This window comes from Pseudoalteromonas sp. Z9A5 (assembly GCF_011378875.1).
GTDB lineage: Bacteria > Pseudomonadota > Gammaproteobacteria > Enterobacterales > Alteromonadaceae > Pseudoalteromonas.
In genome coordinates this window covers 1-115343 of sequence record NZ_WTLC01000003.1, presented here as the reverse complement: position 1 = coordinate 115343, position 115343 = coordinate 1, and the positions used below count along the sequence as shown (strand labels likewise).

Genomic DNA, 115343 nt, shown 5'->3' with positions numbered 1-115343 from the left:
TAATTGCACCAGCTGCACCTTGACGACTTGCTTCTTCATATTTGTATGTCCAACGCCCATAATAGGTCATTGCGTCGCCAGTAAATAACGCAGGATCTTTTGTTGCAAAGCCTGGATCGTTAACCAGCATTACAACCGTTTTGCCCTTAACGTCTAAACCTTCGTAATCATTCCAACTGTATTCTGGTGCGTTAACGCCGTAGCCTACAAATACAAGTTCAGAGTTTTCTATGCCTTCTTGAGCGCTTATGCGACTGCTACCCATAACCATGTCTTTTTTGTATTGGTAGTCTTTACCGCCAATACTAAGCACCATGTTCGAATCAGCTTCTAAAGAAACCAATGGCACTTCTTGTAAGTAACTGTCGCCATTACCTGGTTTTAAACCTAAAGCTTTAAACTGCGCAGTTAAATAATCAAGCGTTAGTTTTTCGCCAGGTGAAGAAGGAGCACGACCACCAAACTCATCAGATGCCAGTACTTTTACATGCTTAGCAAGTTCATCTGCTTGAATACTGTTGTAACCATTTGTTACGTCAGCCGGAGTTATACTTGTTGTTGCGCAACCTGCTAATACAGCTGTAGCAAGTAGGGTTAGAGAGAAATAATGTTTCATATCAGCTCGTTTCTTGTTTTAAGTTGTGATTAGTATATTAACTTCTATTAAGTAGAACCAGTTTTTGCGGTAAACTGTTACAAATTTTAAGGTATAAACTAGTAAGTAATTAATAATAATGAAGCGTTTTACTCCTCCTGAGCAGTGGCAACCAAGTAGTTTACAAAGTGGTGCATTTTCCCATTTAAATACTCTATTTAAAATTAATGAACAAACAAGTTGGCCAAGCCCACAATGGTTTACCCCATATCTAAAGGCAATTAATGCAAATAACTTACCTATACAATTTATTGATGACGCAAAAATAGATTTTGGCGATCGTTATTATGAGCAAGTTATTTTTGAAACTGGCGAAGTACCAACACGTACAGAGAATTGGCATGACTTATTTGGCGGTTTTATTTGGTGTTTATTTCCTAAAACCAAAGCGTTGATAAACGAGCGGCATGTGCAAGATATAGCTGAGCATGGTTTACAACATCGCACTAAGCATCGTAATGCACTAACGCTCTTTGATGAATGTGGTGTTGTATTAGCTATAAGCGAGAGTAAATGGCAGCAGTGGCTTTGCGATCACCAATGGAAAACAGCATTTATTGAACACAAACATGAGTGGGGAAAAACAATAAAACCTTTTATGTTTGGTCATGCAAATTACGAAATGCTTACTAAACCTTATATAGGCTTAACGGGTAAAGCGTTATTTGTTTGTGTACCTAATGAAATATTTTGTAAAGATTTAGTAACTCAATACAAGTACCTTGATCAAGCCCTTTATGAGATGATTAAAACAGATAACTGCTTAGCCGATAATAAACAGCTTTCTCCACTGCCTTTACTAGGCGTGCCTGGCTGGCATGACGAAAACAAAGACGACTCATTTTACAACAATACAGATTATTTTAGAGCGAAACGAAGGAACCGAACATGATAGAAGTAGCTGGGCTTAAAAAGAAATTTAAGCTAACTAAAGATCACAAAAAAAATAAAATAGATGACATCGACCCTCGTGAAGATAAAGATTACTTTCACTCAGTACGAGATGTGAGTTTTAGCTGCGCAAAAGGTGAGGTGCTAGGGTTATTAGGTCCAAATGGCGCAGGCAAAACAACTACACTTAGAATGATTTCAACCGCGTTAAAGCCCGATGAAGGCACAATAACAATTGCTGGAAACGATATTGTAAAAAAACCGCTACTAGGGCGTAAGTCTATCGGTTTTTTATCTGGCTCTACCGGTTTGTATGGCCGCTTAACTGTAAAAGAAAACATAGAGTATTTTGCAAAGCTCCACGGTATGGATAAAAACGATATTGCATCGCGTTGTGATGAGCTATTTACATTGCTCGATATGCATAAATTTGTAGATAAACGCGCAGAAAATCTATCAACAGGTATGAAGCAAAAAGCAAATATTGCGCGTGCTGTTGTGCATCGCCCAGCAGTTGTTGTACTTGATGAGCCAACAACGGGTCTTGATATAATGACCACCCAAACTGTTATTGAGTTTATTAAAGGCTTAAAAGCGCAAGGTACACCTGTTATTTTTTCTACCCATCATTTAGATGAAGTTGCACTTTTATGTGACCGAGTCGCTGTAATTAATGAAGGCATTAGTTGCTTTGACGGAACAGTAGAAGAATTTAAGCAGGCAGGTAAAAGCGATGAGCTTAATCAAGCATTTATGAACATATTAACGGAGAAACATGATGTTTGAGGTATTTAAAAAGGAATTAAGAGAGTTATTACGCGATAAAAAAACGCTATTATTTGTTGTCGCACTCCCTGTCGCTATATTTCCGTTATTGTTTGCCGTAATGGCATTTATAAGCTCACAAGCAGCAATGGATGCCGAACAAAAAGTAAATACGTATGCCATTATTAATGGTGAATACGCACAAGAGTTTACTGATAAAGTGTTTTATCACAAAAGTTTTGAGCTTTATAAAGGGGCTAAAACCTTTAATAACATTGAAGAGCTTAAAGCTGGCGTTATAGCTGGCGATATTGATATGGGTATTTATTTACCAAGCCATGCTGAGCAAACACTAGATAATGGTAAACAAAGCCAGTGGCAGGTTGTTTTTAACGATTCAAAATCTATTAACTTTTTATTCGAACGCGTCAAAGAGCTCGCAAAAGAATACAGTGACGTGCTGCAAACTCAAAAGCTAATCAGTTTTGGTATTGAAGTGTCTGTGCAAAAATCTATTCTTAACCCAATTGAAGTAATTAAGGTGGATACAGCCGATAAACGTGAAAACCTTGGCGAAAAAATTGGCGGGTTTTTACCTTACTTACTTATACCATTAGTACTAATGGGGGCTACTTATCCCGCTATTGATTTAGGCGCAGGCGAAAAAGAACGTGGCACACTTGAAACACTGCTACTTACACCTATTACGCGTACAGAGTTGGTGCTTGGTAAATTTATAACCTTGTTAACTACATCTATTGCTTCCACAACCATAACGGTCTTAAGTATGGGTTGCTGGATAGCACTGGCGTTAGCATTTGCCGATCTTGATTTTATTAAAGCGGCATTTAGTACATTAGCGGTTACCGATTTACTGATGATATTTGTACTGCTACTGCCTGTGGCTGCTATATTTTCGGCTTTGGCACTGGCTATATCTATCTATGCACGCACATTTAAAGAAGCACAAAACTACATGGCTCCACTTAGCATGGGTGTGTTTTTCCCTATTATTATTTCAATAATGCCAAATATGGAACTCAATGCAAAAACAGCATTTATTCCAGTAACAAACGTAGCATTAGCAATTAAAGAAATAGTAAAAGGGACTGTTGATTATACATTTGTAGGCTTGATATTTTTAGCTACTGCAATTATTGCAGCGGGGCTACTGGCATTTTGTGTTAAATGGTTTAACCGAGAAGATGTATTATTTAGATAGTGTTTAAATCTTAAAGTGAGTAGGGTTCCATTTGAACTCTACTTACTTTAGTCAGACGAACCATAATTTATAATAATATTTAGTAATTATTTATCTGCATCAAATTAAGCTTAAAGCTTAATTTCTCCTACATCGTATAGTGATAAATCTTACCGTTAAGACAAGTTTACTTCATTGATTTAGGTAAGCGTTGAGGTTAAGTATTACCACTAAATTAACCAGCTAATAAAAACTAGCAATAACGAATTCTTAAATTATCTGACTCAATAAATTACTAATACGTATTTACCTTTATTATAAAATAGGTAAGTCGATATGTTTTTGATTACTTATTGTTCATAGTAATTATGAGTTTTATAAAAAACTAATGATTTAGTTTTTTTAGAATGAAATTTATAGCGATAACCGATTAGTTATAGGGTCCTTTTTATTCCCTAATGCTCTATAATAACAATAATGAGAATTTATGGTGAAGGTAAATGTTAAAAAGAAATACTTTTTTGAGCGTAACAAAAAGTAATAAGCTAATACTTGTTGCTGCATTAATTTTTGTTCTTATAGCTTTACCATCTCTGTATATATTTGAACAAAAAGTCAGAAGTGATATCTACAACTCTTCTCAAGTAGAGCTTAAGCGTGAGCTTGAAACTAAAAGCCTTTCATTAAAAAAACACTTTCAAGATAGCGTAACCGCTATTCGATTTTTAGACGCGACTCCTCCTATTCAAGGTATTACGCGAGCAACAGAAAACAAATTAATCGATCCCTTATTAGGTACTCCTATTGGCGTTTGGCAAGAACGATTGGGCAGTATTTTTTCTGGTTTTATGCGCACTGACGAAAGCATACTGCAAGCACGATATATTATGCTTGCCGATGGCGGACAAGAAGTTGTTAGAGTTGACCGTAATCACCAAGGCAAACTTGTAAGGCTAGAAGGTCAGCAATTACAAAAGAAAGGGCAAAGAGACTACATAATTAAAACAAGCATGTTAGATGAGCATAGTGTTTATATTTCACCAATTAACTACAACCGAGAAAATGGTGAGATTCAAAAACCTTACACTAGTACTTTTAGAGTTGCAAAACCTGTTTTTGATGAAGACAAACAGGTTTTTGCTGTATTAGTCACAAATTACTTTGCTGATCAATTAATTAATAGCTTAACGGTTGAATTGCCACATGGTACCGAAATTTACCTAATGAATAACGAGGGTGAATTTTTGTATCACCCTAATCCTGATTTTAGGTTTGGTTTTGAATTTAATAAAAGTAAAACGTGGAACCAAGAATTTACTAATACAGAAAATATGCTATCTGAAAGTACGCTCCCATTAAATAATTATCCCGAACATTATTTTATTAAAAAGCGTATTTATTTTGATGACGATATTACTATGTTGCCTCTTGAGATTGCGGTGAGTATTAGTACTGATATTTTATTAGAAAAAGTAAGCGAAAGACGTCAAAACTTTATAGTAATGTTGTTAGTCTTTTTTAGTGTGTTTTTGATTATAACATTTTTATATCAGCGATTTATAAACAGAAAATTACTTATACACTCATTAAAAGAGCAAAATAACAGGGTAATAGAAAACTCACTTGATGCCATTTTTACAATTGAAGAAACAGGTGAAATAGTACATTTTAATAATACTGCAAAAGAAGTGTTTGGTACTTCACTTGAAAACGAAAATACTCAGTTCATATCATTATTTACTTTAAGTGAAGAAGATAAAAACTGTATTAAAGACACAATAACAGATGGCACAAAAATGCCATTTGAAGCCATGTACATAGATAACGATGGTAATACACAATACTATTCAATTACCTTAACTAGTATTTTTGATGTGTATAACGAGCGTTACCAAGTGGGTGCAATTTTAAGAAATATAAGCTCATTAAAAAATATTCAATCAGAACTCGAAGGTCTAAATAGCACTTTAGAGCTTAAAGTATCACAAAGAACAATTGAGCTAGAACATGCTATAGATCAAGCACTAGCAGCTAGCCAAGCGAAGAGTGACTTTGTAGCCAATATATCGCATGAAATACGCACCCCAATGAATGGTGTGTTGGGTATGCTTGAAATGCTCAAAGAAGATGGCTTATCTGATCAACAATACCACTATTTAAAACTTGCAAATAGCAGTGCTAACTCACTGATGAACTTGATTAACGATATTCTTGATTTTTCTAAAATAGAAGCAGGAAAACTTGATATAGATAACCATACGTTTGATGTAGTTACAGTGTGTAGCGATATGATTAGCTCTTTAGCACTACACGGTCAGCGTAAAGGACTTGAAGTATTTTTAGATACAAAAGATGTAATAGACCGAATGGTAATAGGCGATAGCCATCGACTTAAACAAATTTTAATTAATTTAGTTAATAATGCATTTAAATTTACCCACCGGGGTGAAGTAAGTTTAACTGTTGGCTCTAAATATATTACCGATTCTAAGCTATTAATGAGCTTTACCATTAAAGATACAGGTATAGGCATTGCACCAGAAAACATAGACAAACTATTTGAAGTATTTACGCAAGAAGATTCAAGCACTACTCGTCACTTTGGAGGAACCGGTTTAGGCTTATCCATATGTAAAAAGCTTGCTCAGTTAATGGGTGGGAATATTACTGTAACAAGTGAAAAGGGTGTTGGTAGTACATTTACCGCAACAGTTGAGTTACATGTAGCACAACAAAAAAAGCTAAACTCTGGTATCGAACTATCAACCGCTATTGATGTTGCAGCGCTAATCGCACGTGATAATGTTTATAAAAATGTGTGTGATTTACTGCAGCTTACGTGCAAAGTAGATACGTCTAATGTTACAAGGCTTGATTACTTTAGTGAGCATAAAGAGTTTGATGCTGATTTATTAATTATTGATGATGAGCATCCTCAAATAAATGCATTAATTGATCATTGTAAACAGCACAATAAAAAATATGTATTAATTTTACGGGATATGGTTACAGACAAGCCAATTAAAACAGTACTACCTGAGGGCAGCCATATTCTGAATAAACCACTTACTCAAGATCAATTTAGCTATAAGCTGGCTAGTTTGTTTGGGGCTAGTAGTGAGTTTATAATTACACCACCTAAAGGCTTAACCGAAGAACAAGTAGAGCCTGATTTGTCGGCTTATCATATTTTATTAGTAGACGATAATATGATAAACATTGAAGTAGCCAAAGCGATTTTAAAACGTACTAAAGTTAAAATCACTTGTGCATCAGATGGTATAGAAGCATTAGAAGCTTTAAAAGAAAATACAGAGCAAGCCTTCGATGTTATTTTAATGGATTGCCAAATGCCTAACTTAAATGGTTACGATACAACAAGTGAAATAAGAAATAGTAGAGCTGGGGTAGATTACACGCACATACCTATCATAGCGATGACGGCAAGTGCAATGGAAGGTGATAGAGAGCGCTGCTTAGCCGCAGGAATGAACGACTACATTACTAAGCCGATAAAACCACAAACGTTAAAAGATAAACTCATCACCTGGCTAAGTTGATTCAAAATAAATTATTCAGCTGCTTACGCAGCTGATTTTTTAGGCTTTGTATTAGTTAATATATCTAACTTAATATATCTAATTTTGTTACATCGGCAGTATCGAGCACGCTCAGTGTATATGGCTAATGTAGTAGCTCAATTTCCCAATTTTGCTGATCTACAAGCGCCGTACAGCTCTCAATCCAATCCCAATCATTAAATACATAATTCCGTTATCAACTTTTATTTTAGGGTGATTAATATGCCCACAAATAATTCCATCTACGTTTTTTAGCTTCATAAATAGCAGCATCTTCAAATGTTTCATAGCTTCACGTGTTTTGTGTAGCCGAGCTTTTATCCATGATTCAAGTAAGTAGTAATTACCACCAAATAATTTACGTATTCGATTGGACCACCGATTCAGAAATAATAAATCGCATCCTGCATAATCAGCAATACTAATCAGTTTGCTATGACGAGTAGCGGAATCAAAGTCATCGCCGTGTACGAGTAAAAAATGTTTATTAGTTTTAGTGGTGTAAATAAACTGCTGGTGGACTTAGAACCCAAATACAGTTTGATTTATATAGCTTCTGAACGTTTAGTCATGATTACCGGGAATATAAATGATGCGTGTACCGCTAGCTGCTTTTTGTTGTATAGAGCTTAATGCATTGATAATGCGAAAAGTGCAAATAAAAATGTCGTTTCATTGACCATAAATCAATAATAACACCCACTAAATAAAGTGTGTTAGATTCTACTGAGTTTAAAAAATTGAGTAAGTAATCGGCTCTACAGTCTTTATAGCTTAAATGAACATCAAATATTTAAATAGTAGGGTGGTGTTATTTTTACTGTTTGTGCGGCTAAATAGCACATATAAAATTTAGATATAAAAAAACCGCTTTAAAAAAGCGGTTTTTAAATTATATTTAAGCTATTTTTGCTTAACCTTTAACGGCTGCTTTAATTACATCGATTGCTGTGTCGATATCAACCATTAGCTTTTCACCCGTACGACGGTTTTTAAGCTCAACTTTGTTTTCGTCAAGGTTACGCTCACCAATTACGAGGGTAAATGGCACACCAATTAGCTCCATATCGTTAAACATAACGCCAGGGCGTTCTTTACGGTCATCAAACAACACATCAAGCCCTGCATCTTTTAAACCTTGATAAAGGTTATTAGCAATATCAGGAATACGATGTGATTTGTGCATATTCATAGGCACAATTGCTAAATCAAATGGTGCGATAGGTGCAGGCCAAATGATCCCGTATTGATCGTTGTTTTGCTCAATGGCAGCGGCAACAATACGTGATACGCCAATACCGTAACAACCCATAGTCATTGTTTGGTTTTTACCACCTTCGTTTAATACACCCGCCTTCATCGCTTCTGAGTACTTAGTGCCAAGTTGAAAAATATGACCTACTTCAATACCGCGTTTAATTTGTAAAACGCCTTGACCACATGGGCTCATATCGCCTTCAACAATATTACGAATATCTGCAACTTCGTAATCAGTTACGTCACGATCCCAGTTAATACCGCTGTAATGTTCGTCGTCTTTATTAGCACCGGCAACAAAATCAGCAAGTATGTTAGCTGTTCGATCAACAATAATTGGCATTGATAAGCCAACAGGACCTAATGAACCAGGTTTTGCACCAATAGCAGCAACAATATCTGCCTCTGTTGCCATTTCAAGCGGAGAGTCTACTAATGGGTGCTTTTCAGCTTTTAGTTCGTTTAATTCGTGATCGCCACGCAGTACTAAGGCAACTAAACCACGTACTTCGTTTTCATCAGGCGTACCGTAAACTATTAGCGTTTTAACACAGCGATGTGGCTTAACACCGTAGCTTTTTTTAAGCTCGTCAATAGTTTTAGCATCAGGCGTTGGAAATGCCTTTAGCTCTTTTGATGCTTCAGGGCGAGGCTCGCTTGGTGCTAGCGCTTCTGCTTTTTCAATATTAGCTGCGTAGTCGCTGCCATCACTAAATGCAATTGCATCTTCACCCGACTCAGCAAGTACATGAAACTCGTGCGATACACTACCGCCAATAGAGCCTGTATCGGCTATAACAGGGCGGTAATCAAGGTTTAAACGCTCAAAAATATTACAGTAAGCTTTGTGCATTGCTTTATAAGTTGCATCTAGACACTCTTCACTTAAGTGAAAAGAGTAGGCATCTTTCATTGTAAATTCACGAGCACGCATTACACCAAAGCGAGGACGACGTTCGTCGCGTACTTTAGTTTGTATTTGGTATAACGTTACAGGTAACTGCTTGTAGCTGTTTATTTCTTTACGTACGAAATCAGTAATTACTTCTTCGTGCGTTGGACCAAGTGCAAATGTACGATTATGGCGGTCTGTAAAGCGCATAAGCTCAGGACCAAATTCATTCCAACGACCAGACTCTTCCCATAAATCAGCAGGTTGAATAACTGGCATTAGCATTTCAATTGCACCAGCTTTATCCATTTCTTCACGTACAATGTTTTCTACTTTACGTAGCACGCGTAAACCAGAGGGTAACCAAGTGTATAAACCCGAAGCGACGCGACGGATCATACCGGCTCTAAGCATTAACTGATGCGATACGATTTCAGCATCTGATGGCGTTTCTTTAAGTGTTGCGAGTATATATTGGCTTGTACGCATGTTTTTTCCGAAATAGAGTAATTATGTTCTTTTAATAGAGCTTAAGTTTACCAGCGGATGCTTTTACACTAAAGCGCTAAGTGAGTTATTTAGTTTTTTTCTATGTTTGTTACCAAGTTATGGGAGTCATTTACTTGCCAACGAATATTAAAGTTATATAAGGTCATTCCATAGCTTTGCATTTCTTCTTTTTGTTTTTTATAAGCAGGGCGTGGATCTTGTTTTAACACATTTGATATAAAGTCATGTAACTCTGGGTATTGAGTTTGCGCATTAATAAACTCAATTGCTTGAGGGCTAAATTCAACCGTCATTTCTGTTTCTGGGCGAGTATCGGCAAAGCCTGCGCTTGCATCGGGCATTGAGTCTGAATACGGCAAATACGGTTTTATATCAATGATAGGTGTGCCATCAAGTAAATCAATACCAGCAAGTAATAAGCTAAGCTGACCGTTTTTATACTCAATACCTTCGAGTTTTACAGCGCTCATGCCAATCGCGTTTGGTCTGAATGTAGCACGAGTAGCAAATACACCTTTTCGCTCATTTCCGCCCAAACGAGGAGGGCGTACCATGGCGGAGTAGCCTTTATCAGCTGTTTCATGAAAACGAAATAGCAGCCATATATGAGTAAATTCATCTAATCCACGTACAAACTCTTCACGATTAAAATCAGGAGCAAAAATAAGTTTAGCTTTGGCTTGTGGTACTAAACGAGGCTGCCTAGGTATTGCAAACTTTTGTTTATATGGAGATTGAATATGGCCAATAGCCGAAATGTTATAATCGCTCATAGTACTCGGGTACAAATAAAATAGAGCGCTATTCTACCTGTATTTAGCGTTTATGGCATTAATGTAAGTGAGTTTATTACTTAAAGACTGACTGGTTTAAATGATGATTATTAGACTGTGCGGTCTATAAGCTTGTATTTAGAGTAACTAAAAGCAAAGAGGTAAGCCTAAGCTTACCTCTTATATGCGTTTTAAGGTTTAATTAAAACATGTATTGAACTGATACAGATGCTACATCCATATCTGGGTCAATGTCGTCATCAAGTTTGTAGCGTTCATATTCTAAACGAAATTGAACATTTGTAGTAAGTGCGTATTCAACACCCGCACCGTAAAACGCATCACCGCCATCTTTAGACGCTGATACACTACCTACCGGTAATTCTTGTGTGTAATCTGCATCCCATTCAAACCAACCGCCTTTTGCATACACGGTAAAGCTGTCAGATATTGGAAGACCTAGGCGTGCGGCAAGCGATACGCCATCAATTTCAGCTTTTTGGTCTATATCGCTAACTTCATCAAAATTTTGATAAGCAAGCTCTAAGCTTAAGTACTCGTTAAATTGAGTACCAACGTAGCCTTTTAGCATTTGTGCATCGTCGTCAAAATCGGTGTCGTTGTCACTGTCTTCAAATTCAAAAGAATATTGACCGTAACCGATACCAGTATAAATACGTGGAGAATCGAAATCAGAAATGTCAGCGTGTGCTGCAGAGTTAAAACCCAGTGTTGCTAGTGCAATAGCTGAAAGAGAAAGTGTTTTAATCATTGAATAGCTCCTTTAGAAAAATAATCAAATGCTTGATTTAGTTAATCAAACTTCAATTATTTACTTGCAGTGAGCATGCCAATTACAAAGTTGATTAAAAACACGGCTAAAAACCTACTTTTGTATTGGTTTTTACAGCTTTTAGCGTGTTTTATAATCAAGGTGAACTTTTATTTAATTAAGTACTCTAAAATAAGTTGTATGTTTTACAAAGCATAATGAGTTTTTTACACAGCAGTACTCAAAGTCAGAAACTAAACGGTATGAAGTAAGTTTTCTGTTTCAATTGCTATTTCTTTCATTTTTATAGCGTAGTTTTCTAATTTAATATCTTCATCTGTTACAGCCGAAAATGAAGGTACTTCAATTGGGTAGCCCGTTTCATCCATAGCAATAAAGCTGATAACGCAATGATTTGTTTCAACCATATTTTGTGTTTTTGGATCGCCACAACGAACTTGAATAAAAATTTGCATACTTGTTTTACCGGTATGCGCTATTTTAGCTTCTACTTCTACAATTTGACCTACTAATATAGGGCGTCTAAATTTAACACCCGCAACCGAAACTGTTACACAGTAATGACCACTCCAACCAGCAGCACATGCATAGCCTGCTTGGTCAATCCATTTCATGACGGCCCCACCATGAACTTTACCACCAAAATTTACATCGGTAGGCTCTGCTAAAAAACGAAAAACAACTTTTGACGACGGCATAGATAACACTCATATTTATTAAAACTACTATTAGCATAACGTAAAAAAGAGGCCGAAGCCCCTGCAATTTAGGATATGTTTATAATTTATATGTAAAAAACGCAATTATATATCTATGTAGCGCATAATTTAGTTACATATTTGGGTAGTTTGGTCCACCAGCGCCTTCCGGTGTTACCCATGTAATATTTTGGCTCGGGTCTTTAATGTCGCAGGTTTTACAATGCACACAGTTTTGAGCGTTAATAACAAACTCTTTGCTGCCTGCTATTTCTTGTACTTCGTAAACACCCGCAGGGCAATAACGCTGTGCGGGTTCATCAAATTTAACTAAGTTTACGTTAATAGGAATTAACGCATCTTTGAGCTTTAAATGACACGGCTGTGACTCTTCGTGATTAGTATTTGATAAAAACACACTTGAGAGTTTATCAAAGCTAAGCTGCCCATCTGGTTTTGGGTACGAAATTTTATTAGCGGCGTTAGCATCAACAAGGGTAGAGTGATCGGGTGTATTATCTTTAAACGTAAACGGTAAACCACCATTAAAAATGTTTTGATCAAGCGTGTTATACGCACCCCCTATAAACTTACCTAATTTGTGCATAGCAGGGCCAAAGTTACGAGATTGATATAACTCTTTATATGCCCACGATTTCTCAAACGCAGTTTGATAATGAGTTAAATCGGTATTTGCCAACTCATTTTGCAATGCTTCAAAAATAATCTCAGCGGCAATCATTCCCGATTTCATTGCGGTGTGATTACCTTTAATTTTTGCAAAGTTAAGTGTGCCTGCATCACAACCAACAATTAAGCCACCCGCAAAATGCATTTTTGGTAATGAATGCAAGCCACCTTTAGCAATAGCACGTGCGCCGTAAGCAATACGTTCGCCACCTTCTAGTACGTTTTTAAATACTGGATGGTGCTTCATTCGCTGAAATTCATCGAACGGGCTTAAATGTGGGTTTGAGTAATTTAAATCAATAATCAATCCAACAACAACTTGGTTGTTTTCACTGTGATACATAAATGCACCACCGTTAGTATCGCCGCTAAGTGGCCAACCTGTACCATGAACAACTTTACCAAGCTCATGCTTACTTTCATCTATTTGCCAAATTTCTTTAAAGCCTAAACCGTAATGCTGCGGTGATGAATCCGCATCAAGTGCAAACTCATTGATTAGTTGCTTACCTAAATGACCACGGCAACCTTCAGCAAAAATCGTGTATTTTGCTCTAAGTTCCATGCCAGGCATGTAACCGTCTTTTTCATTACCATCTTTGTCGACACCCATATCGCCAGTAATAATCCCTTTTACTGCTTTATCTTCAATTATTAAAGAGTGAGCACTAAACCCTGGGAATATCTCTACGCCTAACGTTTCAGCTTGCTCTGCAAGCCATCGACATACGTTACCCATAGACACAATGTAGTTACCATTATTATGAAATGTTTTTGGCGTAGCAAAGTGGGGGATTGATGTCGCTTTTTGCTCGTTATTAAACCAATAAATTTCATCGTTGGTTACTTTGGTCGTAACAGGGGCACCAAGCTCCTGCCAATTTGGTAGCAGTTCGTCTAAAGCTTTGGTTTCAAAAACGGCACCAGAGAGTACATGTGCACCCACTTCAGAACCTTTTTCGACTACGCAAATCATGCACTCTTGTTGTTTTTCTTGTGCTAATTGCGCGAGTTTAATTGCACTTGAAAGCCCCGCAGGGCCAGCACCAACAATAACTACATCAAATTCCATGGTTTCACGTTCGACCATAATAACCTCTTAATCTATGACGGACTTATTCGAATGTTTACTACACATTTAAATAAGGTGTACAGCCTACTTTTAACCTTGCAAATTAAACGTTACAGACTGTGAATAGTTAAAGGTTATTTTAGGTTGACGTTTACGTCAACAGGAAGTAGTCTAATTTCATAAAATAAATAAGTTGACGTGAACGTCAGCTTGTAGGTTTAAATTATTATGGAGTTCCTATGAAAGTTCTCGTACCAATAAAAAGAGTGATTGATTACAACGTAAAAGCTCGTGTTAAAAGTGATAACAGCGACGTTGATTTAACTAACGTAAAAATGGCAATGAACCCGTTTTGTGAAATAGCGATAGAAGAAGCAATACGCCTTAAAGAAGCTGGTACAGCCAGTGAAGTTGTTGCAGTAACTATTGGTCCAAAAGCGTCGCAAGAGCAATTACGAACAGCATTAGCATTGGGCGCCGACAAAGCAATTCACATCGAAACCGATGAAAAGCTCGAGTCACTTCATATTGCAAAGCTCTTGGCTAAAATTGTTGAACAAGAATCTCCTGAGCTTGTAATTTTAGGTAAACAGTCAATCGACTCAGATAATAATCAAACAGGTCAAATGCTTGCTGCGCTTACTAATCGTGGGCAAGGTACATTTGCATCAAAAGTGGTTATTAACGATGGCAAAGTAAACGTAACCCGCGAAGTGGACGGCGGCCTGCAAACGGTGGCACTTAATCTACCTGCAATTATTACAACTGATTTACGCTTAAACGAGCCTCGTTACGCATCACTGCCAAATATTATGAAAGCTAAACGTAAGCCGCTTGAAGTAATAGCAGCTGATTCGCTTGGTGTTGATTTAACACCACGTATTCAATTAATAAGTGTAGAAGAGCCAGCTAAACGTACAGCAGGAATAATTGTTGAAGACGTTGCACAGCTTGTAGAAAAATTAAAAACAGAGGCAAAGGTGATTTAAATGAAAACACTCGTAATTGCAGAGCACGATAACGGTGCCTTAAAACCAGAAACCTCAAAAACTATTAACGCCGCAGTAAAAATGGGTTTTCCTGTTGATGTACTTATTGCAGGTAACAGCCTAAGCGCAATGAGCTCACAAGTTGCTAGCATTGAAGGCGTAGCTAATATTTTAGTTGCTGACAATAGCGTTTATGAACATCAGTTAGCTGAGAGCATGACAGATTTAGTTTTATCACTTAGCGATACCTACAGTCACATTGTTGCAAGTGCGACGACAACAGGCAAAAACTTTATGCCACGTGTTGCTGCGTTATTAGATGTTGCGCAAATTTCTGAAATTATTGCAGTAGTGGACGCCGATACATTTAAACGTCCTATTTATGCAGGAAATGCAATCGCAACGGTTAAGTCACTCGATAGTAAAAAAGTAATTACCGTACGTGCAAGTAGCTTTGATTTACAAGGTGAGCAATCAGCAGCGGTTGTTACTAATATTGATACTGTGTCAGATTCACAATTAAGTAGCTTTGTAAGTGTTGAACAAACAGAGTCAGAACGTCCAGAGCTTACGGCTGCCACGGTGGTTATATCGGGTGGTCGTGGTATGCAAAACGGCGAAAACTTTGCTTTGCTTAATGGTATTGCCGATAAACTCGGTGCTGCGATTGGTGCGTCGCGCGCAGCGGTTGATGCAGGCTTTGTACCTAACGACATGCAAGTTGGTCAAACAGGTAAAATTGTAGCGCCTAATTTATACATTGCAGTAGGTATTAGCGGTGCTATTCAGCATTTAGCGGGTATGAAAGACTCAAAAGTAATTGTCGCGATTAATAAAGACCCAGACGCACCTATTTTTCAAGTTGCAGATTACGGGTTAGTCGCAGATTTATTTGAAGTACTGCCACAGCTCGAAAGTGCTTTATAGTCTTTAAATAAACAAACTTATTCTGGTTGAAAGCTGTGATACTCTTTGGGTATTACGGCTTTTTTTAGTTATGTAGTTTATAGAGTAATTAAAATTCTGCCATTGAATAATGATGATCTAATAATGCTGTTTTTACCTTTTTAGTTTTTAATATATCTAAAACCAGTTTAGCTTGCGCAACAGAGCGCTCCGATTGGCTGTTTACTAATAATATTAATGGTCTTACAAATGTGTAATTACCATTTTGAATGTTCTCATGATTTACTTTAACGCCATCTATTCCTAAAATATTAACCTTGTTTATTTGTTTGCTACCCAGTAATTGAGATATTGCACCGTAGGACTCGTATGCAATAGCATTTGGCATTCTTTGCACGATACCTAATGCTTGATTAAATTCATCATATAATTGCACATCTTGTTTTGAGAAAAGACCACGATTACCTGATTTTTTCAATTTTATAGTGTTGCTGTTTGGTATTTGCATATAATTGAGGTCTAAAAACTCAAGTAATATATCAAATGTCCCATGATTAGTTGCTTTACTAAACAGTAAAACCTTCTTATCACTTGTACGTTTAGGCAAGTAGTCTGGGTTTATTTGCTGCCAGTTTTCATATTTTCCTGAGTAAACATTTCTTAACTCTTCAACCGATATATTATCTATTTTATTTTCAATATTAGTAAAAAAGACAAGCGCATCTTGAGCTATTATAATTTGCGTTATATGTGGATATTTCTCTTGTTCTTCATTTGTTAAATAACGAGAGCTTGACCCTAAATCAATAAAGCTTTCTGCAATTGCTCTTATGCCTTTTTCACTACCCATTGATCTAATTTGCATTGGAGTATTTGTTTTCTTTTGATAGCCCGGTTTAACCAGTTCAAGTAAGTGAGATACCGAGGATGAGCCGCCTATGAGTAGAGGTTTATTAAATTGATTATTATTGTTTGATACCCCCATAGAATATGTAGAAGCAAGTACCGATACTGCTAAAATAAAGTTTTTAATCATATAAATAGCCTTAAGTTCTTTTATTAAACTATAGACCATATAGGTGAAATAGGAGGGTAGTTTGTAGCAAGTTTATTACAGTTAATTACGCGACTGATAAGTATTAATTGTTGTGGGTTTTAATTTGTAAATTTATGACGATCTACTATTTTTAGACCGGTATGAGAGATTTTTTTGTTGTTAAATGACGAGCCCAAATATACTTTCATTGAATAAAAAAACCAGCTACTAAGCTGGTTTTTCAATATTTTAAAACAGTTTACTTACCAATTTAGTAAGTTGCGCTGCCTTTAGTACGAGGGAAGGCAATAACGTCACGTACGTTGCCCATACCTGTTACATAAGCAACTAAGCGCTCAAAGCCTAAACCAAAGCCTGAATGTGGCACGCTACCGTATTTGCGTAAATCGCGGTACCAGCTGTAATCTTCTTTGTTTAAGCCCATTTCTTCTAAACGCGCATCAAGCACATCAAGGCGTTCTTCACGTTGTGAACCACCAATGATCTCGCCAATACCAGGCGCTACGATGTCCATTGCGGCAACGGTTTTACCGTCTTCGTTTTGGCGCATGTAAAATGCTTTAATGTCACGTGGGTAGTTTTTAATAACTACTGGTGCTTTAAAGTGTTCTTCAGCAAGGTAACGCTCGTGCTCAGACTGTAAATCTACACCCCATTCAACAGCGTACTCAAACTTTTTACCACAGTTTTTAAGAATCTCTACTGCTTCAGTGTAATTTACCTGTGCGAAGTCTTTTTCTACAAATTCTTCTAAACGCGTAATTGCTGTTTTTTCTACACGTTGTGCAAAAAATTCCATGTCATCACGGCGTTCTTCAAGTACTGCTTTAAATACATACTTAAGCATGTTTTCAGCAAGTTTTGCGATGTCTTCTAAATCAGCAAACGCAACCTCAGGCTCAACCATCCAAAATTCTGCAAGGTGGCGAGATGTGTTTGAGTTTTCTGCACGGAATGTTGGGCCAAACGTGTAAATTTTTGACATTGCAGACGCGTAAGTTTCACCGTTTAACTGACCAGATACAGTAAGAAATGCTTCTTTACCAAAGAAATCTTCGCTGTAATCAACTTCGCCTTTGTCTGTAAGCGGTAAGTTTTGCATATCAAGCGTTGATACACGGAACATTTCGCCAGCACCTTCACAGTCACTTGCTGTAATGATTGGCGTGCTGATCCAGTAAAAGCCTTGCTCGTGATAAAAACGGTGAATAGCTTGTGCTAAACAGTTACGTACACGAGTTACTGCGCCAATCATATTTGTACGAGGGCGAAGGTGAGCGTGCTCACGTAAGTACTCAATGCTGTGGCGCTTTGCCGACATTGGATATGAATCAGGGTTTTCTACCCAACCTAATACAGTCACTGTATTAGCTTGTATTTCGAAAGATTGACCTTGACCAGCAGATTGAACTAAAACACCTGTAACCGACACAGAACAACCGGCTGTTAAGCTAGTAACTTCATCATAATTATTAAGTGAATTAGGAACTACCGCTTGAATCGGATCAAAACACGAACCGTCATGAACGGCTAAAAATGAAATTCCTGCTTTTGAATCGCGGCGAGTACGGATCCAGCCCTTAATTGTTACTTGGCTGTCTACCGCAACATTGCCTTTTAATAGCTCTGAAATCGCTAAATGGCTCATCTTCACTCCAATGATAATAAGTTGCCTAACTATTTTTATTTAACTGTGCGCAGCACTCTGGCTTTAATTGCTCATAAACGGCGCTGCACTTGAACCCTGTATCTTACCTAGTAAAGTTAAATAAAAAAACTATTGTAGGCAACTCTTTAAAACTTTTTATGCATGCGGTTTATTTTTAAACAGTTTTTAGGGTTTAATTGCCACAATTGTTATTTGGTGCTCTTAAATTTAATGGTTTTGTGGCATTATTAACAACAAATCAAATTTATATTTATTCACTCTTAAAAAAATCGATGCTATGAAACAAGTTTTTATTTTACGAGGACTACCAGGAAGCGGTAAGTCTTACTATGCACAAAACCTAGCTGATGAATTAGGCGGGGCTGACGAAAGCCAATATCTAATTTGTTCGACTGATGATTATTTTATTGATGATCAGGGGGAATACCACTTTGATAAATTTAAATTACCGCAATTTCATAATTTAAATTTAGCGCGCTTTATAAATTCACTTGCTCAAGGAATACCCTTGGTGATTGTTGATAATACTAATATCAAAAAGTGGGAATTTGTAGCGTACTCACAAGCGGCTACCGCTTTAGGTTATCAGGTAAAAGAAGTGATAGTGGGTGAAGTTAAAGACAAATCTATGCAACATTTATACGCTAAGCGTAACTCTCACCATATTCCGCTTAAAACAATAAGCAAAATGGCGTACATGTTTGAGTGGTAGTTTTTAAATCTATTAACTAGATTTTAGTTAAAGCGTTAATATCACATTTTGTAATAGCATCTAAATGAGCAGTAATTTTATTGCTGCTCCAATCTCGCCATGAAATATCTTAAAGTTTATTAATAGTTGCGCTATCAAAACGGCTTTTTATAAATTTCCGGATTACTGCTTGCAGTCGTACAAGCAAACACATCGTTTGCTACTACTACTTTACTGGCTTAATCTAGAAAGATAAACAGACCCTGTTTTATCACCAATAAAACCAAAGTGGTAAAGCACATTTGCTTCAAAATTCTCAGGTCCATCTGGATTGTTTTAATAAATATAGTCACTTATTTCAATATTGGCAGAGGTTTAAAGTATTTAAAAAAACCATTTGAGTAAAGCCTTGCATTGGTGAAGGCTTATTGGGGTATGGTCGTTTATAGCGTTTTCTTTAATTAATTATGGACGTGTTACTTTTCAGCATACTTTTGTTTAATCGCTAAAATATCTTCTTGAACTGCAAAAAAAGCATCTACTATTTCTGGATCAAAGTGACTTCCGCTACCGTCTTTAATAATGGCAAATGTTTTCTCTTGTGAGAATGATTTTTTATAAGGACGCTTTGACGACAGGGCATCAAATACATCAGCAATAGCAACTACGCGTGCTGCAATTGGAATTTCATTACCTTTTAAGCCATCAGGATAACCAGAGCCGTCCCATTTTTCATGATGTGAGCGAGCAATAACTTCACCTAGTTTAATAACTTCAGAATCAGAACCTGAAAGTATACTCGCGCCTACAACGGTATGCTGTTTCATTATTTCCCATTCTGCGGCGTCTAGTTGACCCGGCTTTAGCAAAATATGATCAGGTGTAGAAATCTTTCCTAGGTCATGCATTGACGCTGAAAACAAAATGTTTTCAACTGTCGTTTCATCTAATCCAAAGCTGCGTGCAACGGCTTCAGAATATAAACTCATTCGTTGTATGTGCGCGCCAGTTTCTTCATCTTTATATTCAGCAGCTTTAGTTAATCTATTAATTGTTTCAAGCGATGCATCTTTAATAGCTTGCATTGCTTGTTTTAATGACTCAGTTCTTTGGGCAACTTCAGTTTCTAATTGCTTCTGATAATTAGTTCTTAAATCGTTATAGTCTTTAATTTTAAGAAGGGACTTAACACGCGATAACAACTCGTTTTTATCTACAGGCTTTGTAATAAAGTCATCACAACCAGCATCAATTCCTTCTACTCGTTCTTTTGTCTCTCTTAAAGCAGTAATAAGTATGATAGGTAAAAGTTTTAATACAGCATTTTCTCTAACACGGCGTGTTACTTCAAAACCGTTCATGCCTGGCATCATTATATCAAGTAAAATAATGTCAATTGGTTGCTCGGCTAACAAGTCTAATGCTTGTTGACCACCAGTAGCGGTTACTGTTTTATATCCCTTAGGTTCAAGGTAAGCTTGCATGAGTTCTATATTTTGAAGATTGTCATCAACAACCAAAATTAAAGGGCTATCTTTCATCAACTTTTCCTGTGTATTAAGGTTTGAACCAAGGTGGTTATTACTTTATATATAAACTTATTTGTTTAGCGAACATGCGTGTGTCTATAGGCTTAGAAATATACGCACTGTTAGGTATACACAGTAATTGGTCTATATCAGCGGGTAAAACAGAAGCCGTAACAAATACAATAGGGATATTTGCAGTTTCTTTTTCATCACGCAAAATTTTGGCAACTTCTGTTCCAGACATATCTGGTAGTTGAACATCTAAAATAATAATTTTTGGGTGTTCACGTCTTATTGCCAAAAGGGCATCTTTTGCATTCATGGCAGTGAATACTTCAAAATTTGCCATGAGTAAAAGATCCTCCTCTAGCAATAGATTATTAGCGTTATCGTCAACTACTACTATTTTGGTTTTCATTATGCTTTACCATAGGCTTTTGTTTAATTGGCAAAGTTATACGAACCGAAGTGCCTTTATTAACACCTTCAGATTCAATAACAAATTCGCCTCCATGCAACTTTACTAGACTTTTTGCAATAGGCAGTCCAAGTCCTGTACCTTCTGTTAATCTAGAGTAGGGGGTTTCTATGCGAAAAAAGCCTTCAAATATTTTTTCCATATTTTCAGCCGCAATACCAATACCCGTATCCCAAATTGTTATCTCTATTTCTGTATCAGTATGGCGTGTTTTAACACCAATTTGACCAGTATCAGGCGTAAATTTAACTGCATTTGAAAGCAAATTATAAAGTATCTGTTTAACTTTAAGAGAATCAGCTTCAATAGAGGGTAAATCATCAGCAATTTCAAGGCACATGTTCAGTTTTTTTTGATTAGCTGTATCTGCTGTAAGCCCCGTAATTTCGTGCAGTACTTGGCGAATTGGCAAATGAGAAATGGTCAGAGTCATTTTGCCCGCTTCAATTTTTGCCATATCCAGTATTTCGTTAATAAGTAACAGTAAGTGTTTGCCACTTACCAGTACATTTTTAACATACTGTTTTTGTTTGTCGTTTAAAGTGCCAAATGTCTCATCGTAAAGTACCTCAGAAAAACCATTAATAGAATTAAGCGGGGTTCTCAGTTCATGCGACATATTTGCTAAAAACTCTGACTTAACTCGAGCTGCACTTTCTAAATCATTTGTAAGCACTTCTAATTCTTTGTTTGCTTTTACTAACCCTTCTTGAATCGCATTACGTTCGGTAATGTCTTCGATAGATAATAAAATAATTCGATCTTTTGACTGAGTACGTTTAATTTGCCTTGCGTTGAGCAACATTGTACGCCAGCCAATTGTTTTAAAATTATGCTCAACTTTGTAATCATCAAAGCTCGTTTTTTGAGGCAATATGGTTTCTAATAATTCACGAAGCTTGGGAATGTTCCATTGATTATTACCAAGGTTGTATATTAACTTTCCAACGGTGTCTTTGTGATTAGCGCGAAAAAACTCATAAAATGAGCGACTCGCTGTTACTACTCTTAAGTTCTGATCTAAAACAATGAGTGGTTCTCGAACTGTATTTACAATACTTTCAGAGTATTCTAATAGTTCTTTTTTGGTACTTATTTTATCCACTTTCTAAATCCTTTGTACCATTAAGGGCTGAACATTATCTTAAACTTATAAAGAATAATTTAGGTTCATTAACGCTGTGAATATAATTTTATTTTTATAATACGTTAGCTAAAAGCAATGCTTAATAATGTGTTTTAATGTATGTGTGTGGTTTTAACTAATATAAAAGGCGTAACCTGATAAACGATACCTGAGGGGAACTGTTTGAACATTAATCTTTGTTCAGTAAACAGTAACAGCCGATTAATAGCAACAGGTTCATAATTTAACCTGCATATTATTGTTTTTTATTGACTATAGTGAATTTTTTAAAGGTAGAAAGTATTAGTTTTAAGCGCAATAGGGTTTTAACGGGGAACGTATTTAAAATTGAATTTTGGCTCTAAATAGCAAGTATTGATGTAGGTATTAATGTTTAAATTAATACCTACATCAATATTTTAATCAGTCTATAGATTTATAAACCGCTAATGGGTGCGAGGTACTTAGTGATACATGTACTTCATCGCCAGGGTTTACAACAACTTCATGGCTTACTCGGCTAGTTACAACCGTAGAGCACGCAAGTTTTACAGCACACAAGCGGCTGCCACCTTCAAAACGTACCCAAATTACTTCGCCGTTATTGCCAACACTGCTTTGTACAAGTAACACATCGTCTGGTCGAAGTAGTACATCAACGTCGCCACTTTCACAGTCAACGCCATGAGCGGGCGCATTACCAATTGAGGTAGTGGCTTGTCCTTGGCTAAATTGGCCGCTAATAAAGCTGGCTTCACCTAAAAAACGTGCCACAAAACGATTGTTTGGCGTGCTAAAGCAGCGCTCGGGTGTATCGATTTGCTGAATTTTACCACCTTTTAAAACGCCAACACGATCACCAACCGAAAGAGCTTCTTCTTGATCGTGTGTTACCCAAATAGCAGGTACGCCAGCGGCTTTAAGTGCGTTTCTAATATCCCAACGAAGCATGTCTTTAAGGGCAGCATCTAAGTTAGAAAGCGGCTCATCAAGCAATACAAAGTCTGGCTGATGGGCAAGGGTGCGCGCAAGTGCTACACGTTGTTTTTGTCCGCCAGAAAGCGTTGCTGGTTTTTTTTCTCTAAAATCGCTCAGTCCAAGTAGGTTTATCCAATACTCGGCAGGGGCTGTATCTTTTAATCTAAAGCAAATGTTTTGCTGTACGGTTAAGTGCGGAAATAACGCAAAATCTTGAAATACCATGCCTACACTACGCTTTTCGGGAGGTACCGTTAATTTTGGTGTTGCACGCCATTTATCAACGTTTATTTCACCTTCGCTAATAGGTATAAGACCAGCGAGTGCTTGTAAAATAGTACTTTTACCACAACCTGTAGGTCCTACAAGCATAAGGATTTCGTTTTCACCCAGTGATAAGTTTAAATCGCTTACTACACGGTTACTTCCATAATCTATAGACAACTTACTTACAGATAGCATTTATTTTTAAATCCTTAGTGTTCAAACTGGTTGCGTTTTTCGCCAGAAAGCATAATAGCTAACGCGCAGGCAGAAATCACTACTAAAAGTAATCCAGGAATAGCAGCACGACCAAAATATCCCGCTTCGTATACACGCCATAAATAAGTCGAAAGGGTTTCAAACCCAGTAGGACCAAGTAGCAAAGTGGCTTCTAATTCGCGCATTGATTCTAAAAATACCAGTGCTGCGCCAGCAATAATACCGCGCATAGTTAAAGGCAGTGTAATGCGAGTAAATACTTCGCGGGGGCTTGCGCCAAGTACGCGCGCAGACTTTACTAAGCTTGGATCTAAGTGTTCGGTGCTTGTTCTTACAGAGCCTACTGCAAGCGGTAAAAAACGCAGCATATAAGCAATAATAAGCAGCCCTAATGTTTGGTATAAAAATGATAACTGCAAACCACCGTAAACAAGCGCTGTGCCCATTACTATACCCGGAATACCAAAACCAAAATAAGTGACTCGTTCCATTATTTTGCCCGCTTTACCACTAAGTGCTGCATGTGCAACGGGTATTGCAACAATAACGGTTACTACAGCGGCAATAAGCGATGCATATGTTGAATTCCATGCAATACTAAAATCAAAAGAACTTAAACCATCTCGTGCTAACCAAAGCGAAAATATGGCAAGCGGTAAACCAATAGCTAAAAACAATATAGGAGCAAACGTTAAAAACATTGCACTTAACTGCCATTTTTTAGGGAATAACACTAATGAACGACCTTGTTTTTCGGTCGCTGTTTTTATTTGTGATTCTAGTAATAATAAAAACCCTACAATAACCATTAGTTGCAGCGAAAGCATTGCTGCGCGGCCTAAAGCAAACGAGTTGTATTCAACGTAAATTACACGGGTAAAGGTATCTAGGCGCATCATTGCCGGTGTACCAAAGTCTGATAATGTATAAAGCGCGACCAATAACGAGCCAGCTGCAATACCATTAACTACACGCGGTAATATTACTTTAAACACGCTTTGTGTCATCGACATGCCTAGCGTACGTGCTGCGTTAACCATACTCGCATCAAGGCTAAGTAGAGATGAACGAGTTGTCATCATTACAAATGGGAAGGTATACAGCGTCATTACAATTGCAGCGCCTGTTAGACCGTACATTGATGGTGTTTCTATTCCCGTTAAGGTATTTATTTCACCTCCAGGACCAAAAGCAGCATAAAGTGTAAAAGCGCCAATATAACTAGGTATTGCAAGCGGGGCTGCAAATATAACTAGCCACAGTTTTTTGAAAGGTAAATGAACATAGGCACTAATAAACGCCAGTGGCACACCAATTAAAATAGAGCCTACTACCGTTAATCCCATTAAAGATAACGTGTTGCCTAAAATTTTAAGATTGTGGCTATCAAATACTGAGCTTGAATCGCTCGCTAGTACCATTAATATAAAAACAGGGGTAAGCGTAATGAGCGCTGCAAGCAGCGCCATTGGGTAAGAGGTAGGTATTCTCATTACAATACGCCGCTGCTACGCATCAAATCTATAGTAGGGCGTAAATCAGCAAGCTGTGTTAAATCTACTTTAGGTGGAGAAATATTAGCAAGTGACGGTAAACCTTCAGGTTGGGTAATACCATTTACTAGTGGAATTTCGTACGCTTCGCTGGCTAAGTAACCTTGTACTTCTTTACTTAGTAAGTAACGCATAAAGTTAGCAGCAAGCGGATCGTCGTTAAGCGCTAATACACCCGATGCATTAACTAAACAGCCAGCATCATTTTGTGTAAATGCTAAATCAAGTTTAGCATCAGGCTTGCCTGATTTTAAACGCAATGTGTAATAGTGATTAGCAAAACCAATATCAACTTCGCCACGTTCAACGCCCATAACAACACCTAATTCACCAGCGTATGTTTTAGCACGTTTTTGAATCTTTTTAAGCCACTTAGCGGTTTTGTCGTCGCCTTCTAAAATTCGCATTGCGGTTACAAATGATTGAAAAGAAGCGTAGGCGGGCGCCCAACCAATACTTAAATCGCTGTCGGCAATTTCCATAATACTTGTTGGAATTTGATCTTTGGTCAAACGCGACGTGTTATATGGCAATGTACGAATGCGACCAGTTACAGGTGCCCACTCTTTATATCTAAATTGTGGTTGTAACTGAGCAGATAAATCACTTGGAATAGGTTGTGCAAGGCCTGCATCGGTTACTAAACCAATCGCGCCTGAGTCAACTGCCCAAAATAAATCAGCGCGGCGAACACCCGCTTTAGACTCAGCAACAATGGTATTAGCTAACGCAGCCGTTGGACCTCGGCGTATACCGAGTTTAAAGTCTGGATTTTTTTTCTGGATTGCTTGTAATACGTTTTCATACAAACCACCTTCGCCTCGGCCTAAATAAAGGGTTAGCTCACCTTTAAGCTTTGGTAAATCATCAACAGAAACAGGGTTTGCTATATCAGCGGCTAGCGCACGAGAAAGAGGTAGTGGCAATGAGCCAACCACCCCTAACGCAGCTAGGCCTTGAATAAAGGTCCTACGCTTCACTTAAAATACATCCTTACGTGCTTTTTCGGCTTTTTCTATTAAAACCTTAGCGCGGTCTAATTTTGTTTGCATATCACTAATCACATCGCGTACTTCATCTACGCTTTTGCTGTTTTTAATTGCTTGTGGCAGTGTTACGTTAAAGTCTTTTTCCAGCACTTCAACTAGTTTAGCGTCTTGCTCGATAAGAGTACCTTCTACGCCTTCAAACAGGTGTAGGTAAGTATCGTGAACAATTTCAGTTGCTTCGTCTTGTAAACGCTCAGCAAATTTAGCTACTACACGGTCTAATTTGTGCTTAATTTCATCAATAGTGGCACTTTGTGTCATTTGAGTTGTAGCGGTTGCTTTTACAGCGTCTAACAAGCCTTTTTGCTGGAATTTTGCAGCAAGCTTAACAGCCCCAAGACCTTGCCACAAGGCTATGTTCATCGCTTCTTGCTCTTTACGTACTTCAGCTGCTGGTTTACCGTTTTCGATAGCCATTTTAACGCCGTAAATACCTTGCCAAATAGAAGCGTATACCGGTACAAAGTTAGTTTCTATTGCGCTATGAAATTTTACTGATTCCCAATATTCAATTAAATCATCAGTTTTTACCGCTTTTGCGCCTTTAGTATCGTAGTCGCTTACCATAGTATCAACTTTGCCTACCATCCATTCTACTTCTTCGTTATAGCTTTTAATGTTTTCTTGAAGATGGTTTACATGCTCACCAATAGGGCCGTTGGCAAATACAGGTTGAGCCATAAACGCCGAGGCTAGTAAAAGGCTTGCACCTAAGGTTTTTGCTGGTTTAAATAATAAATTCATAGCAGAAAAGTCCAAAAAGAGTAATTGTAAATGATAGCCATTATCATATAGCTTATGGTTAGCGAGATCAATAACCACAAACTCGCTTAATAGATAAAAACACTAAATGTAGCGGTAAGTTACCTATAAATAGCACTATAAGTTGTATTGAGCCCCGTTATTAAGCGTAATGCTTGCCTTTAATGGCGTTATAAATAGCATCACACAGTGTTTTTATACTGGTTTCGTCACTTATATACGGTGGCATAAGGTAAATTAGTTTACCGAATGGGCGGATCCACACACCTTGCTCTACAAAATAAGCCTGAATTTTAGCAACATCAACATTACCAGCAGTATCCTTTAGCTCAACAACGCCTATTGCACCTAAGGTACGCACATTGGCAACCGCATCTAGTTCACTGCATTTATTAAGTTGTTGTAGTTGGATGTTTATTTGGCTTATTCGTTGTTGCCAGTTTTGCGCAAGTAATAAATCAATACTTGCGCAGGCTGCTGCACAGGCAAGCGGGTTACCCATAAACGTAGGGCCATGCATTAAAACACCCGCTTCACCTTCGCTTATGCTAATAGCTATTTTATCGCTTGTTATAGTGGCTGATAACGTCATTGAACCGCCGGTTAATGCTTTACCAATACACATTATATCGGGCTCTATATTGGCGTGCTCTACAGCAAATAATTTACCAGTACGACCAAAGCCTGTGGCAATTTCGTCGCAAATTAGCAGTACGTTATATTGGGTGCACAATTTACGTACGCAAGCTAAATAATCAGGGTGATAAAAGTTCATACCACCCGCGTTTTGTACAATAGGCTCAATGATAAAGGCGGCTACTTGGCTGTGGTTTGTTTTAAAGTATTCTTCAAGCTCTTGGGCTTCTGCTTGGTTAAACTCGCTATCAAATTTACTAACCGGTGCAGGCACAAATACATGCTCAGGTAAAAAGCCTGAATATAAACTATGCATTGAATTAACTGGGTCGCATACGCTCATGGCTGCAAAGGTGTCGCCATGGTAGCCCTTGTAAGGTGTCATTAATTTTTGTTTTGTAGTAATACCTTGGCTTAACCAATATTGCAGCGCCATTTTTATTGCCACTTCAACACTTACTGAGCCGCTGTCGGCTAAAAACACTTTAGTTAAACTAGGTGGCGTTATATTTACTATTTTTTTGCACAGCTCTACCGCACTGTTATGCGTAATACCGCCAAACATAATGTGGCTCATATTATTAATTTGCTCAATCATGGCGTTATTTATAACAGGGTGGTTATAGCCATGTATTGCACTCCACCACGAGGCCATACCATCGATTAATTGCTCGCCAGTTTCGAGGTGAATAATATTGTGATTTGCATGTGTAACGGGATATACCGGAATTGGCTTGGTCATAGATGTGTATGGGTGCCAAATGTGCTCACGATCAAAATCAAGGTCAATCGTATTCTTTTTATTCATATGTAAACTTTAAATTGGTTTGGTTCGTTGACAATGGTACTTCAACTCGTAGACTAAGCCAATATCACCGTTATGAAAAAAATAAGAGAGTATTATGGAACTTGCACCTGTTCGTCACAATTGGACCCACGATGAGGTTAAAGCATTATTTGAAATGCCATTTAACGATTTACTTTTTAAAGCCGCCTCGGTTCACCGTGCTAACTTCAACCCAAATGAAGTGCAAATTTCTACCTTGTTATCAATTAAAACAGGCGCTTGCCCAGAAGATTGTAAGTATTGTCCGCAGTCGGGTCATTACCGAACAGATTTAGAACGCGAACGCTTAATAGAAGTAGAAAAAGTAGTAGAGCAAGCACGCCTTGCAAAACAAAAAGGCGCGACGCGTTTTTGTATGGGCGCTGCTTGGTCAGATCCAAAAGACAGAGACATGCCATACATTTCGCAAATGGTTAAAGAAGTAAAAGAGCTAGGGTTAGAAACCTGTATGACGCTGGGTAAACTCACTAACGAAAAAGCCCATGAGCTTAGAGACGCAGGGCTTGATTACTACAATCATAATCTCGACACGTCACCTGAGTATTACGAACAAATTATATCAACCCGTACTTTTCAAGATAGATTAAATACCATTGATCACGTACGCGATGCCGGTATGAAAGTATGCTCAGGCGGAATAGTCGGTATGGGCGAGCAAGCAAGCGACCGTTATGGGTTACTGATGCAGCTAGCTAATTTGCCACAACAGCCAGAAAGCGTGCCTATTAATATGCTCGTTAAAGTTAAAGGCACACCGCTTGAAAACGCAGACGATTTAGATCATTTTGAATTTGTACGTACCATTGCAACAGCACGCATTATGATGCCACACAGTTATGTACGTTTATCGGCAGGGCGTAACGCCATGAACGAGCAAATGCAGTCAATGTGCTTTTTTGCAGGCGCTAACTCAATATTTTATGGCGACAAACTTCTTACCACCGAAAACCCAGACGCTGATGCCGATATGAACCTAATTAAAAAACTAGGTATGAACCCCGAAACGCGTCACGACTATTCAGACGAAGCAGTAGAAGCCTCGCTTTCATCGCAAGTAGCCGACAAAGCAACGTCTGAATTGTTTTACGAAGCGTAGGCTTTTATATCTATGCCTTTTGATTTTATAAATACGCATCTGCAGGCTCGCCAGCAAGATGCGTTACTTCGTAAGCGCCACGTAGTGCAACATGCAACAGCGCGTACCATAACGGTTAATAATAAAACCTATCTTAATTTTGCCAGTAACGATTACTTAGGCTTTGGAGATGTGGCTGTTAATATTAATGACTCCCAAGCATTAGGCAGCCACAGCTCCGCATTAGTGACAGGTTATCAGGCGCAGCAAAAAGCGCTTGAGCAATACTTATGCGAGCAATTTGGTTATGGCGCAGGGATGCTATTTAACTCAGGGTTTAGCGCTAATAGCAGCGTAATTAAAGCGTTGTTTCAAGATAAAGCAGCTGCACAAAACAGCGCTATTTTTCAAGATAAGTTAAATCATGCAAGCCTGATTGACGGGGCTATGCATTCTAACGCGGCTTTAGTACGTTTTAATCATAACGACATGAACCATTTACGTTCACGGCTCGAAAAATCAAAAGCGCAAAACAAGCTAATTATAAGCGAAGGCGTATTTTCGATGGATGGCGATACCGCGCCTCTTAAAGAATTACTCGCACTTGCAAAACAGCACAACGCATGGCTAATGATTGACGACGCACACGGCTTTGGTGCATTAGGCAAAACCGGTTTGGGCAGTTGCGAAGCGTTTATTACTCAAACGCTGCCAGATATATTAGTCATTACCTTTGGTAAAACAGTGGCTAGCAGTGGCGCCTGTGTATTAGGCAGTAAACAGTTTATTGATTACATGCTGCAATTTAATCGCGATTACACGTATTCAACCGCTATGTCGCCGCTTATGGCAAGTCACACACTTGCGCGTATTAAAAGCATAAAAAAAGCTGATGATAAACGCGATAAGCTAAATGCCAATATTGCGTTATTTAAGCAACTCGCTAAAACCCATAATATTGCAGTAATGAAATCAAGCACAGCCATACAACCCATAGTATTAGGCTGTGCTGAGCAAACATTGCAAGCGGCAGATAAACTTAAACAACAGGGTATTTGGCTTACTGCAATTAGGCCGCCCACGGTTGCACATAACACCTCACGTTTACGCGTTACTTTAACAGCCGCACATACCGAGCAAGACATAACGCACCTAGTTAAGCACTTAGCAGGTGCAATAGCATGACTGCTCAGCCAGTATTAAAAACAGACCTAGTGCAAACACAACTTGTAAAACCGTGCCTAGTGGGTAGCGATTTAAATGACGAGTTAACTAGCGAATTGGATAGAGAGTTAAGCAAGGAGCTAAATAAGGAGCTAAACAAGGAGCTTAAAAAGTCTACACAAAGTAAGTTTTCAAAGGCGGCAGCGCGTTATAACACCCATGCAAATGTACAAAAACACGCAGCAAGCGATTTATTTTCACTCATAAAACCAGACTTTAATAAAAATAAGCTTTGTGTTGATTTAGGTGCAGGTCCGCTTGTTAATACGCATACCTTACAAAGTATGTTTGCAAGCGTTATTGCAATGGATTTGAGCTTAAACATGCTGCAAAGTAGTGATTTAACTACATCAAAAATATGCGCCGATATGGATAACTTACCGCTACAAGCAAACAGTGTTGATGTTATTTACAGTAACTTTGCAGTGCAGTGGTCTGCTAATTTTTCGGCTTTAATGCAATCACTTTACAGCATATTAAAACCAGGCGGGCAGGCGTACATAAGCACTTTGGTAGAGGGCTCACTTAACGAAATAAAAACAGCCTTTGCAGCGCTTGATTCTAACAGCCACATAAATACCTTTAATAGTGAATTGCATATAAACCAATCAGTCCAAAATGCAGGGTTTACTATTAACAGCGCTAAAAAACGTATTTACACCGATGAATATACAACACCTTTAAAAGCTATTGCCTCTATTAAAGCTATTGGTGCAACAACGCAAAATCATACTAATACACGCCAAGGGTTACTTACCAAATCTGCTTTACAAAAAGTATGCAGTGCGTATCCGCTTATAAACAATAAAGCATGTGTGTCTTATCATGTGGTGCTGTTATCATTAGAAAAACACTAAATAAGCCCAAAGACATTAAAGGCAATGCATGAAAGAATTTTTTATAACAGGCACCGACACCGATGCCGGAAAAACTCACGTAACCAGCTTGCTACTAAAGTTACTTGCCCAACACAAAAAACAAGCCATTGGTTTTAAACCTCTTGCTGCTGGCTGCGAAATGGCATTCGATCAACTAGTAAACGCCGATGCCCTCATACTAATGGAAAGTGCAACAGTGAGCGCTAAATACGACGTAGTAAATCCGTTTGCGTTTGCACCACCTATTGCGCCGCACATAGCCGCTGAGCAAGTGGGAGTTAGTATTACTATTGATAAACTAAGTGATGCTTATAAAAACGTAAAACAACAGGGCGCTAATTATATACTTACCGAAGGCGCTGGTGGCTGGGCGTTACCAATTAATAAAAACGATTATTTATACGACTGGGTTAAAGCAGAAAAGATGCCGGTAATACTCGTTGTAGGTATGAAGCTAGGTTGCTTAAATCATGCGTTATTAACCGCTGCGCATATGCAAAGTATGGGTATAAACTGCGTTGGCTGGATTGCAAACCAAGTAGATAAAAATATGGACGAGTACCAAGCAAACCTTGATTCACTTAAAGCACGCTTACCGTTCCCAATACTTGCCATAAGCCCATACAGCGAGCAAACTCCTAAATTACAAATATACAAAAGCTTACTCAATACTCTCGATTTAAATTCTTAAAAATTAAAATACTGCTTTGTTAAATACAAAGCGGTTTTTGTATTGAATACATGAACTTATTTATTGTGTTTAAGCCTTGAAATAGCATACGTTAGTACACATATAAACTTTACTAACTGCAGCTGACATTTACGATGATGTTACTAAGGACTTAACTACTATATGACGCACCCATTTATTAAAAGCTACGCCCAAAATGCGCACGTAAGCGCCGAGCCAAAAGCACTAAACAATGGCTTACCTAAAAAACGCGTAGGCATAATAGGTGGGGGCACCGCAGGCGCCACAATAGCCATTAGGCTTGCTGCGTTAGGGTTAGAAACTTACGTACTTGAAAAGAAAAAGTCGTTAATTGATGGTCCTCCAATGTGCCATTTGCACGCAGGTGGCAATTTATATCGCGAAATACCCGACGAAGACTGCATAGATTTACTCAAGCAATGTATAGATATTGCTCGCCTTTATCCCCATACCATCGATGTTCGCCCCACAGTATTTGCCGTACCCAAGCGCGATGACGACTCACCCGAGGACTTATTTCCGCGTTTAAATAAATTAGTAAAAGCCTATAGCGATCTTGTTGAGCAAGACAGCGCTAATAAAGTATTAGGCGAGCCAGAACATTATTATCAGTTATATAGTCGCGCACAAATGCTAAAGCTTGCTAAGCAAAAACAAGTAGCCAAGCCAACGTCGTTAGATGAGTGGATGATACCCGTCGCTAAGCATTTAGATTTAGATAAGCTAAAGTTTCCGCTTATTGTTGCACAAGAATATGGTTGGAATATATTTCGTTTATCGGCCAGTGCTCAACTCGCACTTGCCGAGTATAAACATGCACACGTTTTAACCAGCACCAGCGTTAAAAGTGTATCGCCAGTTATAAATACCAATAAAGATAAGCAAACACATAAGTGGCGCATTGAATATCAATCAGAGCCAAATCTTAATGCGCAAACTGATTCACAAGCCGATACACAAACCATTGAGGTAGATTACCTAATTAATGCGTGTGGTTTTCAAACCGGTATTATTGATGACTTGGTTGGCGTAGATGTAAAACGTATGGTTGAATTTAAAGCCTCTTACATCACTCATTGGCAAGGTGCTGGTGGGCAAATACCCGAAATAATTATTTATGGTAACCGTGGTACGCCAGAGGGCATGGCGCAGCTAACGCCTTACCCTAACGGGTATTTTCAAATACATGGCATGACCAACAACATTACATTGTTTAATGATGGGTTAGCTGATGCAACGCCAATGAGTGCACAGCCTAAAATTCCCAATAAATATCTGCGTTACATTAAAGATGGCTGGGACAAAGCAGCATTGCAAACACGCACTCAAACAGCAATTGATTATGTAGCCGAGTTTGTACCCGCGTTTAAAAGTGCTAACACACAAAATAATGCCTTGTTTGGCGGGCAACAAATCCCAGGGAATGACGACACTTTGCGCGTAGCCGATGTAAGTTTATATTCTCATATTAGTTATGCACGGGCTGAAAATGTAAAAGCATCGTCAACGTTAATAGCTGCAGATCAAATAGTGGCTGAGTTTATAAAATTGGGAATATTAAGCAGTGATCCTACTATAAATCATCATCGTGATATTCATCAATGGTCGTATCTTAAACATAATAGCCGCGAAAATATTGGCGAAGTAGCGCGTGTATTGGCATGTGAGCGTGGATTTCCAATTGAAATGGCAGGCGTAAATAACAGCCTGCGTGAAGCTATTTAGCCCACACATTTTATGCTTAAATAATGGCAAAAAATCCACATAAAAAATTATTAATAAACATAAAAATAATACTTGTGTTATGACATAGTTTGTCACAGAATAGCGTTAACAAAATGACATAGTGTGTCATTTTGTCGTGATTGCTTTAGCCGATTTAATACAAAATATTTTAATCGTTCAGTGATCAATACTATTTTGTGAGGACAATATGAAACGTGTATTTTTGTTTTTATTAACCAACCTAGCAGTTATGTTGGTATTAGGTGTAGTGCTTTCAATAATAATGAGTGTGCTGGGTTTAAGCCATCGTAGCCTTGACGGAATTTTACTTATAGCCACCGTATTTGGTTTTGGTGGATCGTTTATTTCGTTATTTATGTCGAAATGGATCGCGAAAAGATCAACAGGCGCACATGTAATTACACAACCGCGCAACGAAACCGAACATTGGCTTGTGCAAACGGTATCTGAGCAAGCCAAAAAAGCAGGTATTAAAATGCCTGAAGTGGCAATTTACGAAAGCCCAGAAATGAACGCGTTTGCAACAGGCCCAAGTAAAAACAATTCATTAGTGGCAGTAAGTTCAGGTTTGTTACACCACATGAACCAAGATCAAGCCGAAGCCGTACTTGCCCACGAAGTATCGCATATTGCTAATGGCGACATGGTAACGCTTACGCTAATACAAGGCGTGGTAAACACCTTTGTAATATTTGCCGCAAAAGTACTTGCCGGCATTGTAGACAACTTTATAAATAGCGATAAAGAAGAGGGCGGCAGTAGCTGGACTTACTTCTTATTCGATATGGTATTTCAAGTATTATTTGGTGTGCTAGCAAGCATAGTGGTTGCAAGTTACAGCCGTAAACGTGAATTTGCAGCCGACAGTGGCGCAGCAAAATTGGTAGGTGCAGACAAAATGCGCTCAGCTCTTGAGCGATTAAAGCAAAACCACCCGTCGCAATTACAAGGCTCAATGATGGCCTTTGGTATTGCAAGTGGTAAAGGTATGGCTGAGTTGTTTTCATCGCATCCACCGCTTGATGCGCGAATAGACGCACTGCGTAAATAACGTTTAAATATTACTTACTACATAACCAAAAGCCTGCATTAGCAGGCTTTTTTATGTGTAATATTTTTGTTATCGAAAAATAATAATTACTGAGAAAGAATAATTTCAGTAATACCTTCAGCCGAGAGTATTTCAATCCAGTAGCCGTCAGGGTCTTTAATAAAGGCTAAGCCTTTCATTGAGCCATCATCTGGTTTTTTTACAAACTCAACATCGTACTTTGCAAAACGCTCAGAGGCTTCGTAAACATCCGGTACGCTAATACCAATATGGCCAAAGCCTTTAGGTTCTTGGTTGCCACTGTGGTATCCCTCAAAGCTGTCGTCGTTTTCAGTGCCCCAGTTATGGGTTAACTCAATTAACGCAGGGCGACGAAATACCCATTCAGCTTTAGTTTTATCATCGCCCTCTGGCAGCGTTTGCTCGTATCCTAAAAAGTACAATGTAAATTTCATACCAGGAAAGTCATACTTACCTAACAGCTTCATACCTAATACATTTTGATAAAATTCTAACGAAGGTTTTGGATCCTTAATACGCAACATAGTTTGCTGCATAACAAAGCCTTGAGTAGCTTGTGCAACTTGTTCTGGAGATTCGTTATAGTTAGACATGGTGATCCTTACTGAAAATTATAAAATAGGGTGTAAGTGTTTCTTGCGCCATGATAATCAACACACACGTAAATTAAAACCATCTCTGTAAATTTCAATACCTAATAATTATATTGTTATTTTAAACAGTAGCTTATAAATAGCCCTCGTTATTTTCTAAGCCATTTTCCTAGGCTAGTTAGGAATATGGATGATTTTTTACCTACTGAATTACTAATAAACTATTTATAACTAGCATGTTAGGTAGAAAATATGATTTTAATGGATGAAAACATAACAGAATTTGGCAACATGAGCGTGTTGCTTCATAGCGCAAGTGCAACAAGCTATTGTATAGAGTGGTTTAGCAAAATGACTGGAGCGTCAATTATCTTAACCCGAACAGATACTAGTAAATACTTAGTTACCAGAAAGTGGGCTATAGGACGCGAACTAGAAGATGTTTTAAGTGAATTTAGCCGTGCTAACCAAGCCATTATTCATTTTTTAAATAACGTTGATATAGCCAAAATAAATGAAAAAAGAGTTGCGGCAGCTAAATTACACTGCATAAATTTATTTGTAAAAGCAGAAGGCTTGAGATCCATAACCAACCTTAACTTGCCAAAACCAAGGCTGCAAGACGCCATAGGTAAAAAGGTAGTAGTAAAATCAACGTTAGGAAATTGCGAAATTGCAACCGGATTATTACTACAACTGGTGGGCAATCAAGTTGAAATACAAGTAAATCCCAATCAGGCAGACAATAAACTACTTAGGCAAAAATTTTATAGTAGGCAAGTATCAATCTGCTAAACGTTTTAACTATCAGCATTTATAGGCAGCTTTACTTTAATGGTAAAGCCGCTTTGATTAATAACTTCAAAACTGCCGCCTAACGCAACAGAGCGTTCTTGCATAAATGCTAATCCATAATGACCAGTGTTTTCAGTGGGTTTTACACTACTTCCGTTATCACTAATTATTAATTCAATAGAATGACCATCTGTTTTAATGTTTATAGTAAGGGTTGATGCGTTACTGTGCTTAATACAATTAGTTACTGCTTCTTGGCAAATTCTATAAACGGCAATTTCGTGTTCTTTAGAAAGCGCTCTTACCACATTAAAATTAACCTCATAACTAATATTTTCCTTTGTAAGTAAGCTTTTTAATCGCCCTTGAGTCATTGCTTTTTTAAGCCCTAATTCGTCTAATTCACGAGGGCGAAGATAATGCATTAATTGATAAACTGAGTCGTACATAGAGTTAGCATTATTTTTTAACGTAGCCACAAACGATTGAGTATTTTCATCACTAAGATGAGACAAAATAGCTAAATCTGTTTTTAATGCCGTTAGGTTTTGGCCAAGTTCATCATGCAACTCCTGCGAAAGATGTTTACGCTCGTTTTCTTGAACCGAGACCATTTTGGCAGCAAGCGCTGTGTTTTGAGTTAACTGTTCTTTGAGCCTTGTATTGGCTTTTTGTAATTCAGTATTTTTACGTTTAAGCTCTGTAATAGCGGCACCTAAAACCATGCTAGTAATTGCATTTGCTAAAATAAATAACTGACTAATATAGGTATTACTAGGATCGTGCGTAACGCTTGCTTCAAGTATTATTAAAGCATTAATAAGCGCTGCACTTGTTACAGCCCCTAACGAGCCATACTTATACGAAAACCAAATAATAGGTAATAACGATGCAAGCCGTAATAGCGGGTAGGTGTCTGGGCGAACCGAATATATAAAAAACACAATTAATGTACAACACACTAAAGTGGCTACTAGAGCTAATAACTTAGTGAGCCTAACTGTGCTAAAACTGTATTTTGAATCGTAAATTAACATGATAAAAGGAGCGATTAATAACGAGCCTGTAATATCACCCAAACACATGTTTAACTGATACTGCAGTAGCTCTTTAGCAACCAATATATTTGTAAATTCAAACGCACTGGTAAACAAAAACCACTTTATAGATGTACTCGCAACACAAAGCAGTATTAACGAAAGTATACCTAGGCTGTCGTTAGTGCTTGGCGGCCAGCGGCTATTTTTAAACACATAAACAAGCGCTATAAAACAAAGCTCCTGCCAAAAGCCATGAAATAAATCAAACTCCCAAACCCCGCTGTATGTTAAACCAAGCTGTGCAGCTAAAGCGCGCGATACAACCCATAAGGTGAGCCAATAGCGTGTTGGGGTGAGTAAGTAAAACGCAACTTTTACGCCTGCGGGAATAAATATGGCGCTGCTCTCGGGTACGGTTTCAAGGTTTTGGCTAACCCAAAATGCCGCGAGTGAGGCAATAAAATAAATTAGCCCCACCAATAACTGTTTAGCTACCTCTTTGTATGCGGTAGTAAAACTAACATTAGATAAAGAAGAAACGTTAGGTAAGTTCATCTAACTGTATTACTCCCGCATCAATTGCAATTTTTAGCAGTTCAAACGAGGTCGTCACATTAAGTTTGCTGTAAATATTTGCCTTATGAACATGAGCAGTTTTAGGCATTATGTCTAGCTTTTGTGCTATTTGTTTTGCATTTAAGCCTTTTGCTAATAGTGGTAAAGCTTCTAGTTCTCGGTTGGTTAAAATATTTAATACTGAGTGTTGTGTATTTAAAGCAAAGTTTACGTCTTCGCTTATATAGCGCTTGCCTAATGCAACCGACTTAACCGCATCAATTAACTCTTCCGACGCAGAGCGCTTAGACACATAACCAAGTGCGCCTAGTCGCAGCGCATTACTAACATAAGGTTCGTAATCATGCATAGATGCAACAATGGTTTTAATGTCAGGAAAATTATCGTTAAGGTAGGTTAAAAATGTAAGACCGGTTTCTGATTCATTAAGCGATATATCAACAATAAATATATCGGGTTGCTCAAGCTCAACAGCAAGTTTAGCTTGGCTAACATTACACGCTTCTATTATTACTTCCCAGTCTGCTTGTAATTCAAGTAACTTTTTAAAACTGTCGCGTACTAATTGATGATCTTCAATTATTCCAATGTGCATATATTTCTCCCTTTAAATTTATTATACATTGAAACAGATAACCAATAGCCACAAAAAATTGCATAAAAGTTAACTACCTAGCAAAAAAATGTACACTGTAAATGCTAAAGGAGCAATCATGCTCAGTATTTAACTATTTTAAAAGGGGAAGGTATGAAAGCATTAAACGTCATTTATGGACTCGCATTACTCTTTACTATTACAAATGCCAACGCAGTAGAGGGGCTAATTTCAGTAAAAAGCCCACTAAGCGCTAAAGCGACTATGGATAAGTTTGAGCATTTGGCAAAACAAAAAGGGCTAAATATATTTGCACGAATAGATCACGCAGTTGGTGCCAAAAAAGTAGATAAGGAGCTTAACCCAACAGAAGTACTTATATTTGGTAACCCTAAAGGCGGTACGCCACTAATGGAATGCGCACAAACAATAGGTATAGATTTGCCATTAAAAGCACTGGTTTGGGAAGACGCACAATCGCAAGTGTGGTTAAGCTACAACGATCCTACTTATATAGCTGAGCGCCATAATGCTGTAAATTGCCCAGCGGCTAAAAAAATAGGTAAAGTATTGCACTCACTCGCAACAACTACGGTTAAGCAATAATTAACGCTTAGCAAAGTAAGGATTATTTTTGAACAAGCTTTTACTTTTTTTATGCCTGTTTTTACAGGCATTTATAATACTCTCGCTAATTAGTTTTTTTACAGGCATTTACAATGCTTATATAGTATTTGCTGGTGGCGATCCTAAATTAATAGCAGGGCATATTGCATCAGGTATTGTAATTTCGTTAATACAAATTGCACCAGCAATAGTTGGCTATTTTATAAGTTACATGCTGCTCAAAAATAAACGTGTAAATGACTTTGCATTGCTTAAACCTGCTTTAAAGTTTTATGCATATCTATGGCTTTTATTTATCCCCATTGGTACGATTTTAGGTGCAAAGCTATTAACTAAATTAAAGAAGGGTTAAATTTAATAGCGGCTTTAAAAATAAAGGAGTAAGCATGTTTTTTGATGATGTTCAGGGTTTAGTGCGCGTACTTATTATTGGTGTACTGGGTTATGTAGCGCTGGTGTTTTGGTTGCGTGTATCGGGCAAGCGAACACTATCTAAATGGAACGTGTTCGACTTTGTAGTCACCATTGCGCTGGGTTCTATTCTTGCATCGGTAATTATTTCAAAAAGTGTTGCGTTGCTTGAGGGTATACTCGCGTTTGTTGTGTTAATAGGGCTGCAATATTTAATTACTTGGCTAAGTGTTCGCTCATCTAAATTTGCAGGCTTGATAAAAGCAGAGCCCACGCTTTTACTGAGTGATGGTGAATACTGCACAGCTGCCCTTAAATCGCAGCGGGTAACAAAATCAGAAATTCGCGCCGCTATTCGTGGCGCTGGTATATTAGCCATAGAAGATGTAGCCGCCGTAGTGCTAGAAACCGATGGCAGTTTTAGCGTACTTAAGCAAAATAACAGCGGGTTAAAAACCGCGTTAAGTGATGTAAGCGGGCATTAAATTAATACGCCAATAGTTATATTAACTAAGGCAGGTATAACCTGCCTTATTTTGCATTAAAGCTTATTTTTATTTAGCGTGCTGCTCTAATAAACTAAAGGTAGGTAAGCGCCATTTAAAGCGTATTGATGCCATACGTATTAAGTAGCCTGCAACAAGGCTTACAATAATGCTGATGTTGTCGTCTATATTGTAATGGTGTAGTGCTAAGTATAAACAGGCAACAAGTAACGATACACTCGCGTATAGCTCGTTATGTAATACCAACGGCGCTTGGCGACATATTAAATCACGCAATAAGCCACCAAAAACACCCGTTACAACCGCTGCCACTACACAAATACCGTAATGTAATCCCATATTTAGCCCCACTTGGCAGCCAATAATACTAAAGGCAGCTAAACCCAGCGCATCTAAGCGCATAAAAATGCCTTTAAATTTAACTACCCATTTAGCAAGCCACGTAGTGACAATACCGGCAATACAAGTAATTAATAAATATTCTGGGTGTTGAACCCACGTAAGTGGGTAATTGCCTAGTAAAATATCTCGTACGCTACCACCGCCAATTGCCGTGGCGCTGGCTACCAGCACCACGCCAAACCAGTCCATTTTCATTCGTCCTGCGCTAAGTGCGCCTGTCATGGCTTCTGCTGTAATACCAATAATATAAACAATCGTTAATAGCATGAGATAATCACTTGAAATTTGTACGTAAAAATAAGATGTGGATTGTATAGATAAAACGGGCAAATAACGAATGAGAAATCATACTAAAAAGGCTTAATTCAGATAGAAATAACTAATGACAAAACCGAGTGTAAACAAGCTGTTAAGCTAACAGGTTTGTGTAACGTTATTGCCAGAAGTTAAAGGACATATAGCCGCAAATTACAAATAAACAGGTTGAATTTTTACTTAGCTTTGCTTTAAGGCTTACTTGTTTAAGCGCTTAGTTAATGGTTAATTTAATAACTTTTTAATAACTTTTTAATAATTTGGTTTATTAATTTGGTTTATTAATTTGGTTTAATAGATAAAGCGTAAAATTAACGTAATATGAATATTTAGTTGCATGGTTTTGATTTAGGAACGTATAATAACAATTGTTAACTTAAATGGAATTTGCGTAAATCGCAGCTTAAGCAAAATAGGCGGATACATGAACAAAGGACTGTTAAAGTCGTGGAAAACCGACAAAGGTTTTGGTTTTATTAAATCAGACACCCTAGAGCACGACACGTTTATACACATATCAGCGCTCAAACACATGAGCCGCAAGCCTAAAGTGGGCGACACCATTTACTTTGAAGTTGCAACCCAGCCCGACGGTAAAACCAAAGCAATTAACTGCCGCATAGAAGGCGTTACAGAGCTTAAAGCACCTCATCAAAAAAACAATAACCAGCCGCACCGCATTGCCAAATCTAATTTTGCCAGTAGCTTTTTAGGTAAAGTTGCCTCAATTGGTCTTATCGCTGTGCTTTGTTTATATGCATTTAATAAATACAACACTCACTCAAGCAGCCAAACACCCATTATCACCAATGACGATTTAGCCACTAATGATGATTTAGTCACCTTTGATGAAAAATACCCAAAAATCGTTATTCCAAAAAGCACGCAAAATTTTACGTGTGATGGCAGGCAGCACTGCAGCCAAATGACATCTAAAGACGAAGCAATATTTTTTATTAATAACTGCCCAAATACAAAAATGGATGGTGATGGCGATGGAAAACCTTGTGAGAATGATTCACGGTTTTAAGGCTAGGGCTATAAAGCTTTCAGCTTTAAATAAAAATAGAATTAATTGCTGTGTATAAATTCAGCGATTTGAGTTTTGTCCCATAACATTATTAAAAGTCGTTTTGGGGTTAAATAAGCTAGTAGAGCTATTAACTATTGTTCGTTTAAAAAACATGGAGAAATAATGGGATATCGAAACGGAAATTATGCAGCTTTTTATGTCGCTGAACCATTCAACGCAAGTGCTCTTAAGGCGCATGCTACAAGAGATTTTTGTTACTACAGTATTTTGCGTGCATGGAAAGGAAGAGATGTATCATTTCCATTTAACGATTCCCACGGCACAACATATAACGTGCGTGACAACAGTCTTTGGGAAGTAACCTTAAAGCCAAGATTGCGTGAGCGGATTAGAGGCTCCAAAAATATAGTTCTTTTTTTAAGCTCAAATACAGTTAGCTCAAGAGCCCTTAGAGAAGAAATTGATTATGGAATTAATAACCAAGGGCTTCCTGTGATTGTTATTTATCCTGAATTTGACAGTACAGCGAGTCTTCTTTCTTCTGGAGATTTGAAGCAGTCAGTAAAAAATCTTTGGGATAAATTACCTCTTTTTAGGGACTCAATGAGTAATGTACCTACAATCCACATACCAATGAAAAAAGACATAATAGAGAATGCTCTAAATGATAATGACTTTATGTTGTCGAGTAAAACGGCTAATAATTATTATTGGTATAAATTATGAGCAAGGTGAGTCTTCACGATAAGAGAGTTTTTGATAAATTTCTAAAAACAATATCATGGATCAGCGTAGCACTATCTCTGACTGTGCTATTTGTTGAAATCCCTAAAGAATTTAAAACCACTTATGGCTGGGTTTTTATTGGATTATTGGTTGTAATCTATTTTCTGGTGTGGAATCACTCCAATAATCTAAATAAGATCGATATTGATGTTGAAGGAAGTGATGTAACAATTAAGGTTGGTGACTTATTTTTGGAGTCAGGGCTAAAAGTAATAGCTTTTAATGAGTATTTCGATACTTTGGTTGATAATAAGATAATTTCTGAGAACTCAGTAAATGGGATATTTATAAATGGTCACCTCAATGAATCTATTACAACCTTGGATTGTCATATTGATAATTACTCTTTTGAACAAAGTGAAATGGCTGGGATCAATGAAAGTAGAAAGTTAGGTAAAAAAAATAAATATCAAATTGGGACTGTTTGTATATATAAAAACTTTTTATTAACGGCATTTACTAAGTTTGATGATAATAATAAAGCTTCGCTTACTATGCCCGAATATTTAGAGTTTTTAATAAACTTCTGGGACAAAGTAAATAATGTATACGCGCAACAAAATGTAGCAACACCAATATTTGGTTCTGGGATTACACGAATTAAAGGACACAAAACGATAAATGATGAAGATCTTCTTAAAATCATGTTGTGGACGTTTCGTATTAGTGAAATGCGTTTCAAATACCCAGCAAAACTTACAATTGTTATTCATAAAGACAAAATTAACAAAATTAACCTTCTTGATATAAAATCTGCGAGAAATGGTATTTGAATGACATTGAGTTTAAAAGATTCCTTAGCGAGTTATTGCTCGCCTTTTTGATGTAGCTGCTTTTCTAAAGGTAAGAGAAACTCTTAGGTGAGCTTGTAGTTAAGTCTGTAGAATTACTTTTTAAGAAGATAGCCTGCTTTATTTTTTCAAAAATGTATTACAAAGTATTTAAAATTCTTTGTTTTGATTTCAGGAATTAGTTTATTAATTTAGCTGTTGGAGTTATTCCACAGCTTTGTTATGTGTTTGTTAGTAAAGGAGTATATAGTGGCAAATCCACGCGTTTTCATTAGCTCGACATATTACGATTTGAAGCATGTTCGAGCTTCTATGGATATATTTATAGAGTCACTAGGTTACGATACTGTGCTATCTGAAAAGGGGAATATTGCTTACTCACCTGATATGCCACTTGATGAATCATGCTATAAAGAAATATCTAGTACCGATATATTTGTCCTAATAGTGGGAGGAAGGTATGGCTCTGAAGCTAGCGATGGGGACAGAAAAAATGATAAAGAGTTCTTTGAAAGATATGAGAGTGTCACAAAAAAGGAGTTTGAAGAAGCAAATAAGCGTGATGTTCCAACATACATTTTAATTGAAAGTAGTGTTTATTCAGAATATCAAACATATTTACGCAATAAAAAGAATGAAAATATTTCATATGCTCATGTTGATTCGGTAAATATTTTTAAATTTATTGAAAAAATTCTATCTCTTCCTAGGAATAACGCGACTAAAACTTTTGAGAAGTTTTCTGATATCGAAAATTGGCTTAGAGAGCAATGGGCGGGTCTTTTCAGAGAGCTTTTGCAAAGAATGTCTGAACAAAAGAAATTTAATGAGCTATCCGATCAAGTAGATGGGCTGAAAGAAATAAATACAACATTAAAAACATACTTAGAATCTGTAATGGAAGTAGTCTCTCCTGAAAAGTCTGGCGAAATAATAAAAGCAGAACACAAAAGGTTAGGGGATTTAGAAAGAATTGAAAAGGTTAAATCAAGTGCCTTGGGACGTTTTCTTTATGATGAATATAAATTGTCTGTAGATTTCATTATAAATGAAATCATTATTGCAAAATCGAGTATAGGTTTTGCGAAATCGATAGCTAAACATACTAAAGTTGGAAGTGGTTCACGAAATATAGTCGATATTTTTGAAGAACATCCTGATGCTACAGATGATTTAAACGAATTAAGAGAATTATTTGGCTTAAACTCATTAAGAAGACCTCCTCAAAAACAATCTAAAACTAAAGGAAGCTAAAGCAAAAATCATGAGCCAACGGGGTCACCCATTAGAAAATTCCGGTCAAGCAGAATTAATTAACAGTGACACCCATCCTAAATTTTGATCTTTTTAAAATTTAAGGCTACGTTTCAGTTAGTACGAAAAACGGAATTAACAGTGACACCCATCCTAAATTTTGCACTTTTCGAAGTTAGCAGCTAGCCTTTCTTTAGTGTAAAAAGTAAGCAGGTGTCTTATGGCTATAGCAAGAAAACGTCAAGTAAGTTTGGTTGATACAAAATACTACCATTGTATTTCGCGTTGCGTGCGACGTGCATTTTTATGTGGGGAAGACCGTTTTACTGGTCAATCTTACGAGCATCGACGAGGGTGGGTTGAAGATAAGCTGCTTGAATTAGCGAAGGAAACAATAAACAAGACACCCATCCTCACTAAATTAACAATGACACCCATCCTAAATTTTGCTCTTTTTAAAATTAAAGACTACGTTTTAATTAGTGCAAAAAAACAGGCAGGGTGTCTTATGGCAATTGCAAGAAAGCGTCAAGTAAGTTTGGTTGATACAAAATACTACCATTGTATTTCGCGTTGTGTTCGTCGTGCATTTTTATGTGGAGAAGACCGTTTTACTGGTCAATCTTTTGAGCATCGACGAGGGTGGGTTGAAGATAAGCTGCTTGAATTAGCGAAGGTATTTTGTGTTGATGTGTGTGCTTATGCCGTAATGAGTAATCACACCCATTTAGTAAAGATAAATGGGGTCAGGTCTTTCTTTTTGCCTTTTTGTATTTAGTGTCTAGTATTTTATTACGCGGATTCAAGTCTGAAGTGCATAACGTTTAGGCGGCTTTAGCCGCCAAGTGGAATTAACAGTGACACCCATCCTAAATTTTGCACTTTTCGAAGTTAGCGGCTAGCCTTTCTTTAGTGTAAAAAGTAAGCAGGTGTCTTATGGCTATCGCAAGAAAACGTCAAGTAAGTTTGGTTGATACAAAATACTACCATTGTATTTCGCGTTGCGTGCGACGTGCATTTTTATGTGGGGAAGACCGTTTTACTGGTCAATCTTACGAGCATCGGCGAGGGTGGGTTGAAGATAAGCTGCTTGAATTAGCGAAGGTATTTTGTATTGATGTATGTGCTTATGCCGTAATGAGTAATCATACCCACTTAGTGTTGTATATTGATGATAAGAAAGCGAATAGGCTAAATGATAAAGCGATTGTTATTCGCTGGCATAAACTCTGTAAAGGCACAGTGTTAACGCAAAAATATGTACAAGGTGAAAAGCTAAGTAAAGTTGAACTCATCTTTTTCAATCAAACGGTTAAACAATACCGAGAGCGCCTAGCGAGTATCAGTTGGTTTATGCGGTTACTAAATGAAGATATTGCGCGCAGAGCAAATAAAGAAGATAACTGCACGGGTAGATTTTATTCGTTGCCATCCATGGCGCTCACCCTTCGGGCCGCCTGACGGCGTTCAAAGTTGTTCCATACAATTTTGTGGAAGGGCCTTTCCTTAAAATAAAAAGTAATCGCAAGCATTACTAGATGAAGCAGCACTTGCAGCCTGTATGGCCTATGTCGATTTAAATCCCATTAGAGGTAAAATGGCTAACACACCAGAAGAGTCAGACCATACCAGTGTACAAAATCGTTTAACATGCGCGGCAGAAGGTAAACAACCAAAGCAGTTACTGCGTTTTGCAGGTATGCCACGTCAGATTATGCCTAAAGGGCTGCCGTTTGAACTTAAATCGTACCTTGAACTTGTTGAGTTAACAGGGCGAATAATGCGAGAGGATAAACGCGGGCACATTGATAATATGAACCTTCCTTTGCTAGAAAGACTTAATATATCCCCCGAAAACTGGTTAAAACTCACCACACAATTTACGCGCGTATTTCATGGCGCAGTAGGTAGGCCTGCCTCACAAGCAAGTTACTGTGAAAATCTAAACCGGAAACGGCGCTCAAATATCAGTAATTGCGAAAAGCTACTCGCATAAAACTAAGCTACTCAGTAAAACTATTCAGTAATAAATCACTACTGCATTATGCAGTTATTTTCATGCGTGTAATTTACGTTTAATAGGGCTAATTACTCATTTAACGGATGAAATAAAGTGACCCAGTCATAAAAGATAAATTTTGAACTTGAAGAGCAAATATTAGTGTCACAGTTTTGTTTGTTCAATTAAAGTGGCTGTCTAGTTTAGTTGGTTTCTACCATTGTATTTCGCGTTGCGTGCGACGTGCATTTTTATGTGGGGAAGACCGTTTTACTGGTCAATCTTACGAGCATCGACGAGGGTGGGTTGAAGATAAGCTGCTTAAAATTAACAAGACACCCAATCTAAATTTTTTATTCAAAAATTAATGCTTAAGTTTTTTTATGCGTTAACGACTAGTTATGCATTTAGTAAGTATTACAAACAACAAAATGGTATTCATAATTTATGAATACCATTTTAATGTTCAGTAAAAGCTTATTTAAACTACTTACCTCAACTGCTTATAATAGAAATTTAAAGTCTACGCGTAATACTCTCGTCTGAGTTTATTACTTGTAAAGCTGCACTTGTGGCAAAACCACCCGCATCATCAAAGGTGACATTAATCCAGTTACTGCCTTGTAAAATGTCATGAGGTACAGGGATTTCAATCACGCCAAAGAAGCTTGCACGACCGTTACGGGTTTTACCGTTCTTTTGGTCATATCCTCTAAAGTCTTTTGGTACTGTTACCGTAACACCATTCACTTTTACAACTGGAACAAGAGACTTACCATGAGCACGGCCCATACCTAAGCGTAATACAGCTTCACCTTGGGCTCCCACTTCAACATTTTTAATATTAAATAATAGACTACTATTCGCCTTAATCGGCTTTTTATAAGTTGTTGCGTAATACTTTGTTTCTTGATTTACTTTATCAATGTTTATCTTGTTTTGATAAGTAATGGTCATAATCTTAGTACTTTCTTTCGGTAAAAATACGGTACCTGGCACACTCGTTAGGTTTTTAGTTTCCAATAACGCATGGTTATTATTATCGTAAGATAACGTTTTTATTTGAACTGATTTAACCGAGTTACCCGTAATACCCAATGCTTTCAATGAAACATCAGTATCTTCAAACTCTAAACTCGTCATGATGATGTGTGCTTTATTATTTTGCACATACGCATCAACCATTATATCTAAATCTGATGCCCAACTATCAACATGCGTACCTCGAACATTCGACCATAATTGATAAAACTTCACTAAATCAGTGTATACCCATTGTGTACCTGTTTGACCTGCTTTCTCAAAATTTTGACGCATTAAACGGTTTTCATATGGGTAACCGGTATCACCATGTCTACCCCATTCAGCTTTCACTGGAATAAATGGGATAGCTTTAGCAATAACATTAGGGCGTTCTAAAAATTGTGTTAATAACGCATTATAACCACGTAATTTTTCAGCATCGCGAACATGCGTCCATGGTTTATTACGTAATGAATGCACCGAAGCACCATATTCAGAGATTAATAATGGTTTAACTCGACCAAACTTAATCGTTGAATATTGCTCTAACATATCAAGGGTTGCTTCAACATTACTACCACGTCTATATTCTTCGCCGCGTGGGTGAGTAGGAAAATCATATAAATGAATTGAAAAAACATCCATATCTTTGCCTCCCGTGTCGATAAATAATTTATCGTTGTCTTCCCAGCGTTGGAAGTTATCCCAATCATAATTAGGGAATGCTGTGGTATATCCAGCAATTTTAACGCCTTTATTTAACTTTTCGTTATTTGTTTTACGAACTTCTTTAGCGACACTGGTGTGGTAACTAAAAATATCAGAAATAGGAGCTTTTGCTCTGCCATCTTTAGGATCGATATTAAGATCGTAAAGAGGTTCGTTAACTACCTCTATAAACGCAGGTTTTGGATGACCTACTGCAGTATTACTTTGCGCAAAGTAATTTTTTAAGAACTGGCCCATATAGTGACCTGTTGCTGTACCAAGTGGCTCTTGCGCTGTATCTGTTTGTGAGAAAGCCCAACCAGTATTGCCAATGTTAGTACCATCAGGATAATACGGGTGAACTTGACCTGCAACAACCATATTTTCTGATCTATTTTTAAAACGTCTACCATTAACGAATCTGGCCTGAGTGCTTTTTTCAAAGGTATTTACTGCTGCTTTCCCTAGAGTTGTTGCGGTTGATTCGTCAATAAAACCTGAACGGATGTTATCTTGTGCTTGACCAAAAAGTTGGTTTTTCATATACCCTGTATCACGACCAAAATATACGTCGTAACCTTTGATGAATTTTCCGATCAAATCATCTAATTCATTATTACCTTTGCTATCATCATTCCAATCATTTTCAGTTGGTGCTGAATGTAACGAAATAAACTTTTCACGATTGAAACTTTGAATATTACCGATACGATGTTTAGTATCTAAATTAACATCAACGTTAACTTTATTTGTAGCCGCTATTACATTACTTGTAAAAGTAGCTGTAAGTATTGGTAGAGCGATAATTAATGCTTTATATAGCATTGAATAATTTTTTTGCTTGTTTATCATATAGTATCTCGGATGTTTAGATGTTGTAATTATTTCCATATAAGAAAATCCTCTATTTCTTTTTTATCCTTTTTATTTCTTCCATTAATTTTTCTATTCCATCTGACATAAATCATTAATTAACAGCGATTTTTTATAATTTCAACTACTCGCTGTTAATTTATATTAATAATTAAAGTCAATATTTTAAATCTGAATAGAGCAATAAAACTTCTTTAAAAAAATAGCTCTATTCAATAAATACCTAGCCAAGATACATTGTAAACAATTAACTATCAACCAAAGGTGCAATTTACTCAGTATGCGTTACGACAAGAAAATATCAGCAATTACGAAAAGCTACTCGCATAAAATTTAAGCTACTCAGTAAAACTATTCAGTAATAAATCACAACTGTATTATGCAGTTATTTTCATGCGTGTAATTTAGGTTTAATAGGGCTAATTACTTATTTAACGGATGAAATAAAGTACCCAGCAATAAAAGATAAATTTTGAACTTGAAGAGCAAATTTAGTGTCACAGTTTTGTTTGTTCAATAAATGTGGCTGTCTAGTTTGGTCTGTTCCATAAAGATTGGCCTATTGAGAATACGCAAAACTAGCAGAGACTTTAGATTGGGCAATTTTATAAGTTGTCCATGTTCTACAGGCTATTAAAAAGGCTGCTTAAATTAAGCAGCCTTTTACATTTAATGTTTTTGAGATTAACCTCAGAGGAAATAAAGAATTAATCTACTGAACGATTAATTTTTAAGGCAAGGAGTCTTCAATTGACAACAAAAAGAAAATTCATCCAAAGTATTCCTAATGAAATGGTAGATCCAATTACAGGTCTTAAAGCGAGTAATGAGACAGAGTTGAGCTCGTTATTGGCCTATCATCATGCAAATAGCTCTATTGACTGGGGTAGTGTTAACCTTTATTCAATTCCATATTTATCTGACAAACTTTGTTCTTCAGAATATATTAATTGCTCAACCCCATTTTATTGTGAATATCCTCTTTTTTCAGATTCAGAAACTGTAGATATATGGGGGTAGATGCCTGCAGAGTTACTTTCGTTTTCTAAAAGCGAAAATACAATCGTGTTAATCGAAAATAAAATTGGAAGTAAATTTACAAGCGCTGGTACTCAGCTTATAAGGCAAGCAAAGTTCCTTGAGAAAAGTGGTTTTAAAAACAAAATATTGATAGTTCTTACTTCAGAGTTATTTTTGTCTAAAGGCTGGTATTTAAGTGAAATGCAGAATGTAATCGACAACGTTGAAGGTGTTAAAGTTTTTGCTATGAAATGGGAAGATATCTTCAATGCTATTGAATCTAAAGGTATTAATTAGGGAAATAAGAATCTAAAGGGGTCAAATCTTGACTACATACATCAAAACATAAATTGGTTAAAAGGTTTTGATATTAGCTATTTTTACTCTCTAAAAGCGCAGCGCATCATATCCTCTTTGTGAATTAATCTTAGTTTACGAAAGAGGGCATTAACTTGAGGTACGCTAGGCAAATGCTCTAAATGTAAAACATCAGCGAATTAGCATATCTAATACACGCCGATGTTTATACTTTATTCAAAAGGCTACATCACTTGTGTGATATTCAGCCTTAGTCTGCTTTACGGTAAAGGCTTATTAAACATATCGCTAAAAGTAACGTTGCAATCATGCCCGAAGCGCCAGCAACAGCTGATGGAAGAAATCCATCACGACCAAAGGTAATTAAAATGCCATTGGCTAACATTGCAACTCCGCCAGCTAAGGCTGTAAGTCCGCCAATTGCTTTGCCACCTTTAGCGATGAAAGACAGGCCAAAAACAAGTGCTGCTAATCCCAATAATAATTTAGCTGTGTAGTAAATCATGAATGACAAAGAAACCACGCCACCAATTAAAGGTTGTGCACCTTCTACGGCACCCGCAACTTTACCAAATGTTGAAAACAACGTAAGGCCAATACTCACCTGTACTATATTTAATACCGCAGCAAAGGCGATAGCCGACCATCCTAGTTGAGAATGTTTTGCTTGTACCATTGCCGTACCAGCAAAGGCAACAAGCAAGGTAAATATGAGTGCTTCTAGTCCCCAAGAAACTTGCCTTGAAAAGCTAATTTCGGCACTGTAAAGGGCTGAATAAATACCCTGTGATATTGCCAATAACAACAATAAAGATGCTGTAATTAGGGTGATGCGTTTATTCGTAAATTCCATTATGGGCCTCTTATAATTTTATATTTAATGCTTTAAAAAGCGGTAACAGATTTGAATAAATCAAACAGATGGGGCTTTTTAACTAATTAGCGTTTCTACTATCTGATATAAGACAGGTAAAGTTATTTAATTATTTCACTTAAACCTATAAAAATAATAATTAATAACAAATAGGTCGGGTATTTTACCTTTTAGTATTTAGGATTAGTACTTTATTAATAGTCTTAATAGTCTAAATATAAACGGCGGTTTAGGTATGGCAAAGTCTCTATGGCTAGAATTATCAAATACGTTAGTTACTTCACGGGTAATTAACAATAGTCTGTTTATTTGGATGAGAAAGAAAAATGGGGTAAGGTTTTTTTGTTTTTTCCTTTTGTATTAAAGGCTTTGTTGTAAGCTGAATATGCTCAATTGTCTTCTAATCGGGATGATACAATTAGGGCGGCATACTCATCAGGAGGTTATATTTTAAAGAAGTTGGCGAGTATTTTAAATTGCATTATTCGAGGGTGAGTAGAATAATGGCAAAAAATAAGACCTGACACCTATGTCTGTAAACTAATTCACAAGGAAAAAAACAGTTGGCTTTTTACTTTTTTGTTGCTAAATTTGAACCATAATTTTAGTTCGCTTAAGTTAGCGTTAGATGTTAAATAAATCAAGGAGGAAGTATAAATATGGCTACTAAAAGTGGGAAGTCTTGGGTTACATGGGCAAACAGTCATGCAAAAAATAGCAATAATGTAGATGACCTTGAAGCCACCTTTAAAACTGGCACAAAAGCTTTTATAAAATCTTTAAAAGATGCTGGCGCTACAGTCAACGTTTCAGCCACAAAAAGGAGTGATAAGAGGGCTTACCTTTTTCACTGGTCATGGAAAATATCTCAAGGTAAATGTAAGCCTTCTGATGCGAAAAAAATGGCTGGGGTTGATATAGAGTGGGACCACGGGGATATAGCAAAAAGTAAAGCTGGCGCACTAGAAATGGTCAATGGTTTTGGATTGGCTGTTCCGCCGAGAAGTATTAACCCGCCTTCACTTACGAGTAATCATATCAGCGGTAAAGCAATTGATATGACAATCAAATTTACTGGTACTATAAAAGTTAAGAAAAAGGATGGAACTGAAGTGTCTACTACGTTTTCTTCTAATGTAAATACCAATAAGATACTACATTCTATTGGCGAGTCTTATGGCGTTAAAAAATTAAAAACTGATGCTCCTCATTGGTCATATAATGGACGATAAAATGAGGTTACCCCTAATTTTAATAGCTTTAACTTTTTCATGTTCAACTTTCTCCCAATCAACTAATGAGAGTATGGATAGAGAGGTCGGATGGTTGCATGGTAACTGTTTAGCAATAAAAAACCCTGATATTCCTTCTCAGCATTATTTTAAATTGATACATCTTGGAGAGGGGGCAGCTGTAGAGAATGCAGTGGTTCAAGAAAAAACAACAGATGGTGAAAAATGTTACCCGCTTCTTGATGATAGGGTTGAAGTTAATACGCAATCAGGATACACCTATTATTTAGTCAAATCTAAAAATCCGATAAATTTAGCTATTGGCGTTTTAGAATCTAAAGTTGACTTGAACCTCGATTTTGACTTTTGTAATACATCTGAAGGAATACAATTTTCTATATCAAAAAAGGATGGGTCTCTAGTTTGGGGCGGTTATTATTATCTTGGTTATGAGTCTGAACCCACTTGCAAAAGTTATTAATCTACAAAAGCTGCATTGTAAGATTTTTGCTATGCTCATTTATGTATGTAGTATAACTCCATTTTATACAATTACTTTTTGCAAAAATTGCAGGAGAGCCTAACGTTAGTTAGAGATCTGATGTGTAATTAAATTTTAAAGGAATAACCATGACAGGCAGATTCAACCTTGAAGTGCATAACGGCTAAGCAGCTAACGCTACCATATACTCAGCCATTAATTTGGCTGGCGTTTTTATAATTAAACTTTTTTCTCGGTCTGTCATTTAATTCCACTATTACATTTTGAATTGATGATTTCGATACCTTTTTGAAATTTGTTGATTTTGACCAGTATTGGCGTAATAAACTATTTGTATTTTCAGGTGAAGCCGGATTCTGTGTTTTCTTGGTATTTTTTAGTCAAAAACCAAGTGTTCTTATCGCAGTAATTGGTACGGCATATATGGACGCACCTTTAGACGATGTATGTGAGCGTTTTAACTGGATGGTATATTAGTTTTATTGATCATAATCTTTATACTTTGATGTAGAAGATTAATCACCTGCAAACCTTGTAATATATATTGATTAAATGCCCATAATACAAGGCTTATGGGCTTATCTTAATATTTCACTATACGTTTAAAGAGCTTAATACCTACTTTTTAAGATAGAAATATAAAATGAGACCAATCACTTAACGCTGTAATAGTTTGCTTTGTAGGGGGTGCAATATAGATTAAACCTGCAATAGCAATAATCGAACACAAGGTAATTAACTTATTATCGAAGTCAGCTATTTTTAGAGCGGTGCCGAAAGAGCGTTTAATTCTGACATTACTTAAATCTACACTGTAAATTTCATCCAGCAATAAATGAATTAATCCTCCTAGTAAAACAAACCCACCCGTTAACCAAGCAAAGATGGCTGTTTGTGTGGTTGATTGGTCGTTCAGTTTCCATGCTACTTGAGTCGTCAATAACGCACATAACAGTATAAATAGTAAAGAGTGGCAACTACCTCTATGTACTGTGATCCATTCAAAAATTGGTCTAATAACATATTTCATAAATCCGTAAACCAATAAGGGCACTACGATTAACTCGATAAAACTAATTTCAATAATTAGCTCGGTGGTTATGTAATGCAGTACCAGTAATACAGCGCTGAGTGCAAATAAGTTAAAAATAGTATCGAGTGATGTAGAGTTATCTGAATCTATATCGGGTAATAAGCCGCCAATTGAACCTAAAAACCATAACCAGAGCGCACTTTTTAATTCAATATGTCCTGCAGATAATAAGGTGGCTGAGGCTAAGCCTGTGACGATTACGGCAGTATTAAGATGAGTATTGAAGTTTGCCATTGTATCTCTTGATAGAAAAATAGATGTGCATTTTAACAATTGATAAGTTCATTGTTCAATGTACTTTAAAGATTGAAGTTGAAATAAACTTCTTATTGCTTTGATTAATCATTATTTTTTACAATTGTTATTCTTTTTCGCGCTTAGGGTTGCCACTAAGGGGTAATTTTTTGATTACGACTGAAGTGGAACAGTAACGATCGGTGATTCATTGGCTATTATTCGTTACTTGGCGCGTAAGAGTGGTACGCTAACTGGTATCCCGAAATTAATATTGAGCAAGTTGCGAAAATAGATATTCTTTTATCTATGATGGAAAATGAGTTATTTGATTCTATAAAGAAAGGTCGCCTTATTAACACATTTAAGATGTTTTTGAAGGTGGACTTGCTGACTGTGATTCACTTGCACATGGTTTGCTGGGGCTATTCAACGCTTCTTTATATGGACGAGGCAGGCTTATGTATTGAAAAGTACAATAATGTATCTCGCTGGATTGAAGATATGAAAAAGCCTAGTAGATTTATTGACCTGGTAAAGCTGTAAATTTATTGCGGGGGGATTACCGTAATCACCCGAAAATAAAAAAATAAAGGGCATGTTGCCAGCCCTAGGCATTATTACAAAAGTTACGATGCTAAAACTAAAACAACATGTGAAGTAGAGGAATAGATATGAAGAGGAGTGTAGTTTTAAGTTTGGTCATACTTTTAAATAGTTATTCTACTTTAGTAACTGGTAATGATATGGAAGATAAGAATATGAGTAATGAGATTATTAAATTTTCTGGCTGGGCAATTCCATATGTTGTAGTTGCCTACAATGATTTTGTATTAAAAAATAGCTCTATTAATAACTATCAAATTTCTGTAGAAGATAATAGTAATTTAGTTATTGTAAAGTTTGCTCCCAATTTTTCACTTTCTGAAGGAATGATACTAGGGGGAAAAACAAAAAACGGACAATTCGTAAAATATACATTTGAAAAAGAAAGTGAACATAATTTCACTCGAACTTATGCTCGATAATATTTCCTACACTATTTTTAAATTATACTTAAAAACGTTGATTAATAAATAATTGGCTCACCCATTAGTTAATTTCAGTCAAGTAGATATGTACGTTTCTTTGGTTTATTTACGAGTAATTATAGGTACTCATTAATTAAAAATTATTGGACAGCTACAAACATTGACCAATAACAATAATTATTCATTTTAGCTGTGCTTATATGGCACGTGAGAATAGGAAACAACAGTAAGGAAGCAGCGGTTACACCCACACTAATTGTTTTATTGCGTGTATAAACTTGTTTAATTGACAGGTCGTTGTATATGAGAGGCAAGCGAGGGTATATCGAATAACAAATTTACCGCTATTAGAGCGTGTAAATATTTCCCCAGAAAACCAGTTAAAACTCGCCAAGTAATTTACGCGCGTATTTCATGAGGTAGTTTTTAAATTTGATTCACAAGAAGGTTACTGTAAAAACTTAAATAGAAAACGGCGAGCGAATGCCGATAATTGCGAAAGTTGTTCCCATGAAATTTAAGCTACTCAGTAAAAAGTTAAAATTGTATCATGCAGTCATTTTCATGTGTAATGTAGTTTTTGTAGCTGTAGTGGCTTATTTAATGAGGGATTCGCGAATAACGAGTAGGGATGGCTTAGTCAAAAAAGTAAGTTTAGTAGCACAGCTTTACTTGTTCAATTAATGACTGAGCAAATGGCAGTAATAGCTGCCTAGCGGTTATTAACTTAGGAGTTAAATCTGCCTATGTATTTTTTTAAACAAAAGCCAGTTTGAAAAGCTGGCTTTTTAAGTCGAATATATAGTTAGTATAACGCTTTTATTTTTTTAGCAAAATCAGATGCGCTTCGGGTCATCTTGTGACCAGTGGCTATTTTTAGAACCGTATCGTTAAGTGTGAATTCACTTTGTGAATCTTTAAAGTCCTGCTTAGCAGATACTTCAATTTTAGTTAAAAGTGCTAATTCTTCTTTGTAATCAGCGTCGTCTTTACATATATTAGCTATGGCTTCTAAAACAGAAACTGTTCGTTGTCCTGAATGAGTTATGACCCACTCACTTTTGTATTTATTATCGGCAAGCTTTGCTTCATTTGCAGCTAACATTTTTTTGTAATCTTCCCAGTTAACATTTACATCTAATTTAGTATTCCCACAAGAAGCTATAACTTTTGCTGTTTCATCAGCAATACTAGTATCGGCTGCGCGTATTGCTTTTTTATCTTTGATTGATGCCAAAGCAGATGAACTGAATACTGCAATAATTAGCCCTGCAATAATTTTTTGTTTCATAGTGTCTTCCTTTAAGTAATTAAAAAATATCATACATAAGTTTATAACTAGTCTCGGTTATATTCTCTACCTTAAAACCGATTTTAATTGTTAATTCAGAACCCTGTAATTTAGCTGAATGAGATGTAGGTATTTGTGAAGGGATAACAATAATTTTCTTTATTGATTTAATTGCGATAGCGTAATCACTATCTATTTTACAAATTTGTTCTAAAGATTGTAAGTATGCAGAAAGTTTAGATGGGGCTGACTTTATACCCATATTTTCAAAACGAGACCAATCAATATTAATATCTAAGTCTGCTCTACAATTATCAATAAGTGATGCTAGATGTTTTTTATATAATCTCTTTGCTTCAACTTTACTAAATGTTTCAAATTGTCTTTTTTTGTATTGCTGGATAACCCTGCTAGCTTTTGCCTTGTCTGTTGTACCAGAATAAACAATTTTTGTTATTGAATTATCATCTAAATAAACATTTGAATATGAAATTAGAGTACCAGAGATAATCGTTTGATTATTATCATTTCTGAAATTAACGTTTGGCATGCCAACTAGCTTTAGATAGTAGCCATTGCCAGTATGGTTATTGAGTTTTTCATATAGCAATGTTTTCCCGTCAAAGCGATGCTCAAATCCTACATAATTTAGATAGTAAGTGTCTTCTTTTTCACCAGGAACAATAAACAAGGTTGCTTCTTTTTCAGTGTCAAAACTGTAATATATTTTGGAGGATTCTATTGCAGAAAAAGCATACTTCGAGATGAGTAAAAGGAATAAAAAGAGAGCCAATTTCATTAGTTAGTCCATTAATTTAATTAAATATTTAAATACCACATCCGGCGATATTTTACTCACTATACTTTACTCTTTGTAAAGGGTCAAAATTTACATTCAAGTTCTTAATTTTCATTAAAGTGCATGCTTCTAATTTTTTATTCACATAAAACAACAGTGACACCCCCTAATTGTTTTGCTGCGTGTATTACCTATGTGGATTTAAACTCTATTAGAGCCAAAATGGTCAACATCCTAGAAAAATCTGATATACCAGCGTTCAAAAACGCTTAACATGCGAGAGGCTAGTGAGGGTATATCGAAAAACGAATTTATCGTTATTAAAACCGTGTAAATATTTCCCCAGAAAACCAGTTAAAACTCGCCAAGCAATTTATGCACGTATTTCATGAGGCCGTTGGCAAATCAGATTCACAAGAAAGTTACTGTAAAAAATTAAATAGAAAACGCCAAGCGAATGCTAGTAATTGCGAAAGCTGTTCGCATAACGCTTCAACTAGTCAGTAAAAGATTACAACTGTATTTTCATGCGTTTGATTTGGGTTTAACGTCTAAAATAGCTTATTTAATTGGTTTAGTGAGAAAAACTACAAAACAATAGAAAAATACTAAGTCTAAAAAGTAAATTTGGAAGTATTGATATATTTTTTCAATTAAGATGGATTTCTATTTAATTAGTATTTGTTTTAGTTAGTAAATAGCATGGGTTAAACTCTAGAACATCTTATACTAAAAATACCAATGCATTTATTATACAGGAGTACAGATGAAAATCTGGAAAGGCACGTGCGTGATACTTACTACACTGACATTATTGGTTGGGTGCGATTGGTTTGACGATCAAGTAGAAGTGGATCATGATCTACAATCTTATTTGATACCTGAACGTCATGTAGAAAATGCTAAGTTGCAAAAGCTATCGGCTAAAACATTATCCGATGAGCAGCTTTATCGCCGTGCTTTAAGTTTGTGGCCGGTAGATTATCGTGAGCTTAGTATTCCTACGTCACTTGGTCAGGCACGGGTTATTGTTGCAGGATCGGAGGATGCAGAGGTTGTTGTTTTATTGCATGGTATGCAGACGAACTCAGCTATGTGGTACCCAAATATAGCGGCATTAGCCAAACACTATCGGGTTTATGCCATTGACGATTTGCTCGGCTCTGGAGGCTCTATTGCTAATACAGATATTTCTGGCATGGCTGAAGTGGTAAGTTGGTACCAAGAATTATTTGATCTACTGCAATTGGACTCGCTAAACTTAGTTGGTGCCTCTCGAGGAGGTTGGCAGGCAACCGCTATTGCATTGGCTGAATCAAATAACGAAATGTCGCGTATTCAACGTTTGGTATTACTTAGCCCTGCGCAAACGTTTGGTTGGCTTGAGTTTAGCGGTGACTTATTGTCGAGTATTCTGTTTACGTTAAACCCTGTGCGCGATGAGGCTCAAGAGAGCTTAAAAACTTTGTCTACCAAAGTACACATGATTAACCCTATTTATTTAGATCAATATGTGGCAGCGCTTGATGACAATCCAATGCCTGGTTTAATCACCGAAATGCGACCATTTTCAGATCAGCAGCTCCAACAAATTACCCTACCTACATTAGTGATGATTGGCGACAATGACATAATGAATAATTTAGATAGTCTTGAGCGGGCAAAGAAAATGTTGAAAAATGTTCAGACTATACAGGTCTTAGATGCAGGGCACTTTTTAACGGTCGATCAGGCTGAACAAGTAAATCGTACAGTATTGGATTTTTTATCCCGCTAACTATTAGTGAGTGGGCTTGAGTATAAAATTTGTATCTGAAACTCATCTTAAATTTCGCATTTAATTTTTTCTGTTAGGGTGGTGACTAGTTTAGCCTGCTTTATTTACTTATAGGGATATGTTTGAACGTTGAGTTTTCATGGAAGGAATTACACTGTCGAATTATGCCGTTCTGCAAAGCCAGCTTAGTCCATAAAGACGGTTTTTTTTTATTGATAGTCTATTAATGGACGATACTGGTGTTGGCTATAAACAGTTTATGTCGTGTTTAAATAAAGCTAAAGTTTATTCACTCTTCGAGGAAAGTTGTTTTCAGTTTTTAGTTTAGGATCTTTTGAGAAAATCCTTTTAAATTGGATAGGCTTTCTAGAGGTAGGTCCCGATCTAAATAAAACGGACTTACTTATTGTGGAGTAAATTTTGTGGCACATTTTTTAGAGATTTATTATAGTGGTGTTCGTTTATTTAAACTGCGTTAAATGATTTAAGCAACTTAGCTATGCTTTGAATATAAATAAAATGCTATGCACACGTTATTTTTAATTTTTGATAGAGCAAGGATGATCTAGATTGATTGAACTACCCGTATTTATATTCCTCTGTGGTTTGTATTTTTTTATTGATAGTACTAATACTTCCCTGAAAGAGGCTGGTATTGCTTTTGTGGTTTATAGTATTTATATAGTCATTTATAAATTAGTTACACCTTTTTCACCTTACCCAACTCAATATGCAGCGAAGCTTTTTGGTTTATTACCTTTACTGTCATTTGGGGCAATTATATTCCCACATTTTAATAACCATTCACCTGAGTACGTTACCAAGTTTATTGGCTGGGGAGGGTTAACGACAGCTTTTTTGATACTCTGTTATTTTAAACTATTCGTGTGGTAGCTGTAATTACGCTAATGCCTATATCTACTGAAGGTTGTACTTACTAAAAATCACTTAATTAAATAGCTTTTGTATCTATATAAAAATTTAGCTGAAAAGAGAGTCGTAATTACTATGAATTGGAAAGATAAGCTTTTATTTGTCGCATCTTGCGTTGATACTAACAGATATTCAGGATGATTTTTATTAAAAAAATAGGTGCTAAACCAATAAAAGGTATAAAGGAATTTTAATGACTATTAAAATATCAGATAAGTGCGATCAAGCTGCAGTAGATGAAATTATAGCTATTGGGTATCCACAAAATATTAAGTACATGGATGAGTTGTTATCTTGGACTTGTGATCCAAATTGGCCAATTGCTGGGTCAATTTATGAGTATTTTATAAAGCTTGGAGAAAAAGAAGTACATAGGATTCTCGAAGAGGCGAATAAACCGGATTACGACTGGAGATACACCCTTATAATTCAAATAATAGCCTCTTATGATGTAAAAACTCTGAATAAATGTATTAAGAGTTTGACGCTATGGGCAACTCAAACGGGTTCTGAAGAATGTGATTTTGAGTCTATCCGAATTTTAACAGACCATAATTTAATTCCAGATGCTGAGATAGCAAAAATAACGAAAAGAAATTTATTTGTATATAACGTATGGATAAAAGAGACGCTTGAAGCTGGCAGTAGAGCTATTTATAGCTCTCCTTTAGGTGAACATGAGTTATAAATAAGTGAAAATGGATATTGTTTTCTTGATTCTATGATATCCATTTAATTTCAGATCTTAATATAAAACCTCCCGCTAATTTTTTAGCCGCTATTGATAGCTATTATTTAAAATTAATACAAAGCGACTAGACCTTTTAAAAGCTGCTTACTTAAGTAGTAAAATCAATTTATTGCTCAGCAAGTTTTAAACTACTCAGACTTACAAATTTTTAACCAAAATATCTTAATCTTCTCATTTGTAAATTATTAAATTATTAAATTATTAAATTATTAAATTATTAATATGTTATATTGTTGCAATTGCATATTGCTATAGTATAACATTGCTAAACTGTAAATAATGATAGTAGAGTTTGAGTGTGGCAACATCAACTGTAGATAATAAATCAACATCTGTTGATTCACTAAGCCCTGAAACAAAACCAGTAGGTAATATACAAACACACAAAGCCCAACCAATTATTGAAGTAAGTGCGTTAAGTTTTAGTATTAAAAACAATGCTATTTTAAAAAACTTAAACTTTAGCGTCGCTGCCGGTGAGGTGTATGCACTGCTTGGTGGTAATGGTGCGGGTAAATCAACTACTTTAAAGACCTTGTTGGGATTTAATAAGCCCACAAAAGGTTCTGTAAAAGTTGCGGGCAAAGAGGTGACTAAAGCACTTGATTTTGTTCGCGGGAAAACTGCATATTTGCCAGAGTCTGCTACGTTATACCCGCATTTAACCGCACGCGAAAACGTTGAATATTTTTTATCGTTAGCGGGTATTAAAAAGTCACGCAATGACATTAATACTGCTTTTAATCGTGTTGCATTACAACCTGATGCGTGGGATCGCTACATGCAAACGTATTCAAAAGGCATGAGACAAAAAACAGCAATCGCGCTTGCCATATTGCGAGAAGCCCCTATTTTTTTATTAGACGAGCCAACCTCTGGTCTTGATCCTGTTGCTATTGATGAATTTAATCAGCTTGTACGCGAACTTGCCCTTACTGGCGCGACTATTTTAATGGTAACGCATGATGTTTATGGCGCTTGCCAAGTTGCTAATCGCATTGGTTTATTAAAAAATGGCGAGCTGGTGGGGGAATTCAATGCCCCTAAAAATGGTCGTATTAATACCGAACAAGTTCACGCTGCCTTTGGTGATTACAAGAGCCGAGGCAATGAATGAATATAAACAACGTCTCAAAAGTAGTGCTTATTGCCAAGGATGAATGGCGTTATTGGTTGCGTTCTAAATTGGCAGTCACTGTACTTGTTATTGGTTTGGTACTTACACTTACCTCGGTAATTGTAACAGCCATTACCATGATTGAATTAAGCCACACTAGGCACGCACTACAAACAACGAGCGATAAAAGCTTTGTTGATCAACCCGACCGACACCCACACAGAATGGTGCACTACGGGCACTATGCTTTTAGAACGCCAGCCCCTTTAAGTACGCTCGACCCTGGTATTGATGCATTTACTGGTAACTCAATATTTTTAGAAGGGCACAGGCAAAATAGCGCAATGTTTGCAGATAACCGCCAGGGCACAGCTTTGACTAAATTAGGCAGTTTAACGCCTGCGTTTATTGTGCAAACGCTTGCTCCGTTGTTACTTATTTTAATTGGTTACAGCGCTATTAGCCGCGAACGCGAATTGCAAACGTTGCCTTATTTACTCTCGCAGGGGACATCGGGTTTAACGCTTATTGCAGGTAAAGGCTTGGCGCTTATTTGTGTTGTAGGGTTAATTTTAATTCCGCTTATGGTTTCATCTTTATTCACTGTTTTAAATGGCGAAAGTTTACTTGCTGTAGCCAGTTTTATTTTGGGTTATGCCCTGTATTTATTTGTGTGGGTATTACTTATTTTATTAGCCTCTAGCGTGTTTAGTAAAAATAGTGGCAGCTTTACCGCTCTTATCTTTTTATGGATTTTACTGTGTATTGTTATGCCACGAGTAGCGAGTACAACTGCAGCTACTGTTGTGCCATCACCAGGTAAAATAGAAACCGATTTTGCAGTAAAAGCAGAGCTAAGAAAGCTAGGCGATGGGCACAATGCCAACGATCCTGCTTTTAAGCAGTTTAAACAATCACTACTTAAAAAATACAACGTTGAAACGTTAGACGAGTTACCCGTTAACTTTAGAGGAGTGGTTGCTGGAGAGTCTGAGGCTAAACAAACGGCTGTTTTAAATAAGTTTGCAGAGCAACGCATGCAAGCGGAGCTTAAACAAACTCAGCTTTCGCGTAATTTTGGTTGGGTTACACCTATGGTGGCAATTAAATCATTATCTATGATTGTTGTTGGTACGAGCATTGAAACACATCACCGTTTTTTACGCGAAACCGAACAATTACGCTTTGATTTTGTGCAAGGGCTTAACAAAGTTCATAGTGAAAAGCTGACCTACCAAGACGACATAAATCGTAACGCCAATGCAACCGCAACTAAAAAAGCACGTGTGAGCGCAGATAATTGGCAAATACTGCAAAACTTTACCTTTAATAGCGATAGTGCATTGGTACGAGCCGATCGAAGTACATCTGCATTTTTACAGTTATTACTGTGGATTGCTGTGTTAGTAGGCGGTATAAAATTTGTAGGGAAACGTTTGTTATGAGCTATTTGCTTTTACACCTAAAACGAGAGTTTGGCTTTTTACTTCGTCAAAAATATTTAGTGGTGCTTTTACTTTGTACATTTACGGTGTCTGCGTTTGCGGTTTTAAGTGGGCTTAGTGAAGTAAGCCAGCAACGCCAAACTATTGAGCGTTTAAAATCGGCTGATTTAACCGAGCGCTTAAATGTGCAAAGCCAACAAACTGATGCAGGTATGCTGGCTTATTATACATTTCATTTAACGTATTCATCACCTTCAAATTTAGCGTTTGCAGCCTTGGGGGATCGCGATATTTACCCATGGAAACACCGCATAAACTTACTCGCACTTGAGGGACAAATTTACGAAAGCGATGCGCAAAATGCAGAGCTTGCTCAAGCCGGTAAAATTGATTTTGCGTTTGTGTTAAGTGCATTAGCACCACTAATAGTCATTTTGCTGTTCCATGATTTATTTGCCAGCGAACGTACGAGTGGTCGTTACGATTTATTAGTCACCACAGTGCGCTCTTATTTTGCTTTATGGGGTGCACGTATAGCAGTGAGATTTATTTTATTACTCGCGTGTTTAATGCTGCCATTTTTTGCTGGTGCTTACGTTGCAGGTAGTTCCATTTATGATGTTTTTTTAATAGCAGTTATGTGCGTTGCCTATTTAGTTTTTTGGACTGCACTGAGTATTTTAATGGGTAAGCAAGCAAACAGCGCACCGCGTGTAGCCTCCGCTTTAATGGGTATATGGGTGTTAGTTGCTTTTATTATTCCTATTTTAGGTGATTTAGCCATTAACAAAACTGTGCACTCACCTAAAGGTGGCGAAATTGTATTTACCCAGCGCGAAGCAGTTAATGATGCATGGGACCTACCAAAACAGACCACAATGGACGCTTTTGTAGCTAATCACCCCGAATGGAAAGATAACGTTGATATGCAAAGTGAGTTTGAATGGAAATGGTATTACGCCTTTCAACAAGTAGGGGATGAAAAAGCGGCTGCTCTGTCGCATGCGTACCGTGATGCTGCGCGCAAAAAGTATCAGTTAGCAGGCGTTGTATCGTGGTTTTCACCTCCATTATTGCTACAACGCAGCTTAACGCGAAAAGCAAAAACAGATGCAATAGCGGCATCGAGATACGAGTACCAAATACGAGGGTTTCATAAATGCCTGAGAGAGTTTTACTATCCTTGGTTATTTATTAAAGGTGATATGACTAAAGCCGCGCTTAACAACATGCCAAGCTTTAGTAAAACAATACTTAATGAAAAGGATAAGCCTGAGGTTATAGGCGTTCAGTTAAAAGAAAATTTATCAGTTAACTAACTAGCAAGGTTTATAATGAATACTAATAAAAAAGGGCTGAAACTTACTTATTTAAGTACATGTTTAGTGAGTTTATTTAGCAGTCAGGGAATGGCAGCTGATAAAAGTGAGCAAATTGATAGCGCAAATGCTAGCGTTATTGAAAGGCTTGCCGTTACGGGGACTCGCCAAGCTTATCAAGGTAATTTTAGCCCTTTAGAAACCCCTCAGTCAGAGCTTAAAATAGATTTAGAGACACTCGAGGACGCAGGTGCTCTTAATTTAAATCAAGCGCTTGATTTGTCGGCGTCGGTTGCACGGCAAAATAACTTTGGTGGACTTTGGAATAGCTTTGCACTGCGAGGTTTTGTTGGCGATGAAAACTTACCAAGCAATTACCTCGTTAATGGATTTAACGCTGGGCGTGGTTTTGGTGGCTCGCGTGATTTATCGGGTATTGAATCGGTTGAGGTTTTAAAGGGTCCGCGTGCGGCTTTATTTGGCCGTGGCGAGCCTGGCGGTACCGTAAACTTAGTTACTAAACGCCCAACGTTTGATACACAAGGGGAGCTTAAGCTAAGTGTTGGCAGTTTTGATACTTACCGTGCAGACATAGATTATACAACGCCGGTATCTGACGATGTTGCAATTAGGCTAGTTGGTTTTTATGAGGATGCAAAAAGCTTTCGCGATACCATTGAAACAACTAAACAAGGGTTTAGCCCTTCAATAGCGTGGAATATTAACGATAATAGCCAGCTTATTTACGAACTTGAATATAGCGATCAAGAAGTGCCATTTGATCGAGGCGTATTAGCCATAGAGGGCGAGCTTGGTTTAATTCCAGAAAGTCGCTTTTTAGGCGAACCTGGTGATGACCCAATAGAGGCAGACGCACTAGGGCATCAATTAGAGTTTATTCATGATTTTAATGATAACTGGAGTGTATTACTGGGGGCAAATTATCGTGATACATCACTTGAAGGTTTTGCAACCGAAACCGGCTTTGATAGTGTAATAGACGGTGAGGTAAATCGCTTTAGACGTTACCGCGATTACGACGCGCAATACCAAGTATTTCGCGGTGAGTTAACTGGTCATATTAAACTAGGTGGTTTAAAGCACCGCTTGATTATGGGTATTGATTCAGATCGTTTTGAAAACGACCAAGTTGTATTGCGCGTACGGGGTGATCAATATATTAATGTGTTTAACCCTGCGTATGGTGCATACCCGTTGCCAACGCCCACCTCTAATACTGACCGCATAGAAATACAGAAGTCGCTTGGTGTATTTATTCAAGATCAAATAAGCATAACCGATAAGCTTGATATTCGCGTTGGTGCACGCTTTGATGATTACGAGCAAACGTTAAATAATCGCTTGTCTGATATAAAGTCTAAACAAAGTGAATCGCGTATTAGCCCACAGTTTGGCATTGTTTATGAAGTACATGATTCAATCTCTGTATATGCAGCGTACGGCGAAAACTTTAGACCTTTATCGGGTACTGACTCAAACGGTGATGGTTTTGAGCCAAATCAATCTACGTCAGCAGAGGTAGGGGTTAAGTTTACCCTAAACGACGGCGCACTCTTTGGTACTGTTGCTGTATTTAAGGTAGAGCAAGACAATATGCTGGTGGTTGACGACCCAACTGCTTTTACAAGTGCCGCCATTGGTGAAGCGCAAAGTAAAGGCGTTGAAATTGATATAAATGGCGAGCTTACTGAGGACTTAACCTTGTGGCTGTCGTATGCGTATGTTGATGCAACTATTCAAAACTCATTTTTTGATGCTAATTTTGGTTTTAATGTAGATGCGGGAAGTTCACTGTTAAATATTCCTGAGAATCAGGTTAGTTTACAGCTTGTTAAATCAACAGAGCTTTACGGTAAAGCTGCTAAATATGGCGGTGGCTTGGTTTATGTAGGTTCACGAAACGGCTTTTTTGGAACCGATTTTAAACTACCGAGCTACACAACCGCGCGCGCGTTTGTAGATGTTGATGTAACTAAATCATTTGGTTTACGCGCCGAGGTTGATAACTTATTTGATGAAACCTACTACACTAACTCATTTGCAGATATGTGGGTTCAACCTGGAACACCGCGTAGCGTACGCTTAACTGGCACTTTCAAGTTTTAAACGTTATTTACATTACGCTAAAACTTTACTCCCAATCAAACCGAACTGAGCTTATCTTAGCAAGCTTAGCTTAAAGTTCGGTTTTTTAATTTCCCTTTAATAAATCCCCTCAAAATGGTTTGTTTTTTAAATCTGTTTAGTCTTTTTTTACTGTCTGAAATAATAGTGCAGATATATTTTAAATTATATGGTTGATATTTAACATTAACGGAATCAAAATGTTCAGCATAAAAAGCTGTAATGATATTAGGGAATAATTAATGAGAACATTTGAACAGAAAAAATTTATGCAGGGACGTAAAAAAGTAGAGCTGCTCGATAATGGGAAAGTTAAAGTTACTCAATCTTCTATTAAAGGGATGAATGAAGAGGTTTTTAGTTTATTCGATCTTGATGAGGAGTCAGATAAGTACTTTCATAGACCTTTAATACTGTTAGGTCTATCTGCTTTTTTTTTAATTGGTGTTGTTCGCTTTTTTATCGAGTCGGCAATAAATTTAGATCCCAAGTCACTCAACGCAGGTTTGATTTTTTTAGTACCAGCATTAATATGCATTCAACAGTATTTTTATAAAATAACAGACGTGGTTGTATATCGCTTTCGAAATAATGGCAATCCGGCTCTGACTCTTTGGAACAATAAGCCTAATAGTAAAGAGTTGAGTGAGTTTCAAAGTATGTTATCTACAGAAATAAAAAGCCTTAAAATAAGACCAGAACTCGACAACTCAAAAAAATTAGAAATATATAAAGAAAGCTTAGAATTTTTACTCGATCAAGGCGTAATTACTCAAAGCGAAGCCGAAGTTATTTACGATAGAAATAAAGATAGGCTGTTAAATAATGAAAAAGCTAAATTATTTTCTATATAAACCAGTGCATAAAATACACTGCTTATTTACACAGTGATTTTGTTTTGTTTAAAGTTGTGATTTAGTAAAGTCTAGTTTTTGTTTACGGTTGCGTTTATATGGGTACACTTAAGCTTATTAAAATAGTTACTTTTTTGTTTCACCGTTATCAAGGATGGTTATGCACAGCACGAAAGAATGTATTATGTGTTTTAGCGCTATAGATGCACGTGCTAAAAAATGTCCGCAATGTACTTCGTTACAAGCAAAATATTCTAATTTAGAAAACAACCCAGTGTTAATTGGTGCGTTAGCTTTATGTATTGTTGGGGTTTTTGGCTTTATATTCTATCAAAATATTTTTGTTACAGCGCAAGAAAATAAAGCAATGAAAAACCTAAACGCCAAAGTAACTTAAATTAGTAGTAAAAACGAAAACGATGGGCTTTATGTAGTATGCATGGGGCAAATAGAAAATGACTCTGATTTTTCGTTTAAACAAGTAAAGTTTCAGGTAGATTTTGTAACTGATCAAAATGTATTAGTTGATACGTTATCTGTAACAGATGACGATTTAAATATTTTACCAAATACTTTAACTAACTTTAGAGTAAGAGGAATAGCTCAAAAAGAAACAACTAGTTATAACAAGTGCGAAGTAACAATAACGGATGCTTGGGCTTATAACTAACGAGTAAAAAATAAAAAATTCTATTTACCTGCCTAATAAAAACAAAAGAAGAAGGATAACGTACCTTGGTTAAGTATATTTTAATTTTAGTAATTGCATTTGGTGCTTATAAATATTTTACGGCGGAAACATCATTATTAAGCTCATCATCCCAAGAGCTCGTTTTTGAAGATTATAACTTTAAAGCTACTTTTTTAAGCAAACCAGAAATATCATCGAAGATAAATGACATAACCGGTTATGGTAAATTTAAAGTTACTACTTTTAGAGCTAAAGATGAGGACACTTCTTGCGTTGTTTCAATATCGGAGTATTTGGGCGAGGGTGTACCTAAAGGCACGTTAGAAGACGGTATTCGTCCTGGCAGGCAGGGGTTACTTAGACGTTTTAGTGGGGTTATGAATAGCGAAAACTACATTGAGCACGATGGTGTTAATGGTTACGAAATGAATATAACAAGTAAAGAGGGTAAATCAGTTAAAAACCGTATGTTTATGTATAAGCAGGGTGTTTATAACTTATTGTGCGTTGGATTAAATACACAAAGTGATGAATTTTTGTCATCCGTTAGTTTTATTTAGTTAACGCTGGCACCGAACTTCTATATTTATTAGTTATTAGGGCCTGTTGACTTTTCAGGATTAAAATTTGTTCAATCTAGGGGCTATTTAATCGCGGCGTAAGGTTTGTAACCTATGGGCTCGATAACTGCTCCTGCGTTATTCTACTGCTTACATCCATGTAGGTAACAAAGTGTAAATTGCCCCTGGACAGAACCCTTCGGGAAGCGCATGTTTGGAATTTATGCTACGTTATCGCCTATTTATGGGGAATAACCACACTACATAGGCTCTGCCTTGCCTAAACACCAAGCACACTGCTGTAAATTTAACCTCGAAAGATAAATAGGTCCTAATCTTAATGATTTTTCCATTTGCTAAATAATTATTGGTTTGAACACAACAAGTGGTCTGTTAAATATGAGTAACAAAAAATTTAGCTTACTTGATGAATTGCTAGGTTTTGCTTATTAGGTATGTGTTTTATGGGGGCTATTTTTTATAGCTAATAATGTTTATGGTGCAATACTGTTGGCATTTTCATTACTTGTTTATATTTGTATTACACCTGTTGTGTATATTTTAATTATAAAAAAATTAAATAAAAAGCTTCTTAATAAAAAAGCATAACGAATAAATCATGAAAATTTCAAGATGAGGTTTTTTTAGTAAGTATTTAAAAAATTATATAGTTTGTTATGGTGTCTATTTACTAAATAAATTTTATTGCTACCTCATTTCTACACTATGGTTATTATTTTATGGATTACTAATAATGTTTATTGAACCTTCTCGGTTTCCTTTTGTTTCTGAACTTGAGGTAAATTGGGAGAAAATTCGTGACGAATTTCGCTCACTTTCGAATGATGTGTTTGATCCTTGGATTCAGCAACAAATGCATGGATATGGCTGGAGTGTTTTTGGTTTACATGCGCTTGGTATCCCTATTGAGAGTGCATGTAAAAAATGTCCCGAAACCGCTAGGTTAATTCAAAGTATTGATGGGGTTTCCCTTGCTGGTTTTTCACTTTTGGCGCCACAGACCCATATAGAGCCACATGTAGGGTGGGCTGAAAGTGTATATCGACTTCATCTTGGCTTAGTTGTACCAAGCGAATGTAAATTAAGAGTTGGAAGTGAAACTCGTTACTGGGAAGAAGGTAAATGTTTGATCTTTGATGATACGGTTGAACATGAAGCATGGAATGGTTCTGATCAGTTTAGAGGGACACTTATGCTCGATTTTTTAAGACCAGGTATTACAGACTTTAGTACGGATATGCTACCTGAAGAGGTCAGGTTGTATGCAGAGAGGTTAATAAATAGATGTGAACCTTGAGAGATTAATGTCTGTTTTATAGATCACATTATTTTTATCTATATAAGCGCAGTTATTAAAACTGCGCTTATTAACTAAAATTACTCTTTTGGCATTAATACTGCGTCTATAACATGAATCACGCCGTTACTTGCTTTAACATCGATCATTGACACGCCAGCATTGTTTATCATTACTCTGCCACCCGCTGTAGAAACTGTTAACTTTTGACCCTGACTAGTTTCAAAACTAGTCGCTTTAACAATGTCATTTCCTGTTAGTTTACTTTTAACTATGTGATAGCTAAGTATTGCTGTTAATTTACTTTTATTTTCAGGTTTTAGAAGGGCTTCAAGTGTTCCTTCCGGTAAATTTGCGAATGCTTTATCTGTTGGTGCAAACACGGTGAAAGGGCCCTCACTTTTCAACGTATCAACTAGATTAGCAGCCTTTAGAGCTTCGCCAAAAGTATTAAGCGAACCATTTTCTAATGCAATATCTACAATGTCTTTTTTAACGCTATCATCTGCAAAAACTACAGAAGTAAATCCTAAACTTGCTACAACGATTGATAAAGTTACTACTACTTTTTTAAACATTGATTATCCTTAATAAATAATATTGATTGGTTTTATGTCAATTTAATATTGGGAACGACAGAGGAGTCCAAATAAAAGTTATATAGACTAGTGAGCTATTAAGCCGTTTTTATCGTATCAAATAGCCTATTTGTTAGTCTAAATTATTACTACACTTTCAATTATATGGGCTCTGCACGTTATTAGGCAAGCGTTAGTTATTAAAGGTTGTAGTGATAATAATATTGAATCATTATTTTTTATAAAGTTGTATCAATTGTAAGAGCATGTTTAATTTTTAAAATACTTCTTCGTGTTTAGTTCACAAAGTTAATGTTATGTTCAAGATAGATCTAATTAAAAAATTAGGTCTAGACAGTATCACTCACATAACTATATTTAAATTGCTCAGGTGCATATTAAACGATTAGTATGTGCGACTATTTTTTATCTGCCCGTCAATTAAGTTTAGGTTTAAATTAATGAACAATAATTTATTAGTTTTTATTTTTGTATCTGCCTTCTGTGTTGTGTTTACTGCTACCGCACAATCATCAATAAATGAAAACTCTCAAGAACTTGAAGTGGGTGTAGGTGGAAATATAATTCTCGATGAAGCAAGCCAAACCTATGTAAAAGAGGGGGCTGATTTACACTTACACCCATTGTGGGAAAGTCGTTATATAAGCGAAGGACGTGATAATTTATCTGGAAATGGGATTGTTTCTGTAGCATCGGAGTTTAATTATAACAATATAGCTTTTATACCTTGGGCTGCCAGTGGTATTAATTCTGATTATTCAGAGCTAAATTTAAACATAATTTATGCTACGCAATTATTTGATACATTTGAAGTATTTGCGGGCTATAACTATATTTTGTCTCATGAGGCGAGTAGTAACGCACACGATAACGAAATTAGTTTAGATTTTTTGTATTTTTATGATGATAAATTTCAGCTAATAAGCAGTGTATATTATTCATTTGATGCTAAAGGGGCATTTTTAGAACTCGCTGTTAAAAAAGATTATCGCTTAAACGATACTCTTGTATTAGACATTCAAACGGGGCTTGGCTTTAATGCCGATTATGTATCTGATGGTCATAATGGGTTTAATAATGTTCAATTTAAGGCGGGGTTATCTTATCAAGTTCTTGACCAACTAGAGCTCTATACCTATACAAGTTATAGTTTAGCGGTTAATAAAGATGAGAGCCGTTATGCAGGGGATGAAACTTTGCGTAACTTTTTTTGGGGTGGTGTAGGTTTTAGTTACCAATACAGAAAAAACTAAGCATACCTATTATTTAAAAACCTATAGATTACGGTACAACATAACCAGGCTTATACCATTTTTTATATAAGCCCTTGAATAAGTTATATTCTACCGTTTTATTTCTCGCCTACTTAATATGTATTTTTCATTATGTATTATGAGTGTGTTTGTGCTCACCTACCTCTTGTATGGAGTTATCTTTCTCCTTATCTACCTTTTTAATTGGCTGGTTTCTTACGCACATTAAATCATCTGCCATGTACTGACAGCTACCTATGTATAGATTGTTGTGACCGTCTTGGTATTGACATGATTGCGACTTTTGTTTTTCGCCGCATGCTTGTATGGCAACTTTGTTGAGTGGTCCAGAATGTGCACTAACGTATCCTGTTACTAGCAATAAAGTGCTCACAGTAAGTAAATAATAATATTTTATTTGTTTATGTATCATTATTGGGTGCCTTCGTTTTTAGGAGGGGCGCTATGGCCCGAAGGAGGTCCACCATCTTTAGGGCCATCTTTAGCCCCATCAGGCGGTCCGCCAGCTTCTTTTATTGACTCTCCATGAAGGCAACCAATAAACATATTTTCGCTTGGGCTTGCTGCATGATAATGATAACCGCGAGTTGTATCTGTAGTACCTCGGCATTCATCAAGAGACTCTTCTTTACCTAGTGCATCTCTCATTGCATAAATCCCATAGCCATCAATAGCGTAGCCTATTAATCCGGCATGCCCGTCTTCGCTTGTTGGTGTATCGGTACATCCTGTTGTAGAGTGATAATGATACCCCTGATGTAAATTAATATGCCCGCCGCAGTCATCAAAAGCTGCAATAGTGTAGCTTTCTAAAATTGCATTTATTGGTGCAGGACCCGAAAGTTCGGTGCCATCAAGTGCAATACCTACTGTACGTAGCCTACCTGTTTGAGATGCCGGTATAGGGCTCAGAGGAATAAGATAAGTTAAAGAAAAGTCTTCATCAAGATAGGCAAGTTCGCACTCTATACAGTTTTGTTTGTATTGCTCTTCAACATCAGGGCGGGCTGCACCAGAGCATGACTCTTTTGATGCTGTATAACGGATCTTATTTGTTTTAGCATCATAAAGTATCCATTTTTCATCACCATAATACTCATCTAACTTCAAGATGAAGTCGCCTGTTAAATCGACTAAATCGCCAGTTCCTTCTTTACTAAACCATCTTCCCGAAACATCGGCGCCATCGGTAGTTGTTCTTGGGCAAAAAGGACCTGGTTCACGACCCGCAGGGGCACCTGTAGTTGTAAATTTATAGCACTTAGTTGCAGTGCCTTGCATTGTTGTACAGTCTACAATTTCAGGTTTTTTACTAAATGAACCTTTAGTAAACATAGCAATATTAAGACCTGCTATAGGCTGAGTGACGTTTTTATTTGATTCTTTAGAGGGATCAGTACAGCCTAGAAGTATAAGTGTACTAAAGCTTAATAAACCGAGTTGGAAGCCCGCATTCTTCAGTCTCATAAATTATGTCCTCTTTTATAATATAAGATAATAGTAGAGCATAAATGTGTAAAAACTATGAAAATACAAATAACAAACAGATTTCATTTGGCTTTTTAATATTCGAAAGACCCGTTTAAACCGGTTTATATTGATACTTAACTAGAGCTTTGTTCTATTAACAGAGTAATGACTTAGTTGCTGCTAGAGGAGCGTGTTTTAATTTTAAAGGTAACACGCCCGAATATAAGTTTAATAAAGTATGTGCACTGTATTTGTATACAGTAGTTATTTGTTTGGTACTATTTAGGTGACTTTAAAAAAGTAAGCTTAGGCTGAGTCGTGCCGTTCTTGGTTCAATTGGATGAAAGTGATTGTCTTCAACACCCTCAGTAGGCTCTCCTTGTAAACGCGATGCATAGTAATAATCAATGTCGTGATCGTTACTATTAAATAAATTGAGAAGCTCAAAATTAACTTTCCAATGTGTTTGTTTATAGCTAAGCATTGAATTTACAACCGTAAGTGGGTTTGAGCGTTCTGTACCATCGTCAGTAAGTGTACGTTTACCAATATAGCGTAACCTAAGTGATGACTGCCACTGCTCATTAATATGCCAATTTACGCCACTGCTTGCCACAACGGGAACAGCTCCTTCGATATAGTCATTTGTATCGTTAATATCTAACCTTGAATGAGTTAACGATAGTTCTCCATCAATACTAATACGATCGTTTATCCAGTAATACGCGCTACCTCTAATCCATAACGTGTTGAAGCATCGCTTGCCTCTGTGTTACCCGCATCACCTATAAAAAGTAACTCAGAGTCGAGTGTAAGCCACCATAAAGCGGTCGATACATTAAAATTTTGTTGGTCAAAAAAACGTATGCCTATTTCTGCACCTTCGCTTTTTACAAGCAAATCTACTTTTTCGGTTTCGGTTAGGCTAACAGGGTCGATGTTTATAGTTGCTCCACGCGCATCATTTGAATGAAAAGATTGTCCCCAGTTTGCATAAGCTGCGAACGAGTCGTTAATTAAGTAGTTAAGACTGCCTTTAAAGCTAACCAAATCATCGCTTGCTGATCCCGAATTTGAACTATTGTTACTGTTTACATTTACATCAAAGTAATAGTATCTAATGCCTACGGTTGCTTCTAATTGCGGGTTTAAAGTTAGCTTTGATTGCCAGTAACTCGAATAGCTTGTTTCGTTAACAGAGTCTTGTCTGACAGTGCTTAAATAATTTTTAGCTACGGTGTTATACAAGCCTACATTATCAATATTATCGTTACGTAGCTCTAAACCAACGGTGTGTTGAATAGGAATTGCAAATGAGAAGCTGTCAAACTGATAACTGAGTGAACCACCTGATATTACCCTGCTATCTTGTTGGTTAAACTGATCGCCGTTAACCGGATCATTTAAAAAATACGAAAAATTTGAATACAGGTTTAAGTCATAATTAATAATATAGGCATTTGCTTTTACATGTTTACCTTGCCAATTAGTCGATAAACTATATCGGCTTGAGCTACCGCCAAGCGTTGTATCTAATGAACCAAGCTCAGATATTAAGCCTTGGTTTATGGCGCGTTGTGGAATTTGATCTGCAGAGTTCCATGTGTTGTCGTATGCCATTGCTGTAATAGATAAATCGCCAGAAAACACGTTTGTAACATAGCGAAGGAGGGCATTTTTTTTATTTACATTTTCGTCAATGTTATCCCAAGGTCCTGCGTATCCTTGCCATTCAGCGCCAGCAATAAGTTTGCCTGATTCAAGATCAGTTGATCCAAGTACCACACCTCGTCTGTAATTGTCCTCACCAAAACTTAGCTCTACTTGTTGATGTTTTAAATTATCAGCAATAAAAAAGTTAGCACTACCCGCAGCAGAAAAATCACCTTGGCTCGCATCGTAAGCCCCTTTTTGATAGCTAATGCTTGATATTGTTTCGGGAATTATAAAATTAAGATCGGTATAACCTTGACCGTGCCCGTGACTTCGCATGTTGATAGGCATTCCATCAATGCTGGTGGCAAAATCAGTGCCGTGGTCTAAATTAAAACCACGGATAAAATACTGATTAGCTTTGCCTGAGCCACTATGTTGAGTAACAGCCATTCCTGGTATCAGCTCAAGCATTTCTGAACTTCTTAGCATTGGGCGCTCTTCAATTTCGCCCTGACCTATAATCCCGCTGGAGGCACTAATAGATTCTCCTATTAAACCATCTCTATGCCCGTACACAGTTAATTTTTCTATATTGGCTTGAGCATAGCCACTGTATAAAACCCCGGCGGTAATTATTGCTAATGTTCTCATTGTTATATCCCTAATTTATATGCTTATTAATAAATACGCATTAGAGATTGAGTTGGATGCAACATGTGTTGTTTATTTGTAATAGTTACGTAATCAATTACTCACGGTAATTATTACATCAAGCTATTGTAATCTCATTATATAAAACTAATAATTAACTCGATTTTGTTTTTATTAATTTGAGTATTTGCATTGAAAGCCAAAGAAATCCGCAATTTTTACATCAACGAAGAGCAATCTGTTTATTTGCTATCGCATCATGATGCTAAAAAACACCGTCAATGGCTTAACATTTGTATTAAGCAGTTAACAGTGTTGGGTTATAAAAACGTTGAAATGATTGGCTCGGGTGCTTTTGGTTTTGTGTTTGCAGGGGATGACGATAACGGTTTACCTTGGGTGTTTAAATTTTCCCGCATAACGCTTGCCCAAAGTGTACGTGACCGCCTTGAAGATGAAGCGTATATGCTTTCGCAAATTAATAACCCGCTAGTACCTACTTTTTATGCATTTGAACGCGTTAAAAAGCAAGGGATTTTAATGATGGCACGTGCCATTGGCGAAGACCTTGAAAAAGTATCACTTAAAACCGGACGCTTTAGCGCGGCGCAAATAATGTCGCTAGCAGTCAGGTTACGCAACGTACTAATTGATTTACGCCATCATAAAAATGGCATTAGCCAGCAACCTATAGTGCATGGTGATATAAAGCCTTCAAACTTAGTATGGGATGCAAACACTGATGCGCTCTCGTTAGTGGATTGGGGCAGCTCTGTGTATGCACAACTAGATAGCGATGGAAACCCAGTTGCTAGTAACTTTATGGATTTAATGTCGGGTGATTTAAGTACTACCAATGCCCGTATGGGGGATGTGTACTTTATTGGCGAAGCGCAAATGTCGGGAGAGCAATCATCACCGCGTTTTGACGAACAAGGCGTAGCCGCTACGTTGTATGCGTTAGCGTCGGCGCAGTCGTGTCGGTTTGGCGCACAAGCAATTCCTGCAAGCAGCTTAGGTTTACCAAAGGAGCTGGCGAAAGTAATTGATGGCATGCTTTCTAAGAGTAAGGCTATACGTGATGGTGCTGGTGATTACTTTATGCGAAACATTACGACTATGGCTAAAGTATATTTACCTGAGTTTGATAAAAAACAACAAAAAGCAGATATCCCTTTTTGGTATGGCAAGGCCGAGCAACCCGATACTGTTGTGTACAGTTCAAGAAAACAGTTTTTACGCCAAGCCGATCATAAACAACAACTACTAGATGTTAACGATGCGCAACTTGATCGTTATTATAAAGAGTTTTTGTTTGATACAGGCGATAACGAAAAAGCATTTTTAGCATCTATTAGCCGATTAGCAAAGTATCCTGTAGTAGGCGGGCTTAGCTTTCATTGGAGAGATGAGTCGTTATTTGTTGAATCGTCTTTAATTATGCATGACGAATCATTGGGTGATGCGTTTAGTGATGCGATTAATAATACGGTTATGCTTGCCCAAGCTATTAATCAAAAAGGTTTATTTAAGTGTTGTTTATTTGATGCGCGTAAAACTATTCAGCTAGAGCGAGATGGTACGGGCGCGTTTAAGTTTGAAAGCTTACCAGAGCTTGAGTATGAAATAGTAAGTATGAAAACAAACGAAATAACCCGACCTCATTCATACTTTGAAGACGGCAAAGACCCTGATGAACAACTACAGCTCCCTAAAAAAGTAATCAAGTGCGTATTTGAGCTTAACCAAATTCACCATACAGGGTGTATTATTTTTGAAGCCCTGCCGGACAGAATGAAAATTCACCATTACTATCGATTACTTGATTCGACCAAAGAAGTTGAGTTTAAACGTTTGCTTAATAAACTTATGCAATACGCGGTAAATATTACTGATGTTGGTGTTGCGGGCTTTATGAAGCTCCCCTATAAAAACACACGTGAGTTTAGTTTATGTGAGCAGCAAGAAGAGCATTACTTTCCTAAAAATCCTAAGCTTGTTTCTTTATAAAAAGAGTACTGGTACAAAAAGTAAAAAGGGTAAAGATAAAAAAGAGCACAAGCAGGTATGGCTTGTACTCTTTGCTACTTAATTATTCGGTTAGGGTTTAGTGCTTAAAATACCTTACTCAACGGCGACGTTGGTGTTAGGTCAAATTGATGAGTAAGTTTTTGCTTTTTATTTGTAGCCGTAATTTGATAGCGCTGCTTATGTTTGTCATTACTAAATAACTTAACGTTAAAATTAACCTTAGTTAGTTTAGTTGGCATAGAGTAACGCCCTGTAATTGTTATTTGATCTATATTGGTGTTTTTATGTTTATGCGACGCTTCTGGGTTTAGCAAAAGTCCGTCAATAGTAAATTTATACTGATGATCTGCTAAATAAACGTTCTTTTTAACTCGCTTACTTATTTGTTTTTTGTGAGCATTAAACTCTTCTATCGATACTTTCCCATCCTTATTTTCATCAACTCCTTTAAAAGCCGACATAGGGATTGAAAGCACAATAAACACGTTATTATCTACAAAGTTTAATGTTCCGTGATCTGCAACCATTAAATGCGCGTTTGCTAAGTTTGGTGTGCTCAATAAACCTAACGCAACCATACTTAATAGACATTTTTTTATGCAATGCATAACTTACTCCTAACTAAACTTCGCCTTTAACGCAGCGTTGAAAAAACGGGTAAGTGTCAGTTGCGTAATAGTGGTATATTCCGCTAGGAAACTCAGGTGTTACGCCAACACGGCCATTACATTCGTCTAAATCACCAGAGCCTGCTACGTATTCCCAATCTTGTGCAAATGTACCTAATGGGTATATATCAGTAGAAGGGCGGTTTGCGCTTACAGTTGTTACGTGCTGGTAGCTTGCGGTCATTGCGGTTAAGGCTGAAGTTGCGTCACTCGAGTCTGAATAGCCATAGCGTGCATAAATAGGAAAGCCGTCTGCTGCCCAGCCTATTAAAGTCATAGTTGCACTACCACCACCTTGCAGTGCTACAAAGCCTTCTGGCATACCATGGTAATGATATGTGCCATCGGGTTGTACGTGTGCATTGTTGTCATCTGTTCCAAAACTAAACGTGTCTTGGCTTAGGGCTTCTATATTCCAGTTGCCGCTATTGTCGCCCAAATCGCAATCGGTGCCTGAATCATCGCAACTTCCGCCTGTGCCTGCGTCTATTTTAATACCGTTAAGTACAACGCCTATCATTCCACGAGGACCACCAAGCATAGTTGCTTGTGTTGTTTCTATAGGCTCAAGTGTGTAGCTTTCATTTACTGATTGCTCAGAAATAGTATTTGGGTTGTCGGCATTAGGAAAGGTGCCTACTTCGTGATCGGGTATGCCATTAGCTACTAAGTCGCGTGTAGTTCCTGTGCATGACCAATCTGCAGCGCTGGTGGCTTGTACTGATTCAGAATCGTTATATTCGCTGTAGCTATATTCACAAAGTACACCTTGGGTTGAACTACTGGTACCTGTGCCGTTATCTGTGGTGGTTTGTGATGAATCATCCGTGGTTGCTGAGCTATCAGCTAAGGTTTCGTTATCACCACCACATGCAACTAACGATGAAACAATTAAAGCAAGGGAAGTGAGCTTTAAACCATTTACTATGTTGCGTTTTTTATTTATTAGCGCGTGTTGTTTCATTGCAGTACACCTGATCAATTAAGTTACATATACAATAATCAGCAATTGTGCAAATAGTGTGTAAACAATGATGACAAACTAGCAATTATGTTAACAGACGTATTGTAAAGTACGACATTTTAGCAGTACGGGCATTAAGGTTTATTAAATTGTGTTTTATTGTAAAATTAAAAAAAGTTAAACTAATGCCAAAATAGCTAATATAAAAGGCTACCTTAATGGCTAAAATAAAACCTGTAGTGACGTTACAAAGCCACGGTATTTACTCCAAGTGGGATAGCGAAAGTAAAGCATTGCCACAAATAGAGCAATTTACAACAAATGTAATAGCTGAGGTAGATATTGAGTTTGGCTTAATCGTAAATATTAAAAAAGGTAAAGGCGAAAAGCTTCATTATTGTATTTACCATCCAGATATTCCCGACAGTAGCGGTGATGTAATGGACCCTTTTGAAGGCGATGTATACGTTAAAAACAGTGATTGGAACTTTTATTTAGGCGATACGCTTTGGCTGCCAATAGAAAATAAATTGGGTGATTGGCGTATGACGATTGAGCTTAATGGAAAAATCATTGCTGATAAAACTTTTAATGTGGCATTAGAGGCAGAGCGCACTGAAACAGACTTTTGGAAAAATCGAGGATATTAATTGTTATTTATTGGCTATGTAACGCGGATATAATTGAAGTTAATGAGAAGATAGTCGAAGAGCTATTAACAAACAGCTCTTCAATCTTAAACTAGTATATTTTTAGTTACCCCAAGGGTTACTAGAATTAGAACGCTGTTTACGATCGCGTGCACGTTGTTTAGATTCTTTTTTCTCTACAATACGCTTAGCATCAACAAAACTAAGTTCACACGGCTCACCTGGTTTATGATCAGCTGGGATCACACGATCTCGTGGCGGTAATTCGTATTGAACATCATCAGGCTTAGGTAAGTTTTTAAGACGATAAAGGTAAAAGTTATCTACTTTTTCTTGTGCCCATTGTGTTTTACGTAAAAATTTAACCGCAGACTTAACATCAGGATTATTTTTAAAGCAGTTAAGTTGTAAATAAGCGTGTAGGAGTTCCCACCCGTATTGTTCAACCAGCTCTTCAACCACTTGTTCTAATTTTACGCCTTGCAGTGGATTATTACTGAAAAGTTCTTGGTTGCTCATAGGTGTTGCCTCGTTATTAAAATACAAATTGCATTATAAATTTAATAACGGGGCTTTAACAGAGTAAATAGCTTAACTTTGGCAATTAACTACAACACGACCACGAATTTTACCTTCCATAAGTCGCTCTGCGTTATCAATTACGTGTTCGAGTGATATTTCTGTAGAAATTTTATCTAAATAATCGGCGCTTACTAATTTAGCTAAACGATCCCATGCTTCAATTCTGTCGGCTTTAGGGCGCATTACGCTATCAATTCCTATAAGTGATACGCCACGAAGTATAAAGGGTGCTACAGATGCTGGTAAATCCATACCTTGTGCAAGTCCGCAGGCGGTTACTACACCACCATATTTTAATGATGCACAAATATTGGCAAGTGTATGGCTGCCTACCGAATCTATTGCCGCTGCAAAACGCTCTTTTTGCAAAGGCTTACCAGGGTTTGAAAGCTCGTTTCTGTCAATTACCTGTTTAGCGCCTAATTCTTTTAAATACTCACTTTGATCTAATCGACCCGTTGCTGCTGTTACGTTATAACCAAGCTGGTTTAATAAATAAATAGCAAAGCTGCCTACGCCACCATTGGCACCTGTTACCAGTATTTCGCCAGACTTAGGGGTAACCCCTTGTTTTTGAAGCGCGATAACACTTAGCATGGCAGTGTAACCCGCTGTACCTATCTGCATAGCTTGTTTTGGTAAAATACCAGTAGGTAAGGGGATTAGCCAATCGCTATTAAGTGCTGCTTTTTGAGCAAGCCCGCCCCAATGTTTTTCGCCTACACCAAAGCCATTTAATATTACGTTATCGCCATTTTTAAATTCATCGCTGGTGGAATTTGTAACAGTACCCACTAAATCAATACCTGGCACCATAGGAAAACTACGTACAACGGGGCCTTTACCCGTAATTGCTAAACCATCTTTATAGTTAAGTGTGCTGTATAGCACGTCGATAGAAACATTTTCGTTTGGTAAATCACTATTTTCGATAGTTGATAATGAAGCGCTGTAGTTATTATCTTCTTTATTAATAACAATGGCTTTAATTGGGTTACTCATGGGATATCCTTTTAGACCGATCGTCTTTTAATTGGTAAATAAAAACGCATTAGGTTAATAATGCGCGTAAAAACATTTCTGTATACAAAGTAAGTGGGGTATTTGATTTTGTGAGCTTGGCGCGCATAACAGCACCTTCCCAACCAATCCAAAAGTACTCACTCATTAATTGCGTGTTTACATGGCTTGCAATAGTGCCTTGTTGCTTAGCCTGGTTTAAGCAAACCTCTACATGGTTTTGCCATGCGGTGTAGCTTTGCATTAATCTGGTTTTAAACTCTTCACTTAAATGGTTAAGCTCTTGATTTAAGTTACCGACTAAACAGCCTCGTTTGTAATCGTATTTTTTCATCCCTTTAATTGCGCTTTGGGTAAAGTTAACAATTCGCTCAAGTGGGGGAATATCTTCTTGCTGTAGGTAATGGGTAAGCTTGGCAATAAAATAACTGTCGTATGCATCAACTAATGCAATGCCGTAGGCTTCTTTACTTTTAAAGTAATGATAAAAAGAGCCTTTAGGTACAGCTGCTTTTTTTAAAATTGTATCGAGCCCTGTGGCGCTAAAGCCAAATTCGGTTAGGGTTTCTAGGCCCGTGCGAATAAGTAACGCTTTTGTATCGGCGTTTTCTCTGGCTATTTTAGGTGGGCGACCACGGCGTGTTGGTGTTGATGTATTTTTGTTCATGCAGTCATATTAGACCGATCGACTTTAAATAATCAAGTATAAATTTAAATTGTTTAAAAATAGTTCATATTTATGGCGGGCTACTAATTTAAGATTAATGAAATAAAAGTGTCACGATTACATTTTTGTTTGGAACTTAGTCAATATTAGTCGGTCACAATTAAAGCACATAAGTGCTTTTTAGCGATTATTAAATCGCCAATTTGTTTTTACGAATCGGTCAAATTAAATGTTGTATGACCACTTACTTTTTTAAATGTTAATTCATTTTTGCATCAGCAGCTTAGTTAAAGTCAAACAATTTAATTGCTTTTACAATTTGAATTTTACATTTTTATTAACTATTCATTAAATGTAGATTTCACTAATGCTACACAATATATAAATAAAAAGGTGAGGATATTACCGATGAAGAGACAGAAAAGAGATCGTTTAGAAAGAGCTCATTCTCAAGGTTTTAAAGCAGGTTTAGCAGGTCGCTCAAAAGAGCTATGCCCTTATCAACAAGTAGATCCAAAATCAGAGTGGTTAGGAGGTTGGCGTGAGGCGATTGAAAATCGCAACATGTACAAAACCTAAAATCAATAATCGAATTTAAGCAAAAAGGCCTCCACGTTGGAGGCCTTTTTGTTTGTGCATTAACTTTTAAACCAAACCCTAAACAGAATTTAGTTTAAGTAATTAAAACGCGCTAGTGTCTTGAAATAAGCCCACTTTTAAATCTTTTGCTTCGTAGATTACTCGGCCATCAACTTCTACAGTGCCATCGGCAACGCCCATAAACAATTTACGTTTAATTAAACGTTTCATTACAAGGCGGTAAGTTACTTTTTTATTAGTCGGTAAAATTTGACCAGTAAATTTAACTTCACCCACACCTAGCGCACGACCAAGACCAGGACCACCAGACCAACCTAAGTAAAAGCCAACTAGTTGCCACATAGCATCTAATCCTAAACAACCTGGCATTACTGGGTCGCCTTTAAAATGGCAATCGAAAAACCACAGGCTAGGGTCAATATCAAGCTCAGCAACAATTTCGCCTTTACCATGAATTCCGCCATCAGCAGTAATAGAGGTAATACGATCCATCATTAACATGTTGTCACTTGGTAAACGGCAGTTGCCTTCACCAAACATTTCACCTTGACCGCAAAGGATCAAATCTTCTTTTGTATAGCTATTTTTAGGTTCCATAACACTTATCTTCGCTTAGAAATTGCCAAGTACTTTAGCGTACACTTGTACGCTAAACAACTCGGAGCAGTTAAAAAATCAAAATATTGCACATTAAATAACCAATCAAGCAGTGTGACTGGTTTTTGCACTATAAAACCGCGCAATTACAATTAAAAATCATTATAATTAGTGCTGTCTTATAACCAGTCTAAAGGAAGTTTATGATCCTTTTTGTTAACTCACTAACTGTGATTGATTTTTCTTACTTATGTAACAAACGCGGCGCCGTTGGCGAGAGCTGGATTGTTGATTTAACTTTGCACGGAAAACTTAACGAAGAGTCTATGGTTTTAGACTTTGGTTTAGTTAAAAAGCAAATTAAAGGCATTATAGATGAGTGTATTGATCACCGTTTAGCAATTCCTACAGGTCTAAATGGCGTTGTATCTGAATTTGACGAGCATAAAACACTCGATTGTACATTTGGTGAAAACAACCACTTAGCTATGAGTGCTCCTCATCAAGCTTATTGCATGATTAACGCAGACGAAGTAACTGTTGAATCGGTTACTGAATTTTTAATTGCGACTATTCTACCGAAGCTACCAGATAACATTGAAAAAATAGAGCTGTCTCTTAAGCCTGAACACAGCCAAAGTTTTTATTATCATTACAGCCATGGCCTTAAAAAGCATGACGGTAATTGCCAGCGCATTATTCATGGGCATCGTTCTCAAATTGGTATTAGCCTAGATGGCATTACTATGCCGCGCTTGCAAAAAGAATGGTCTCAAAAGTGGGAAGATATTTACTTAGCCACAAGTGAAGATCAAATTAACGCACCTGATTTAAAACATATAACAGCCAAAGCGGGTGATGTATGTTTTGCTTATACATCTGCACAAGGCTATTTTGAAATGGCTATTAGCGAATCTCGTTGCGATATTTTACCAGTAGATACCACTGTAGAATGTATTGCTGAACATGTAGCTGGTCAAATTAAAGCCCAATACCCAGAAAAAGCAGTGAAAGTAACCGCTTATGAAGGTGTTGGAAAAGGATCGATTAGTTATGTTTAAAACACTTTTAGTAACAGCGCTTGTTGCCTCTGCTAGCTTTAATGCTATGGCGCTTGAGTTAAAAGGGCATTTAACTCAGGGCGGTTTAGTTACTGGAAAGCTAGAAAACGCTAAATCAGTAAGCTTAGATGGCAAAGACTTAAAACTTTCAGCAAATGGTGATTTTGTATTTGGTTTTGGTCGAGACGCTGATACTACTCATACTTTAAAATGGGTAGATAACACGGGTAAATCGCATTCACAGCCGATAGCTATTACTAAGCGCGAATATAAAATAGATAAAATTACCGGCGTAGCTAAAAAATATGTTTCGCCACCAAAAGAAGTTAGCGCGCGTATAAGCCGCGAAGCAGTTGCTGTTCGTAAAGCTCGAGAAGTTGACTCTGATTTAGTGTACTTTTTAGACCCAGTGTTAAAGCCTGCAGAAGGACGTATATCGGGTGTTTATGGAAGTCAGCGCTACTTTAATGGCGAGCCTCGTCGTCCGCACTTTGGCTTAGATATCGCGAATAAAACAGGCTCACCTGTTTACGCGCCTATTAGTGGCACAGTGGTTTTTGCTGAACCTGATTTATACTACTCAGGCGGTACATTAATAATTGACCATGGACATGGTATTACCTCAACTTACATTCATTTGAGTAAGCTTGACGTAAAAGTGGGTGATACAATAACGCAAGGCAACAAAGTAGCTGAAATTGGTGCAACAGGGCGTGTAACGGGTCCTCACCTAGATTGGCGTTTTAACTGGAAAGGCGAACGCCTAGATCCAGCATTACTAATGCAAGATACATTAGCAAACAAAAAGTAGAGATTATGACTGACGTAAATCGCGATGAAATAATTGCTCAGCGCATTGAAGATTCAACCACATCGGTAACTAAAACAGTGTTTCCAGGGCGTACTAATCATCATAATACATTATTTGGTGGTGATGCACTGGCGTGGATGGATGAAGTGGCATTTATAGCAGCTACTCGTTTTTGTCGTAAACCTTTGGTAACTATATCTTCAGATAGAGTTGATTTTAAAGAAGCGATACCAGCTGGTACTTTTGCCGAGTTAATAGCTAAAGTAGTCTATGTAGGTAACACCAGCTTAAAAGTTGATGTAGATATACTATTAGAAACGATGCACAGAGACGATAAGCACTCTGCTATTAGTGGTAGCTTTACGTTTGTAGCAGTCGATGATAACCACAGACCAACACCTGTGGTATGCGATAAAATGATTTATGGTTTTGAGTAATTTAAAGCTTTAAAGACGCGGTAGAGTAATATTATATAAGCACCTTAATTGGTGCTTATATAAAAAACCATAAAGAACACATCATACTAGGTATTTATTGCGTCTAATCTCAACAGCGCAGTTAATATTTACTAAAAAAGTAGTCAAAATAGGGAGGCAATTGATAGGGATAAGAGTTGTTAAAAGCAAAAAAGGTATGCTTTTAACATACCTTTTAGTTACATTTAGCTTTTAATTAAACTTACGAGTACTTACATGCATACATGCATACATGCATACATGCATACATGCATACATGCATACCACTTAAAGCACCATTGCTGCAATCCAGCCAAATATTAGTAGTGGGATATTAAAGTGAATAAATGTTGGAATAACAGAGTCTCTAATATGGTCGTGCTGACCATCGGCATTTAAACCTGATGTTGGACCAAGCGTTGAGTCTGAAGCAGGAGAACCTGCATCACCTAAAGCACCCGCAGTACCAACAAGTGCGGCGGTAGCCATAACCGAAAACCCAAGATCTAAACACAAAGGAACAAACAAAGTTGCAATAATAGGCACTGTCGAAAACGAACTACCAATTCCCATTGTAATTAATAACCCGACTAACAAAATAACACCGGCAGCCAAAGGTTTATTACCATCAAAAAGGGCGGCCCCACTGTGTACTAAGCTCGCTACATCGCCAGTGGCTTGCATAACCGATGCAAAGCCTTGTGCTGATATCATAATAAAACCAATCATGGCCATCATCGCAACGCCTTTGCTAAATACGTCGCCGTTTTCTTCCCATTTAACCACACCAAATACACTAAATATCATTACACCAACTAAACCCCCTAAAATCATTGAACCACTTAGGTTTTGTGCAACAAGCGAGGCAAGTACTGCAAAAAGCCCTACAATCATTACTTTTTTAGGGTTTTCGACATCAGCCGATTTGCTCTGAGTTGTTAATGGCTGCTCTGTGTATTCACGGCGTTTTTTATAGGTAATAAATACTGCAATAATTAACCCAATAAACATACCAAGTGCAGGAATAATCATCGCAATAGGAACTTGTGTATTTACAATGTCTAGACCATTATCAACAAGATTTTTATGTAAAATAGAATATAAATAAATTCCGCCAAAACCATAAGGCAACACCATGTAAGAAGTTGCTAATCCAAATGTTAAAATGCACGCTATAGCACGTCTATCTAATCGTAACTTATTAAAAACAACGAGTAGGGGCGGAATTAAAATAGGAATAAACGCAATGTGTACTGGTACTAAGTTTTGTGACGAAATAGCACAACCTAGAATAATTAATAAAATAAAGTAGCTCAAGAACGTTTCATTACTGCTGTCTTTTGCATTTACCTTCGCTAATAATTTATTGGCGAGTATGCGTGTTAATCCTGATTTAGAAATAGCCACGGCAAATGCACCTAACATTGCATAACTTAGTGCAATCTCCGCACCTGCAGAAAGCCCTGAATTGAATGCATCAACACTTTCTTTTATCCCCAAACCTGCAGTTAGGCCTGCAACTAACGCACTTATAGTCATGGCAACAATGACGTTTACACGGGCCAAAGATAGCCCAAGCATTAAAATAACGCCTATAACAACAGCATTCATAGTTTTCTCTGTTTTGAAGTTTTAATTAATTTTATCAGATCTTTAGCGTGAGTTTTACGCTCTTTTGTAAATGGTTTTTTTTCATAACGTACTTGGTTAAATAATTCACTAAATTCGTTTATTGATTGTGCAACTTGTGGCAAATGCACTGCAAAATATTGAAGTTGCTGACTAGGTGTTAAATTCTCAGATATATTTAATTTTTGTTTTTCAGCCCAACTTACTATTTGATAATACTCTTTAACCATCGGGGCTAATTTAGCAGAGCCTTGTTTTGGCCAGTTTAAATACACAAAGTACCCAATAAAACAAAAGCCTGCTGTTAAAAGTACAATTAAGGGTACCAACCAAATGTTTTTGCTTCCAAAAATTGATTTTAAAAAGTCACTTTGCTTTTCATCATCAAATCCAAGAACCCAACTTGCCCATTGATAATCTAAATTTTCGAGTTCTAACCTTAACCAGTTAATTGCTGCAAAATTACTTAGGCTAACAAGCCCAAAATCTAGATTACTTTTGAACTCATCGTTTAATTCTTCATTTTGAGAAAGCGAGCCATTTAAACGCTCTGGTGCTACAACGGCGGTAGCATCAAAAATCTGCCAACCTTCGCTTTCTAAATAGACTTCTACCCATGCATGGGCATCATACTGGCGAACAGTTAGCGTATTATTACTTTGATTAAGTTCACCACCTAAATATCCACTAACTACGCGAGCAGGAATTCCCGCACTTCTAAATATATAAGCGGCGGCACTGGCGTAGTGACCACAAAAGCCACGTTGATTATCAAATATAAACTGATCAATAGTATCGTCACCACTCATAGGTGAAGGCGTTAAGGTGTAGGTAAACTTTTTATCTACAAAGTACTGTAATAACGCATTATAAAATTCACGGTCACTTTTTGTTTGTTGTTTTAAATTTTCTGAGAGTGTTAGTGTTTTACTATTGTTTTTACTTGTAAGAAGTGTGTATTGCTTCGTTTTTCTTGGTGACAAAGGAGTTTGATTAAGCGCTACACTGCTTACATTGTATTGCAGATTTTTTGCCTGATATTTCTTTTTCCTCAGTAATCCAAGCGCGTTTCCTTGCACGCCATCTGTATTACTTGTTGAGAAAGAAAGTCCATACAACCATTTTTGTGTTGCGGGTTCTGCTATTACTGAGTATTCAACTTTCGTTTCATCGCCTGCGTTTAGCTCTTGAACAGGTGAATTATTATATTTTAAAAAGTCGGATGTTAACCAAGCATTTCCATTAAATTCGTCATGCACAATAGCACGCCAATAATAAGGAGAGCTTGGAGATTGCTTATTAAATGTGGCTCTAAAGACGAGTTCATCTGAGTTCGATAATTTAGCTATATCAAAAGGATCAACTTGTTCAGAAAGCCCTGTTTTAGCAAGTTTTGGACCTGGTAATTGCCAAAACGCAGGCATTTTTGGTAAAAATAATAATAAAAATATTGCTAAGGGCAAAGCAAGCAATAGTAATTTACCGCTTTGTTTAGACGTTACTTTCAAATTATGTTTTGATTCTAATAAGCCAAGCACTGCAAAGTTTAATATGTATAAGCCGCTTACAACGAGTGTGGTAACGATGCTTTGGTTAAATAAATATACAGCCGAAAGAGAGAAAAACGTAAGAGTTGTAATTATATGGTAGTGCTTTTTAGTTTTAGCCTGTAATAACTTAAATATGCTAGAAAGCAATAACATAGCAACAAATAAAATAACCGTGTCAGACATTCCAACACTGTAAATCATTAACCCAAGAGCGGCACCTGCTAATATATTAGCTAACCACGCATTAGGTTTGGATTTATTTGTTGTTGTAATATAAAAATTCCATACACACAGTATTGTTAAAACACTAATAAATACAATGGGTAAGTGTGCGATAAAAAATATAATCAAACACGCATATATAAAGCATAAAGAAAAATTTATTACTTTTTCATTTTTAATTATATTCATTATACAGCCCCATTAAATGCACTTAATAATTCTAGGCATTGCTGTTTATGATGCTGCCCTGTATTGGTGTTTAGTGTTTTATTGGGTAGTTTTAGCATAAAAGGAGTATTTTGCTCTGTGGCTTCGCAGACTAAAAAGCACAGTTGACTTAAGCGCTGTTCAGTATCGCCATGCATTAACTTAAAATCGAATAGAGCATTTGCTGTTTTAAAATCAACAAATTCTTTCACAAGTAATTGCTGCGTTTTAGCATAATGTTTCCACGAAATTCTTTGCAGACCCATCTCTGGTAAGTGAGGAATTAAAGATTCAAACTCTTCGCTACCAGCTTCTTTTGCTATTCCGCTATCCGATTGTTCATCAAGTGCACTAACGTGCTCATCACTTAATACTTGTTCAAGAGAAGGGTAAACAAAAGTCTCGCTTTGTAGCTGAATGTAACTCCACACTGTAACTAAGCCAAATGGATAGTTGCTCGCAATTTTTATTCGTTCAAATGCATATTGCCCACGGTGTGAATAAGGTAAATTAAGAGTTATTGTTTGGGGCTTATTATTAACCTCATCACTGTGTACTTGGGTTTGTAATTCGCCTTGATAGGTGAGTGATACAGATTGGCAAATTGTAGGACTTTGTAAAATAAATTGAGAACTAGGTTTTTGAGGGGAAAAACTCGGAAATACACTTTTAAAAGTTACAGTTAATCCCTTTGCATTACTGTACCCCATAAGTACTGAAATTATTATTACCACAAACATCAAATAAGCCATTATCAAAATTAAGTTGTTTTGATAATTAATACCCATAATAAAGTTTAATATAGCAACAATAACAAAGTACCATCCAAGAGATGATGGTAAAACATATATTGTTTTATGTTCAAGTGTGATGGAGTTTTTTAAGTGTTTATTTTTTAATAGCTTATTAAATATTGCACGCTTAAATGACTTAAATAAAGTAGGGCGCTTAAGTGTTTTTTTTGGCATAAGATTTTATACCGGTACCAAAACAGCTTTTAAAATATCGTTTACCTGTGCCTCACCCGACTCGTTATGTAAGCCTAATCGGTGCTGACATACACTTGCAAATACTGCCTGCACATCTTCTGGCATTACAAAATCTCGTCCGTCAATATAAGCCCATGATTTTGCAGCTTTAGCTAAAGCCATACTTGCACGCGGTGATAGTGACGCAGCAAATGCATTACTATTACGTGTGTAGTTTACTAATTCAATTATGTAGTCAATTACCGGAGAGCTTATTGTAATGCTGCTAATAGCCGTTTGTATTTCTGCTAGTTGCTGCTCATTTATTCGCTTTGGTAACATAGAGTAGTCACGTTTTTGCATATTTAAAATTAAGCGTTTTTCGGCTTCTTTTGGTGGAAACCCTAAACTAATTCGCATTAAAAAACGGTCTAACTGAGATTCAGGTAATGGGTAAGTACCAGACTGATATAATGGATTTTGTGTAGCAATCACAAAAAAAGAAGCTGGAAGTGAATACTTTTTACCGTCAACAGTAACTTGTTGCTCTTCCATTGCCTCTAGTAAAGCACTTTGTGTTTTAGGACCCGCTCTATTTATTTCGTCGGCTAATACAACCTGGCTAAATATGGGACCTTTGTGAAAAGTAAAGGTGTGCTCGTTACTATTAAATATATTTGTGCCTAATATGTCGGCAGGTAATAAATCACTTGTAAACTGTATACGTTGATAAGATAACCCGAGTACCGCAGCTAAAGCATGAGAAAGCGTTGTTTTACCCATGCCAGGTAAATCCTCAATTAGTAAATGTCCTTCACTAAATAGGCAGGTAAGCGCTAGTTTAATTTGTTGTTTTTTGCCAAAAATAACACCTGATAAATCTTCTATAATCGCTGTAACGGTACTTTGCATGTTAACCTTTTTTATTATTCTATGAGTTCGAGGCGTTTCATTACGGTATCAACTTTTTTAGCGTTAAAAGGTTTTGCTATAAAACCTTTCGCACCTAATTCCCACGTGTTTTGAACATTTTCGAAGCTATTATGCCCAGAGCACATAACAACGTGAGCATGTGGGTATGTATCATTTATAAACTCCAGAATATCGGTGCCATCAGAGCCAGGTAAATCAACGTCTAAAAAAATAACATTGGGTGATTTTTCATTCATTAATGGCTTAGCTGAGTTGAAGTTGGCGCTTTCTAAAATGTCTTCAAAGCCGAGCTCAGTTAAAATTTGATTTAGATAATCACGTATTTCCTTAACATCATCAATGATGAGGATAGGCTCTAGAGGGCGAACAAATTCCATATGTTAATTACTTCTATATTTAATACATCTTAAGTATTTTCAATACTATGCTAACCCCCACGTAAGCTCAAGATAGTTGCTTAAAAAAGCGTAATTAATATACCGTTTACAGCTTTTATTATTTTTTATCTATATAAAAATCTACAACGTTTAGTTGGCTATATATTTTTTGCTACATATATAAGTAATGATCGTTATTTAACATTAAGTGTTTCCTTTAACCTAGCTTGAGTAAATTTAAACCACTAAACCCCGCGCATGAGTATTTTATTTAATTCACTCTGGTTCATATATCAAACAAACCGTTTACTTGTTTTAAATAAATACATCTAAAACAGAATTTCCGACTTAAATTACTGTAACAAATTTGCTACTTAACTTATTGATTCAAAAATATTTAAACTATAACTCTATTTTTTGTAAACGTTATGTAATAAAAAATCGTTGACCTTCTAAATTCATTCTGTGATTATGCTCACCAGACGGGCTTATGCTCACAAGTGCAGTTTCATTGCTTACTTATGTTATTGCTCAGCATTTTCTCATCTACACACTGTACTTACACACCACACTAAATAAAGAGCTTATTATGTTAAATAATAAAAATACTAAATTTGCAATTTCTCTCATAGCGGCAGCTATGGCTACATCAGCACCTGCACAGGCTGATGTTTCAGAGTACTTAGATCGCATTGACGTAGATTTCTTATTAATGCAAAACTTTCAGTCAATTCAAGCGAAAGATGGCGCATTTCGTCCAGAAGATGAAGAACAAGAGTCAGGGTTTGGACGTATTAGAGCAAATCTAATGCTTAAATTTCATATTAATGAATACATCACAGCCGACATAGACATTGCCGAAGAGCCTAATGACTTTGGTGGTGAGGACCGTGATTTTTCATTCCATAATGACTTTGCAGGTATTGAGTTTGACCTACTAGGCCTTTATGGAACACCAAAAGATAATGCTAATTTAATATTACGCTTGGGTAACATTGGTGGTTCGCCTTTTCAATTTAAAGGCTTTCAAGACGGTGCAGATAACCAAGGTAATGCATTAATTGGTAACGGCATAACCGATTATGCAACCGCAGAAAATGGCGCGCAGCTAAGCTATAGCGAAACTTTCGATAGCGGTGTAGTGCGTGCTTATAATGTTACAGGTCATATCACTACCTCTAGTTTTGGTGAAGCTTTTCAAGAAGACCGAGGTTACAACTACCGACTTCAAGGTACTCTAGAATTTGAAGGTGGCTTTAAAGCCGGTTTAAACTTATTAAAAGCGAATCAAGGCGACCAATTACGTTTTGAAAATGGTGTAGCAAGTCTTGATGGTGTAACAACAACAAATTATCGCTTTGGCGATGGTGAAAACTATAATTTCTCAGCATCACCTTCAAATGAACGTGATACTCACGTGGGCGCCATGCCTGGTCTTGAGCAATCAATTATCCAGTTGAATTTAGCTTATCAACCATCTGACGAAACGAGCCTCATTTTTATGGTTGGTAAATCGTCTGATGACTACACGTTTGCAGATGCGGCTGGTAATGCAGTTGCCGGTATTACCTACTTTGGTACAAATGGAATAGCTGATGAAAACGGCACTACTTTTGATTCAAACAGTGTAATAGAAGGCGACTCATCAGTAGAGTACTTCGTATTTGAAGCACAACAATATATTATCCCTAAAAAGTTATATGTAGCGGCTCGTTATGCAGAAGCCGAAAACACCTCAGATCTAATTGAACAAACAGACAATACAGTAGAGCGTATTCAAGTAGCGGCTGGTTACTGGTTTAACGATAAAACGCTTTTAAAAGTTGAGTATGTTAATCAAGAAGAAGGTGTTAATTCGGGCGGTCAAATCGGTAAAGGATTTGATGGTTTTACTTCTGAAATTTCTGTTAAGTTTTAAGATATTAGCCGGCTAGCTCTGCCTCTTTATTTAGCCATTTACCTGTACTTAAAAGGTAATTTGCTAGCAGTTTAATTGATTAAAACTGCGATAAAAATAAAGGCTAATTTAACAGTATTTAATGAGACATTAACTTTGAATATGGGGAATACCCGATGAAAAATAAATTAATTATGCTCGCGTGTGGCTTTATAAGCATGGGCGCTGCTGCAAAAGAAACAATTACAATAGCCACTGTAAATAATGGTGACATGATCACCATGAAAGAGCTAAGCAGTGACTTTACCCGCCAAAACCCTGACATAGACCTAAAATGGGTAACGCTAGAAGAAAACATTCTTCGCCAACGTGTCACTACCGATGTAGCAACAAAAGGCGGCCAATACGATGTAATGACCATAGGTACTTATGAAGTACCTATTTGGGGCAAGCAAAATTGGCTAAAAGAGCTGGATAATTTAGGCGAAAACTACGATTTAGACGATTTAATACCTGCAATCCGAAGCGGTTTAACTGTTAACGATAAACTTTATGCAGCACCATTTTATGGTGAAAGCTCAATGGTTATGTATCGCACTGACTTAATGGAAAAAGCAGGGCTAACTATGCCTAAAGCACCAACGTGGGACTTTATACGTAAGGCCGCCAAAGCCATGACCGATAAAAAAGAGGGTGTTTATGGTCTTTGTTTACGCGGTAAAGCCGGTTGGGGTGAGAATGTTGCGCTTATTACATCAATGGCTAATTCGTTCGGTGCTCGTTGGTTTGATGAAAATTGGAAACCTCAGTTCAATACCCCAGAGTGGGAAAATACATTACAGTATTATGTAGATGTAATGAAAGAGTCGGGACCTGCCGGTTCATCTGCAAACGGGTTTAACGAAAACCTTGCTTTATTCCAAACCGGAAAATGTGGTATTTGGATTGATGCTACCGTTGCTGGCGCATTTGTTACTAACAAAAAAGACTCTGAAGTTGCCGATAAAGTAGGATTTGCCCTTGCGCCAGATAATGGCTTAGGTAAACGCGGTAATTGGTTATGGTCGTGGACTTTAGCCGTACCGGCAAGCAGCAAAAAACCAGATGCAGCGATGAAGTTTATTAGCTGGGCAACATCTAAAGAATACACGCAACTTGTAGCCGACAAAAAAGGCTGGGCAAAAGTACCACCAGGTACACGTAAATCACTATACAACAATCAAAAGTACATGGACGCAGCACCGTTTGCGCAAATTACTTTAGATTCTATCCAATCTGCTGACCCTAAAAATCCAACGGTTAAACCGGTGCCTTATGTAGGTATTCAGTTTGTCGCTATTCCTGAGTTTCAAGGAATCGGTACCGCTGTTGGTCAACAATTTTCAGCTGCATTAACAGGCCAAATGACCGTAAAACAAGCGCTTAGTACATCTCAACACCTCGTTGAGCGAACAATGCGTAAAGCTCGCTATCCTAAATAGCATGTAATGGGCGGGTAAGTACTCAAACTTACCCAATATTTTATGTCAATTCTATTTACTTGTTAGTTATAAAGACTATCAAGGGTTTCTGATTTTCACTCGATAGTTAAAGAGTAAATAGAATTGGCTTTTTTAAGGTCTACATATGGCAACAACTAACTCGCGTACGCTTGCACGGCTTATGCTACTTCCTAGTGTAATTTTATTACTTGCTTGGATGATAGTTCCTCTGTGCATGACATTGTATTTTTCATTTATTGATTACAATTTATTAGTACCAGGAGAAAAAGAATTTGTAGGTTTTCTAAACTATGAATTTTTTCTAACAGATCCAGCATTTTTTGAATCATTTTTTAATACGCTTTACCTAGTAACTGGGGTTTTACTTATCACCATTTGCGGTGGTATTGGCTTAGCCATTTTACTTGACCAAGCAATATGGGGACGAAATTATGTTCGCATTATGGTATTAGCTCCATTTTTTGTAATGCCAACTGTGTCGGCATTGGTATGGAAAAACATGCTAATGAACCCAGTTAATGGCTTATTTGCACATTTTGCGATTTGGCTTGGCTTTGAACCTATCGACTTTTTTGCTCAAATGCCGTTATTATCAATCATCATTATTGTGTCTTGGCAGTGGTTACCGTTTGCAGCATTAATACTACTCACAGCTATACAATCTTTAGACCGTGAGCAATTAGAAGCTGCTGATTTAGATGGTGCAGGTCCATTTAGCAAGTTCTTCTACATCGTTTTACCGCATTTATCACGTGCGGTAACCGCTGTAATTTTAATCGAAACTATATTTTTATTGTCAATTTTTGCCGAAATATTAGTAACAACTAGCGGTGGTCCTGGTTATTCATCAACCAATATAACGTACTTAATTTACACGCAATCACTACTTCAATTTGATGTAGGTGGCGGTTCGGCAGGGGGCATAGTTGCAGTTATTATTGCAAATATAGTCGCTATATTTTTAATGCGCTTAATTGGCAAAAACTTGGAGGGTTAATTATGACTATAAAAGATAGCCGTCGTTCCAAACTAATTTATACCATTGCAGCATGGACAATAAGCGGCATGATTTTCTTTCCAATTTTATGGACGTTAATCACCAGCTTTAAAACGGAAGCCGAAGCAATATCAGCAAGCCCAAGCTTATATGCGTTTGATTGGACGCTCGAAAATTACCGCGATGTACTGTCGCGTTCGCCTTACTTTACCCATTTTTGGAACTCTGTGGTTATATCGCTAGGTTCAAGTTTACTGGGGTTATTAATTGCGGTACCTGCTGCTTGGTCTATGGCTTTTGTACAAACTAAAAAAACAAAGCATTTATTAATGTGGATGCTTTCAACTAAAATGTTACCGCCAGTAGGCGTACTTATTCCTATTTATTTATTGTTTCGTGACTTTGCGTTACTTGATACAAAGTTAGGTTTGGTAATTGTGATGACACTAATTAATTTACCAATAATGGTATGGATGCTTTACACCTACTTTAGAGAAATACCAAACGAAATACTTGAAGCTTCTCGTATGGATGGTGCAACAATTGGTGAAGAAATATTTCATGTTTTATTACCAATAGCCTTACCAGGTATAGCCTCAACGTTATTACTCAATGTTATTTTGTCGTGGAATGAAGCGTTTTGGACACTTATTTTAACCGCTGCAAATGCTGCACCTTTAACGGCATTTATTGCCAGTTACTCAAGCCCTGAGGGGTTATTTTACGCTAAGTTATCGGCAGCATCTGCCATGGCCATTGTGCCAATTTTAATACTTGGTTGGTTTAGTCAAAAACAATTAGTGCGTGGATTAAGTTTCGGCGCAGTAAAATAGGAGAATACACATGGGCAGCATCACACTAAAACAAGTAACTAAAAACTTTGATGAAGTAAACGTAATTAAACCACTCGATCTAGAAATAAAAGATGGTGAGTTCATTGTTTTTGTAGGTCCGTCGGGCTGTGGTAAATCAACATTATTACGTATGATTGCAGGGCTTGAAGATACAACCAGTGGCAATATAGAAATAGATGGCGTAGATGCAACTAAAACACCGCCAGCAAAAAGAGGCTTAGCAATGGTGTTTCAATCCTATGCGTTATATCCGCATATGACTGTACGCAACAATATTGCTTTTCCTTTAAAAAGAGCAAAAGTTAGCCCAGCAGAAATCGAAAGTAAAATTGCTAATGCGGCTAAAATTCTAAATTTAACTGATTATTTAGACCGTAAACCTGGGCAATTATCAGGAGGTCAGCGTCAGCGCGTAGCAATAGGGCGCGCAATTGTACGTCAGCCTTCGGCTTTTTTGTTTGATGAGCCACTTTCAAACCTTGATGCATCATTGCGTGTAAATATGCGCCTAGAAATATCAGAACTACATAAAAGTTTAGCTACAACAATGATTTATGTTACACACGATCAGGTTGAAGCAATGACAATGGCAGATAGAATTGCGGTATTCAATGCCGGTATTATTGAGCAAGTGGGTACACCTTTAGAGCTTTACAAAAAGCCTGTAAATAAATTTGTAGCCGGTTTTATTGGCTCCCCAAAAATGAATTTTATAGATGCACCACAAAATGAAGACGCTAATGTTAGCTGTATTGGTATACGCCCAGAGCATTTAACACTATCAACTGAGCAAGGAACTTGGGCTGGTACTGTAGGTGTAATTGAGCATTTAGGATCAGAAAGTTTTTTACATATAAACATTGAAGGCAAAGGGACCGTAACAGTAAAAGCTGATGGAGATTGCCCATTAAAATATGGCGACAGTATATTTCTTAGTGCACCGACTAATAAAATATTAAAGTTTGATAAAGACGGTTTAACAATACGCTAAAGCACGTATTTGTGGTGTTTGATATCATCCTTATAGATAATTATAAGGGTGATATTAATCAAATTCTAATTACATAATCCTATGAAACTTAGGTATTTTTTACTAATGAATGGTATATTTACGTTAATAAACAACAATCATGTTGTTCATAATTGTATATCAAAATATTAGTAAAATAATTTATATAGCAACGCATATAATTAAAATTATGTAATGAAAATAAGGACTTAGTTTTCCTTCTATTTTAAGAGGTTTACGTGGTAAAGCTATCGAACACAGAGATCAGAAAGCTAGACGATGCGGCCAGAGCAGGGTGGTTGTATTATGTTGGCGGTAAGACACAAGATGAAATAGCTAAAAAGCTAAACATATCGCGTCAATCTGCACAAAGAATGGTCGCATTATCAGTTAGCCAAGGTCTAATTAAAGTTAGGTTAGATCACCCAATTGCCAAATGTATGGATTTAGCTGAAAAGTTAAAAAGTCGTTTTGGATTAGATTCTTGCGAAGTTGTACCTAGCGATCCATCTGAGCCGGCATCTACATTAGGTTTAGCCCAAGCTGGCGCTGCAGAAATAGAAAGGCATTTAAAATCAGAACAACCCAAAGTACTTGCTATGGGCACCGGTCGAGTTTTACGTGCGTGCGTTGATGAGTTAATAACAGTTGATTGTCCGCAACATAAAATTGTAGCGATGCTTGGTAACATGGCACTTGATGGATCGGCTTCACCATACGATGTTGTTGTAAGAATGGCCGAGCACACTAATGCAAAACATTACCCAATGCCATTACCAGTATTACCAAGAAGTGTTGAAGAAAAAAACCAATTACATGCGCAACAAAATATTACCGGTAATTTGAAACTTGCTAAAGATGCAGATGTAACATTTGTTGGCATTGGTAGCTTAGGCGAAAAGTCGCCGTTACATATAGATGGCTTTGTTGATGCTCAAGAACTTAAGGAGTTACAAGATCTTGGTGCTGTTGGTGAAATGATTAGTTGGGTATTTGATAAAAACGGTAACTTATTAGATTGTAACGTTAATCAACGAGTTGCTAGTACGCCATTAAAAACAAATGCAAATAAGCAGATATATGCAATTGCTGCTGGTGAAGAAAAAGTATTGGCAATTTTAGGTGCTGTTAGATCAAATATGATTAGTGGTTTAATTACTAATGAGTACACAGCAGAACGTTTACTAAGTATTGATTAATAAACTAATCAGATTGATAAATTACGTTATAGTAATAAAATCACTTAATGTCCGATACCGTCTAGTATTGGACATAGTAAGGGCGCAATAAAGCGCTCTTTCTTTATATACAGTTACTTCCTATAATTTATATTATGTTAAATAGCATAAATAATTACACAACCAAGTTACTCACCTTCATTAGTTAACGTAGATACGCGTCATTTAGGCTATTTAATGAGCAATATCCTACTTAACCTAAAATTTATTGTTCGCTGTTTTATACTATATTACTGTTTTAATATTTAAATACCGTTTAAATATACCGTTTAAATATACCGCTTAGTTATTAATATGACCAAACGGTATAAATAATAATTAGCTAGTAATCATTACCCTAGCGAACTTAAGCTACTGAATTAATTATATTTTAATTACAGTATCAAACGCTAGAATGTTTTATCACTCATGAACTCACTAATAAGCTCAGCTACTTTTTCAGGTTGCTCATCAACAACCCAATGAGCTGCTTTGTCTAACCAGATCAGTGATGAATTTGGAATTGCTTCTTCTAACATTGGAGCATACTTTGGCTTTTGAAACTGATCTTCTTTACCCCATATTATGAGTGTTTCATGAGGTAAGCTTTTAAGGTCGCCGGTAATAGCTTCGGTATATTCCTTATTAAGTCTGCGCATATTATTAAATAATGCAGCTTTTCCTTTCTCGTTACTCCATGGTGTTAAATACATTTTCATTAATTCTTCTGTCATTACGTTTGAGTCAAATACGCCTTTAGGCATGAAATCTCTTAACGTATCAACAAACTCTTTCACACTCGTTTTTTCTTCTACACCTGGTTCTAGTAAAGGTTCAAATTCTGGTATAGGCCATGAATCAAAACATACACTGTCAATTAAAATTAGTCCGTTTACTTTTTCAGGGTAATTTACAGCCATTAATTGGGCAACACCACCACCAATATCGTGTGCTGCAATGTTAGCTTTTGAAATACCAAGTGCATCTAAAAACTTACACATTATTCTACATTGAGCATTTATAGATACATCAGTATTGTCTGGCATATCTGATTCGCCAAAATTTAGTAAATCAGGAGCAATTACACGATGTTTTGATGAAAGCTTTGGTGTTATATTTCGCCATAATAATTTGTTTGTAGGTATACCATGTATCAATAATAAAGGCGTGCCTTCACCCGAATCTTGGTAAGCAATCTGATGATCTTCAACTGTTACGTACTGTGTTTTGTTCATACTAATGCCTCGTTAATTTCAAATAGAATTAATGATATAAAACGGAATGTTATTTAGTACAGCAAAAATCATCCCAACACTAATACAAAGTATGCTTTCTAGTTATCAGAATACTTAAACCTTTTAAGCCTTGCTATATAAGGGTTCTAAGGAAAAATAAAATATAAGTAAATCATTTTAGTTTGAAAAAAATAGACAGTTCCATCAATTAGCTATAACAAAGTGTGAAAAAAGATCTTTATCTTTGAAATAATTACAAAATAACAGCTAATTATTATTTCAATTTTTCGCTTTAAAAGTTTATGGAATAATTTAAATATGGGTTGGATATTATATTAGTTATTTTTTAATAATAACGACTAAGCTGGATTTGGAGGTTGGTATGGTCATTTAAAATATTTAGAGCTAACTATAAGTCAAAAATAAAACACTAAGCTCTAGCTTAGTGTTTTATAGTTTTAATATATTATATTTAAGGGTTACAACCACCCTACTTTACGGTGCTAATCACTCTAATAAATATTTTATATTTTCAATTAAAACATTTTTATTTGCAGGCTTTAAAATAAATCCATCAAAACCTAGTTGTTTATATTCAACATCATTTTTCGCACTTTCATTCAATGTATGTGCAACAATTTTTATCGCTGTGTTTTCTGTATGAGTTTTTATTTTTTTCATTGCTTCAATTCCACAAAGCTCTGGCATAACTATATCCATTAAAATAATGTTGTAGTCATTTTGAGAGACCATAATAAGCGCTTCTATGCCACTGGATGCATAGTCAATTGTGAACTTTTCTTCTTCTAGCATCGCTTTTATTACAACTTCAACAAGTGGATCGTCATCAACTAAAAGTATGTGGTTAGATTTTTTTTGTTTCAACTTTATTGATACTACGTTTAAAGAGCTGATTTCAATTGATTTTGATTTTGCTATGTCTATAACGTTTTTTTCTGATGACATGCATACAGGATTAACTAGCACAGGCGAATTTTTAATTATACTTTTTGATTGCTTGATAGCTGAGATAGTAATTACTCCAGATGTTTAGATAAAATTAGTTGAGGTGTTTTATTAAATAAAAATTAATGCCATTTCATTTAATAAAAGCTACCTAACTAAAGTATTAGTTATTTACTTCTTATAGTACAAGAGCAATTATAAGACCAATTATTTATCATTAAATATCAATACGATATCAATTTCATTCTGTTTTCATTTATTTAATTCGCAAAATGCAAAGCAAAAAGCGAATTATTTTAAGAATAGTATTGAATTGTTCACTATTTTAGCCACATTTTTATTGTAAAAAGCGCCCTATTTTCTCTATTAATACAGCCTGTTTAACTGGTTTTAATAGTGTATCGTCGAACCCAAGTTTTACATATTTAGAATCTGTATCTAAATTTGATGTATGCGCTATTATTTTTGTTCCTGAATCTACATGTTTTTTTATCTTTAACATTGCATCTGTTCCGGATAACTCTGGCATAACAATATCCATTAAAATTATGTCGTAGTTATTCTGGGAAACAAACAACATCGCCTCAATTGCGTTACATGCATAATCTATAATTATATTTTCATTTTTAAGCATGGCTTTAATAACAATTTCAACTAACGGTTCGTCATCAACTAACAGTAACGTTTTTGCTGTTTCAACATTTTGCTTTACGGGAATTTCATCACTAACAATAGGACTAAGCGCTTCTAACAGCGGTTGTTTAGTTACACTAATCAATAAGCAAAGTGATATTGTTGTCGTTTTATTACGTTCATTAATATCTAATTTTTGCCCACCTAACATTTTAAATACCGATATAAAAAACTTAATCTCTAATGAGCTATCAATGTCATCATTACTATTTAATGTGTCGTTAGTCACAACTTCTCTTAACTGTTCGTAAAAATCATTACTGTTTGCTAAGTTATCTATTGAAAAATGTATATTTAAAAAGTCTTTTTTATCTTGCTTGGTAACTTCCGTATTTATAGTAAGTTTTGATTTATAAGAGTTTCCTATAAACTCTGATGAAAGCTGAAGAATCAATTGTGATATTAATTTTTCATCACTAATTATAGAAATATCATCATTAATATTGTTATTAATTAATACATTTTTATTTATTACCTCTTTATTTAAAATTGTTGATATATTATTTAGTATTTTATTTAAATTAATCGGTTTTACTTTTAGTTTTAATTTCCCTTTTTTTGATTTATTAATATTAATAAGTTGTTGTATAACACACTCTAATTGTTCACTTACTATTGATATATTACTTATATACTTAGATAAATCAGCTGAACTCATAGGCTTTTTTGAAACCTCTATTATTGATTTCAGAGATGTAAGTGGAGCCTTTAATTGCTGGCTTAATCTAGTTACAAATTTTTCTTTTAACTGATTAGATTCTTTCGACTTTTTAAGTACATCAGCAAGTAAAGTCTCTTTTTGATGTGCTTCTGTATCATCACGAAAATAGCATACGAAGCCCCCAAAATTAGTATGTCTTTGAAGTACAGTAATCCATTTCCCATCAGTAAATCCAATGTCTATTAGTTGGTTATGTTCATTATCTAATTTATTATGCTCATGATAATGGTTAATAATATTATGTTGTTGAGCGATACTTATTAACTGTGTATAAGATAATTGATTGTTCTGCTTGTGTATTTTTGAAAACAATTGGTTAAATGCATCATTTGTAATAACAGGTTGTTCATTACTATTAAAAATGGCAAAACCATGAGGTAATGCATTAATAGAACTTGAAAACAACTTTTCTCGATTAAGTATTAATTGGTTCTTTTGTTTAAGCTCATCATGTAAACGCCTTGGTAATCGTAAAAAATAATATACTGAAATAAATACTAAAAATGTAATAAATCCAAGTCTAAATAAACTATATTTTGTAGTAATTGGGGGTGTGATTTTTTTAATTGGTTGAACATGTAATCGCCATGTTGGCGGAAAACGATTACTCAATGCGCTTATACTATGGGTAATAACACGAGGGCTAACCTCACCTTGTTTACCTAAAGTAAACTGTGGTGTAGAAATATAAATATCGTAATTTTGTGTATTTAATTTACCGATTATAGATTTTAAAAACTTACTTAAATCAAATGCAGTTATAGTATAAATTGATCTATCATTTATTTTTATTTCTGACACTAAAAACGCTGTATCTGCAACAGTAAAAACTTCAACTGTGTTTTTATTTGATCTATTATTGAATTTACTTAACCAATTTTTAAATCCATAAGCAGCTAGATTGAAGTTGTTTTTTGACCAAAAGGCAAGTTGGTTATACTCAGAGTCAAAAACAACGTACCCTTTATATGTTAGATTCCCAACTGCTTGTGATTGCACTAAGTTATTAAGTTGCTCTTTTGTGTAGCTGCTCTGACTTTGTAAAAAACCAGCAACTATTAAATCTTTTTGAGATATGTATAACCCTTGGTTATCAAAGCGCTCTAACGCATTGAATAAGGTCTCTCGTAATTGCTGGGTTTGTTGATTATATTCATTTTGTAATTCTTTTTTCTCAAGGCTATAAAGCAGTACAGCTGTAAACGCACATAAAACTAATGCAATTAAAAACGACACAGGTGCCAAACTAAAAATATGAATATAATTTTTACGTTTGCTACTGTTTTGCTTTGACGATTGAGTCTCTTGGCTTGGCTTGGCACTTTTATTAATCTGTGTTTGCAGTAACTGAGCAAAGGAAATAAATTGGTCTTTTTGAGAACCAGCTAAGCTTTTTGGCGCTAAACTGGCGATTATTAATAAACCCATTAAAGTATTATTATTGCTATATATTGGGAACTGAGCATAAAAACGGATTCTATTATTGTCATTATTAAATACACCATCAAAAAATGTATCTTCGTATAAATAAAGTTTTTCTTCAGTACAACGCTGTTGATATTGGGTTAGTTCGTTCTCAATAACAATTGAGTCGTCACAAGTAATAATTTTTTCAGACAACTGGTTACTAAAATCAGTAAACTTAACAATAGGCACGTCGTAAAATTGCTTTAGTAATGTGAGTGTTTCTTTTATATCTTTAGCGGTTTCTTTAGCTTGCTCATCAGGAAAGTAAGCTTGGTTTTCAACTATATTTGAGGCGTTCATTGACGTGCTCCTTCCCCGGTAGGTGGGGTATGTATCCAAGTAGTGCTGTTTTGACCGCGATGAGTTGGCAATAAAACGCTAAATGGAGGTGTTAAGTTATTCAATGCCGGTTCGTTAGTGGCTATATTAATTACTTGCTGTGCAGAAACTAAATTTAGTGTTGTTGTGCAGTACGTAACACCTGGTTCTATACCTATCAAACTTAATGTTTCTGTAATAACTATATTATTTGCTAAGTCGATTCCTGCTAATTCAAATGTTGTTTTTAAAATAGTAAAAACCAGTGTTTCTACTATATTTTCATCCTCTTCTAGATTTGTACCTTCGGGGCAGCAAATAGTGCCAAGATCTATATCAACATTAGTACCAACTCCCACAAGTGATAATGCATTAAGCGCTGTATTTAGTAATGGCTCTACACTTGGTAAATATAAATCAAGTATGTCGCTTTGTGGTTCATACCCTGTCTGGCAACTATCACATGATTGGGAAAGTGACTCATCACTTGTGCCCAATAATGGATTTCCTAATGCGGTAGCGCCAACGAAACAACTACTATCGGCAAGCTGTTTGTCTATAGCAAAACTTTCACATGGTGATCCGGTAACTACTTTTTGCGACATATAGCGCGATACAATTTCATCTCCACTTGCTGGGCATGCTTGCGCTGTGCTTTTTAATAGCTGTCCTATTACTGAGTTACCCAACTGCCCTATTGCGTAATTAGGTCCCTGTTGTAGAGCATTTATATAACTTACATTACCGGTATTATTTAGCTTACTAACGCCTTGACTGTCTGTTGCTTCGTCACTTAATCCTTTTAAACATGGATTACCTTGGCAATTTGGGGCATCGTAATATACGGCTTCACGAGAGGTAAAACGGTCGTCCCGTATTCCAATTAATGCGCGGTATGTGTTATTTGCTTCACGGTCAGTATAAAAAACGAGTGGTGCTTGGTGTTCATCAAAACCGATAGCAATACCTAGCCTTTTATTGTTTGCATCGACTACGGTAATCTGATTATCTACTTTAACTTGGTGGCGTTTAATAAGTGCATCTCTAACTAAAATAACACCGCCGATAGAGCCGATGATTAATATTGTAATTATTAGAATAAGCTCAATTGTGAGAATGAAACCTTGTTGATAATATTTTTTCATTACACGCTCCTATAAAACTTCTACAAGCATTTTAAGTACATTCATCACTTGCAATGCTGCGGGAAAAAACACTAAAACCAAAAACATCGGAAAACAAATTAATATGATTGGAAAGGTTGTGTGCATGGCTTTTTTATTTACTTTTTTAGCTAATAAAATATTCTTTTTTAACGCTAAGCTTTCTAACTGAGCTTCTACAGCTTGAATTAGAGGAGTGCCTAATTTAGATCCAATTAACATTAAGTTAGCTAGTTTTTTTATACCAATTACACCCGTTCTTTCATAAAGAGAAGTAAATGCAAACTCTCGATCTTTACCTGCACTTAGTTCGAATAAAAATAACTTTAGCTCTTTATATAATGGGTGTTTTTGACTTAGCCCATGATCAACCGCCAGAGCAAATGAACGTTCTAACGAAAACCCAGCACGCATATAAACCAGTAACACGCGTAAAAAAAACTCTAAGCTATTATTTATGATGGTTTTACGTTGATTTTTGCGTACAAAAAACCAAAACTCAGGTGCGAAAAAACTAATAAAACAAAGTAATAATGTTAATGTTCGGCTTACGTCATAGCCTGATAACTCTATAGCTGTAAAAGCACAAAAAGTGGCTGCAACTTTAAAACAATATAGGCTTAGAACAATTTTGTTAATCTGAATACCAGCCTGTCTTAATTGGCGTTTTGATATAACTATTAATGGGTACCAATTAATATTTTTTGTACCAGGTTGCTCAAGCTCAACTTTTAAAGATTGTCTTTGAATATGTATAAACGAACCCATACTTACTAAAAGTCCAACAAGTAAAAATATATCAATCATAGTGTTACCCTTAAACTAAGTCTTAACCATAAAAAACCAAATAGCTGACAAATTAAAGCAACGGTTATAAATGCAATACCGTTAGGGTCATTTAATAAAGGATCGAACCAAGTTGGATCTGTGTAACTAAATAAAGGGATAAGTGCGTATGGTAGTACACCGCTAAACACGGCGGCATACTTAGTACCAGACAGTTTTGCTTCAAGCTGTTGTCGTTCTAGAGTTCTTAAAGCCATCATTTTACATACACTTTTTAGCATATCTGTTAAGTCGCATTGGCTTTGGGTATGCGTAATTACACTATGTGCAAATAATCTAACTGTTTCACAGTTATATCTCTCTATTAACGGTGTAAATGATGTCTCGGCATCACTGCCCATACTCATACGTTGTAATAATAAAGTACTCTGTTTTTTTATATAGCGGTCTGCATGTTCATCTGCAAATTTCATTGATTGCTGCAAAGATAACCCGGTGCTTAAACACGACTGTATAGTTTCTATATATTCTAAAAACTGATATTCAAATTTTGCTAATTTATAATGTGCAATATCTATTACCGTAATAAAACATGTAATAAAAACAACTATCGAAACTATAAATGCACTTGTTGATGCTTGAGGATAATAAAGCTTGGCAATGAACCATGAGCTACTCGATAAAGAAAATGCCATGCTAATAAACCAGGCATTACTTATGTTTAATCCTAGAACTCTTAATGAAAGCGTTAGTACGTCTTTTTCTTCTAAAATATCGATTTTTTTTATGTTTAAACTAGCATTTTTTTTTACGTATAAAGTAATAAATACGCTCGCAGCAAGTGTAAAAGTGATTACGGTGGCAATTGCTAATAAATAATCAAGTTTAGTCATTGTTAGCCTCCGTTTTTGTTAGCAACAATGCTTTTAACTTTTCTGAGTTTGCACCTTGGGTTTTCATGAACTCAATAACAGTAGAGTTATCAATCAATTGTGCATCGACTGGTTCTGAATTATTAATACTATACAAAGGACTAAAAAGTGCACCGCCATTAACTCGCTTAATTTCACCAATACTTTTTAGTGTGCGCTTTCCATCGGTAGAACGAGAAACATGAACAATGAGCTGTATAGTTGATGCTATAAGTGAACTTGTATGGGTATCACTAAGTTGTGCATTATGTAGCTGGACCAATGTCGATAAACGGGTAACTGCATCAACAGCGCTGTTAGCATGTATGGTAGTCATAGAGCCTTGATGACCACAATTCATTGCTTGTAGCATATCGATTACTTCACCTGAGCGTACTTCACCTACTAGTATTCTATCTGCGCGCATTCTTAGTGCGGCCTTAACCAGATCTCTTAGATTTACAGCTCCTTTACCATCGCTGTTAGTATCGTGTGCTTCTAGTTGTACAACATGATTATGATGTAAATTAAGCTCTGCACTTTCTTCAATTGTCACAACTCGTTCGTTTGAATTAATTGAATTTGCGAGTACGTTTAGCAATGATGTTTTACCCGCTCCAGCGTTACCACATACTAAAATATTAACGCCTGTTTTAACGGCGCTTTGTAAAAATGATAAAATATTTTTACTTAGAAAATTATTAGTTATCAAAAAATCTTCATTTATTTTTTTATGATTAAATTTTCTAATAGATACTATTGCAGCACTCGTACAGGCAGGTGGAACAACTATATGTACGCGACTGCCGTCTTTTAGTTTTCCGTCAACAATAGGCATGAGTGCATTTACTTGGCGTCCACAACCATCAAGTAAACGGTCAACAAAGCGACGTAAATGGCGCTCATCATCAAATTTACTTGCTGTACACAACAATTTACCTTGTTTATCAATCCAGATACTTTGCGTGTCATTTATTAGAATATCGCTAACCTGGTCATCAAGCATAAATTGCGCAATAGGTCCTAAGCCTTGAATTTCGTCATACACGGCTTGTACAACTTGATCTTGCTGATGTTGATTGAATGAAAGCTGTTCAAATTGGGGGATTTCGGTACATAAAACCGAGATTTTTTCAATGACATTGTCTGATAAAAGAGCGGAGGGATCATGCTCATATTCTTCAATTACGGCATCGTGCAGTAGCTTTTTAAGCTCTTCGAAGGTGCTTATATTTGTTTGAACTTCTTCACGCTTGCTTGATAAGTTAAACATAATGACTCACTTAGCTACATAAACAGCTTCGTTTTTAACGCCCTTAACCACCTCAATTGTACGGCTGGTTTGTAAGCGAGAGAAATTTTGCAAACGACCTTGTTCAATGTCATAAGCGCTATGTACTATTATTGATACTTTGTCATCAGAGTTTATACCAGCTAACGAATACACATCTTTTGGTAAAACAGCCAAAACAAGTGATACGCTACCGTTAGATGATGACTCTTTTGATAGGTTATCCATAACTCCACCCTTACCAGCTTTTGATTTAGCGCCTTTCGATACACCAATTAGCTGTACATTATGAGCAACCGTTTTAACTAAACGATTTGTTTTAGCGACTATGTCTAAACGGTCCCCTTTGTGAACACGAGATAGCGGAATATCTAAACTGTTTAACTTTAAAGTGTATAAAACGCGACCTGCTGGTATTGCTTCTGATAAATTCTGGCTTTTAGCACGTATAAAATCGGTGTTAAATAGCGGTTGTTCTAACATTTTATTAGTTGCTAATTTTTGACCAATCATTGCCCGAGGATTTTGTATACTCAGTGACATATTTGGATAGCTACTTGGGTCAATACTTTTTTGCGCAACATCATGCACAGTTATTGTTTGTCCAACCGACATGTTTTTATTAACGACCCAAGCTGTTATGTTGTTTTCATCATTTACTTGTCTAATACCCAAAGCAGAAGCTAGCATGCCAGAAGTGATGAGTAATGTGAGAGCCGCTGTAGTTGCGCCTTTGTTACTTTTACTTTTCATGGTGTTCCTCCTGACAAACTTTCACTGCCACACGTTTGTGGCAGTGAGCCTTAAGCCTGATATTCAATATTAGTTACCTTGTGAGCCGCCTGCTGCTGTACGAGTTGCTGCATCACCACTTGGAGTTGCACTAATAAGCGCAGCATTTTCACTAAAGTCAGATGTAACAAAGGTGAATGAGCTTTCATCGCCAGCATACACATCAACAGAGTCTACAAAACCTGAACCAGATACTTCAGCTGTACCTTCGGCATTAATCATTCCGTCAAATACGTAGCTTTGGTCAAGTGAACCAATTGCTTCAGCTACATCTTCAAGTTCACTTGTTACTGAGTCACGTAATGTTGATAAACCAATTACAAGCGCAGCTACCATAGAAGTAGAAAGAATGATTAGCTCTGAAGTAAGTACAAAACCTTTTTGCTTTTTGCTGTTTAAGTTATGTTTGGTTGTTTTCATCATCTTCACCTTTAATATTAGAAGAGCTTATGCTCACTTTATATAATGCGAAGACTGTGCCAAACAATAATTCCTCATAAATACAATAACTTAAATTAACTTGGTCTGATTGCATTTAAATACAGGTTATTTTGATTTGCAAAATGCAAATCAAAATTTCAACTCTAAACTCTAAACAAAGAATGTTAATTATGCGTATTTACGTTGTTGAAAATACTAGAGTAATGATTAAGTATAATTTAATTCAAGATTACCCATTTTAAGATTAAATTTATGACAGAATATTTGTATTTAGTTTTTTATATAACATAACGATGCATACACTCCTTTGCATTAACATAGTCAGTGGTATGCTTTGAATATAGTACATAGAAGCTTTCCTCGATATTTATAGTGGTATAAGGGCGTGTTCAACTTTAAATGTTAGTATTTGTTCTAGCGATCTCACTGACCTCCTCTGCGTTATCCTACGTTCTTACATCAATGGGTATAAATAGATAAAACAATGGTTCAAATACAACGCATGCTTGGTATTCATACGAACTATTTCCTATTTATATTAATAACCACACTTCATGAGGGCTGAATGATTTGAAAACTAAATATAAAACCACAAATTTTATGTAAATTGAATCTCGCTTAATTATCGCAAATCTACCTTATGGGCTTTCAAATTAGGTGAAGCTACGAACGCTATTAAATAAATTCGAGAATAAAAGAGAGCAGTTACTATTGAGGTACTTTCTTGTTGTCGCAGTTTTAAACAAAGAATGAAGAAATAAGGGGAGATCATAATTTAAGGGTAATAAAGCATGGGGTTATTTATTAAAATATCATAATTTTAGTAAATCTACCTTGCATGATTAATACTTTGAAAAGTTAACTATAGAAAATACAAATTAAAGTTACGTTAAGGCGAATAAATGATTGTTTAAAATTTGAGTAAAAAAAGGCCTTTCGGCCTTAAGAATAACAATTTCCTAAAATAGAAAGCTTTCCTCGCCTAGCAAGCGCTTTTTTATGCTCTGGCTCAACAGATAACACTTGCTCATAATAGTTACATGCAAGTAAGTTATTAGCATTTCCTTCTTCTATTAATCCTTTATGGTAAAAATAAATCGTATTTTTTAATCCAAACTTAGCGGCAAGCTCTAAATAATTAGAAGCAATAACATAACTACCTTGAGCATAATGAATTGACGCCATTTGTAAGTAAGGTGATGACTGAGTTCCAAATACATCAATTCCATATTGAGCAATACTTTTAGCTTTTGCTAAATTCCCTTGCTCAATCGCCAAGCTTATACCAAGTGTAATTGCATTTAATGGAGGATTAGGTTTATTAAGTAATGTATTTATAACTTGTTGCGCTTGGTTTGCTCTACCACTTTTATAAAATGAATAAGCTGCAATCGACAATATAGCCGTGTTACCTGGATGCTCTAGCATTAACTGATTTAGTTCATGCACTAATGTTAGACAGTTACTTGCGTTTATACCTTCGCACTTTAATTGCTGTGTATTTAACTGATATTTATTAACTAAATCACCCAAAGCACTATATGGATTAACACTTGGCTTATAGTCAATGTGAGCACAACCAGATAAAGTAAGTAGTAAAATAACGTAAAATATTTTCATAGTCCTTGCTCCTGTATGAAACTAAGTAATTGAGAGTCTAAATCAGCAGGTTCCCATGAACGTAATGTATTTACTGGTTCTCGCACCAAATTAGGGGTCACTACAATAATAAGTTCACGGTTATTTTCACTTTTACTCGTTGTTTCGCTTAATTTCCCTAACATGCTTTCGCCGCTACCATTAGGTACAAAATCATGGCTTGAGTTGCTATCAGCGCTTATTAGCCCTGCAATAATTAAAGGTTGACCATCTCTTAACCGAGTAGATGTTTGCATGCTGCGCGTATTAAAAGCGCTGCTATTTAAACTACTTCCTGTGCTTTGTGCTATTTCTGCTGTTAAGGTGGTATCGGGCATTGAAATTACAGGATTTAAATCAAGTGTTATTCGGTCCTTATCATCAACCATTGCACGTACGTTTAATTCAACACCAAAAGATTTAAACTCAGTACCACTAAATACAGACCCACTATTACCTTGCTGTCCGCTAGCGATACCAGATGGACTATATGTGGTTGGAACGGGTACTTCCCCTCCTACTTTAAACACCGCACTCTCACCTGCAAGTACAGTAATAGTGGGTCTAGAAAGCACTCTTGAAATACCTTCTTGTTCTAATAAAGAAAACAGCATATCAATAGCAAATTGAGAAGTGGAAAGTTGTAAATTATTAGTTAGTTGCCCACCAATTAATTGCAATGCATTTTCAATCGTTGACGAACCCGACTCACGATTAGTCATTCCATCTAGACCAAATAACCCTTCTTGCTGTTGATAGCCATTAGAAAGCACGCTAATATCCGGACGCCATTGCTTTAATCTACGTTGGTTAACTTCGTATAATTGAACTGACACTCGGATTTGCGGTAAATCTTCTACTTCAATGCTCGACAATACTTTACCGCCAGCAACTGAGAGTAATGTTGCACGTGCAATATTTGAGTTCACATTACTTAAAGTAACACCTGAGCCGCCGCCATTTAATAAACCACCAGATTCATTTGCTAGTACTTCAATATCTGAATTTTCATTTTGAGTTGAACCGCCCATCATACTACTTTGATCAAGCGAAGAGCCTGGCATTTGGGTTGATAATTCTGGTTCAAATAATTTATTAATCACATTTAATAAACGCACGAGTTCTATTTGGTTTTTAACAGTACCTGATAAGAAAAACACGTCACTGTCGTCATTTGATAATTCATCAACAGAAATACGTTTAATTTTAACCTTATCTGCACCCATTGATTTAATAACTTCGCTTATACGTTCTTCTTTTGGTTTAGGTGCTTGTGTTACTTTTATTAAGTTTATAATCGCTACTTTACCTGAGCTTTGTGAAGCCCCTGCGTTTGAATTATTCAAACCTTGTAAACGCTGTGCAAGCGAGTTAAACACTCCCTGATTAGGATTAGACGTGATGACGGGTTGTGACGCTTGTGAGCTACTTGCATATAAGTAGTTTTTTGCAGCTTCATAAGCAGCATGACGATAATTAATTGTTGGCACTTCACCACGTAGTACAACCGCATGGCGATCTGGAGCAATCGTTAACTGCACATCGGGGTGAATATCATTGAGAGCATTTTCAAGCACGCTGTAGTCTTCGGTTACACCAAGTAAAAATGTTTCAGAGCTTTTATCGTCGTACCATACCATCATTGATGTACGACCCAACTTTTTGGCTAAAATTAACAACTCACGTCCATTAACCACATTTACATCAAGCGTGGCCTCATGACCAAGTGCTATTCGCGAAATATCTCGATTAAACACAAAGCGAGTGTGCGTCCATTTAACTAAGTGCGACACTTTTTGTACCCGCTCACCATTTGCGTTTTCTATATAATCTAAGTTACTTTCACTGCCTATAGCAGTAAATGATAGTAGCAGTAGTATAAAAGTTAATTTTAACATAAGCTTTTCCCTCAATTTGCTTAAAGGAATAGGTGCAATTATTAACCCAAACTTTTTAGCTTTATTTTTTAATGAGTTATGCTTTATTTAAATGACGATTTTGATTTTGATTAGCAAAATGCAAATCAATACTTTGTGAATAAAAGGGAGTTAAACGGTGTCGTTTTAGGGGGTTGAAATGAAGTTTTACTTAAAACATGCACAGAGTGTAATTTATTAACCACTCTGCGCGATTAAAACTTAATGAAGAGCCGCTGTAAATGGAATGCTTTTACAAATTTTCGCTTCAGCTATTAATAGCTCTTCTAGACGTACATCTACATCTGCTTTGTCAAAGTACTCGTAGGCAAGCTCTACAAAAAGGTTTTTATGTTTTTCTTCTGACTCAGCAATCGCGATATAAAACTCTTTTTCTTTACCTTTGGGAAGTGCTTGAGCAACTAACGAAAAACGCTCGTGCCCCCGAGCTTCAATTACACCGCCAACAAGTAAGCGATCCATTAAAAACTCTTCGCGACCATTTCTAAATAATCCACGAATTTGTTTAATGTATGAATCTTTTTTATCGTCACCTAAATTTACGTCACGCTCAATTAAAATTTTAAGTACTTCTTTAAAATGAATCATTTCTTCGAGAGCTAGGTCGGTCATTGCTATAACCAATTTTCGCTTATCTGGGTAGTGAGAAAGCATAGACATCGCCATGCCCGATGCTTTTTTTTCTGCAGCAGCGTGGTCTTGTAAAAAAGTATCAAAGTCAGCAAGCACTACTTCGGTCCATTCAAATGGGGTGTGGTATTTTAATTCAAACATGATCTGTACAACTTAAATAATAATATGGAGATTTTAACGTATTTAATTTAAAAAATCTCGCAATACCAATTAGCTTATATATTAACTCTATTTAACAATATGATAATTGCTAAACCCGTTATGCTAGTTAGGGTCTGTTGATCTTTCAAGGTTAAATTTGCAGCAGTCTGTTTGGTATTTAGGCAAGGCAGAGCCTATACAGTGTGGTTATTCCCCATAAATA

The 115343-nt window shown here is 36.5% G+C and carries 102 protein-coding genes and 4 pseudogenes (1 of these 106 running past the window's edge); 54 read left to right on the top strand and 52 right to left on the bottom strand.

Going from position 1 to position 115343, the window contains the following annotated elements; translation table 11 throughout:
* A protein-coding gene (locus tag GQR56_RS03065; RefSeq protein WP_166109118.1) for a M28 family metallopeptidase crosses the window boundary here: on the bottom strand, positions 1 to 616 show its beginning. 1010 nt of this gene lie to the left of the window's left edge; the window shows 616 of its 1626 coding nt (coding positions 1-616); it begins with the start codon at positions 614 to 616; the stop codon falls past the left edge of the window.
* Positions 617 to 734: 118 nt separating this feature from the next.
* On the opposite strand from GQR56_RS03065, the gene GQR56_RS03060 reads away from it, so the two are divergent.
* From GQR56_RS03060 to GQR56_RS03045, 4 genes are all read left to right on the top strand, one after another.
* Positions 735 to 1547, top strand: coding sequence for a DUF3025 domain-containing protein (locus GQR56_RS03060; protein ID WP_024612495.1), 813 nt, complete (start codon positions 735 to 737; stop codon positions 1545 to 1547).
* Positions 1544 to 2332 carry an ATP-binding cassette domain-containing protein gene (locus GQR56_RS03055; protein ID WP_166109117.1) on the top strand — a complete coding sequence of 263 codons (789 nt, stop codon included), beginning with the start codon at positions 1544 to 1546 and terminating at the stop codon, positions 2330 to 2332. Before GQR56_RS03060 ends, GQR56_RS03055 begins: the two co-directional genes overlap by 4 nt.
* The gene (locus tag GQR56_RS03050; protein ID WP_166109164.1) at positions 2325 to 3533 is read left to right on the top strand and encodes an ABC transporter permease; all 1209 of its coding nucleotides are present in this window, start codon (positions 2325 to 2327) and stop codon (positions 3531 to 3533) included. The genes GQR56_RS03055 and GQR56_RS03050 overlap by 8 nt, the downstream gene beginning before the upstream one ends.
* 479 nt (positions 3534 to 4012) lie before the next feature.
* The gene (locus GQR56_RS03045) at positions 4013 to 7072 is read left to right on the top strand and encodes an ATP-binding protein (RefSeq protein WP_166109116.1); all 3060 of its coding nucleotides are present in this window, start codon (positions 4013 to 4015) and stop codon (positions 7070 to 7072) included.
* 934 nt (positions 7073 to 8006) lie between these two features.
* Here the strand turns inward: GQR56_RS03045 and GQR56_RS03040 are convergent.
* From GQR56_RS03040 to GQR56_RS03020, 5 genes are all read right to left on the bottom strand, one after another.
* Positions 8007 to 9731, bottom strand: coding sequence for a proline--tRNA ligase (locus tag GQR56_RS03040; protein WP_166109115.1), 1725 nt, complete (start codon positions 9729 to 9731; stop codon positions 8007 to 8009).
* Between the two features lie 89 nt (positions 9732 to 9820).
* A complete protein-coding gene (gene tsaA, locus GQR56_RS03035; RefSeq protein WP_166109114.1) occupies positions 9821 to 10525 on the bottom strand; it encodes a tRNA (N6-threonylcarbamoyladenosine(37)-N6)-methyltransferase TrmO in 705 nt (234 codons plus the stop codon).
* A gap of 202 nt (positions 10526 to 10727) precedes the next feature.
* Entirely contained in the window at positions 10728 to 11297 is a 570-nt protein-coding gene (locus GQR56_RS03030; RefSeq protein ID WP_166109113.1) for an outer membrane beta-barrel protein, read from the bottom strand.
* Positions 11298 to 11551: 254 nt separating this feature from the next.
* Positions 11552 to 12016, bottom strand: a complete 465-nt coding sequence (locus GQR56_RS03025; protein ID WP_024612986.1) for an acyl-CoA thioesterase — start codon at positions 12014 to 12016, stop codon at positions 11552 to 11554.
* A gap of 133 nt (positions 12017 to 12149) precedes the next feature.
* Positions 12150 to 13796 carry an electron transfer flavoprotein-ubiquinone oxidoreductase gene (locus tag GQR56_RS03020; RefSeq protein ID WP_166109112.1) on the bottom strand — a complete coding sequence of 549 codons (1647 nt, stop codon included), beginning with the start codon at positions 13794 to 13796 and terminating at the stop codon, positions 12150 to 12152.
* A gap of 221 nt (positions 13797 to 14017) precedes the next feature.
* Here GQR56_RS03020 and GQR56_RS03015 point away from each other — a divergent pair, with 221 nt between their 5' ends.
* Positions 14018 to 14767 (top strand): electron transfer flavoprotein subunit beta/FixA family protein, encoded by a 750-nt coding sequence (locus GQR56_RS03015; RefSeq protein WP_166109111.1) that lies wholly within the window; start codon positions 14018 to 14020, stop codon positions 14765 to 14767.
* A complete protein-coding gene (locus GQR56_RS03010) occupies positions 14768 to 15694 on the top strand; it encodes an FAD-binding protein (protein WP_166109110.1) in 927 nt (308 codons plus the stop codon).
* Between the two features lie 88 nt (positions 15695 to 15782).
* Here the strand turns inward: GQR56_RS03010 and GQR56_RS03005 are convergent, their stop codons facing one another.
* Positions 15783 to 16709: a substrate-binding domain-containing protein gene (locus GQR56_RS03005; protein WP_166109109.1), complete on the bottom strand. Its 927-nt coding sequence runs from the start codon at positions 16707 to 16709 to the stop codon at positions 15783 to 15785.
* Positions 16710 to 16980: 271 nt separating this feature from the next.
* On the bottom strand, positions 16981 to 18378 hold the full coding sequence (asnS, locus tag GQR56_RS03000; RefSeq protein WP_024612616.1) for an asparagine--tRNA ligase: 1398 nt from the start codon (positions 18376 to 18378) through the stop codon (positions 16981 to 16983).
* 298 nt (positions 18379 to 18676) lie between these two features.
* On the opposite strand from asnS, the gene GQR56_RS02995 reads away from it, so the two are divergent.
* Positions 18677 to 19111: an AAA family ATPase gene (locus GQR56_RS02995; protein WP_024612615.1), complete on the top strand. Its 435-nt coding sequence runs from the start codon at positions 18677 to 18679 to the stop codon at positions 19109 to 19111.
* 455 nt (positions 19112 to 19566) lie between these two features.
* On the opposite strand, the gene GQR56_RS02990 is transcribed toward GQR56_RS02995, so the two are convergent.
* The 8 genes from GQR56_RS02990 to bioA all read right to left on the bottom strand — a co-directional run bounded on the left by GQR56_RS02990 (position 19567) and on the right by bioA (position 28492).
* Positions 19567 to 20631, bottom strand: coding sequence for a two-component system response regulator (locus tag GQR56_RS02990; RefSeq protein ID WP_166109108.1), 1065 nt, complete (start codon positions 20629 to 20631; stop codon positions 19567 to 19569).
* Positions 20632 to 20671: 40 nt separating this feature from the next.
* Positions 20672 to 21037: a response regulator gene (locus tag GQR56_RS02985; protein ID WP_166109107.1), complete on the bottom strand. Its 366-nt coding sequence runs from the start codon at positions 21035 to 21037 to the stop codon at positions 20672 to 20674.
* Complete coding sequence (locus GQR56_RS21680; protein WP_166109106.1) at positions 21012 to 22202, bottom strand: PAS domain-containing sensor histidine kinase; 1191 nt, start codon at positions 22200 to 22202, stop codon at positions 21012 to 21014. Before GQR56_RS21680 ends, GQR56_RS02985 begins: the two co-directional genes overlap by 26 nt.
* Positions 22203 to 22646: 444 nt before the next feature.
* The gene (locus GQR56_RS02975) at positions 22647 to 23663 is read right to left on the bottom strand and encodes an ABC transporter ATP-binding protein (protein WP_166109105.1); all 1017 of its coding nucleotides are present in this window, start codon (positions 23661 to 23663) and stop codon (positions 22647 to 22649) included.
* Positions 23664 to 23677: 14 nt separating this feature from the next.
* Complete coding sequence (locus GQR56_RS02970; protein WP_166109104.1) at positions 23678 to 25177, bottom strand: iron ABC transporter permease; 1500 nt, start codon at positions 25175 to 25177, stop codon at positions 23678 to 23680.
* Complete coding sequence (locus GQR56_RS02965; protein WP_166109103.1) at positions 25177 to 26217, bottom strand: extracellular solute-binding protein; 1041 nt, start codon at positions 26215 to 26217, stop codon at positions 25177 to 25179. The genes GQR56_RS02970 and GQR56_RS02965 overlap by 1 nt, the downstream gene beginning before the upstream one ends.
* Positions 26218 to 27030, bottom strand: coding sequence for a hypothetical protein (locus tag GQR56_RS02960; protein ID WP_166109102.1), 813 nt, complete (start codon positions 27028 to 27030; stop codon positions 26218 to 26220).
* 160 nt (positions 27031 to 27190) lie between these two features.
* Positions 27191 to 28492 (bottom strand): adenosylmethionine--8-amino-7-oxononanoate transaminase, encoded by a 1302-nt coding sequence (gene bioA / locus GQR56_RS02955; protein WP_166109101.1) that lies wholly within the window; start codon positions 28490 to 28492, stop codon positions 27191 to 27193.
* A 94-nt stretch (positions 28493 to 28586) separates the two neighbouring features.
* Between bioA and bioB the strand changes: the two genes are divergently transcribed.
* From bioB to htpX, 6 genes are all read left to right on the top strand, one after another.
* Positions 28587 to 29627, top strand: a complete 1041-nt coding sequence (gene bioB / locus GQR56_RS02950) for a biotin synthase BioB (protein ID WP_024612103.1) — start codon at positions 28587 to 28589, stop codon at positions 29625 to 29627.
* A gap of 12 nt (positions 29628 to 29639) precedes the next feature.
* On the top strand, positions 29640 to 30791 hold the full coding sequence (locus GQR56_RS02945; protein WP_166109100.1) for an 8-amino-7-oxononanoate synthase: 1152 nt from the start codon (positions 29640 to 29642) through the stop codon (positions 30789 to 30791).
* On the top strand, positions 30788 to 31687 hold the full coding sequence (locus GQR56_RS02940) for a methyltransferase domain-containing protein (RefSeq protein ID WP_166109099.1): 900 nt from the start codon (positions 30788 to 30790) through the stop codon (positions 31685 to 31687). Before GQR56_RS02945 ends, GQR56_RS02940 begins: the two co-directional genes overlap by 4 nt.
* Positions 31688 to 31715: 28 nt before the next feature.
* Positions 31716 to 32399: a dethiobiotin synthase gene (gene bioD, locus GQR56_RS02935; RefSeq protein WP_024609581.1), complete on the top strand. Its 684-nt coding sequence runs from the start codon at positions 31716 to 31718 to the stop codon at positions 32397 to 32399.
* A 162-nt stretch (positions 32400 to 32561) separates the two neighbouring features.
* The gene (locus GQR56_RS02930) at positions 32562 to 34145 is read left to right on the top strand and encodes an FAD-dependent oxidoreductase (RefSeq protein ID WP_166109098.1); all 1584 of its coding nucleotides are present in this window, start codon (positions 32562 to 32564) and stop codon (positions 34143 to 34145) included.
* A gap of 208 nt (positions 34146 to 34353) precedes the next feature.
* On the top strand, positions 34354 to 35217 hold the full coding sequence (gene htpX / locus GQR56_RS02925) for a protease HtpX (protein ID WP_166109097.1): 864 nt from the start codon (positions 34354 to 34356) through the stop codon (positions 35215 to 35217).
* A gap of 86 nt (positions 35218 to 35303) precedes the next feature.
* Here htpX and gloA read toward each other — a convergent pair whose 3' ends face one another.
* Complete coding sequence (gloA, locus tag GQR56_RS02920) at positions 35304 to 35831, bottom strand: lactoylglutathione lyase (RefSeq protein ID WP_024609480.1); 528 nt, start codon at positions 35829 to 35831, stop codon at positions 35304 to 35306.
* Positions 35832 to 36083: 252 nt separating this feature from the next.
* Between gloA and GQR56_RS02915 the strand changes: the two genes are divergently transcribed.
* The gene (locus GQR56_RS02915; RefSeq protein ID WP_166109096.1) at positions 36084 to 36626 is read left to right on the top strand and encodes a hypothetical protein; all 543 of its coding nucleotides are present in this window, start codon (positions 36084 to 36086) and stop codon (positions 36624 to 36626) included.
* Positions 36627 to 36631: 5 nt separating this feature from the next.
* Here the strand turns inward: GQR56_RS02915 and GQR56_RS02910 are convergent, their stop codons facing one another.
* Together GQR56_RS02910 and GQR56_RS02905 are read right to left on the bottom strand one after the other, a co-directional pair.
* Positions 36632 to 38221, bottom strand: coding sequence for an MASE1 domain-containing protein (locus GQR56_RS02910; protein WP_166109095.1), 1590 nt, complete (start codon positions 38219 to 38221; stop codon positions 36632 to 36634).
* On the bottom strand, positions 38208 to 38837 hold the full coding sequence (locus GQR56_RS02905) for a response regulator transcription factor (RefSeq protein ID WP_024610986.1): 630 nt from the start codon (positions 38835 to 38837) through the stop codon (positions 38208 to 38210). The genes GQR56_RS02910 and GQR56_RS02905 overlap by 14 nt, the downstream gene beginning before the upstream one ends.
* 153 nt (positions 38838 to 38990) lie before the next feature.
* Between GQR56_RS02905 and GQR56_RS02900 the strand changes: the two genes are divergently transcribed.
* From GQR56_RS02900 to GQR56_RS02890, 3 genes are read left to right on the top strand one after another with little or no spacing between them, the layout of a single operon-like run.
* Positions 38991 to 39443, top strand: a complete 453-nt coding sequence (locus GQR56_RS02900; protein ID WP_166109094.1) for a DUF302 domain-containing protein — start codon at positions 38991 to 38993, stop codon at positions 39441 to 39443.
* 28 nt (positions 39444 to 39471) lie between these two features.
* On the top strand, positions 39472 to 39816 hold the full coding sequence (locus tag GQR56_RS02895) for a hypothetical protein (protein ID WP_166109093.1): 345 nt from the start codon (positions 39472 to 39474) through the stop codon (positions 39814 to 39816).
* Between the two features lie 34 nt (positions 39817 to 39850).
* The gene (locus tag GQR56_RS02890) at positions 39851 to 40360 is read left to right on the top strand and encodes a YetF domain-containing protein (RefSeq protein WP_166109092.1); all 510 of its coding nucleotides are present in this window, start codon (positions 39851 to 39853) and stop codon (positions 40358 to 40360) included.
* A 69-nt stretch (positions 40361 to 40429) separates the two neighbouring features.
* On the opposite strand, the gene GQR56_RS02885 is transcribed toward GQR56_RS02890, so the two are convergent.
* Entirely contained in the window at positions 40430 to 41050 is a 621-nt protein-coding gene (locus GQR56_RS02885) for a trimeric intracellular cation channel family protein (RefSeq protein ID WP_002961255.1), read from the bottom strand.
* Positions 41051 to 41522: 472 nt separating this feature from the next.
* Here GQR56_RS02885 and GQR56_RS02880 point away from each other — a divergent pair, with 472 nt between their 5' ends.
* The 7 genes and pseudogenes from GQR56_RS02880 to GQR56_RS02850 all read left to right on the top strand — a co-directional run bounded on the left by GQR56_RS02880 (position 41523) and on the right by GQR56_RS02850 (position 46958).
* Positions 41523 to 42128 (top strand): cold shock domain-containing protein, encoded by a 606-nt coding sequence (locus GQR56_RS02880; RefSeq protein ID WP_166109091.1) that lies wholly within the window; start codon positions 41523 to 41525, stop codon positions 42126 to 42128.
* A 165-nt stretch (positions 42129 to 42293) separates the two neighbouring features.
* Positions 42294 to 42857, top strand: a complete 564-nt coding sequence (locus GQR56_RS02875) for a hypothetical protein (protein WP_166109090.1) — start codon at positions 42294 to 42296, stop codon at positions 42855 to 42857.
* Entirely contained in the window at positions 42854 to 43690 is an 837-nt protein-coding gene (locus GQR56_RS02870) for a macro domain-containing protein (protein ID WP_166109089.1), read from the top strand. Before GQR56_RS02875 ends, GQR56_RS02870 begins: the two co-directional genes overlap by 4 nt.
* 267 nt (positions 43691 to 43957) lie before the next feature.
* A complete protein-coding gene (locus tag GQR56_RS02865; protein ID WP_166109088.1) occupies positions 43958 to 44962 on the top strand; it encodes a DUF4062 domain-containing protein in 1005 nt (334 codons plus the stop codon).
* Positions 44963 to 45182: 220 nt separating this feature from the next.
* Positions 45183 to 45350: pseudogene (locus GQR56_RS02860) on the top strand (transposase); the annotation flags it as partial.
* A gap of 120 nt (positions 45351 to 45470) precedes the next feature.
* Positions 45471 to 45689, top strand: a pseudogene (locus GQR56_RS02855) (transposase); the annotation flags it as partial.
* A gap of 209 nt (positions 45690 to 45898) precedes the next feature.
* Positions 45899 to 46958: pseudogene (locus GQR56_RS02850) on the top strand (transposase).
* A gap of 519 nt (positions 46959 to 47477) precedes the next feature.
* Here the strand turns inward: GQR56_RS02850 and GQR56_RS02840 are convergent.
* Complete coding sequence (locus tag GQR56_RS02840) at positions 47478 to 49544, bottom strand: agarase (protein WP_165728660.1); 2067 nt, start codon at positions 49542 to 49544, stop codon at positions 47478 to 47480.
* Positions 49545 to 50315: 771 nt separating this feature from the next.
* On the opposite strand from GQR56_RS02840, the gene GQR56_RS02835 reads away from it, so the two are divergent.
* Entirely contained in the window at positions 50316 to 50585 is a 270-nt protein-coding gene (locus GQR56_RS02835) for a hypothetical protein (RefSeq protein ID WP_166109086.1), read from the top strand.
* Positions 50586 to 50882: a PD-(D/E)XK nuclease family protein gene (locus tag GQR56_RS02830; RefSeq protein WP_166109085.1), complete on the top strand. Its 297-nt coding sequence runs from the start codon at positions 50586 to 50588 to the stop codon at positions 50880 to 50882.
* A gap of 271 nt (positions 50883 to 51153) precedes the next feature.
* Here the strand turns inward: GQR56_RS02830 and GQR56_RS02825 are convergent, their stop codons facing one another.
* Positions 51154 to 51756 carry a thiamine biosynthesis protein ThiC gene (locus GQR56_RS02825; protein WP_166109084.1) on the bottom strand — a complete coding sequence of 201 codons (603 nt, stop codon included), beginning with the start codon at positions 51754 to 51756 and terminating at the stop codon, positions 51154 to 51156.
* Positions 51757 to 52436: 680 nt separating this feature from the next.
* Between GQR56_RS02825 and GQR56_RS02820 the strand changes: the two genes are divergently transcribed.
* From GQR56_RS02820 to GQR56_RS02810, 3 genes are all read left to right on the top strand, one after another.
* A complete protein-coding gene (locus GQR56_RS02820; protein ID WP_166109083.1) occupies positions 52437 to 53009 on the top strand; it encodes a hypothetical protein in 573 nt (190 codons plus the stop codon).
* Positions 52999 to 53490 carry a hypothetical protein gene (locus GQR56_RS02815; protein ID WP_166109082.1) on the top strand — a complete coding sequence of 164 codons (492 nt, stop codon included), beginning with the start codon at positions 52999 to 53001 and terminating at the stop codon, positions 53488 to 53490. Before GQR56_RS02820 ends, GQR56_RS02815 begins: the two co-directional genes overlap by 11 nt.
* 309 nt (positions 53491 to 53799) lie before the next feature.
* Positions 53800 to 53988, top strand: coding sequence for a hypothetical protein (locus GQR56_RS02810; RefSeq protein WP_166109081.1), 189 nt, complete (start codon positions 53800 to 53802; stop codon positions 53986 to 53988).
* A 148-nt stretch (positions 53989 to 54136) separates the two neighbouring features.
* Here the strand turns inward: GQR56_RS02810 and GQR56_RS02805 are convergent, their stop codons facing one another.
* Complete coding sequence (locus tag GQR56_RS02805) at positions 54137 to 54838, bottom strand: metal-dependent hydrolase (protein WP_024611733.1); 702 nt, start codon at positions 54836 to 54838, stop codon at positions 54137 to 54139.
* Positions 54839 to 55512: 674 nt separating this feature from the next.
* On the opposite strand from GQR56_RS02805, the gene GQR56_RS02800 reads away from it, so the two are divergent.
* On the top strand, positions 55513 to 55866 hold the full coding sequence (locus GQR56_RS02800; RefSeq protein WP_166109080.1) for a hypothetical protein: 354 nt from the start codon (positions 55513 to 55515) through the stop codon (positions 55864 to 55866).
* Positions 55867 to 56674: 808 nt separating this feature from the next.
* On the opposite strand, the gene GQR56_RS02795 is transcribed toward GQR56_RS02800, so the two are convergent.
* Both GQR56_RS02795 and GQR56_RS02790 read right to left on the bottom strand, forming a co-directional pair.
* Positions 56675 to 57160 carry a hypothetical protein gene (locus GQR56_RS02795; RefSeq protein ID WP_166109079.1) on the bottom strand — a complete coding sequence of 162 codons (486 nt, stop codon included), beginning with the start codon at positions 57158 to 57160 and terminating at the stop codon, positions 56675 to 56677.
* 19 nt (positions 57161 to 57179) lie between these two features.
* Complete coding sequence (locus GQR56_RS02790) at positions 57180 to 57959, bottom strand: hypothetical protein (RefSeq protein ID WP_166109078.1); 780 nt, start codon at positions 57957 to 57959, stop codon at positions 57180 to 57182.
* A 766-nt stretch (positions 57960 to 58725) separates the two neighbouring features.
* Between GQR56_RS02790 and GQR56_RS02785 the strand changes: the two genes are divergently transcribed.
* The 11 genes from GQR56_RS02785 to GQR56_RS02740 all read left to right on the top strand — a co-directional run bounded on the left by GQR56_RS02785 (position 58726) and on the right by GQR56_RS02740 (position 70869).
* Positions 58726 to 59736 (top strand): alpha/beta hydrolase, encoded by a 1011-nt coding sequence (locus tag GQR56_RS02785; RefSeq protein ID WP_166109077.1) that lies wholly within the window; start codon positions 58726 to 58728, stop codon positions 59734 to 59736.
* Between the two features lie 1126 nt (positions 59737 to 60862).
* Positions 60863 to 61357, top strand: coding sequence for a DUF5071 domain-containing protein (locus GQR56_RS02780; protein ID WP_166109076.1), 495 nt, complete (start codon positions 60863 to 60865; stop codon positions 61355 to 61357).
* Positions 61358 to 61793: 436 nt separating this feature from the next.
* On the top strand, positions 61794 to 62537 hold the full coding sequence (locus GQR56_RS02775; RefSeq protein ID WP_166109163.1) for an ATP-binding cassette domain-containing protein: 744 nt from the start codon (positions 61794 to 61796) through the stop codon (positions 62535 to 62537).
* Positions 62534 to 63982, top strand: a complete 1449-nt coding sequence (locus GQR56_RS02770; RefSeq protein WP_166109075.1) for a DUF3526 domain-containing protein — start codon at positions 62534 to 62536, stop codon at positions 63980 to 63982. Before GQR56_RS02775 ends, GQR56_RS02770 begins: the two co-directional genes overlap by 4 nt.
* Entirely contained in the window at positions 63979 to 65301 is a 1323-nt protein-coding gene (locus GQR56_RS02765) for a DUF3526 domain-containing protein (protein ID WP_166109074.1), read from the top strand. The genes GQR56_RS02770 and GQR56_RS02765 overlap by 4 nt, the downstream gene beginning before the upstream one ends.
* Before the next feature lie 15 nt (positions 65302 to 65316).
* On the top strand, positions 65317 to 67428 hold the full coding sequence (locus GQR56_RS02760) for a TonB-dependent siderophore receptor (protein WP_166109073.1): 2112 nt from the start codon (positions 65317 to 65319) through the stop codon (positions 67426 to 67428).
* Positions 67429 to 67688: 260 nt separating this feature from the next.
* Positions 67689 to 68300: a hypothetical protein gene (locus GQR56_RS02755; RefSeq protein ID WP_166109072.1), complete on the top strand. Its 612-nt coding sequence runs from the start codon at positions 67689 to 67691 to the stop codon at positions 68298 to 68300.
* Between the two features lie 160 nt (positions 68301 to 68460).
* A complete protein-coding gene (locus tag GQR56_RS21435) occupies positions 68461 to 68697 on the top strand; it encodes a hypothetical protein (RefSeq protein WP_240920899.1) in 237 nt (78 codons plus the stop codon).
* Positions 68698 to 68739: 42 nt separating this feature from the next.
* On the top strand, positions 68740 to 68970 hold the full coding sequence (locus GQR56_RS21430; RefSeq protein WP_240920898.1) for a hypothetical protein: 231 nt from the start codon (positions 68740 to 68742) through the stop codon (positions 68968 to 68970).
* A 65-nt stretch (positions 68971 to 69035) separates the two neighbouring features.
* On the top strand, positions 69036 to 69551 hold the full coding sequence (locus GQR56_RS02745; protein WP_024612501.1) for a hypothetical protein: 516 nt from the start codon (positions 69036 to 69038) through the stop codon (positions 69549 to 69551).
* A 754-nt stretch (positions 69552 to 70305) separates the two neighbouring features.
* The gene (locus GQR56_RS02740; protein ID WP_166109071.1) at positions 70306 to 70869 is read left to right on the top strand and encodes an aspartyl/asparaginyl beta-hydroxylase domain-containing protein; all 564 of its coding nucleotides are present in this window, start codon (positions 70306 to 70308) and stop codon (positions 70867 to 70869) included.
* Between the two features lie 80 nt (positions 70870 to 70949).
* On the opposite strand, the gene GQR56_RS02735 is transcribed toward GQR56_RS02740, so the two are convergent.
* Positions 70950 to 71447 (bottom strand): fasciclin domain-containing protein, encoded by a 498-nt coding sequence (locus GQR56_RS02735; protein ID WP_166109070.1) that lies wholly within the window; start codon positions 71445 to 71447, stop codon positions 70950 to 70952.
* A 461-nt stretch (positions 71448 to 71908) separates the two neighbouring features.
* Here GQR56_RS02735 and GQR56_RS02730 point away from each other — a divergent pair, with 461 nt between their 5' ends.
* Positions 71909 to 72721, top strand: coding sequence for a hypothetical protein (locus GQR56_RS02730; RefSeq protein WP_166109069.1), 813 nt, complete (start codon positions 71909 to 71911; stop codon positions 72719 to 72721).
* Between the two features lie 130 nt (positions 72722 to 72851).
* On the opposite strand, the gene GQR56_RS02725 is transcribed toward GQR56_RS02730, so the two are convergent.
* The 3 genes and pseudogenes from GQR56_RS02725 to GQR56_RS02715 all read right to left on the bottom strand — a co-directional run bounded on the left by GQR56_RS02725 (position 72852) and on the right by GQR56_RS02715 (position 76357).
* A complete protein-coding gene (locus GQR56_RS02725; RefSeq protein WP_166109068.1) occupies positions 72852 to 73154 on the bottom strand; it encodes a hypothetical protein in 303 nt (100 codons plus the stop codon).
* Positions 73154 to 74209: a YHYH protein gene (locus GQR56_RS02720; RefSeq protein WP_166109067.1), complete on the bottom strand. Its 1056-nt coding sequence runs from the start codon at positions 74207 to 74209 to the stop codon at positions 73154 to 73156. The genes GQR56_RS02725 and GQR56_RS02720 overlap by 1 nt, the downstream gene beginning before the upstream one ends.
* A 295-nt stretch (positions 74210 to 74504) precedes the next feature.
* Positions 74505 to 76357, bottom strand: a pseudogene (locus GQR56_RS02715) (TonB-dependent receptor).
* 354 nt (positions 76358 to 76711) lie between these two features.
* Here GQR56_RS02715 and GQR56_RS02710 point away from each other — a divergent pair.
* Positions 76712 to 78529: a serine/threonine protein kinase gene (locus GQR56_RS02710; RefSeq protein WP_166109066.1), complete on the top strand. Its 1818-nt coding sequence runs from the start codon at positions 76712 to 76714 to the stop codon at positions 78527 to 78529.
* Between the two features lie 104 nt (positions 78530 to 78633).
* Here GQR56_RS02710 and GQR56_RS02705 read toward each other — a convergent pair whose 3' ends face one another.
* Both GQR56_RS02705 and GQR56_RS02700 read right to left on the bottom strand, forming a co-directional pair.
* Positions 78634 to 79158: a hypothetical protein gene (locus GQR56_RS02705; protein ID WP_166109065.1), complete on the bottom strand. Its 525-nt coding sequence runs from the start codon at positions 79156 to 79158 to the stop codon at positions 78634 to 78636.
* Positions 79159 to 79171: 13 nt separating this feature from the next.
* Positions 79172 to 80182, bottom strand: coding sequence for a YHYH protein (locus GQR56_RS02700; RefSeq protein WP_166109064.1), 1011 nt, complete (start codon positions 80180 to 80182; stop codon positions 79172 to 79174).
* A 218-nt stretch (positions 80183 to 80400) separates the two neighbouring features.
* On the opposite strand from GQR56_RS02700, the gene GQR56_RS02695 reads away from it, so the two are divergent.
* Positions 80401 to 80832: a DUF3859 domain-containing protein gene (locus GQR56_RS02695; protein ID WP_166109063.1), complete on the top strand. Its 432-nt coding sequence runs from the start codon at positions 80401 to 80403 to the stop codon at positions 80830 to 80832.
* A gap of 102 nt (positions 80833 to 80934) precedes the next feature.
* Here the strand turns inward: GQR56_RS02695 and GQR56_RS02690 are convergent, their stop codons facing one another.
* The 3 genes from GQR56_RS02690 to GQR56_RS02680 all read right to left on the bottom strand — a co-directional run bounded on the left by GQR56_RS02690 (position 80935) and on the right by GQR56_RS02680 (position 83101).
* Complete coding sequence (locus GQR56_RS02690; RefSeq protein WP_007582761.1) at positions 80935 to 81351, bottom strand: VF530 family protein; 417 nt, start codon at positions 81349 to 81351, stop codon at positions 80935 to 80937.
* 72 nt (positions 81352 to 81423) lie between these two features.
* Entirely contained in the window at positions 81424 to 82416 is a 993-nt protein-coding gene (locus GQR56_RS02685) for an MDR family oxidoreductase (protein ID WP_166109062.1), read from the bottom strand.
* Between the two features lie 49 nt (positions 82417 to 82465).
* A complete protein-coding gene (locus GQR56_RS02680) occupies positions 82466 to 83101 on the bottom strand; it encodes a TetR/AcrR family transcriptional regulator (protein ID WP_166109061.1) in 636 nt (211 codons plus the stop codon).
* A 408-nt stretch (positions 83102 to 83509) separates the two neighbouring features.
* Here GQR56_RS02680 and rmf point away from each other — a divergent pair, with 408 nt between their 5' ends.
* Positions 83510 to 83680 carry a ribosome modulation factor gene (gene rmf, locus GQR56_RS02675; protein ID WP_002960897.1) on the top strand — a complete coding sequence of 57 codons (171 nt, stop codon included), beginning with the start codon at positions 83510 to 83512 and terminating at the stop codon, positions 83678 to 83680.
* A 102-nt stretch (positions 83681 to 83782) separates the two neighbouring features.
* Here rmf and fabA read toward each other — a convergent pair whose 3' ends face one another.
* Positions 83783 to 84298, bottom strand: a complete 516-nt coding sequence (gene fabA / locus GQR56_RS02670; RefSeq protein WP_024612088.1) for a bifunctional 3-hydroxydecanoyl-ACP dehydratase/trans-2-decenoyl-ACP isomerase — start codon at positions 84296 to 84298, stop codon at positions 83783 to 83785.
* Between the two features lie 203 nt (positions 84299 to 84501).
* Between fabA and GQR56_RS02665 the strand changes: the two genes are divergently transcribed.
* Genes GQR56_RS02665 through GQR56_RS02655 form a run of 3 tightly spaced genes read left to right on the top strand, consistent with a single transcriptional unit; the run spans position 84502 to position 86607 of the window.
* Positions 84502 to 85359, top strand: a complete 858-nt coding sequence (locus tag GQR56_RS02665) for a 6-carboxytetrahydropterin synthase (RefSeq protein ID WP_024612087.1) — start codon at positions 84502 to 84504, stop codon at positions 85357 to 85359.
* A complete protein-coding gene (locus GQR56_RS02660) occupies positions 85352 to 86170 on the top strand; it encodes a M23 family metallopeptidase (protein ID WP_166109060.1) in 819 nt (272 codons plus the stop codon). The genes GQR56_RS02665 and GQR56_RS02660 overlap by 8 nt, the downstream gene beginning before the upstream one ends.
* A gap of 5 nt (positions 86171 to 86175) precedes the next feature.
* Entirely contained in the window at positions 86176 to 86607 is a 432-nt protein-coding gene (locus GQR56_RS02655) for an acyl-CoA thioesterase (RefSeq protein ID WP_024612085.1), read from the top strand.
* 306 nt (positions 86608 to 86913) lie between these two features.
* Here GQR56_RS02655 and GQR56_RS02650 read toward each other — a convergent pair whose 3' ends face one another.
* The 5 genes from GQR56_RS02650 to GQR56_RS02630 are packed head-to-tail and all read right to left on the bottom strand — an operon-like array spanning position 86914 to position 92511.
* Positions 86914 to 88236: a Na+/H+ antiporter family protein gene (locus tag GQR56_RS02650; RefSeq protein ID WP_166109059.1), complete on the bottom strand. Its 1323-nt coding sequence runs from the start codon at positions 88234 to 88236 to the stop codon at positions 86914 to 86916.
* On the bottom strand, positions 88233 to 90215 hold the full coding sequence (locus GQR56_RS02645) for a DUF3488 and transglutaminase-like domain-containing protein (protein WP_166109058.1): 1983 nt from the start codon (positions 90213 to 90215) through the stop codon (positions 88233 to 88235). The genes GQR56_RS02650 and GQR56_RS02645 overlap by 4 nt, the downstream gene beginning before the upstream one ends.
* Positions 90215 to 91201: a DUF58 domain-containing protein gene (locus GQR56_RS02640; RefSeq protein ID WP_166109057.1), complete on the bottom strand. Its 987-nt coding sequence runs from the start codon at positions 91199 to 91201 to the stop codon at positions 90215 to 90217. The genes GQR56_RS02645 and GQR56_RS02640 overlap by 1 nt, the downstream gene beginning before the upstream one ends.
* Positions 91202 to 91207: 6 nt before the next feature.
* Positions 91208 to 92113 carry a MoxR family ATPase gene (locus GQR56_RS02635; RefSeq protein WP_166109056.1) on the bottom strand — a complete coding sequence of 302 codons (906 nt, stop codon included), beginning with the start codon at positions 92111 to 92113 and terminating at the stop codon, positions 91208 to 91210.
* A 14-nt stretch (positions 92114 to 92127) separates the two neighbouring features.
* On the bottom strand, positions 92128 to 92511 hold the full coding sequence (locus tag GQR56_RS02630) for a response regulator (RefSeq protein WP_166109055.1): 384 nt from the start codon (positions 92509 to 92511) through the stop codon (positions 92128 to 92130).
* A 589-nt stretch (positions 92512 to 93100) separates the two neighbouring features.
* Between GQR56_RS02630 and GQR56_RS02625 the strand changes: the two genes are divergently transcribed.
* From GQR56_RS02625 to GQR56_RS02600, 6 genes are all read left to right on the top strand, one after another.
* Complete coding sequence (locus GQR56_RS02625; RefSeq protein ID WP_166109054.1) at positions 93101 to 94429, top strand: hypothetical protein; 1329 nt, start codon at positions 93101 to 93103, stop codon at positions 94427 to 94429.
* A 155-nt stretch (positions 94430 to 94584) separates the two neighbouring features.
* Entirely contained in the window at positions 94585 to 95889 is a 1305-nt protein-coding gene (locus tag GQR56_RS02620; RefSeq protein WP_166109053.1) for a sugar ABC transporter substrate-binding protein, read from the top strand.
* Between the two features lie 145 nt (positions 95890 to 96034).
* Positions 96035 to 96907 (top strand): sugar ABC transporter permease, encoded by an 873-nt coding sequence (locus GQR56_RS02615; protein WP_166109052.1) that lies wholly within the window; start codon positions 96035 to 96037, stop codon positions 96905 to 96907.
* 2 nt (positions 96908 to 96909) lie between these two features.
* Positions 96910 to 97740 carry a carbohydrate ABC transporter permease gene (locus tag GQR56_RS02610; RefSeq protein ID WP_024589367.1) on the top strand — a complete coding sequence of 277 codons (831 nt, stop codon included), beginning with the start codon at positions 96910 to 96912 and terminating at the stop codon, positions 97738 to 97740.
* A gap of 10 nt (positions 97741 to 97750) precedes the next feature.
* Positions 97751 to 98752: an ABC transporter ATP-binding protein gene (locus tag GQR56_RS02605; protein ID WP_166109051.1), complete on the top strand. Its 1002-nt coding sequence runs from the start codon at positions 97751 to 97753 to the stop codon at positions 98750 to 98752.
* A 257-nt stretch (positions 98753 to 99009) separates the two neighbouring features.
* The gene (locus GQR56_RS02600; protein ID WP_024612543.1) at positions 99010 to 99969 is read left to right on the top strand and encodes a sugar-binding transcriptional regulator; all 960 of its coding nucleotides are present in this window, start codon (positions 99010 to 99012) and stop codon (positions 99967 to 99969) included.
* A 428-nt stretch (positions 99970 to 100397) separates the two neighbouring features.
* Here the strand turns inward: GQR56_RS02600 and GQR56_RS02595 are convergent, their stop codons facing one another.
* From GQR56_RS02595 to GQR56_RS02540, 12 genes are all read right to left on the bottom strand, one after another.
* Entirely contained in the window at positions 100398 to 101222 is an 825-nt protein-coding gene (locus GQR56_RS02595) for an alpha/beta hydrolase (protein ID WP_166109050.1), read from the bottom strand.
* Positions 101223 to 101729: 507 nt separating this feature from the next.
* Entirely contained in the window at positions 101730 to 102188 is a 459-nt protein-coding gene (locus GQR56_RS02590) for a response regulator (protein ID WP_166109049.1), read from the bottom strand.
* 337 nt (positions 102189 to 102525) lie between these two features.
* On the bottom strand, positions 102526 to 105369 hold the full coding sequence (locus tag GQR56_RS21425; protein WP_231613111.1) for a response regulator: 2844 nt from the start codon (positions 105367 to 105369) through the stop codon (positions 102526 to 102528).
* Positions 105366 to 106532, bottom strand: coding sequence for a hypothetical protein (locus tag GQR56_RS02580; protein WP_166109048.1), 1167 nt, complete (start codon positions 106530 to 106532; stop codon positions 105366 to 105368). The genes GQR56_RS21425 and GQR56_RS02580 overlap by 4 nt, the downstream gene beginning before the upstream one ends.
* 9 nt (positions 106533 to 106541) lie before the next feature.
* Positions 106542 to 107357, bottom strand: a complete 816-nt coding sequence (locus GQR56_RS02575) for a type II secretion system F family protein (protein WP_024612538.1) — start codon at positions 107355 to 107357, stop codon at positions 106542 to 106544.
* Positions 107354 to 108229, bottom strand: coding sequence for a type II secretion system F family protein (locus GQR56_RS02570; RefSeq protein WP_024612537.1), 876 nt, complete (start codon positions 108227 to 108229; stop codon positions 107354 to 107356). The genes GQR56_RS02575 and GQR56_RS02570 overlap by 4 nt, the downstream gene beginning before the upstream one ends.
* Complete coding sequence (locus GQR56_RS02565) at positions 108222 to 109520, bottom strand: ATPase, T2SS/T4P/T4SS family (protein ID WP_166109047.1); 1299 nt, start codon at positions 109518 to 109520, stop codon at positions 108222 to 108224. The genes GQR56_RS02570 and GQR56_RS02565 overlap by 8 nt, the downstream gene beginning before the upstream one ends.
* Before the next feature lie 6 nt (positions 109521 to 109526).
* Positions 109527 to 110291, bottom strand: coding sequence for a hypothetical protein (locus GQR56_RS02560; RefSeq protein WP_166109046.1), 765 nt, complete (start codon positions 110289 to 110291; stop codon positions 109527 to 109529).
* 69 nt (positions 110292 to 110360) lie between these two features.
* Positions 110361 to 110750, bottom strand: coding sequence for a hypothetical protein (locus GQR56_RS02555; protein ID WP_024612534.1), 390 nt, complete (start codon positions 110748 to 110750; stop codon positions 110361 to 110363).
* Positions 110751 to 111713: 963 nt separating this feature from the next.
* Entirely contained in the window at positions 111714 to 112391 is a 678-nt protein-coding gene (locus GQR56_RS02550) for a hypothetical protein (RefSeq protein WP_024612533.1), read from the bottom strand.
* Positions 112388 to 114307 carry a pilus assembly protein N-terminal domain-containing protein gene (locus GQR56_RS02545; protein ID WP_166109045.1) on the bottom strand — a complete coding sequence of 640 codons (1920 nt, stop codon included), beginning with the start codon at positions 114305 to 114307 and terminating at the stop codon, positions 112388 to 112390. Before GQR56_RS02545 ends, GQR56_RS02550 begins: the two co-directional genes overlap by 4 nt.
* Positions 114308 to 114547: 240 nt before the next feature.
* A complete protein-coding gene (locus GQR56_RS02540) occupies positions 114548 to 115120 on the bottom strand; it encodes a tRNA-(ms[2]io[6]A)-hydroxylase (protein WP_024612531.1) in 573 nt (190 codons plus the stop codon).
* Positions 115121 to 115343: the final 223 nt, after the last annotated feature.

Excerpts from the sequence above, each read along its gene's own strand:
- GQR56_RS02780 (WP_166109076.1), top strand. The coding sequence starts at position 60,863 with ATGACTATTAAAATATCAGATAAGTGCGATCAAGCTGCAGTAGATGAA.
- GQR56_RS02735 (WP_166109070.1), bottom strand. The coding sequence starts at position 71,447 with ATGTTTAAAAAAGTAGTAGTAACTTTATCAATCGTTGTAGCAAGTTTA.
- GQR56_RS02930 (WP_166109098.1), top strand. The coding sequence starts at position 32,562 with ATGACGCACCCATTTATTAAAAGCTACGCCCAAAATGCGCACGTAAGC.
- GQR56_RS02580 (WP_166109048.1), bottom strand. The coding sequence starts at position 106,532 with ATGAAAAAATATTATCAACAAGGTTTCATTCTCACAATTGAGCTTATT.
- GQR56_RS02970 (WP_166109104.1), bottom strand. The coding sequence starts at position 25,177 with ATGAGAATACCTACCTCTTACCCAATGGCGCTGCTTGCAGCGCTCATT.
- GQR56_RS03010 (WP_166109110.1), top strand. The coding sequence starts at position 14,768 with ATGAAAACACTCGTAATTGCAGAGCACGATAACGGTGCCTTAAAACCA.
- GQR56_RS02545 (WP_166109045.1), bottom strand. The coding sequence starts at position 114,307 with ATGTTAAAATTAACTTTTATACTACTGCTACTATCATTTACTGCTATA.
- GQR56_RS02975 (WP_166109105.1), bottom strand. The coding sequence starts at position 23,663 with ATGCTATCTGTAAGTAAGTTGTCTATAGATTATGGAAGTAACCGTGTA.
- GQR56_RS02900 (WP_166109094.1), top strand. The coding sequence starts at position 38,991 with ATGAAAGCATTAAACGTCATTTATGGACTCGCATTACTCTTTACTATT.
- GQR56_RS03020 (WP_166109112.1), bottom strand. The coding sequence starts at position 13,796 with ATGGTCGAACGTGAAACCATGGAATTTGATGTAGTTATTGTTGGTGCT.
- GQR56_RS21425 (WP_231613111.1), bottom strand. The coding sequence starts at position 105,369 with ATGAACGCCTCAAATATAGTTGAAAACCAAGCTTACTTTCCTGATGAG.
- bioA (WP_166109101.1), bottom strand. The coding sequence starts at position 28,492 with ATGAATAAAAAGAATACGATTGACCTTGATTTTGATCGTGAGCACATT.
- GQR56_RS03040 (WP_166109115.1), bottom strand. The coding sequence starts at position 9,731 with ATGCGTACAAGCCAATATATACTCGCAACACTTAAAGAAACGCCATCA.
- GQR56_RS02540 (WP_024612531.1), bottom strand. The coding sequence starts at position 115,120 with ATGTTTGAATTAAAATACCACACCCCATTTGAATGGACCGAAGTAGTG.
- GQR56_RS02760 (WP_166109073.1), top strand. The coding sequence starts at position 65,317 with ATGAATACTAATAAAAAAGGGCTGAAACTTACTTATTTAAGTACATGT.
- GQR56_RS02615 (WP_166109052.1), top strand. The coding sequence starts at position 96,035 with ATGGCAACAACTAACTCGCGTACGCTTGCACGGCTTATGCTACTTCCT.
- GQR56_RS02695 (WP_166109063.1), top strand. The coding sequence starts at position 80,401 with ATGGCTAAAATAAAACCTGTAGTGACGTTACAAAGCCACGGTATTTAC.
- GQR56_RS02880 (WP_166109091.1), top strand. The coding sequence starts at position 41,523 with ATGAACAAAGGACTGTTAAAGTCGTGGAAAACCGACAAAGGTTTTGGT.
- GQR56_RS21430 (WP_240920898.1), top strand. The coding sequence starts at position 68,740 with ATGGGGCAAATAGAAAATGACTCTGATTTTTCGTTTAAACAAGTAAAG.
- GQR56_RS02700 (WP_166109064.1), bottom strand. The coding sequence starts at position 80,182 with ATGAAACAACACGCGCTAATAAATAAAAAACGCAACATAGTAAATGGT.
- GQR56_RS03030 (WP_166109113.1), bottom strand. The coding sequence starts at position 11,297 with ATGATTAAAACACTTTCTCTTTCAGCTATTGCACTAGCAACACTGGGT.
- GQR56_RS02725 (WP_166109068.1), bottom strand. The coding sequence starts at position 73,154 with ATGATACATAAACAAATAAAATATTATTATTTACTTACTGTGAGCACT.
- GQR56_RS02625 (WP_166109054.1), top strand. The coding sequence starts at position 93,101 with ATGTTAAATAATAAAAATACTAAATTTGCAATTTCTCTCATAGCGGCA.
- GQR56_RS03055 (WP_166109117.1), top strand. The coding sequence starts at position 1,544 with ATGATAGAAGTAGCTGGGCTTAAAAAGAAATTTAAGCTAACTAAAGAT.
- asnS (WP_024612616.1), bottom strand. The coding sequence starts at position 18,378 with ATGAGCCATTTAGCGATTTCAGAGCTATTAAAAGGCAATGTTGCGGTA.
- GQR56_RS02705 (WP_166109065.1), bottom strand. The coding sequence starts at position 79,158 with ATGCATTGCATAAAAAAATGTCTATTAAGTATGGTTGCGTTAGGTTTA.
- GQR56_RS03060 (WP_024612495.1), top strand. The coding sequence starts at position 735 with ATGAAGCGTTTTACTCCTCCTGAGCAGTGGCAACCAAGTAGTTTACAA.
- GQR56_RS02690 (WP_007582761.1), bottom strand. The coding sequence starts at position 81,351 with ATGAGCAACCAAGAACTTTTCAGTAATAATCCACTGCAAGGCGTAAAA.
- GQR56_RS02840 (WP_165728660.1), bottom strand. The coding sequence starts at position 49,544 with ATGATAAACAAGCAAAAAAATTATTCAATGCTATATAAAGCATTAATT.
- GQR56_RS02720 (WP_166109067.1), bottom strand. The coding sequence starts at position 74,209 with ATGAGACTGAAGAATGCGGGCTTCCAACTCGGTTTATTAAGCTTTAGT.
- GQR56_RS02875 (WP_166109090.1), top strand. The coding sequence starts at position 42,294 with ATGGGATATCGAAACGGAAATTATGCAGCTTTTTATGTCGCTGAACCA.
- GQR56_RS02550 (WP_024612533.1), bottom strand. The coding sequence starts at position 112,391 with ATGAAAATATTTTACGTTATTTTACTACTTACTTTATCTGGTTGTGCT.
- GQR56_RS02635 (WP_166109056.1), bottom strand. The coding sequence starts at position 92,113 with ATGCAAAGTACCGTTACAGCGATTATAGAAGATTTATCAGGTGTTATT.
- GQR56_RS02555 (WP_024612534.1), bottom strand. The coding sequence starts at position 110,750 with ATGAAAACAACCAAACATAACTTAAACAGCAAAAAGCAAAAAGGTTTT.
- GQR56_RS03025 (WP_024612986.1), bottom strand. The coding sequence starts at position 12,016 with ATGCCGTCGTCAAAAGTTGTTTTTCGTTTTTTAGCAGAGCCTACCGAT.
- GQR56_RS02985 (WP_166109107.1), bottom strand. The coding sequence starts at position 21,037 with ATGAAAACCAAAATAGTAGTAGTTGACGATAACGCTAATAATCTATTG.
- GQR56_RS02660 (WP_166109060.1), top strand. The coding sequence starts at position 85,352 with ATGTTTAAAACACTTTTAGTAACAGCGCTTGTTGCCTCTGCTAGCTTT.
- rmf (WP_002960897.1), top strand. The coding sequence starts at position 83,510 with ATGAAGAGACAGAAAAGAGATCGTTTAGAAAGAGCTCATTCTCAAGGT.
- GQR56_RS02940 (WP_166109099.1), top strand. The coding sequence starts at position 30,788 with ATGACTGCTCAGCCAGTATTAAAAACAGACCTAGTGCAAACACAACTT.
- GQR56_RS02645 (WP_166109058.1), bottom strand. The coding sequence starts at position 90,215 with ATGAATATAATTAAAAATGAAAAAGTAATAAATTTTTCTTTATGCTTT.
- bioD (WP_024609581.1), top strand. The coding sequence starts at position 31,716 with ATGAAAGAATTTTTTATAACAGGCACCGACACCGATGCCGGAAAAACT.
- GQR56_RS02815 (WP_166109082.1), top strand. The coding sequence starts at position 52,999 with ATGGACGATAAAATGAGGTTACCCCTAATTTTAATAGCTTTAACTTTT.
- GQR56_RS02575 (WP_024612538.1), bottom strand. The coding sequence starts at position 107,357 with ATGATTGATATATTTTTACTTGTTGGACTTTTAGTAAGTATGGGTTCG.
- GQR56_RS02820 (WP_166109083.1), top strand. The coding sequence starts at position 52,437 with ATGGCTACTAAAAGTGGGAAGTCTTGGGTTACATGGGCAAACAGTCAT.
- GQR56_RS02560 (WP_166109046.1), bottom strand. The coding sequence starts at position 110,291 with ATGAAAAGTAAAAGTAACAAAGGCGCAACTACAGCGGCTCTCACATTA.
- htpX (WP_166109097.1), top strand. The coding sequence starts at position 34,354 with ATGAAACGTGTATTTTTGTTTTTATTAACCAACCTAGCAGTTATGTTG.
- GQR56_RS02730 (WP_166109069.1), top strand. The coding sequence starts at position 71,909 with ATGAACAATAATTTATTAGTTTTTATTTTTGTATCTGCCTTCTGTGTT.
- GQR56_RS02995 (WP_024612615.1), top strand. The coding sequence starts at position 18,677 with ATGAAACAAGTTTTTATTTTACGAGGACTACCAGGAAGCGGTAAGTCT.
- GQR56_RS02740 (WP_166109071.1), top strand. The coding sequence starts at position 70,306 with ATGTTTATTGAACCTTCTCGGTTTCCTTTTGTTTCTGAACTTGAGGTA.
- bioB (WP_024612103.1), top strand. The coding sequence starts at position 28,587 with ATGGAACTTGCACCTGTTCGTCACAATTGGACCCACGATGAGGTTAAA.
- tsaA (WP_166109114.1), bottom strand. The coding sequence starts at position 10,525 with ATGAGCGATTATAACATTTCGGCTATTGGCCATATTCAATCTCCATAT.
- GQR56_RS02570 (WP_024612537.1), bottom strand. The coding sequence starts at position 108,229 with ATGACTAAACTTGATTATTTATTAGCAATTGCCACCGTAATCACTTTT.
- GQR56_RS02565 (WP_166109047.1), bottom strand. The coding sequence starts at position 109,520 with ATGTTTAACTTATCAAGCAAGCGTGAAGAAGTTCAAACAAATATAAGC.
- GQR56_RS02785 (WP_166109077.1), top strand. The coding sequence starts at position 58,726 with ATGAAAATCTGGAAAGGCACGTGCGTGATACTTACTACACTGACATTA.
- GQR56_RS02990 (WP_166109108.1), bottom strand. The coding sequence starts at position 20,631 with ATGAAAGATAGCCCTTTAATTTTGGTTGTTGATGACAATCTTCAAAAT.
- gloA (WP_024609480.1), bottom strand. The coding sequence starts at position 35,831 with ATGTCTAACTATAACGAATCTCCAGAACAAGTTGCACAAGCTACTCAA.
- GQR56_RS02685 (WP_166109062.1), bottom strand. The coding sequence starts at position 82,416 with ATGAGTAACCCAATTAAAGCCATTGTTATTAATAAAGAAGATAATAAC.
- GQR56_RS02605 (WP_166109051.1), top strand. The coding sequence starts at position 97,751 with ATGGGCAGCATCACACTAAAACAAGTAACTAAAAACTTTGATGAAGTA.
- GQR56_RS02790 (WP_166109078.1), bottom strand. The coding sequence starts at position 57,959 with ATGAAATTGGCTCTCTTTTTATTCCTTTTACTCATCTCGAAGTATGCT.
- GQR56_RS02795 (WP_166109079.1), bottom strand. The coding sequence starts at position 57,160 with ATGAAACAAAAAATTATTGCAGGGCTAATTATTGCAGTATTCAGTTCA.
- GQR56_RS02870 (WP_166109089.1), top strand. The coding sequence starts at position 42,854 with ATGAGCAAGGTGAGTCTTCACGATAAGAGAGTTTTTGATAAATTTCTA.
- GQR56_RS02765 (WP_166109074.1), top strand. The coding sequence starts at position 63,979 with ATGAGCTATTTGCTTTTACACCTAAAACGAGAGTTTGGCTTTTTACTT.
- GQR56_RS02915 (WP_166109096.1), top strand. The coding sequence starts at position 36,084 with ATGATTTTAATGGATGAAAACATAACAGAATTTGGCAACATGAGCGTG.
- GQR56_RS03005 (WP_166109109.1), bottom strand. The coding sequence starts at position 16,709 with ATGATTAAAAACTTTATTTTAGCAGTATCGGTACTTGCTTCTACATAT.
- fabA (WP_024612088.1), bottom strand. The coding sequence starts at position 84,298 with ATGGAACCTAAAAATAGCTATACAAAAGAAGATTTGATCCTTTGCGGT.
- GQR56_RS02770 (WP_166109075.1), top strand. The coding sequence starts at position 62,534 with ATGAATATAAACAACGTCTCAAAAGTAGTGCTTATTGCCAAGGATGAA.
- GQR56_RS03050 (WP_166109164.1), top strand. The coding sequence starts at position 2,325 with ATGTTTGAGGTATTTAAAAAGGAATTAAGAGAGTTATTACGCGATAAA.
- GQR56_RS02755 (WP_166109072.1), top strand. The coding sequence starts at position 67,689 with ATGAGAACATTTGAACAGAAAAAATTTATGCAGGGACGTAAAAAAGTA.
- GQR56_RS02630 (WP_166109055.1), bottom strand. The coding sequence starts at position 92,511 with ATGGAATTTGTTCGCCCTCTAGAGCCTATCCTCATCATTGATGATGTT.
- GQR56_RS02610 (WP_024589367.1), top strand. The coding sequence starts at position 96,910 with ATGACTATAAAAGATAGCCGTCGTTCCAAACTAATTTATACCATTGCA.
- GQR56_RS02655 (WP_024612085.1), top strand. The coding sequence starts at position 86,176 with ATGACTGACGTAAATCGCGATGAAATAATTGCTCAGCGCATTGAAGAT.
- GQR56_RS03045 (WP_166109116.1), top strand. The coding sequence starts at position 4,013 with ATGTTAAAAAGAAATACTTTTTTGAGCGTAACAAAAAGTAATAAGCTA.
- GQR56_RS02665 (WP_024612087.1), top strand. The coding sequence starts at position 84,502 with ATGATCCTTTTTGTTAACTCACTAACTGTGATTGATTTTTCTTACTTA.
- GQR56_RS02885 (WP_002961255.1), bottom strand. The coding sequence starts at position 41,050 with ATGCTATTAACGATTGTTTATATTATTGGTATTACAGCAGAAGCCATG.
- GQR56_RS21435 (WP_240920899.1), top strand. The coding sequence starts at position 68,461 with ATGCACAGCACGAAAGAATGTATTATGTGTTTTAGCGCTATAGATGCA.
- GQR56_RS02905 (WP_024610986.1), bottom strand. The coding sequence starts at position 38,837 with ATGCACATTGGAATAATTGAAGATCATCAATTAGTACGCGACAGTTTT.
- GQR56_RS02825 (WP_166109084.1), bottom strand. The coding sequence starts at position 51,756 with ATGGAATTTACGAATAAACGCATCACCCTAATTACAGCATCTTTATTG.
- GQR56_RS02620 (WP_166109053.1), top strand. The coding sequence starts at position 94,585 with ATGAAAAATAAATTAATTATGCTCGCGTGTGGCTTTATAAGCATGGGC.
- GQR56_RS02680 (WP_166109061.1), bottom strand. The coding sequence starts at position 83,101 with ATGAACAAAAATACATCAACACCAACACGCCGTGGTCGCCCACCTAAA.
- GQR56_RS02805 (WP_024611733.1), bottom strand. The coding sequence starts at position 54,838 with ATGGCAAACTTCAATACTCATCTTAATACTGCCGTAATCGTCACAGGC.
- GQR56_RS02960 (WP_166109102.1), bottom strand. The coding sequence starts at position 27,030 with ATGAATTTATTATTTAAACCAGCAAAAACCTTAGGTGCAAGCCTTTTA.
- GQR56_RS02650 (WP_166109059.1), bottom strand. The coding sequence starts at position 88,236 with ATGAATGCTGTTGTTATAGGCGTTATTTTAATGCTTGGGCTATCTTTG.
- GQR56_RS02590 (WP_166109049.1), bottom strand. The coding sequence starts at position 102,188 with ATGTCATCAGAAAAAAACGTTATAGACATAGCAAAATCAAAATCAATT.
- GQR56_RS03015 (WP_166109111.1), top strand. The coding sequence starts at position 14,018 with ATGAAAGTTCTCGTACCAATAAAAAGAGTGATTGATTACAACGTAAAA.
- GQR56_RS02595 (WP_166109050.1), bottom strand. The coding sequence starts at position 101,222 with ATGAACAAAACACAGTACGTAACAGTTGAAGATCATCAGATTGCTTAC.
- GQR56_RS02830 (WP_166109085.1), top strand. The coding sequence starts at position 50,586 with ATGCCTGCAGAGTTACTTTCGTTTTCTAAAAGCGAAAATACAATCGTG.
- GQR56_RS02910 (WP_166109095.1), bottom strand. The coding sequence starts at position 38,221 with ATGAACTTACCTAACGTTTCTTCTTTATCTAATGTTAGTTTTACTACC.
- GQR56_RS02890 (WP_166109092.1), top strand. The coding sequence starts at position 39,851 with ATGTTTTTTGATGATGTTCAGGGTTTAGTGCGCGTACTTATTATTGGT.
- GQR56_RS02800 (WP_166109080.1), top strand. The coding sequence starts at position 55,513 with ATGAAGAGGAGTGTAGTTTTAAGTTTGGTCATACTTTTAAATAGTTAT.
- GQR56_RS02640 (WP_166109057.1), bottom strand. The coding sequence starts at position 91,201 with ATGCCAAAAAAAACACTTAAGCGCCCTACTTTATTTAAGTCATTTAAG.
- GQR56_RS02945 (WP_166109100.1), top strand. The coding sequence starts at position 29,640 with ATGCCTTTTGATTTTATAAATACGCATCTGCAGGCTCGCCAGCAAGAT.